This window comes from Actibacterium naphthalenivorans (genome assembly GCF_014196965.1).
Classification (GTDB): Bacteria; Pseudomonadota; Alphaproteobacteria; order Rhodobacterales; family Rhodobacteraceae; genus Actibacterium_A; species Actibacterium_A naphthalenivorans.
In genome coordinates this window covers 896,725-1,010,716 of the sequence record NZ_JACIEQ010000001.1, presented here as the reverse complement: position 1 = coordinate 1,010,716, position 113,992 = coordinate 896,725, and the positions used below count along the sequence as shown (strand labels likewise).

General features: G+C 65.4%; 105 protein-coding genes, 1 tRNA gene and 1 pseudogene (2 of these 107 running past the window's edge). 55 read left to right on the top strand and 52 right to left on the bottom strand.

The features are described 5' to 3' along the window. Positions 1–986, bottom strand: the 5' portion of a protein-coding gene (gene rimO, locus GGR17_RS04945; protein WP_054537853.1) for a 30S ribosomal protein S12 methylthiotransferase RimO. The gene continues 388 nt to the left of window position 1, outside the view; only the first 986 of its 1,374 coding nucleotides appear in the window; it begins with the start codon at positions 984–986; its stop codon lies off the left edge, out of view. A gap of 212 nt (positions 987–1,198) precedes the next feature. On the opposite strand from rimO, the gene GGR17_RS04940 reads away from it, so the two are divergent. Continuing rightward, positions 1,199–3,166: an AsmA family protein gene (locus GGR17_RS04940; RefSeq protein WP_162231802.1), complete on the top strand. Its 1,968-nt coding sequence runs from the start codon at positions 1,199–1,201 to the stop codon at positions 3,164–3,166. 81 nt (positions 3,167–3,247) lie between these two features. Here the strand turns inward: GGR17_RS04940 and GGR17_RS04935 are convergent, their stop codons facing one another. Next, the gene (locus tag GGR17_RS04935; protein ID WP_054540288.1) at positions 3,248–3,838 is read right to left on the bottom strand and encodes a GcrA family cell cycle regulator; all 591 of its coding nucleotides are present in this window, start codon (positions 3,836–3,838) and stop codon (positions 3,248–3,250) included. Between the two features lie 474 nt (positions 3,839–4,312). Here GGR17_RS04935 and GGR17_RS04930 point away from each other — a divergent pair, with 474 nt between their 5' ends. Together GGR17_RS04930 and argF are read left to right on the top strand one after the other, a co-directional pair. Beyond that, positions 4,313–5,536, top strand: coding sequence for an aspartate aminotransferase family protein (locus GGR17_RS04930; RefSeq protein WP_054537855.1), 1,224 nt, complete (start codon positions 4,313–4,315; stop codon positions 5,534–5,536). 1 nt (position 5,537) lies between these two features. Then, complete coding sequence (gene argF, locus GGR17_RS04925; protein ID WP_054537856.1) at positions 5,538–6,464, top strand: ornithine carbamoyltransferase; 927 nt, start codon at positions 5,538–5,540, stop codon at positions 6,462–6,464. A gap of 107 nt (positions 6,465–6,571) precedes the next feature. On the opposite strand, the gene hrpB is transcribed toward argF, so the two are convergent. Then, the gene (gene hrpB / locus GGR17_RS04920) at positions 6,572–9,028 is read right to left on the bottom strand and encodes an ATP-dependent helicase HrpB (protein WP_054540289.1); all 2,457 of its coding nucleotides are present in this window, start codon (positions 9,026–9,028) and stop codon (positions 6,572–6,574) included. Positions 9,029–9,259: 231 nt separating this feature from the next. Between hrpB and meaB the strand changes: the two genes are divergently transcribed. The 5 genes from meaB to GGR17_RS04895 all read left to right on the top strand — a co-directional run bounded on the left by meaB (position 9,260) and on the right by GGR17_RS04895 (position 12,275). Beyond that, positions 9,260–10,237 (top strand): methylmalonyl Co-A mutase-associated GTPase MeaB, encoded by a 978-nt coding sequence (meaB, locus tag GGR17_RS04915; RefSeq protein WP_054537857.1) that lies wholly within the window; start codon positions 9,260–9,262, stop codon positions 10,235–10,237. 137 nt (positions 10,238–10,374) lie between these two features. Beyond that, a complete protein-coding gene (rpmB, locus tag GGR17_RS04910; RefSeq protein WP_037211194.1) occupies positions 10,375–10,662 on the top strand; it encodes a 50S ribosomal protein L28 in 288 nt (95 codons plus the stop codon). A 102-nt stretch (positions 10,663–10,764) separates the two neighbouring features. Beyond that, positions 10,765–11,112, top strand: coding sequence for a hypothetical protein (locus GGR17_RS04905; protein WP_037211191.1), 348 nt, complete (start codon positions 10,765–10,767; stop codon positions 11,110–11,112). A gap of 46 nt (positions 11,113–11,158) precedes the next feature. Next, the gene (locus GGR17_RS04900) at positions 11,159–11,644 is read left to right on the top strand and encodes a copper chaperone PCu(A)C (protein ID WP_054537859.1); all 486 of its coding nucleotides are present in this window, start codon (positions 11,159–11,161) and stop codon (positions 11,642–11,644) included. A gap of 163 nt (positions 11,645–11,807) precedes the next feature. Then, positions 11,808–12,275, top strand: coding sequence for a low molecular weight protein-tyrosine-phosphatase (locus GGR17_RS04895; protein ID WP_054537860.1), 468 nt, complete (start codon positions 11,808–11,810; stop codon positions 12,273–12,275). On the opposite strand, the gene GGR17_RS04890 is transcribed toward GGR17_RS04895, so the two are convergent. Further along, complete coding sequence (locus GGR17_RS04890) at positions 12,272–12,571, bottom strand: hypothetical protein (RefSeq protein ID WP_037211183.1); 300 nt, start codon at positions 12,569–12,571, stop codon at positions 12,272–12,274. The two genes, GGR17_RS04895 and GGR17_RS04890, sit on opposite strands and share 4 nt — an antisense overlap. Positions 12,572–12,776: 205 nt before the next feature. Between GGR17_RS04890 and GGR17_RS04885 the strand changes: the two genes are divergently transcribed. Then, entirely contained in the window at positions 12,777–13,595 is an 819-nt protein-coding gene (locus GGR17_RS04885; RefSeq protein WP_054537861.1) for an SDH family Clp fold serine proteinase, read from the top strand. A gap of 58 nt (positions 13,596–13,653) precedes the next feature. Here the strand turns inward: GGR17_RS04885 and GGR17_RS04880 are convergent. Both GGR17_RS04880 and GGR17_RS04875 read right to left on the bottom strand, forming a co-directional pair. Then, positions 13,654–13,729 (bottom strand) — tRNA-Ala (locus tag GGR17_RS04880). An 89-nt stretch (positions 13,730–13,818) separates the two neighbouring features. Beyond that, positions 13,819–14,151 (bottom strand): TIGR02300 family protein, encoded by a 333-nt coding sequence (locus GGR17_RS04875; RefSeq protein WP_054537862.1) that lies wholly within the window; start codon positions 14,149–14,151, stop codon positions 13,819–13,821. Positions 14,152–14,299: 148 nt separating this feature from the next. Here GGR17_RS04875 and GGR17_RS04870 point away from each other — a divergent pair, with 148 nt between their 5' ends. Together GGR17_RS04870 and GGR17_RS04865 are read left to right on the top strand one after the other, a co-directional pair. Next, complete coding sequence (locus tag GGR17_RS04870; protein WP_054537863.1) at positions 14,300–15,007, top strand: M48 family metallopeptidase; 708 nt, start codon at positions 14,300–14,302, stop codon at positions 15,005–15,007. A 31-nt stretch (positions 15,008–15,038) separates the two neighbouring features. After that, positions 15,039–15,689, top strand: a complete 651-nt coding sequence (locus GGR17_RS04865) for a GntR family transcriptional regulator (RefSeq protein WP_037211174.1) — start codon at positions 15,039–15,041, stop codon at positions 15,687–15,689. A gap of 78 nt (positions 15,690–15,767) precedes the next feature. Here GGR17_RS04865 and lpdA read toward each other — a convergent pair whose 3' ends face one another. From lpdA to mdh, 8 genes are all read right to left on the bottom strand, one after another. After that, a complete protein-coding gene (gene lpdA / locus GGR17_RS04860) occupies positions 15,768–17,156 on the bottom strand; it encodes a dihydrolipoyl dehydrogenase (RefSeq protein WP_054537864.1) in 1,389 nt (462 codons plus the stop codon). Positions 17,157–17,299: 143 nt separating this feature from the next. Then, positions 17,300–17,689 (bottom strand): MAPEG family protein, encoded by a 390-nt coding sequence (locus GGR17_RS04855; RefSeq protein WP_054537865.1) that lies wholly within the window; start codon positions 17,687–17,689, stop codon positions 17,300–17,302. 50 nt (positions 17,690–17,739) lie between these two features. Next, positions 17,740–19,257: a 2-oxoglutarate dehydrogenase complex dihydrolipoyllysine-residue succinyltransferase gene (gene odhB / locus GGR17_RS04850; protein ID WP_054537866.1), complete on the bottom strand. Its 1,518-nt coding sequence runs from the start codon at positions 19,255–19,257 to the stop codon at positions 17,740–17,742. Between the two features lie 6 nt (positions 19,258–19,263). Then, complete coding sequence (locus GGR17_RS04845; protein WP_054537867.1) at positions 19,264–22,224, bottom strand: 2-oxoglutarate dehydrogenase E1 component; 2,961 nt, start codon at positions 22,222–22,224, stop codon at positions 19,264–19,266. 66 nt (positions 22,225–22,290) lie between these two features. After that, complete coding sequence (gene sucD, locus GGR17_RS04840; protein WP_037209641.1) at positions 22,291–23,172, bottom strand: succinate--CoA ligase subunit alpha; 882 nt, start codon at positions 23,170–23,172, stop codon at positions 22,291–22,293. A 17-nt stretch (positions 23,173–23,189) separates the two neighbouring features. Beyond that, on the bottom strand, positions 23,190–23,726 hold the full coding sequence (locus GGR17_RS04835; protein ID WP_054537868.1) for a hypothetical protein: 537 nt from the start codon (positions 23,724–23,726) through the stop codon (positions 23,190–23,192). A gap of 4 nt (positions 23,727–23,730) precedes the next feature. Continuing rightward, complete coding sequence (gene sucC / locus GGR17_RS04830) at positions 23,731–24,924, bottom strand: ADP-forming succinate--CoA ligase subunit beta (RefSeq protein WP_054537869.1); 1,194 nt, start codon at positions 24,922–24,924, stop codon at positions 23,731–23,733. Between the two features lie 302 nt (positions 24,925–25,226). Beyond that, the gene (mdh, locus tag GGR17_RS04825) at positions 25,227–26,189 is read right to left on the bottom strand and encodes a malate dehydrogenase (protein WP_054537870.1); all 963 of its coding nucleotides are present in this window, start codon (positions 26,187–26,189) and stop codon (positions 25,227–25,229) included. 155 nt (positions 26,190–26,344) lie between these two features. Here mdh and GGR17_RS04820 point away from each other — a divergent pair, with 155 nt between their 5' ends. From GGR17_RS04820 to GGR17_RS04775, 10 genes are all read left to right on the top strand, one after another. Then, positions 26,345–27,100 (top strand): sulfite exporter TauE/SafE family protein, encoded by a 756-nt coding sequence (locus tag GGR17_RS04820; protein ID WP_054540290.1) that lies wholly within the window; start codon positions 26,345–26,347, stop codon positions 27,098–27,100. 118 nt (positions 27,101–27,218) lie between these two features. Further along, on the top strand, positions 27,219–28,070 hold the full coding sequence (locus tag GGR17_RS04815; protein WP_054537871.1) for an HpcH/HpaI aldolase/citrate lyase family protein: 852 nt from the start codon (positions 27,219–27,221) through the stop codon (positions 28,068–28,070). 42 nt (positions 28,071–28,112) lie between these two features. Further along, complete coding sequence (locus GGR17_RS04810) at positions 28,113–28,661, top strand: NnrU family protein (protein WP_054540291.1); 549 nt, start codon at positions 28,113–28,115, stop codon at positions 28,659–28,661. A 5-nt stretch (positions 28,662–28,666) separates the two neighbouring features. Further along, the gene (locus tag GGR17_RS04805; RefSeq protein ID WP_037209631.1) at positions 28,667–28,870 is read left to right on the top strand and encodes a DUF1737 domain-containing protein; all 204 of its coding nucleotides are present in this window, start codon (positions 28,667–28,669) and stop codon (positions 28,868–28,870) included. 2 nt (positions 28,871–28,872) lie between these two features. Then, positions 28,873–29,907: a MaoC family dehydratase gene (locus tag GGR17_RS04800; RefSeq protein WP_054537872.1), complete on the top strand. Its 1,035-nt coding sequence runs from the start codon at positions 28,873–28,875 to the stop codon at positions 29,905–29,907. 169 nt (positions 29,908–30,076) lie between these two features. Next, positions 30,077–30,460, top strand: a complete 384-nt coding sequence (sdhC, locus tag GGR17_RS04795) for a succinate dehydrogenase, cytochrome b556 subunit (protein WP_054537873.1) — start codon at positions 30,077–30,079, stop codon at positions 30,458–30,460. Between the two features lie 13 nt (positions 30,461–30,473). Further along, entirely contained in the window at positions 30,474–30,845 is a 372-nt protein-coding gene (sdhD, locus tag GGR17_RS04790) for a succinate dehydrogenase, hydrophobic membrane anchor protein (RefSeq protein ID WP_037209625.1), read from the top strand. Positions 30,846–30,860: 15 nt separating this feature from the next. Beyond that, on the top strand, positions 30,861–32,666 hold the full coding sequence (sdhA, locus tag GGR17_RS04785) for a succinate dehydrogenase flavoprotein subunit (RefSeq protein WP_054537874.1): 1,806 nt from the start codon (positions 30,861–30,863) through the stop codon (positions 32,664–32,666). Between the two features lie 12 nt (positions 32,667–32,678). Further along, positions 32,679–33,458, top strand: coding sequence for a succinate dehydrogenase iron-sulfur subunit (locus GGR17_RS04780; RefSeq protein WP_037209622.1), 780 nt, complete (start codon positions 32,679–32,681; stop codon positions 33,456–33,458). Between the two features lie 12 nt (positions 33,459–33,470). Continuing rightward, a complete protein-coding gene (locus GGR17_RS04775; RefSeq protein WP_255353373.1) occupies positions 33,471–34,190 on the top strand; it encodes a ZIP family metal transporter in 720 nt (239 codons plus the stop codon). Between the two features lie 12 nt (positions 34,191–34,202). Here the strand turns inward: GGR17_RS04775 and GGR17_RS04770 are convergent, their stop codons facing one another. The 5 genes and pseudogenes from GGR17_RS04770 to GGR17_RS04750 form a co-directional block, all read right to left on the bottom strand. Beyond that, positions 34,203–34,652: a hypothetical protein gene (locus GGR17_RS04770; RefSeq protein WP_157445495.1), complete on the bottom strand. Its 450-nt coding sequence runs from the start codon at positions 34,650–34,652 to the stop codon at positions 34,203–34,205. 46 nt (positions 34,653–34,698) lie between these two features. Next, positions 34,699–35,682 carry an aldo/keto reductase gene (locus GGR17_RS04765; protein ID WP_054537876.1) on the bottom strand — a complete coding sequence of 328 codons (984 nt, stop codon included), beginning with the start codon at positions 35,680–35,682 and terminating at the stop codon, positions 34,699–34,701. Positions 35,683–35,699: 17 nt separating this feature from the next. Continuing rightward, positions 35,700–36,404: a purine-nucleoside phosphorylase gene (gene deoD / locus GGR17_RS04760; RefSeq protein WP_054537877.1), complete on the bottom strand. Its 705-nt coding sequence runs from the start codon at positions 36,402–36,404 to the stop codon at positions 35,700–35,702. Positions 36,405–36,413: 9 nt separating this feature from the next. Next, positions 36,414–36,737: an H-NS histone family protein gene (locus GGR17_RS04755; RefSeq protein ID WP_054537878.1), complete on the bottom strand. Its 324-nt coding sequence runs from the start codon at positions 36,735–36,737 to the stop codon at positions 36,414–36,416. Positions 36,738–36,825: 88 nt separating this feature from the next. After that, positions 36,826–38,799, bottom strand: a pseudogene (locus GGR17_RS04750) (methylmalonyl-CoA mutase family protein); the annotation flags it as partial. A gap of 329 nt (positions 38,800–39,128) precedes the next feature. Between GGR17_RS04750 and ccrA the strand changes: the two are divergent. The 3 genes from ccrA (at position 39,129) to GGR17_RS04735 (ending at position 42,339) form a co-directional block, all read left to right on the top strand. Then, positions 39,129–40,421, top strand: a complete 1,293-nt coding sequence (gene ccrA, locus GGR17_RS04745; protein ID WP_054537880.1) for a crotonyl-CoA carboxylase/reductase — start codon at positions 39,129–39,131, stop codon at positions 40,419–40,421. Positions 40,422–40,572: 151 nt separating this feature from the next. Beyond that, a complete protein-coding gene (locus tag GGR17_RS04740; RefSeq protein ID WP_054537881.1) occupies positions 40,573–40,761 on the top strand; it encodes a hypothetical protein in 189 nt (62 codons plus the stop codon). 42 nt (positions 40,762–40,803) lie between these two features. Then, positions 40,804–42,339 (top strand): ATP-dependent DNA helicase, encoded by a 1,536-nt coding sequence (locus tag GGR17_RS04735; protein ID WP_054537882.1) that lies wholly within the window; start codon positions 40,804–40,806, stop codon positions 42,337–42,339. Between the two features lie 4 nt (positions 42,340–42,343). On the opposite strand, the gene GGR17_RS04730 is transcribed toward GGR17_RS04735, so the two are convergent. The 13 genes from GGR17_RS04730 to trpS all read right to left on the bottom strand — a co-directional run bounded on the left by GGR17_RS04730 (position 42,344) and on the right by trpS (position 53,885). After that, complete coding sequence (locus GGR17_RS04730) at positions 42,344–43,114, bottom strand: TIGR02186 family protein (protein WP_054537883.1); 771 nt, start codon at positions 43,112–43,114, stop codon at positions 42,344–42,346. Further along, positions 43,114–44,028, bottom strand: coding sequence for a sulfite exporter TauE/SafE family protein (locus GGR17_RS04725; RefSeq protein WP_054537884.1), 915 nt, complete (start codon positions 44,026–44,028; stop codon positions 43,114–43,116). The genes GGR17_RS04730 and GGR17_RS04725 overlap by 1 nt, the downstream gene beginning before the upstream one ends. A gap of 65 nt (positions 44,029–44,093) precedes the next feature. Next, positions 44,094–45,059, bottom strand: coding sequence for an ABC transporter permease (locus GGR17_RS04720; RefSeq protein WP_054540293.1), 966 nt, complete (start codon positions 45,057–45,059; stop codon positions 44,094–44,096). Beyond that, positions 45,059–46,153 (bottom strand): ABC transporter permease, encoded by a 1,095-nt coding sequence (locus GGR17_RS04715; RefSeq protein ID WP_054537885.1) that lies wholly within the window; start codon positions 46,151–46,153, stop codon positions 45,059–45,061. Before GGR17_RS04715 ends, GGR17_RS04720 begins: the two co-directional genes overlap by 1 nt. Position 46,154: 1 nt before the next feature. Beyond that, positions 46,155–47,720: an ABC transporter ATP-binding protein gene (locus tag GGR17_RS04710; RefSeq protein WP_054537886.1), complete on the bottom strand. Its 1,566-nt coding sequence runs from the start codon at positions 47,718–47,720 to the stop codon at positions 46,155–46,157. A 5-nt stretch (positions 47,721–47,725) separates the two neighbouring features. After that, entirely contained in the window at positions 47,726–48,715 is a 990-nt protein-coding gene (locus GGR17_RS04705; RefSeq protein ID WP_054537887.1) for a BMP family lipoprotein, read from the bottom strand. Positions 48,716–48,872: 157 nt separating this feature from the next. After that, positions 48,873–49,292, bottom strand: a complete 420-nt coding sequence (locus GGR17_RS04700) for a GNAT family N-acetyltransferase (protein ID WP_054537888.1) — start codon at positions 49,290–49,292, stop codon at positions 48,873–48,875. Further along, entirely contained in the window at positions 49,289–49,939 is a 651-nt protein-coding gene (tsaB, locus tag GGR17_RS04695; RefSeq protein ID WP_054537889.1) for a tRNA (adenosine(37)-N6)-threonylcarbamoyltransferase complex dimerization subunit type 1 TsaB, read from the bottom strand. Before tsaB ends, GGR17_RS04700 begins: the two co-directional genes overlap by 4 nt. Beyond that, positions 49,929–50,489, bottom strand: coding sequence for a NifU family protein (locus GGR17_RS04690; protein ID WP_037209905.1), 561 nt, complete (start codon positions 50,487–50,489; stop codon positions 49,929–49,931). Before GGR17_RS04690 ends, tsaB begins: the two co-directional genes overlap by 11 nt. Positions 50,490–50,566: 77 nt before the next feature. Beyond that, positions 50,567–51,022, bottom strand: coding sequence for a universal stress protein (locus tag GGR17_RS04685; RefSeq protein WP_037209903.1), 456 nt, complete (start codon positions 51,020–51,022; stop codon positions 50,567–50,569). 63 nt (positions 51,023–51,085) lie between these two features. Further along, complete coding sequence (locus GGR17_RS04680) at positions 51,086–51,949, bottom strand: branched-chain amino acid aminotransferase (RefSeq protein ID WP_054537890.1); 864 nt, start codon at positions 51,947–51,949, stop codon at positions 51,086–51,088. A gap of 280 nt (positions 51,950–52,229) precedes the next feature. Next, positions 52,230–52,718 carry a VOC family protein gene (locus GGR17_RS04675; protein WP_054537891.1) on the bottom strand — a complete coding sequence of 163 codons (489 nt, stop codon included), beginning with the start codon at positions 52,716–52,718 and terminating at the stop codon, positions 52,230–52,232. Between the two features lie 135 nt (positions 52,719–52,853). Beyond that, positions 52,854–53,885, bottom strand: a complete 1,032-nt coding sequence (gene trpS, locus GGR17_RS04670) for a tryptophan--tRNA ligase (RefSeq protein ID WP_054537892.1) — start codon at positions 53,883–53,885, stop codon at positions 52,854–52,856. Positions 53,886–53,961: 76 nt separating this feature from the next. Between trpS and GGR17_RS04665 the strand changes: the two genes are divergently transcribed. Continuing rightward, positions 53,962–54,648 carry a rhomboid family intramembrane serine protease gene (locus GGR17_RS04665; protein ID WP_054537893.1) on the top strand — a complete coding sequence of 229 codons (687 nt, stop codon included), beginning with the start codon at positions 53,962–53,964 and terminating at the stop codon, positions 54,646–54,648. A 10-nt stretch (positions 54,649–54,658) separates the two neighbouring features. Here GGR17_RS04665 and murJ read toward each other — a convergent pair whose 3' ends face one another. Genes murJ through GGR17_RS04650 form a run of 3 tightly spaced genes read right to left on the bottom strand, consistent with a single transcriptional unit; the run spans position 54,659 to position 60,154 of the window. Continuing rightward, on the bottom strand, positions 54,659–56,200 hold the full coding sequence (gene murJ, locus GGR17_RS04660; protein ID WP_183314766.1) for a murein biosynthesis integral membrane protein MurJ: 1,542 nt from the start codon (positions 56,198–56,200) through the stop codon (positions 54,659–54,661). Next, positions 56,200–59,019 carry a [protein-PII] uridylyltransferase gene (locus GGR17_RS04655; protein WP_082386497.1) on the bottom strand — a complete coding sequence of 940 codons (2,820 nt, stop codon included), beginning with the start codon at positions 59,017–59,019 and terminating at the stop codon, positions 56,200–56,202. The genes murJ and GGR17_RS04655 overlap by 1 nt, the downstream gene beginning before the upstream one ends. Next, positions 58,979–60,154, bottom strand: a complete 1,176-nt coding sequence (locus tag GGR17_RS04650) for a penicillin-binding protein activator (protein WP_054537895.1) — start codon at positions 60,152–60,154, stop codon at positions 58,979–58,981. The genes GGR17_RS04655 and GGR17_RS04650 overlap by 41 nt, the downstream gene beginning before the upstream one ends. Before the next feature lie 95 nt (positions 60,155–60,249). Between GGR17_RS04650 and rsmI the strand changes: the two genes are divergently transcribed. From rsmI to GGR17_RS04630, 4 genes are all read left to right on the top strand, one after another. Beyond that, positions 60,250–61,110 carry a 16S rRNA (cytidine(1402)-2'-O)-methyltransferase gene (gene rsmI, locus GGR17_RS04645; protein WP_054540295.1) on the top strand — a complete coding sequence of 287 codons (861 nt, stop codon included), beginning with the start codon at positions 60,250–60,252 and terminating at the stop codon, positions 61,108–61,110. Further along, positions 61,107–61,460 (top strand): YraN family protein, encoded by a 354-nt coding sequence (locus tag GGR17_RS04640; RefSeq protein WP_054537896.1) that lies wholly within the window; start codon positions 61,107–61,109, stop codon positions 61,458–61,460. Before rsmI ends, GGR17_RS04640 begins: the two co-directional genes overlap by 4 nt. A gap of 67 nt (positions 61,461–61,527) precedes the next feature. Next, positions 61,528–62,472: a glutathione synthase gene (gene gshB, locus GGR17_RS04635; protein WP_054537897.1), complete on the top strand. Its 945-nt coding sequence runs from the start codon at positions 61,528–61,530 to the stop codon at positions 62,470–62,472. After that, entirely contained in the window at positions 62,472–63,374 is a 903-nt protein-coding gene (locus tag GGR17_RS04630; protein ID WP_054537898.1) for an alpha/beta hydrolase fold domain-containing protein, read from the top strand. Before gshB ends, GGR17_RS04630 begins: the two co-directional genes overlap by 1 nt. Here the strand turns inward: GGR17_RS04630 and GGR17_RS04625 are convergent. Further along, positions 63,340–64,854 (bottom strand): YifB family Mg chelatase-like AAA ATPase, encoded by a 1,515-nt coding sequence (locus tag GGR17_RS04625; protein ID WP_054537899.1) that lies wholly within the window; start codon positions 64,852–64,854, stop codon positions 63,340–63,342. The genes GGR17_RS04630 and GGR17_RS04625 overlap by 35 nt on opposite strands. Before the next feature lie 45 nt (positions 64,855–64,899). Then, positions 64,900–65,772: a glutathione S-transferase gene (locus GGR17_RS04620; RefSeq protein ID WP_054537900.1), complete on the bottom strand. Its 873-nt coding sequence runs from the start codon at positions 65,770–65,772 to the stop codon at positions 64,900–64,902. A 355-nt stretch (positions 65,773–66,127) separates the two neighbouring features. On the opposite strand from GGR17_RS04620, the gene GGR17_RS04615 reads away from it, so the two are divergent. The 6 genes from GGR17_RS04615 (at position 66,128) to GGR17_RS04590 (ending at position 72,910) form a co-directional block, all read left to right on the top strand. Further along, entirely contained in the window at positions 66,128–67,006 is an 879-nt protein-coding gene (locus GGR17_RS04615; protein WP_054537901.1) for an RNA polymerase factor sigma-32, read from the top strand. A 38-nt stretch (positions 67,007–67,044) separates the two neighbouring features. Next, positions 67,045–67,824, top strand: coding sequence for a ChaN family lipoprotein (locus GGR17_RS04610; RefSeq protein ID WP_054540296.1), 780 nt, complete (start codon positions 67,045–67,047; stop codon positions 67,822–67,824). Between the two features lie 196 nt (positions 67,825–68,020). After that, positions 68,021–69,217: a bifunctional phosphopantothenoylcysteine decarboxylase/phosphopantothenate--cysteine ligase CoaBC gene (coaBC, locus tag GGR17_RS04605; RefSeq protein WP_054537902.1), complete on the top strand. Its 1,197-nt coding sequence runs from the start codon at positions 68,021–68,023 to the stop codon at positions 69,215–69,217. Continuing rightward, positions 69,214–69,681, top strand: a complete 468-nt coding sequence (gene dut / locus GGR17_RS04600) for a dUTP diphosphatase (RefSeq protein ID WP_054537903.1) — start codon at positions 69,214–69,216, stop codon at positions 69,679–69,681. Before coaBC ends, dut begins: the two co-directional genes overlap by 4 nt. Beyond that, positions 69,681–70,712, top strand: a complete 1,032-nt coding sequence (locus GGR17_RS04595) for a HesA/MoeB/ThiF family protein (RefSeq protein ID WP_054537904.1) — start codon at positions 69,681–69,683, stop codon at positions 70,710–70,712. The genes dut and GGR17_RS04595 overlap by 1 nt, the downstream gene beginning before the upstream one ends. 170 nt (positions 70,713–70,882) lie before the next feature. After that, complete coding sequence (locus GGR17_RS04590; protein ID WP_054540297.1) at positions 70,883–72,910, top strand: M3 family metallopeptidase; 2,028 nt, start codon at positions 70,883–70,885, stop codon at positions 72,908–72,910. A gap of 9 nt (positions 72,911–72,919) precedes the next feature. On the opposite strand, the gene GGR17_RS04585 is transcribed toward GGR17_RS04590, so the two are convergent. Both GGR17_RS04585 and GGR17_RS04580 read right to left on the bottom strand, forming a co-directional pair. Continuing rightward, on the bottom strand, positions 72,920–73,816 hold the full coding sequence (locus GGR17_RS04585) for a cation diffusion facilitator family transporter (RefSeq protein ID WP_054537905.1): 897 nt from the start codon (positions 73,814–73,816) through the stop codon (positions 72,920–72,922). Between the two features lie 64 nt (positions 73,817–73,880). Beyond that, complete coding sequence (locus GGR17_RS04580; protein ID WP_054540298.1) at positions 73,881–74,372, bottom strand: SH3 domain-containing protein; 492 nt, start codon at positions 74,370–74,372, stop codon at positions 73,881–73,883. Between the two features lie 119 nt (positions 74,373–74,491). Between GGR17_RS04580 and GGR17_RS04575 the strand changes: the two genes are divergently transcribed. The 4 genes from GGR17_RS04575 (at position 74,492) to GGR17_RS04560 (ending at position 80,984) form a co-directional block, all read left to right on the top strand. Continuing rightward, complete coding sequence (locus GGR17_RS04575; RefSeq protein WP_037209871.1) at positions 74,492–75,478, top strand: 2-hydroxyacid dehydrogenase; 987 nt, start codon at positions 74,492–74,494, stop codon at positions 75,476–75,478. A gap of 12 nt (positions 75,479–75,490) precedes the next feature. Continuing rightward, positions 75,491–76,951, top strand: coding sequence for a glycosyltransferase family 39 protein (locus GGR17_RS04570; protein ID WP_157445496.1), 1,461 nt, complete (start codon positions 75,491–75,493; stop codon positions 76,949–76,951). Then, complete coding sequence (locus GGR17_RS04565) at positions 76,944–78,389, top strand: ArnT family glycosyltransferase (RefSeq protein ID WP_054537907.1); 1,446 nt, start codon at positions 76,944–76,946, stop codon at positions 78,387–78,389. The genes GGR17_RS04570 and GGR17_RS04565 overlap by 8 nt, the downstream gene beginning before the upstream one ends. A gap of 105 nt (positions 78,390–78,494) precedes the next feature. Further along, a complete protein-coding gene (locus GGR17_RS04560; protein ID WP_054537908.1) occupies positions 78,495–80,984 on the top strand; it encodes a GcvT family protein in 2,490 nt (829 codons plus the stop codon). 53 nt (positions 80,985–81,037) lie between these two features. On the opposite strand, the gene GGR17_RS04555 is transcribed toward GGR17_RS04560, so the two are convergent. The 9 genes from GGR17_RS04555 to xdhA form a co-directional block, all read right to left on the bottom strand. Beyond that, positions 81,038–81,463: an EF-hand domain-containing protein gene (locus GGR17_RS04555; protein ID WP_054540299.1), complete on the bottom strand. Its 426-nt coding sequence runs from the start codon at positions 81,461–81,463 to the stop codon at positions 81,038–81,040. A gap of 53 nt (positions 81,464–81,516) precedes the next feature. After that, entirely contained in the window at positions 81,517–81,864 is a 348-nt protein-coding gene (locus GGR17_RS04550) for a carboxymuconolactone decarboxylase family protein (RefSeq protein WP_054537909.1), read from the bottom strand. 156 nt (positions 81,865–82,020) lie between these two features. After that, positions 82,021–83,091: a BMP family ABC transporter substrate-binding protein gene (locus GGR17_RS04545; RefSeq protein WP_054537910.1), complete on the bottom strand. Its 1,071-nt coding sequence runs from the start codon at positions 83,089–83,091 to the stop codon at positions 82,021–82,023. Between the two features lie 54 nt (positions 83,092–83,145). Beyond that, positions 83,146–84,078 carry an ABC transporter permease gene (locus GGR17_RS04540; protein WP_054537911.1) on the bottom strand — a complete coding sequence of 311 codons (933 nt, stop codon included), beginning with the start codon at positions 84,076–84,078 and terminating at the stop codon, positions 83,146–83,148. Further along, on the bottom strand, positions 84,078–85,163 hold the full coding sequence (locus GGR17_RS04535) for an ABC transporter permease (RefSeq protein ID WP_054537912.1): 1,086 nt from the start codon (positions 85,161–85,163) through the stop codon (positions 84,078–84,080). Before GGR17_RS04535 ends, GGR17_RS04540 begins: the two co-directional genes overlap by 1 nt. A gap of 123 nt (positions 85,164–85,286) precedes the next feature. Next, positions 85,287–86,807: an ABC transporter ATP-binding protein gene (locus GGR17_RS04530; RefSeq protein WP_054537913.1), complete on the bottom strand. Its 1,521-nt coding sequence runs from the start codon at positions 86,805–86,807 to the stop codon at positions 85,287–85,289. After that, entirely contained in the window at positions 86,804–87,751 is a 948-nt protein-coding gene (gene xdhC / locus GGR17_RS04525) for a xanthine dehydrogenase accessory protein XdhC (protein ID WP_054537914.1), read from the bottom strand. Before xdhC ends, GGR17_RS04530 begins: the two co-directional genes overlap by 4 nt. Further along, the gene (gene xdhB / locus GGR17_RS04520; RefSeq protein WP_054537915.1) at positions 87,748–90,024 is read right to left on the bottom strand and encodes a xanthine dehydrogenase molybdopterin binding subunit; all 2,277 of its coding nucleotides are present in this window, start codon (positions 90,022–90,024) and stop codon (positions 87,748–87,750) included. The genes xdhC and xdhB overlap by 4 nt, the downstream gene beginning before the upstream one ends. Next, positions 90,021–91,397: a xanthine dehydrogenase small subunit gene (xdhA, locus tag GGR17_RS04515; protein WP_054537916.1), complete on the bottom strand. Its 1,377-nt coding sequence runs from the start codon at positions 91,395–91,397 to the stop codon at positions 90,021–90,023. Before xdhA ends, xdhB begins: the two co-directional genes overlap by 4 nt. Positions 91,398–91,649: 252 nt before the next feature. Between xdhA and GGR17_RS04510 the strand changes: the two genes are divergently transcribed. The 3 genes from GGR17_RS04510 (at position 91,650) to GGR17_RS04500 (ending at position 96,385) form a co-directional block, all read left to right on the top strand. Continuing rightward, complete coding sequence (locus GGR17_RS04510) at positions 91,650–92,024, top strand: VOC family protein (RefSeq protein ID WP_054537917.1); 375 nt, start codon at positions 91,650–91,652, stop codon at positions 92,022–92,024. Between the two features lie 9 nt (positions 92,025–92,033). Continuing rightward, entirely contained in the window at positions 92,034–95,510 is a 3,477-nt protein-coding gene (dnaE, locus tag GGR17_RS04505) for a DNA polymerase III subunit alpha (RefSeq protein ID WP_054537918.1), read from the top strand. Positions 95,511–95,620: 110 nt separating this feature from the next. Next, positions 95,621–96,385: a sulfite exporter TauE/SafE family protein gene (locus GGR17_RS04500; RefSeq protein ID WP_054537919.1), complete on the top strand. Its 765-nt coding sequence runs from the start codon at positions 95,621–95,623 to the stop codon at positions 96,383–96,385. A 3-nt stretch (positions 96,386–96,388) separates the two neighbouring features. Here GGR17_RS04500 and GGR17_RS04495 read toward each other — a convergent pair whose 3' ends face one another. Further along, the gene (locus GGR17_RS04495) at positions 96,389–96,598 is read right to left on the bottom strand and encodes a SlyX family protein (RefSeq protein ID WP_037209244.1); all 210 of its coding nucleotides are present in this window, start codon (positions 96,596–96,598) and stop codon (positions 96,389–96,391) included. A 143-nt stretch (positions 96,599–96,741) separates the two neighbouring features. Between GGR17_RS04495 and hisS the strand changes: the two genes are divergently transcribed. The 3 genes from hisS to hisG are packed head-to-tail and all read left to right on the top strand — an operon-like array spanning position 96,742 to position 100,042. After that, positions 96,742–98,238 (top strand): histidine--tRNA ligase, encoded by a 1,497-nt coding sequence (hisS, locus tag GGR17_RS04490; protein WP_054537920.1) that lies wholly within the window; start codon positions 96,742–96,744, stop codon positions 98,236–98,238. A 2-nt stretch (positions 98,239–98,240) separates the two neighbouring features. Then, entirely contained in the window at positions 98,241–99,347 is a 1,107-nt protein-coding gene (locus GGR17_RS04485; RefSeq protein WP_054537921.1) for an ATP phosphoribosyltransferase regulatory subunit, read from the top strand. Beyond that, entirely contained in the window at positions 99,344–100,042 is a 699-nt protein-coding gene (hisG, locus tag GGR17_RS04480; RefSeq protein WP_054537922.1) for an ATP phosphoribosyltransferase, read from the top strand. The genes GGR17_RS04485 and hisG overlap by 4 nt, the downstream gene beginning before the upstream one ends. On the opposite strand, the gene GGR17_RS04475 is transcribed toward hisG, so the two are convergent. Continuing rightward, complete coding sequence (locus GGR17_RS04475; protein WP_054537923.1) at positions 100,039–100,473, bottom strand: DUF1489 family protein; 435 nt, start codon at positions 100,471–100,473, stop codon at positions 100,039–100,041. The two genes, hisG and GGR17_RS04475, sit on opposite strands and share 4 nt — an antisense overlap. A 104-nt stretch (positions 100,474–100,577) precedes the next feature. On the opposite strand from GGR17_RS04475, the gene GGR17_RS04470 reads away from it, so the two are divergent. The 4 genes from GGR17_RS04470 to rpsD all read left to right on the top strand — a co-directional run bounded on the left by GGR17_RS04470 (position 100,578) and on the right by rpsD (position 106,044). Continuing rightward, the gene (locus tag GGR17_RS04470) at positions 100,578–103,091 is read left to right on the top strand and encodes an adenosylcobalamin-dependent ribonucleoside-diphosphate reductase (RefSeq protein ID WP_054537924.1); all 2,514 of its coding nucleotides are present in this window, start codon (positions 100,578–100,580) and stop codon (positions 103,089–103,091) included. A 99-nt stretch (positions 103,092–103,190) separates the two neighbouring features. Beyond that, entirely contained in the window at positions 103,191–104,102 is a 912-nt protein-coding gene (locus GGR17_RS04465; RefSeq protein WP_037209255.1) for a lipid A-modifier LpxR family protein, read from the top strand. Positions 104,103–104,190: 88 nt separating this feature from the next. Beyond that, a complete protein-coding gene (locus GGR17_RS04460) occupies positions 104,191–105,261 on the top strand; it encodes a Hint domain-containing protein (RefSeq protein WP_054537925.1) in 1,071 nt (356 codons plus the stop codon). A 162-nt stretch (positions 105,262–105,423) separates the two neighbouring features. After that, positions 105,424–106,044 (top strand): 30S ribosomal protein S4, encoded by a 621-nt coding sequence (rpsD, locus tag GGR17_RS04455; protein ID WP_037209259.1) that lies wholly within the window; start codon positions 105,424–105,426, stop codon positions 106,042–106,044. Positions 106,045–106,118: 74 nt separating this feature from the next. On the opposite strand, the gene GGR17_RS04450 is transcribed toward rpsD, so the two are convergent. Beyond that, positions 106,119–106,355, bottom strand: a complete 237-nt coding sequence (locus GGR17_RS04450) for a thioredoxin family protein (RefSeq protein WP_037209260.1) — start codon at positions 106,353–106,355, stop codon at positions 106,119–106,121. Positions 106,356–106,369: 14 nt separating this feature from the next. Next, on the bottom strand, positions 106,370–107,377 hold the full coding sequence (locus GGR17_RS04445; RefSeq protein WP_054537926.1) for a permease: 1,008 nt from the start codon (positions 107,375–107,377) through the stop codon (positions 106,370–106,372). A 185-nt stretch (positions 107,378–107,562) separates the two neighbouring features. On the opposite strand from GGR17_RS04445, the gene GGR17_RS04440 reads away from it, so the two are divergent. From GGR17_RS04440 to cas3, 6 genes are all read left to right on the top strand, one after another. Continuing rightward, complete coding sequence (locus GGR17_RS04440; protein ID WP_054537927.1) at positions 107,563–108,102, top strand: TIGR00645 family protein; 540 nt, start codon at positions 107,563–107,565, stop codon at positions 108,100–108,102. Between the two features lie 80 nt (positions 108,103–108,182). Then, a complete protein-coding gene (gene hisC / locus GGR17_RS04435; RefSeq protein WP_054537928.1) occupies positions 108,183–109,265 on the top strand; it encodes a histidinol-phosphate transaminase in 1,083 nt (360 codons plus the stop codon). After that, on the top strand, positions 109,265–110,185 hold the full coding sequence (locus tag GGR17_RS04430; RefSeq protein ID WP_054537929.1) for a prephenate/arogenate dehydrogenase family protein: 921 nt from the start codon (positions 109,265–109,267) through the stop codon (positions 110,183–110,185). The genes hisC and GGR17_RS04430 overlap by 1 nt, the downstream gene beginning before the upstream one ends. Beyond that, the gene (locus GGR17_RS04425; RefSeq protein ID WP_054537930.1) at positions 110,182–111,042 is read left to right on the top strand and encodes an extensin-like domain-containing protein; all 861 of its coding nucleotides are present in this window, start codon (positions 110,182–110,184) and stop codon (positions 111,040–111,042) included. The genes GGR17_RS04430 and GGR17_RS04425 overlap by 4 nt, the downstream gene beginning before the upstream one ends. A gap of 372 nt (positions 111,043–111,414) precedes the next feature. After that, complete coding sequence (locus GGR17_RS04420) at positions 111,415–111,837, top strand: hypothetical protein (protein ID WP_082386498.1); 423 nt, start codon at positions 111,415–111,417, stop codon at positions 111,835–111,837. A gap of 14 nt (positions 111,838–111,851) precedes the next feature. Further along, positions 111,852–113,992: the 5' portion of a CRISPR-associated helicase Cas3' gene (cas3, locus tag GGR17_RS04415; RefSeq protein ID WP_162231803.1), read on the top strand. The gene runs 313 nt beyond the window's last position; the window shows 2,141 of its 2,454 coding nt (coding positions 1–2,141); its start codon is at positions 111,852–111,854; its stop codon lies beyond the right edge, outside the window.

Here is a 113,992-nt window from a genome sequence, read left to right as displayed (position 1 = left end):
TCCGCTTCGGTCTCGCCCGGATACCCGACGATGAAGGTCGAGCGCAGGGTGATCTCGGGGCAAACCTCGCGCCATGCGGCGATTTCATCCAGCGTTTTCGCTGCCGCGGCGGGCCGCGCCATGCGTTTCAGTGTGTCGGGGTGGGCATGCTGAAACGGAATGTCCAGATAGGGCAGGATCAGCCCTTCCGCCATCAGCGGGATCAGGTCACGCACATGCGGGTAGGGATAGACGTAGTGCAGTCGCACCCAGGCGCCCAGGCTGCCCAGATCGCGCGCCAGATCGGTGATATGGGCGCGGTGGTCACGCTCGGTGGAATGTTTGATGTCCACGCCATAGGCCGACGTGTCCTGGCTGATCACCAGCAATTCGCGCACACCCGCCTGCACCAGCTTTTCCGCCTCGCGCAGCACGGCATGGGCCGGGCGGCTGGCCAGACGGCCCCGCATGTCGGGGATGATGCAGAACTTGCACTTGTGATTGCAGCCCTCGGAGATCTTCAGATAGCTGTAGTGGCGCGGTGTCAGGCTGACGCCGCTGGCGGGCAGCAGGTCGATGAACGGATCGGGCGATGGCGGCACCGCGCCATGTACCGCGTCCAGCACCTGTTCATATTGATGCGGGCCGGTCACGGCCAGAACCGACGGGTGTGCGCCGGTGATATAGTCGGGCTCTGCCCCCAGACAGCCGGTGACGATGACCCGGCCGTTCTCGGCCAGCGCCTCGCCGATCGCCTCGAGCGATTCCGCCTTGGCCGAATCGAGAAAGCCGCAGGTGTTGACGATCACCGCATCCGCGCCGCTGTAATCGGGCGAGATGGCATAGCCTTCGGCGCGCAGCCTCGTCAGGATGCGTTCGGAATCGACCAGCGCCTTGGGGCAGCCCAGGCTGACCATGCCGACGGTCGGCTGGCCGGGGCGGCGCGTATCGGCCAGGCGCGGCGCGGGGGCAAGGTCGGGGCGAAGGTTCGGCGGGTTGGTGCTCATGCCCGCGCATATATACCCGAAGGCCGCGCCCTTGAAGGGCTATTCCTCGGGGCTTGCTGCGGATCGGGCCTGCGCCGGCCTAGGGGCGGCTCCGATGCCGGGGCTCCGGCGCGGGGCGGAGAATCCTTGCCGGTTCTGGCGGGTTGGCGGCGCGGCGCTTGCCCCGGGCGGCGCGGCCTCCTATTTGTCGGGCAACAACGCGGGGGTGCATGATGCGCTGGCTTTTCCGGATCATTCTTTCGCTCGTGCTTTTGGTGGTGGTGCTTGTCGCGGCGGTGTTTCTGCTGCCGGCCGAGCGGATCGGCGCGCTGGCAGGTGATCAGCTTCGCGCCGCCACCGGGCGCGAGGTCACGCTCGGCGGGCGGCTGCGGCCCTCGCTCTATCCCAATATCGGGGTCTCGACGGGGCCGGTGACTGTCTCCAACGCCGATTGGGCGAGCGGGGCGCCGCTGCTGCAGGCCGAAGGGCTTTCGGTGGGGCTGGATCTTGGTGCGCTGCTGCGTGGCGATGTCGAGATCAAGGAGCTTGGCATCCGCGCGCCCCGCATCACCCTGGAACGCGCGGCGGACGGGCGGGCGAACTGGGTGTTCGACACGCAGGCCAATGCCACGGCGGCCGGGCCGGACGGCACACAGGGGGCGCAGGCCGGACGACGGGCGCTGACCATCGGTCAGGCCACGATCACGGACGGCGCGCTGAGCTTCATCGACCACGGCACCGGCCGGACCCAGAGCGCCGAGGCGGTGGAGGCCACCCTTTCGCTTCCCGCGGTGCAGGGGCCCGCCACGCTGAGCCTCGAGGCCCGTGTCAACGGGCAACCGGTGTCGTTGAACGCCACCGCCGCGGCCGCCGCGCCGTTTCTGGCCGGTGACGACACCGCGCTGACGGCCGAGCTGCGCGCGGGCGGTGCGCGCATCGCCTTTGACGGGCATGGCGGGCAGGCGCCGCTGGCCGCCAGCGGCACGCTCGACGCCGATCTTGCCGACCTTCCGGCGCTGTTTCGGGCCGCAGGGCAGCCCGCACCGGAGCTGCCGGCGGGTGTGGGCAAGATTCTGCGGCTGACGGGGCAGGTGACCTATGCGCCCGAAGGCTCGCTACATCTGCGCCAGGTGGCACTGACGCAGGACAGTAACCGGATCACCGGCGAGGCCGATCTGTTCCTTGACGGCAAACCCCGGCTGAACGGCCAGTTCACTGCCGGCGCGCTGGATCTTGGCGCCTTCCTCACGGCCGGCCCCGCCGGGCGGGGCGGCAAGTCGGGCGGCGGGGGCGGGGCACGTGCGGGCGGCTGGTCCACCGATCCGATCGACGTCAGTGCCCTGTCGGCGCTGGACGCCGAGCTTGCCCTGGCGGCCGACAGCATTGATCTGGGCCGCGTCCGGCTGGGCCACAGCCGCCTCCTTGCCACGCTGAACGACAGGCGGCTGACCGTCGACCTGCGCGAGGTGCGGGCCTATGACGGGCTGGTCACCGGCAACCTCGTGCTGAACGGGCGCGGCGGGGTGTCGGTCGGCGGCGACCTGACGCTGGCGGGCATGGCGATGCAACCCCTGCTGGGCGAGGTGGCCGATTTTCGCAGGCTGCGCACCAGCGCCGACATGCAGCTGACGTTTCTTGGCAGCGGCGCATCGCCCGCCGCGATCATGCAAAGCCTGTCGGGCAGCGGCGCGCTTGCCTTCGGGCAGGGCGCGTTTCTGGGGCTCGATCTGGCGCAGATCCTGCGCAGCCGGACGGTGCCCGGCGCTGGCGCTGGCGCGGATGCGCGGACGATCTTTGACAGTATCACCGGGCAGTTCAGTATCAAGGACGGTGTGCTTGGCAATTCCGACCTGACCTTGCTTGCCCCGCTTCTGACCGCCTCGGGCAAGGGCGTGGTGAACCTCGGCGCGCAGACGCTGGACTATCGGATCGTGCCGGTGGCCCTGCCGGGCGCCGACGGGGCCGGGGGGCTGAGCCTGCCGCTGCACATCAGGGGCCCGTGGTCCGGCCCGCGACTTTCGATCGATCTGGCGGCCATCGCCGAGGGGGAGAAAGAGGAGCGGCTCAAAGAGCTGCGCGAGGATATCGGCAAAGAGCTGGGCGTGGACCCGGCCACCGACGGCAGCCTTGAAGACGCGCTGAAGAAAAAGCTGGGCGACGAGGCGGCACGGGGTCTGCGGAACCTTCTGAAGGGCGATTGAACGGCCTGCCCGTGGCGGGGTGAAAAAAGGCGCCCGCGGTTTCCCGGGGGCGCCTCGTTTCTACATGTGGCTGGCTTGCGTTCAGCGCTTGCGGTCGCGGCGCGAGCTCATTGGCTGAAACGCGACGCCGACATGGGCCTCGCAATAAGGTTTGCCCTGCTGAACCGACAGGCCGCAGAACCAGAAATCCTCGGTCGCCGGATCGCCGATCGGCCATTTGCACGTCCGCTCCGTCAGATCCATCAGGGTCAGCTTCTTGGCCTTCTTCTCGACCTCGCGAACCGAGGCCAGCGCCTCGGGGCTGATCTCATTGGCCGAAGGCTGCGGCGGCAGCGGCTGCCCGGCCGGAATGATCTGGCGCCGCGCCGGGGCGGCGGCGGCGGGAACGACGGAAACCGGCGCGGCGGGTGCCTTCTCTTCGGCCTCGGCTTCGGTTTTCACCTGAGGCTCGGGCTTCGGCGCGGCGGTGGCGGCGGGTTTGGCGAGCTTTTCCTTCGGGGCGGCCTTGGCCGATCCGCCGCCGCCGGTGCGGTTGGAAAGGCCCAGGCGATGCACCTTGCCGATGACCGCATTGCGGGTGACGCCACCCAGCTCTTTCGCGATCTGGCTGGCGGACTGGCCTTCGCCCCACATTTTCTTCAGCGTCTCAACGCGCTCTTCGGTCCAGGACATGTCATTTCCTTGGCTGGCGGTGTCCGGCAGACCCATGGGCCCATTCCAGGCCGGTCACCTTTGAAAATTCTTCAGACCCCATTCTATTCGGGGTGGGCACCGGGATACAAGCCCGGCGCAGACACGCATATCTGGGGGGCGGCGGCGAAATTTCAACCAGTTGCGGTGGCCGCCCCCCGGCTTTTGCGCCCCGCACCGGCGATCACGGGCAAAATTTCCTTCGCCCGGGCGTTTCGCGGGTGCAGATGCGCGGGGTTTTCATGCCCGCCGCGGCCCCTCCGGGGCTGGACAGGCGCAGCGTTTGGGATTATCGCCATGGCATGATCACACGGACCCATATCCCCGCTGTCCGACGTCGACGCCGCCGCGCCTGACGCCTGATCCCGCGTGCCCGGCACGCATCCTTCCCACAATCGTTGACTTGCCCGCGTGCCTTTGGCACCTATCGGGCTTCCATTTGCAAGGACACGTACCATGATCCCGTCCGTTCTGCCGACCTACAACCGCGCGCCGCTCAGCTTCGTCAAGGGCGAAGGCTCCTGGCTGACAGAGGCGGACGGGTCGCGATACCTCGACCTTGGCGCCGGCATCGCGGTGAATGCGCTGGGCCATGCCAACCCGGCGCTGATCGCCGCGCTGACCGAACAGGCGGGCAAGCTGTGGCACCTGTCGAACCTTTATCAGATCCCCGAGCAGCAGGCGCTGGCCGATGCGCTGGTGGAACACAGCTTCGCCGACACCGCGTTCTTCACCAACTCGGGCACCGAGGCCTGCGAGCTGGCGGTGAAGATGGCGCGCAAATACTGGTACGACAAGGGCCAGCCCGAACGGGTGAAGATCATCACCTTTTCGGGCGCGTTCCACGGCCGGTCTTCGGCGGGCATCGCCGCGGCCGGCTCCGAAAAGATGACCAAGGGCTTTGGCCCGCTGCTGCCCGGTTTCGTGCATCTTGAATTCGGCGATCACGAGGCGCTCTTCGCGGCGATGAAAGACCCCGAGGTCGGCGCCGTGCTGCTGGAACCGGTGCAGGGCGAGGGCGGTATCCGCCCGGTGCCCGATCAGTGCCTGAAGGGCCTGCGCGACCTGTGCGACGAAACCGGCGTGCTGATGATCCTGGACGAGGTGCAATGCGGCATGGGCCGCACCGGCAGGCTGTTCGCCCATGAATGGGCCGGCATCGCGCCCGACATCATGATGGTGGCCAAGGGCATCGGCGGCGGCTTTCCGCTGGGTGCGGTGCTGGCAACCGAAGAGGCGGCCAGCGGCATGACGGCGGGCACCCACGGCTCGACCTATGGCGGTAACCCGCTGGCCTGCGCGGTGGGGCTGGCGGTGATGAACGCCGTGGCCGCGCCCGCGTTCCTCGACGAGGTGAACCGCAAGGCGGGGCTGCTGCGGCAAAGGCTGGAAGGGCTGGTGGCCGCGCATTCCGACGTGTTCGAGGCGGTGCGCGGTTCGGGCTTGATGCTGGGGCTGAAATGCAAGGTGCCGAACGGCGATATGGTCAAGGCAGGCTATGCCCAGCACGTGCTGACCGTGGCCGCGGCCGACAATGTGATCCGCATCCTGCCCGCGCTGAATATCCCCGACGCGGATATCGCCGAGGCCATCGAACGGCTGGACCGGGCCGCGCAGACGCTTGGCGCCGCACTGCGGCCAGAGACAAATTTGAAGGGGGAAGCCCCCAAGGGACAGTAAGATGACGCATTTTCTGGATATCAATACTACCGACCCCGCCGACCTGAGGGCGATGATCGATCAGGCCCGCGCGATGAAACAGGCCCGCGCCGGCCGGCCCAAGGGCGCGCCGGATGCCGGTCTGCCGCTGGAGGGTCGGATGGTCGCGCTGATCTTCGAAAAACCCTCGACCCGCACGCGCGTGTCCTTCGACGTGGGCGTGCGCCAGATGGGCGGCCAGACGATGGTGCTCTCGGGCAGCGACATGCAGTTGGGCCATGGCGAAACCATCGCGGATACCGCCCGCGTACTGTCGCGCTATGTCGATCTGATCATGATCCGCACCTTCGAAGAGGCAACGCTGCTGGAGATGGCGGAATATGCCACCGTGCCAGTGATCAACGGGCTGACCAACCGCACCCACCCCTGCCAGATCATGGCCGATATCCTGACGTTCGAAGAGCATCGCGGCCCGATCGCGGGCCGGAAAGTGGTCTGGACCGGCGATGGCAACAATGTCTGCGCTTCGTTCATCCAGGCGGCGGGGCAGTTCGGTTTCGATTTCACCTTCACCGGCCCGCCGACGCTGGACCCCGAGGCCGCGTTCCTTGAGGAAGCCCGCGCCAAGGGCGTGAAAGCGGAGATCGAGCGTGATCCGCGCCGCGCGGTCGAAGGCGCGGATCTGGTCGTCACCGATACCTGGGTGTCGATGCACGACCCGCAATCGGCGCGCGAACGCCGCCACAACCAGCTGCGCCCCTATCAGGTGAACGAGACGCTGATGTCCCACGCCAAACCCGACGCGCTGTTCATGCACTGCCTGCCCGCCCATCGCGACGAAGAGGCGACGGGCGCGGTAATGGACGGGCCGCATTCGGTGATCTTCGACGAGGCGGAAAACCGCCTGCACGCGCAGAAGGCGGTGCTGCGCTACTGTCTGGGGCTGTAGCTGCCTTCATCTTTCCTGAAAATATCCCCGCCGGAGGCATGGAATCTTTTCGCCGCGCCAGAACTTTCTTGCCTCCGGCGGGGATACTTGTCGAAAGATGAAGAAGATCACCCTCCGCGCCGTTTCGCCCGCAGCGTCGGCGCGGCGACGGTCGGATCTTCGGGCCACGGATGGCGAGGGTACCGCCCGCGCATGTCCTTGCGCACATCGGCATAGGAGCTTGCCCAGAACCCCGGCAGGTCCATCGTGGTCTGTACCGGCTTTTGTCCGGGCGACAGCAGCGTGATCCGCAGTGGCAGGTGGTTGGGCCCGATCACCGGGTGCACGGTTACCCCGAACATCTCTTGCAGCCGCACCGAAATTTCCGGTGCCGTGCCGGAATAGTCGATCGGCACTCGCCGCCCCATCGGCGTTTCGAAATGGGCGGGCGCCAGGCGGTCGACCAGCTGTTGCTGGTTCCAGGTCAGCGCGGCGCGCAGGGCGGGGGTGACGTCGAACCGTTTCAGCGCATCGGCGGTTTTGACGCCGCCCAGATGCGGCAGCAACCAACTCTCCAGCCGGTCCATCAGCCCGGTGTCGGAGAAATCAGGCAGGTCGGCACCCGCGTCGTGCAGCAGTTCCACCCTTGCCTGAAACCGCCGCGCGGCGTCGGACCAGGGCAGCCCCAGTTCGCGTACGCCGTCCAGCATGGCGCGGGCGATCGCGTCTTCGGACGCGTTCTTCCAGATCCGGTCATCCAGGATCAGCGCGCCGAACATCTCGCGCTGGCGGGTCATCACGCGGCGCTCGCGGCGCGACCATTCACAGACATCTGCCCATCTGATCTGATCGGCGTAGAGTCCGCGCAGCTCTGCCTCGGCAAGCGGCGCGGCCAGCCGGATCCGTGCCTCGCGCGCGTCGCCGTCCAGATCGAGCGCCACGATCAGGCGGGCGCCGGCCATCGGATCGTCTTGGTCGATCACCGCGCCCTTACCGCCCGACAGCACGAAGCGGGGCGCGTCGCCCTTGCGGCGCAGCCCGATCCGGTCGGGGTAGGCGAGTGCCGCCATTTCCGCCACGCTCATCGCGGGGGCATCGGGCGCGGCGCGGGCCAGCCGTTTCGTCTCGGCGCGGATGCGCTCGACCACGGCGCGGTTGGGCGCGAAGGGGCGGCGTTCGGCGAAGCCACGCGGATCGGTCACGGCCTCCAGCCGCAGAGACAGATCCACCGGCGCGCCGCGCAGCGGGTCGCGTTCGGCCAGCAGTGCGGCCAGCGGTGCGGCCGTCCTGCCAGCCATGAGCAGCATATGGCCCAGGCGGGGATGCAGCGGCAGGGCGGCCAGCGCACGGCCGTGCGCGGTGATCCGCCCTTGTGCATCCAGCGCGCCCAGGGCGGTCAGCAGCCCCCGTGCCTCGGCCAGCGCGCCGGGGTTGGGCGGCGTCAGGAAGGCCAGTTCCTCGGCCCGCTGCGCGCCCCACACCGCCAGCTCCAGCGCCAACCCCGTCAGGTCTGCGGCCTCGATCTCGGCGGGTGGGAAGGGTTGCATCCCGCCTTCTTCGCCTTTGGTCCAGAGCCTGTAACAGGTGCCTTCGGCCACCCGGCCGGCGCGGCCCCGGCGTTGTTCGGCCTCGGCCCGGGTGACCCGTTCGGTCACCAGCCGCGACATGCCCGACGACGGATCGAACCGCGCCCGCCGCGCGCGGCCGCCATCGACGACCACGCGAATGTCCTGAATGGTCAGCGAGGTTTCGGCGATCGACGTGGCCAGCACCACCTTGCGCCCGGTTTGTGCCGGGGCGATCGCCGCCCGCTGGGCCTTGAACTCCATCGCGCCGAACAGCGGGCGAATCGCGCAATCCGCGGGCAGGTGGCCTTTCAGCAATCCCTCGACCCGCCGGATCTCGCCCTCGCCGGGCAGGAAGACCAGAACGCCGCCGGATGTTTCCGCCACCGCCTGTTCCACCAGCGCGGCGACGGCAGGCTCATAGCGCTGGCTCTTGGGCAGGGGCCGCTCCAGCCAACGGGTTTCCACCGGAAAGCTGCGCCCCTGCGAGGTGATCACCGGCGCGTCGTTCAGCAGTGCGGCCACCGGCGCCGCGTCCAGCGTGGCCGACATCACCAGCACCAGCAGATCGTCGCGCAGCGCGTCGCGCACTTCCCACGTCAGGGCAAGCCCCAGATCAGCGTTCAGCGAGCGTTCGTGGAATTCGTCGAAAACCACCGCATCGATGCCCGAAAGCGCGGGGTCCGATTGCAGCATCCGGGTCAGGATACCCTCGGTCACCACCTCGATCCGCGTCGTCTTGCCGACCTTCGCCTCGCCGCGCATCCGGTAGCCCACGGTCTGGCCGACGGTTTCGCCCAGCGTTTCGGCCATCCGCTCGGCCGCGGCCCGCGCGGCCAGACGGCGCGGCTCGAGCATCAGGATGCGGCCTTCGCACAGCCCCGCCTCCAGCATCGCCAGCGGCACCCGCGTCGTCTTGCCCGCGCCGGGGGGCGCCTGCAGCACCGCGCGGCCCGCATCGCGCAGGGCACGCAGCAGGTCGGGCAGGGCATCGTCGATCGGCAGGGCGAAGCGGTTCATCCCGCCGTTATCGGTGATTTGCCGGAGCGGGGCCAGTGCCGGCGGAACAGGGCGGAAGGTCAGGCCGCGGATGCGCAAGTCGCGCGATGCCCGCACCCCATCCCAGCCATGGCGGCCCGTGGCCCGCCCGCTGCTCGTAAACCGGCGGCATCGCCGGAAAATCCTGCCTCTGCTCTGGACAGGGCGGGCCCGGCAAGGGCAAACAGGCCTTCAGATCAGCCGGAGGCCGCAATGGATATCGCCGAACTTGCAGACCGCATCCGCGCGGGCGAACGCCGGGCGCTGGCCCGCGCGATCACGCTGGTCGAAAGCGGCCGCGACGATCACCGCGCCCGGGCCGTGGCGCTGCTCGACCGGCTGGCCGGCAGCGGGCGGCAGGCGCTGCGCATCGGGCTGTCGGGTACGCCCGGCGTCGGCAAATCCACCTTCATCGAAAGCTTCGGCATGATGCTGACGGGGCAGGGGCTGCGCGTGGCGGTGCTGGCGGTCGATCCCAGTTCCGCCCGCTCCGGCGGTTCGATCCTGGGCGACAAGACGCGGATGGAGCGGCTGACGCGCGAGCCGAACGCCTTCATCCGCCCCTCGCCCAGCCAGACCGCGCTCGGCGGCGTGGCGCGGCGCACCCGCGATGCGGTGGCCCTGTGCGAGGCGGCGGGGTTCGATATCGTGCTGATCGAAACCGTGGGCGTGGGCCAGTCTGAGACCATGGTCGCCGAAATGGCCGATCTCTTTATCCTGCTGCTGGCCCCGGCCGGCGGGGATGAATTGCAGGGCGTCAAGCGCGGTATCATGGAGATGGCCGATATCATTCTGGTCAACAAGGCCGATGGTGATCTGAAACCCGCCGCCATGCGCACCTGCGCCGATTACGCCGGTGCCTTGCGCCTGCTGCGCAAACGCCCGCAGGATCCCGAAGGCTTTCCCAAGGCAATGACAGTGTCGGCGCTGGAGGAGGAGGGGCTGCAAAACGCCTGGGGCGAAATGCAGGCGCTTGCGGCGTGGCGGCGCGAAAACGGTCATTTCGATGCCCGCCGCGCCGAGCAGGCCCGCCACTGGTTCGGCGAAGAGGTGCGCCTGGGTCTGCTCGCCCGGCTCGAGAAAGACCCGGACGCGCGGGCGCAGATGGACAGGCTCGGCGCCGCCGTCGCGCGTGGAGAGATCAGCGTTTCCGGCGCCGCGACCCAGATGCTGGCGGCGCTGAACGGATGATGCCGCCCGGAACCGGCGCACAGCCTGAGATGAATCACTTGACGCCGCCCCGGTTTTGCCCTTAAAGCACCCGAACGGAATTCGAGGCGCTGCTCATGCGGCGCCCTAAGTGTTTATACGAGACAAGGAAGAGACCCATGTCGCGCGTCTGCGAACTGACCGGAAAAGGCCCGATGACTGGCAACAATGTCAGCCACGCCAAGAACAGAACCCGCCGCCGGTTTCTGCCGAACCTGAATGACGTGACGCTGATCTCCGACGCGCTGGGACGTTCGTTCAAACTGCGCGTGTCGGCATCTGCGCTGCGCACGGTGGATCACCGCGGCGGCCTCGATGCGTTCCTGGCCAAGGCCAAGGATGCCGAGCTTTCCGAGAAAGCTCTGAAAATCAAGAAAGACGTCGAAAAGACTCAGGCAACCGCCTGATTGTCTTTCGGCTGTGATGTGCAGCGGCCCCGTCGGCAACCGGCGGGGCCGCTTCCTTTTGGCGCGTTCCGCCGCCGGTTCCGCACCTCTATACCCTGCCCGATGACCCTGCTGCGCCCCCTCCTTGCCACGCTGCTGGCGCTAATGCTCAGCCTGACCTCGTTCACCCTCGCGGCGGCGCGCGGCCAGGCCCCGGCCGCGGGCGAGATGGTCATCTGCTCGGGCCTCGGGCTGCAGACCATCACCGTCGATGCCGATGGCAACCCGGTGGGCCCGCCGCATATCTGCCCCGATGGCGTCGCCGCCTTCATCTCGGTCACGACCTCGCCCCCGGTGCTGCCGCTGCGCCGGCTGGCCGATGGCGAATACCTGTCCCTGCCCGCGGCCCTGACCCTTCCGGGGCGGGCCCGTCTGTCTGCGATGGCGCGCGGGCCCCCGGTGCCGGCCTGACGCAAGACAGACCAGCAAACAGACAATCCAATACCGGGAGGACGTCATGTCCCTGAAGAAATCCGCTTTCGCGGCGCTTGCCGCCATCTCTTTCGCCCTGCCTGCCCTCGCAGACGGCATCATGATCGAAGATCCCTACGCCCGCGCCTCGACAATGCTGTCGCAATCGGGCGCCGCCTTCATGGTGCTGAAAAACAGGGCCGACAGCGATGACCGGCTTGTGGGTGCCACTTCCGACGTGGCCGAACGGGTGGAACTGCACACCCATATCTCCGACGCGCAGGGCGTGATGCAGATGGTCGAGGTCGAAGAAGGCTTTCCCATCCCCGCCGGCGGCAGCCACGCCCTCGCGCGTGGCGGTGATCATGTGATGTTCCTCGGGCTCACCCGCCCGCTGCAGCAGGGCGACGTGATCCAGGTCACGCTCAGCTTTGAAAAGGCCGGCGACATCACCGTGGACATCCCCGTCGATCTTCAGCGCAAGCCGATGCACGGCCAGATGAATCACGGCACCACGAAAATGACCAACTGATACCCCGGCGCGGCGCGCCGAACCCGGCCCGCCGCGCCCCTTTCATCTTTCCGAAATATCCTCGGGGGTCCGGGGGCAGACAGCCCCCGGCGTCCTCGGCCGAAACGCCGATCTTGGTCGCGGCCACCCCCTTGCGCTAGTATCGCGCAAGGAGGAGAACGAAATGACCACACGCATCCTGTTTGTCTGCCTGGGAAACATCTGCCGCTCGCCCACCGCGCATGGGGTCTTCGCCCAGCTTGCCGCGCAGGCGGGGCTGGACGTCGCGGTGGAAAGCGCCGGCACCGGCGGCTGGCATATCGGCGATCCGCCCGATGCCCGCGCCACGGCCGAAGCGGCGGCGCGGGGCTATGACCTCAGCCCGCTGCGCGCACAGCAGGTCACACCGCGCGATTTCGCCCGGTTCGACCTGATTCTCGCCATGGACCGCGCCAATGTCGCCGCGCTCGAGCGGATGCGCCCGGTCGAAAGCGAAACCCCGGTGGAGCTGTTTCTGACCTATGCCAACAGCCCGCGCGCCGAAGTGCCCGATCCCTATTACGAAGGCGGGTTCGACCTTGTGCTTGATCTGATCGAGGCTGCCAGCCACGGCCTTGTGGCCGAGTTGCACAAGACCCGGGTGCCCGGCTAGCGGCAGAAGGTCTCGGCCGCCGTGCCGAAGGCCTTGTAGCGCAGCCAGAACGCCTCATGCCCGCGGTTGTCCGACTGGCGGATTTCCTGTGCCTTGTGCGGATCGCGGAAGAATGTCGCGGCCAGCCTCTGGTCGCCGCGATTCAGGGTCAGGTCGGCGGCATCCTGGATGCAGCCGCACATGGCGCGCGACACGCCCTTGCGCCCCGATGACAGACAGGCGCTTTCGATCGCGCCGGCCTGGGCCACGGGGGCCGTGAATGCGGCGATCAGCGCCGCGTAGAAAAGTTTCTGCATCTGCTACCGCCTCGTATCCCGTGACGGGGGCCTGACGTTGGCGTCAATGTCGCCCCGGCAAGGTTGCTGCCTGTGGTGATGGTGCCGGATTCGGCCGATATTTTCAATTCACAAGATGGCCTGCGCGGCTGCGGCAAATTCGGTGACCGGCGGGCGCGCCGCATATGCTACACACGGCACGCGGCAGCAGGGAATCGGACGGCACATGGATACAGGCATCTTCTTTCTTCTCTTTCTCGTCTTCGCCCTGCAGCCGCTGGTCACGGGCCAGATTTTCGCCGCACGCCGGGCGCAGGCGATCCGCCGGATCGAACGCAAGCGTGCCACGCGCGTCATCACCATGATCCACCGGCAGGAAAAGCGCAGCCTGTTCGGGATGAGCGTGGCGCGTCATATCGATCTGGAGGATGCCCAGACCATCATCGCCGCGATCAAGGAAACCCCCAGGGACATGCCGATCGACCTGATCTTGCACACGCCCGGCGGGCTGGTAATCGCCGCGCTGCAGATCGCCCGCGCGATCGAGGCGCATCCGGCGAAGGTAACGGTACATGTGCCGATATACGCTATGTCGGGCGGTACGCTGATCGCGCTGGCGGCGGATGAAATCGTGCTGGGAGAGTTTTCCATGCTCGGGCCGATCGACCCGCAGATCGTGGGTGTGCCCGGTGCCAGCATCGTCAAGGCGCGCGATTCCAAGCCGATCGAGGCGGTGTCTGACGTGACGCTGGTGCTTGCGGATGTCAGCGAAAAGGCCATCGCGCAGGTCAAGCGCGGCGCGATCGAGATTCTGACCCCCCGGCTGGATCTGGCCGTGGCCGAGGCATTGGCCGAGAAACTGGCCGGCGGCTACTGGACGCATGACTATGCGCTGATGGCCAGCGAGGCGCAGAGCCTGGGGCTTCCGGTGACGGTCGGAATGCCGCTGGAGGTGCTGGAGTTGATGAAGCTCTACCCGCAGCCGGTCAAACGGGCCGGTGTCGAATACCTGCCGATCGAGAACCCGGCGCGGAAGATATTGTAAACGCTGATCACCGAAGCGCAGCCGGCGCGATATGTGGCGGACAGGATGAGGGGTGATTTGGTGGAGCCAAGGGGAGTCGAACCCCTGACCTCTTGCATGCCATGCAAGCGCTCTCCCAACTGAGCTATGGCCCCGACCGTGTGGCAGGCTATGCCGCCTGCCCGCGTGTATCTATGGAAGCAGGCGGTGGAGATCAAGCGAAAAAACCACCGCCCTCTGCTCTTCAGGTCTCGTCGTCATCCGTTGCGACATCGGCGATATCGTCCAGCGAGACGTTGTCGTCTTCATCGTCTTCCAGAACATCGTCACCCAGATCGACCTCGGTGTCGTCATCGTCCAGCACGTCGTCATCCGTATCCAGATCGGCAACCACTTCGGGTTCGGACTTGGCATCGGATTTGTCGGCGACAAGCGTGCGGCCCTTGCCGCTGGCCAGGCTTTCCAGCGAAAAGCTGTGTCCGCAGGACGGACAGGTCATCGGGTTCCGCTGAAGGTCGTAAAACCGGGTCGAGCAGTTCGTGCAAACGCGCTTAACGCCCCATTCTTCCTTGGGCATAGAGGTCCCCTTCAATCGATAATGTCTGTTCAGAGTCGCAGCCAACTGCCACAAGTCCCCCAGGGTGTCAAAGCCGTTTTGAACACAATCCGCGAAAGCCGCGCATTTGAGGCTGCACAGGCCGGGCGGCGTTGCTAATCTGGCGGCGATGAAACGCGCCGAAGTCACCTCCGCCGAATTGCCGGGCGAGCCGCCGATCGAGGTCGCGCTGCGCCGGTCGGCGCGCGCGCGCCGCTATTCGCTGCGTGTGTCGCAACTGGACGGACGCGTGACGCTGACCCTGCCCAAAAGCGCCCCGCTGGACGAAGGGCTGGCCTTTCTGCGCGACAAGGAGAGCTGGATTCGCGGGCACCTGACATCGCATCCCGGCGTTGCGGTGGTGCGAATCGGGGAAACGGTTCCCTTCGAAGGGGTGCCGGTGGCGATCACCGCCGCGCCGGTCCGCAGCCCCAGGCTAGAGGGCGGGCGGCTGCTGGTGCCGGCCGATCCGGCCCGGGTGGGCCAAAGGGTCGCGGCCTTTCTGAAACACGCGGCGCGCGACCGGCTGGCGCTGGCGTCGGATCGGCACGCGGCCGCCCTGGGTTGCGGCTATGGCCGGTTGACCCTGCGCGACACGCGGTCGCGCTGGGGATCGTGCTCGTCCAACGGGGATCTGATGTATTCCTGGCGCCTGATCATGGCCCCGCCCGAGGTGCTGGATTACGTGGCCGCGCATGAGGTGGGGCATCTGCGAGAGATGAACCATTCGGCGGCGTTCTGGGCGCTGGTGGAACAGCTTTGCCCCACGTATCGCGCGCATCGGGGCTGGCTGCGTGCCAACGGATCGACGTTGCAGCGGGTTCGCTTTGCCGATTGACGGTGTCACGGTTTGTGATCACACTCGAAGGATGCTGCTACAGAATCGGCCGGGCGATGCCGGAAGCGCCACCCATGACCGCCTTTATCGCACGCTGCGCACGCGCATCATGCATGGCGAGTTGACGCCCGGCGCCTCGATGACGCTACGCGGGGTGGGCAAACAGTTCGGCGTGTCCATGACGCCGGTGCGCGAAGCGATGCGGCGGCTGGCGGCGGAGGGGGCGCTGACGATGTCATCCTCGGGGCGGATGACCACGCCCGAACTGTCGAACGAGCGGATCGAAGAGCTTGCCGCGCTGCGGGCGCTGCTGGAACCGGAGCTTGCGTCGCGGGCGCTGCCGCGTGCGCATCTGGCATTGATCGACCGGTTGCAGACCATCAATGCCGCCATTGCCGAAGTGGTCAGCAGGAACGATGCGGTCGGGTATATCCGCACCAATCTGGAGTTTCACCGTACCTTGTATCTGCGGGCGCAGGCCCCCGCGATGCTGGCCATGGCCGAGACGGTCTGGCTGCAGCTCGGGCCGACCATGCGGGCGCTTTATGGCCGGTTGGGGCGGACCGAACCGCCGCAGCATCACCGGATGATCGTGGCCGCCCTGAAGGCGGGCGACGAACCGGGGCTGCGTCTGGCGGTGCGCACTGATGTCACGCAGGGGTTGCGTCTGCTCGCGGCCTGATCTTGCGCGGCGGGATCGCCGGCGGCCGCAAGAGGACCGGGCCAATCGGGGCAACCGCCGCCGCCGGCCCGGTTTTGCTTAAGCGTGGATCGCGCCGTCGCCGCAGGCCAGGGCGGCCTCGCGCACCGCTTCCGAATAGGTCGGGTGGGCGTGGCAGGTCAGGGCCAGATCCTGAGCCGAGGCGCCGAATTCCATCGCCACGCAGATCTCGTGGATCAGATCGCCCGCCGCCGGGCCGATGATATGCGCGCCCAGAATGCGGTCGGTTTCCTTGTCGGCCAGGATTTTCACGAATCCGTCGCCGGCGAACACCGCCTTGGCGCGGGCATTGCCCATGAAAGAGAATTTCCCGGCCTTGTAGGCGCGGCCTTCCTCTTTGAGCTGTTCCTCGGTCTTGCCGACGCTGGCGACCTCGGGGTGGGTGTAGATCACGCCGGGGATGACCCCGTAATTTACATGCCCGGATTTCCCGGCGATGACCTCGGCCACGGCCATGCCTTCATCCTCGGCCTTGTGGGCCAGCATCGGGCCTTCAATGGCGTCACCGATAGCATAGACGCCGGGCAGGTTGGTGGCCCAGTGGCCATCGGTCTTGATCTGGCCGCGCGGCAGAAGCTCGACGCCAAGCGCCTGAAGCCCCAGCCCGTCGGTGAAGGGCTTGCGGCCGGTGGCGACCAGCACCACGTCGGCGTCGAGCGTGGCCTCGCTGTCGTCCTTGCGCAGCTTGTAGCCTACCTTCGCCTTGGTTTTCAGGGGCTCGACCCCCTGAACGGCGGCGCCGAGGACGAAGTTCAGCCCCTGCTTCTTCAGAAGCTTCTGAAGGCTGCGGCTGATCTCGGCATCCATACCGGGGGTGATGTGATCGAGGTATTCGACGACCGTGACCTCGCTGCCCAGCCGGGCATAGACCGAGCCCATTTCCAGCCCGATCACACCGGCGCCGATCACCACCATGGATTTCGGGATCTTCGGCAGTTCGAGCGCGCCGGTGGAGGTGACGACGATTTTCTCGTCGACCTCGATCCCCGGCAGCGAAGATGCCTCGGACCCGGTGGCGATGACGATGTTTTTCGCGTTGTGCAGTTCTTCGCCGACCTTGACCTGGCCGGCGGCGGGGATGGAGCCCCAGCCTTTCAGCCAGTCGACCTTGTTCTTCTTGAACAGGAATTCGATGCCCTTGGTGTTCTGCCCGATGACATCATCCTTGTAGGAGAGCATCTGTTTCCAGTCGACGGAGGGCGATTTGCCCTTCAGGCCCATGGTGGCGAAGTTATGCTCGGCTTCGTGCAGGCTGTGGGTGGCGTGCAGCAGGGCCTTGGAGGGGATGCAGCCCACGTTCAGGCAGGTGCCGCCGAGGGTTTCGCGGCCTTCGACACAGGCGGTTTTCAGGCCCAGCTGGGCGCAGCGGATGGCGCAGACATAGCCGCCGGGGCCGCCGCCGATCACGATCACATCATAGTCTGCCATGGGTCATTTCCTTCGGTTATTTTGGCATCTGCGCCGGGCGGGGTACGCGGGCACAGGAATTTCGGCCGGGGGGTGGGGGCTGTCTGCCCCCTCTTGGTCTTCGACCAATTCACCCCCGAGGATATTTCGGCGAAGAAGAAACATCACAGCACCGCTGCAAGCAGCATGGCGACGGTGGCGACAAAGCCCAAGGCCCAGATCAGCGTCCGCCAGGGGGAAAGGCCGAGGGCGTAAGCCGGCACATAGGCCACGCGCGCGGCGAGATAGACCCAGCCGCAGGTGGCGGTGAAGGGGCTGGCCTGATCCGACAGGGTGGTGACCACGACCGCGATGGTGAAGAGGGTCAGCCCTTCGAAATGATTGCTCAGCGCGCGATGGAGCCGGCCAGCCAGCCCGGTGACGTGCATGGGGGTGTCGCGCGGGCCCATGGCGGTTTTGGGGCCGACCTGTGCGTTGGCGGCCACCGCATAGGCGAAGAACTGGAGCACCTGCAGCAGTGCGGCGAGGGTGAGGGCGGTGAGTTCAGGGGTCATGGGCGACTCCGGGGGTGGTGCACCCCTGCCGTGGCAGGGGGGCCGATCTATCACAGATCCATCAGCAAACGGCGCGGATCTTCGAGGGCTTCCTTGACCCGCACCAGGAAGGTGACGGCGCCTTTGCCATCGACGATGCGGTGGTCATAGGACAGCGCCAGGTACATCATCGGGCGGATCACGATCTCGCCGCCGACCACGACCGGACGGTCCTGGATCTTGTGCATGCCGAGGATGCCGGACTGCGGCGGGTTCAGGATGGGCGAGGACAGGAGCGAGCCGTAGACGCCGCCGTTGGAAATGGTGAAGGTGCCGCCCTGCATTTCGGCCATCGACAGTTTGCCGTCACGGGCGCGGGCGCCTTTTTCGGCGATCGCCTTTTCGATTTCGGCAAAGGACATCGCGTCGGCGTCGCGGATCACGGGCACCACGAGACCTGTGGGCGTGCCTGCGGCAATGCCCATGTGAACGAAGTTCTTGTAGACGATATCGGTGCCGTCGATCTCGGCGTTGACCTCGGGCACTTCTTTCAGCGCATGGCAGCAGGCCTTGGTGAAGAAGGACATGAAGCCGAGGCGCACACCGTGCTTCTTCTCGAACAGATCCTTGTATTCCTTGCGCAGGGCCATCGTCGCGCTCATGTCCACCTCGTTATAGGTGGTCAGCATGGCGGCGGTGTTCTGGCTGTCTTTCAGGCGCCGGGCGATGGTCTGGCGCAGGCGGGTCATTTTCACCCGTTCCTCGCGTGCCGCATCATCGGCGGCGACAGGCGCGCGCGGGGTGGCGGTGGCGGCGGCGGGGGCGGCAGCGGCGGCCTGGGTGCCAGCGGCGATCGCCTTTTGCACGTCTTCCTTCATGATCCGGCCATCGCGGCCGGTGCCGCTGACCTGGGCGGCGGACACGCCTTTTTCCGCCATCAGCTTTTTGGCCGAGGGCGCATCTTCGACGTCCTTGCCGGATGACGGGGCCGCGGCGGGGGCGGGGGCCGCGGCGGGGGCGGGGGCCGCGGCGGGGGCGGGCGCGGCGGCGCCCGCGCCGGTGCTCAGTACGGCGAGCTTGCCGGCGGCTTCGACGGTGTCACCCTCTTGCGCCAGAATGGAGGTGAGCGTGCCGGCGGCGGGGGCGGGCACCTCGACCGAGACCTTGTCTGTTTCCAGCTCGCACAGCATCTCGTCCTGGGCGACGGTATCGCCGACCTGTTTGAACCAGGTGGAGACGGTGGCCTCGGTCACGCTTTCACCCAGGGTCGGCACCATCACGTCGATGCTTTCGCCGCCGGTTTCCGCAGGGGCGGCGGGCGCTGCGGCTTTCGCGGGGGCCGGGGCGGCGGCGCCTTCGCTGATCATGGCCAGCAGCGCGTCGACGCCGACGGTTTCGCCTTCGGCGGCGACGATCTCTCCCATCGTGCCGGCGACGGGCGAGGGCACCTCTACCGTGACCTTGTCGGTTTCCAGTTCACACAGCATTTCATCGACCGCGACGCTGTCGCCGGGTTTCTTGAACCATGTGGCGACGGTGGCCTCGGTGACGCTTTCACCAAGGGTGGGTACGCGAACTTCAGTGGACATAGTGGATTACCCTTCGATGGTCAGCGCTTCGTTTGCGAGCGCTGTTTGCTGTGCTTTGTGCTGGCTGGCCAGGCCCGTGGCGGGCGAGGCAGAGGCGTTGCGGCCCACGTAGCGGGGGCGGGCGTGTTTGGCCGAGATGCGGGTCAGAACCCATTCGAGGTTCGGTTCTACGAAGGTCCACCCACCCTGGTTCTTGGGCTCTTCCTGGCACCAGACGACTTCGGCCTGTTTGAAGCGTTCAAGCTCTTTCACCAGGCTGATCGCCGGGAAGGGATAGAACTGTTCGAGGCGCAGCAGATAGATGTCGTCGATGCCGCGAGCATCACGTTCCTCGAGCAGGTCATAGTAGACCTTGCCCGAACAGATCACCACGCGCTTGATCTTGTCATCGGCGGCGAGGGTGATGCCGGCGGCGCCCTTCTCGGCGTCGTCCCACAGCACGCGGTGGAAAGACGAGCCGGTGGTGAAATCGGCCGCATCGGACACGGCCAGCTTGTGGCGCAGCAGCGATTTCGGCGTCATCAGCACCAACGGCTTGCGGAAGGTGCGGTGCAGCTGGCGGCGCAGGATGTGGAAATAGTTCGCCGGGGTCGAGCAGTTGGCGACGATCCAGTTGTCTTCGGCCGAGTTCTGCAGGAACCGCTCCAGCCGCGCCGAACTGTGTTCAGGGCCCTGGCCCTCGAAGCCGTGGGGCAGCAGCATCACAAGCCCCGACATGCGCAGCCATTTGCGTTCGCCCGAGCTGATGAACTGATCGAACATGATCTGGGCGCCGTTGGCGAAATCGCCGAACTGCGCTTCCCACATCACCAGCGCGTTGGGTTCGGACAGCGAATAGCCGTATTCGAAGCCGAGCACCGCATATTCCGAAAGCATCGAATCGATGACTTCGTAATGGGCCTGGCCTTCGCGGATATGGTTCAGCGGATAATACCGTTCCTCCGTGTCCTGGCTGATGAAGGCCGAGTGGCGCTGAGAGAAGGTGCCGCGCGTGCTGTCCTGGCCGGCGAGGCGCACGGGGTATCCTTCGGTCAGGAGCGAGCCGAAGGCCAGCGACTCGGCGGTGGCCCAGTCGAAGCCCTTTCCGGTGGCGAACATCTCCTTCTTGGTTTCCAGAAGGCGCCCGACCGTCTTGTGCAGGGCAAAGCCCGTGGGGGAGGTGGTCAGCGCGGCGCCGACCTGTTGCATCGTTTCTTCGGTGATCGAGGTATCGCCGCGCTGGTATTCCTCTCCCTCGCGGTTGAGGTGCGACCAGCGGCCATCCAGCCAGTCGGCCTTGTTGGGCTTGTAATCCTTGCCGGCCTCGAACTCTTCGTTCAGATGGGCCTGGAACGCGGCCTTCATATCCTCGATCTCGCCCTCGGGGATCAGCCCGTCCTTGACCAGGCGATCGGTGTAGAGCTGAAGCGTGGTCTTCTGCTTCTTGATCTTCTTGTACATCAGCGGGTTGGTGAACATCGGCTCGTCGCCTTCGTTATGCCCGAAGCGGCGATAGCAGAAGATGTCGATGACCACATCGCGGTGGAATTTCTGGCGGAACTCGGTGGCCACCTTGGCGGCATGCACCACCGCCTCGGGGTCGTCGCCATTGACGTGGAAAATCGGCGCCTCGACCATCAGCGCGATGTCGGTGGGATAGGGCGAGCTGCGCGAGTAATGCGGCGCGGTGGTGAAACCGATCTGGTTGTTCACGACAATGTGGATGGTGCCGCCGGTGCGGTGGCCGACAAGGCCGGACATGCCAAAGCATTCAGCCACGACGCCCTGGCCGGCAAAGGCTGCGTCGCCGTGCAGCAGCACGGGGATCACCGTTTCGCGCTTGGGATCGTTCAGTTGAAACTGCTTGGCGCGGGCCTTGCCCAGCACCACCGGGTTCACCGCCTCGAGGTGGCTGGGGTTCGCGGTGAGCGACAGGTGCACCTTGTTATTGTCGAATTCGCGGTCGCTGGAGGCGCCGAGGTGATATTTCACGTCGCCCGAGCCATCGACATCTTCGGGCTTGAAGCTGCCGCCCTGGAATTCGTTGAAGATGGCGCGATAGGGTTTGGCCATCACGTTGGCCAGCACCGACAGGCGGCCCCGGTGGGGCATACCGATGACGATCTCGCGCGCGCCAAGGGCGCCGCCGCGCTTGATGATCTGCTCCATCGCCGGGATCAGGCTCTCGCCGCCGTCCAGCCCGAAGCGCTTGGTGCCCATGTATTTGACATGGAGGAATTTTTCGAAACCCTCGGCCTCGACCAGCTTGTTGAGGATGGCGCGGCGGCCTTCGCGGGTGAAGGTGATTTCCTTGCCGAAGCCTTCGATCCGTTCCTTCAGCCAGCCGGCCTGTTCAGGGTCGGAGATATGCATGTATTGCAGCGCGAAGGTGCCGCAATAGGTGCGTTTGACGATGTCCAGAATCTCGCGCAGCGATGCGACCTGCAGGCCCAGCACGTTGTCGATGAAGATCGGCCGGTCCATGTCGGCGCTGGTGAAGCCGTAGGATTTCGGGTCCAGCTCGGGGTGCGGGGTCTTGTCCTGCATGCCGAGCGGATCGAGATCGGCCACGAGATGGCCACGGATACGGTAGGCGCGGATGATCATCAGGGCGCGGATCGAATCCAGCACCGCGCGCTTGACCTGCTCGTCAGACAGCGCAACGCCCTTTTCGGCGGCCTTGGCCTTGATCTTCTTGCCGGCGTCCTTCGCCTCGGCCGGGGGGGCGGGCCACTGGCCGTCAAGGGCGGCGGTCAGATCGTCGTCGGGTTGCGGCGGCCAGTCGGTGCGCGCCCACGAGGGGCCGGCGGCCTCTTTCTTGACGTCCATCTCTTCGTCGCCGAGCGCGCGGAAGAACTGCTGCCACGCCTCATCGACCGCGTTGGGATCGTTGGCATAGCGGGCGTAGAGCTGTTCGATATATTCCGCGTTATGCCCCTGCAGGAAGGACGAGGAATGGAAAACGTCGTTGGGGCTTTGCTCGGTCATGGCGACACCTGATGAATTGGCGCCGCGCCCCGTTCGCCGGGGCGCGGCAATTGGTTTGAGGATGGATCAGCCGATAGCCTTGAGCACGGCTTCGCCAAGGCCCGCCGGGCTGTCGGCGACGACGATACCGGCGGATTTCATCGCTTCGATCTTGTCTTCGGCGGCACCCTTGCCACCGGCGACGATGGCACCGGCATGGCCCATCCGGCGGCCCGGAGGCGCGGTGCGCCCGGCGATGAAGCCCGCAGTCGGTTTCCAGCGGCCCTTTTTCTTTTCATCGGCCAGGAATTGCGCGGCTTCTTCTTCCGCGGACCCGCCGATTTCACCGATCATGATGATAGACTGGGTTTCCGGATCGGCCAGGAACATTTCCAGCACGTCGATATGCTCTGTCCCCTTGATCGGGTCGCCGCCGATGCCCACGGCGGTGGACTGGCCCAGACCGGAGTCGGAGGTCTGTTTGACCGCCTCATAGGTCAGCGTGCCCGAGCGCGACACGACGCCGACAGAGCCACGCTTGTGGATGTGGCCGGGCATGATGCCGATCTTGCAGGCGTCGGGGGTGATGACGCCGGGGCAGTTCGGGCCGATCAGGATCGACGAAGACCCTTCCAGCGCGCGCTTGACCTTCATCATGTCCAGCACCGGGATGCCTTCGGTGATGCAGATGATCAGCGGGATCTCTGCGTCGATCGCCTCGAGGATCGAATCCGCCGCGAAGGGCGGCGGCACATAGATCACAGAGGCATTGGCGCCGGAAACGGCGACCGCTTCGTGGCAGGAGTTGAAGACCGGCAGGCCCAGATGGGTCTGCCCGCCTTTGCCGGGGGTCACGCCACCGACCATCTTGGTGCCATAGGCGATCGCCTGTTCGGAGTGGAACGTGCCCTGAGAGCCGGTGAAGCCCTGACAGATAACTTTGGTATTTTCGTCTACGAGGACTGCCATGATTGGTCCTTTGAACTTTAAACTAGTGTTGCGATGTAGATGCGGCTGGTGCCGTCTTCGATGCAGATATTGCCGCCCCGTGCAGAGGAAATGGCGATGAATTCCGGCAGTTCTACGCCACGTTCGGTGAATACCGCGCAGACGGGGGACTGGTCTGCCGGCGCTGCGGTGCTGCCGGGCAGACCGCTGCGCAGGTATTTTCCGGGTGAACGCTGCGCAAGCATCGCACCAATCATCTGCGAGGTTTCGGTAACGCCCATATAGTGGGTTGTTACCGTGCAATCGGGGGCCATCTGTCCCAGATAGATCACAGCCGATGCGGTGTCGGCCGGGGCGGTGAAATGGTAGTTGAGATCACCATTGCCCAGGTTTTCCACACGCTCGGCAAACCCGGCGGCCCTGAAGGCCCCAAGCCAAGCCTCTGAACCCGGATAGGACGCACCGCACAGCTCGACTGCAATGGCGACATTGGCGCGGGCGGCCTCTTTATGGCTTTGGGCCGCGACGGGCGCCGCCGCGAAAACCATGCCAAGAAAAAGGCCGAACCCGCGCATCGCCTTACCCCTTCACCGCTTTAACGATTTTCTCGGCGGCATCGCTGAGGTTGTCGGCGGCGATGACGGCCAGGCCGGATCCGTTGATGATCTCCTTGCCCATCTCGACGTTGGTGCCTTCGAGCCGTACCACCAGCGGAACCTGCAGGCCGACCTCTTTCACCGCGGCGATCACGCCCTCGGCGATGACGTCGCAGCGCATGATGCCACCGAAGATGTTGACGAGGATGCCTTTCACGTTGGGATCGGAGGTGATGATCTTGAACGCTTCGGTCACCTTTTCCTTGGTGGCGCCACCGCCCACGTCGAGGAAGTTGGCAGGCTCGGCCCCGAACAGCTTGATGATGTCCATCGTCGCCATGGCCAGGCCGGCGCCGTTGACCATGCAGCCGATTTCACCGTCCAGCGCGATATAGTTCAGATCGAACTTGGACGCGGCCAGTTCCTTGGAGTCTTCCTCGGTTTCGTCGCGCAGCTCGAGGATGTCGGGCTGGCGGTAGAGCGCGTTGCCGTCGAAGCCGACCTTGGCGTCGAGGCATTTCAGATCGCCGCTGTCGGTCACGATCAGCGGGTTGATCTCCAGCATCTCCATGTCCTTCTCGGTGAAGGCGCGATAGAGGTTGCCCATGAGCGCGACGCATTGCTTGACCTGCTTGCCGGTCAGGCCCAGCGAAAAGGCGATACGGCGGCCATGGAACGGCTGATAGCCGGTGGCCGGATCGACGGAGAAGGACAGGATCTTCTCGGGCGTGGACTCGGCGACCTCTTCGATGTCCATCCCGCCTTCGGTGGAGCAGACGAACGAGATGCGGCTGGTCTGACGATCGACCAGAAGCGCAAGGTAAAGCTCGGTCTCGATGCCCGAGCCGTCTTCGATATAGATGCGGTTGACCTGCTTGCCGGCCGGGCCGGTCTGGTGGGTCACCAGGGTGTGGCCCAGCATCTTGCGGGCTTCCTCGGCGGCTTCCTCGACCGACTTGGCCAGACGCACGCCGCCTTTTTCACCGGCGGCGGCCTCTTTAAACGCGCCCTTGCCGCGGCCGCCGGCGTGGATCTGCGCCTTGACGACCCAAAGCGGACCGTCAAGCTCGCCCGCCGCCGTCTTGGCGTCATGCGGGGTAAGGACGACACGGCCGTCAGAGACCGGTGCGCCATAGTCACGAAGAAGAGCCTTCGCCTGGTATTCATGAATGTTCATGAAACTGTCCCGTTCTAGTGCAATTCTCTGATGTAATGGCACAGTCCGGCGGGGCGGAGAAACGGTTTTCGCGCGGTTTCGTTGAATTATTCCGGGTTTTCAGCTTTTGTGATCACACTTTGGAAAGCTGTGATCACAAATGGCAAGCGGCTATCGCTAACAGAAATTTTGATGTTTCGATTCGGGCGCCAGGCGCCGTTTGCACGCCGCGCCGCAGCATGTTCGCGGGCCCTTGCCTCTTCTGGAACGGCAAAGGGCCGGGTGTGGCAACCCGGCCCTTCACATGTCTGTAGGGCCGAGGCTCAGGCCAGGGTGCTGTCGATGCCCTTGCAGGCCGCGACGAGGCCCTTCACCGCGTCGACCGACTTGTCGAACATCACCTGCTCGTCCTTGTTGAGCTTGATGTCCACGACCTTTTCGATGCCGGCCGCGCCGATGATGGTGGGCACGCCCACATACATGCCCTTCAGGCCGAATTCGCCATCGCAGTAGGCGGCGCAGGGCAGCAGGCGCTTCTGGTCTTTCAGATAGGCCTCTGCCATTTCGATCGCCGAGGTGGCGGGCGCATAGAAAGCAGAGCCGGTTTTCAGCAGGCCGACAATCTCGGCGCCGCCGTCGCGGGTGCGCTGTACGATCGCATCCAGCTTGTCCTGGGTGGTCCAGCCCATCTCGACCAGATCGGGCAGCGGAATGCCGGCAACGGTGGAGTAGCGCGCAAGCGGCACCATGGTATCGCCGTGGCCGCCAAGCACGAAGGCGGTGACGTCTTTCATCGAGACGCCGAATTCGACGCTGAGGAAATGGCGGAAGCGGGCGCTGTCGAGCACACCGGCCATGCCGACGACCTTGGCATGGGGCAGGCCGGAGAATTCGCGCAGGGCCCAGACCATCGCGTCCAGCGGATTGGTGATGCAGATCACGAAGGCGTCGGGGGCATGGGTGGCGATACCTTCGCCGACCGATTTCATGACCTTCAGGTTGATGCCCAGCAGGTCATCGCGGCTCATGCCCGGCTTGCGGGGCACGCCGGCGGTGACGATGCAGACGTCGGCGCCCGCGATATCGGCATAGTCGGTAGTGCCTTTCAGCGACGCGTCGAACCCTTCGGAGGGGCCGGATTCAGCGATATCAAGCGCCTTGCCCTGGGGGGTGCCATCGGCAATGTCGAACAGGACGACGTCGCCAAGTTCCTTGATCGCGGCCAGGTGGGCGAGCGTGCCGCCGATTTGTCCCGCGCCGATGAGAGCGATCTTGGGTCTGGACATGAGGTTATTCCCTGTCTGTTTGAATTGGCCGATGCCTAGCCATTCGCAACGCGTCGTGCAAGCCTGCTGCGGCGCGGCGGCGCTGCATCGGCGCTTTTGCTGGCGCTAACGTTAGGGTATGGCTGGAAAATGTGCAGGTTTTCGGGGTGGCGCGGATGTTGAGCATGGATACCTCTTTTTTCGCCCTGGCCATACCGGCGGTGATGTTCGCGGGTGTTTCCAAGGGCGGGTTCGGAGGGGGAGCGGCATTTGCCGCAACGCCGATTCTGGCGCTGATCCTGCCGCCGGCGCTGGCGCTGGGGATGATGCTGCCACTGCTGATGCTGGCCGACCTGGCCATGCTGGGGCCGTTCTGGCAGCAGTGGCACTGGCCCTGCGCGAAGCGGCTGATCCTGGGGGCGGTGCCCGGCGTGGTGCTGGGGGCGCTGCTTTACCGGGCTGCCGATCCCGATGTTTTCCGCCTGCTGATCGGCGTCATGGCGGTGCTGTTCGTGGCGTTTCAGCTGGCGATGCGGTTCAGGCTGTTCCGGTTCCGGGCGCAGCCGTTTTCGCCGCAGGTCGGCGCGGCGGCGGGGGTGGCGGCCGGGTTCACCAGCTTTGTCAGCCATGCGGGCGGGCCGCCGGTGGCGGTGTATCTTCTGGCCGAGGGGCTGGGAAAGACCGCGTTTCAGGCCACTACTGTTCTGGTGTTCTGGGTGGTCAATGCCCTGAAATTCGTTCCCTATTCCTTTCTGGGAATTTTCAGCGCCGATACGGTGAAGGCGGATCTGTATCTGGCGCCATTCATGCTGATCGGCGCGTGGCTCGGGGTAAAGGCGCATCGCATGGTGCCGGAGCGGGTGTTTTTCGGTATTACCTATACCCTGCTGACCCTGACTGGCAGCAAGCTGATCTGGGACGCGTTGACATAAATCAGCCCCGGCGCGCATCGCTTCATCAGGGGCAATTCTGCGCCGCGGCAAATCAAGGGTTGCCTGTTGCTGCGCAGATGTGATGGTTTGCGCAACAAAATTGCGGGAGAGAAGAATCATGGATCAGAACGCACGGCCTTACCGGTCTGTCCTATATATCCCCGGGTCCAAGGAACGGGCGCTGGACAAGGCGCGCGGCCTGGCGGTGGATGCGATCATCTTTGATCTGGAAGACGCGGTCGCGGTTGAGGAAAAGGCGAATGCCCGAACCTTGCTGGCCGAAACGCTGAAGGCGGGCGGCTATGGGGCGCGCGCAAAGATCGTGCGGATCAACGGGCTCGATACCGATTGGGGCCGGGCGGATATCGCGGCGGTCGCGGGCTGTGGGGCGGATGCGATCCTGATCCCGAAGGTGGGATCGGCGGCGGATGTTCAGGCGGTGGCCGAACTTGTCCCCGATGTGCCGCTCTGGGCGATGATGGAGACCTCGGCCGGGATGCTGCATGCCGAAGAGATCGCCGCGCATCCGCGCATGGCGGGTTTCGTGATGGGCACCAATGATCTGGCGAAAGAGCTGAAATGCCGGTTTCGGGCCGACCGGCTGCCGATGCTGACCGCGCTGCAGCTTTGCCTGATGGCGGCGCGGATGCACGGGATCGTGGCGGTGGACGGGGTTTATAATGCGTTCAAGGACGAAGAGGGGCTGAAGGCCGAATGTGATCAGGGCCGCGACATGGGCTTCGATGGCAAGACGCTGATCCATCCGGCGCAGGTGGCCATCGCCAACGCCGCCTTCGCCCCGACCGAAGAAGAGATTGATCTGGCCCGCCGTCAGATCGCCGCCTTCGAGGCGGCCGAGGCCGCAGGGCAGGGCGTGGCGGTTGTGGATGGCCGGATCGTGGAAAATCTGCATATCGTGACGGCAAGGGAAACCCTGGCCAAGGCAGAGGCTATTGCCGGGCTTGGATAAGCGCTATGATGTGAATGCATTTCACATTTGAGGAGAGACATGATGCCCCTGTTGATACTCGGTCTGCTGGTCTGGTCGGTCCCGCATCTGTTCAAGCGCCTGGCGCCGGAGATGCGGGCGGGACTGGGCGACAAGTTCAAGGGCGTCGTTGCCCTGCTGGTGGTTGCCGGCGTGGTGCTGATGGTGATCGGCTATCGCGGCGCCGAGGTGGTGCCGCTGTGGTATCCGCCAAGCTGGACGATGCATCTGACCGATCTGCTGATGCTCTTCGCCGTCGCGCTGTTCGGGCTTGGAAATTCCAAGAGCCGGTTGCGCGGCCGGTTGCGGCACCCGATGCTGCTGGGTGTGATCACATGGGCGGTGGGCCATCTGCTGGTGAATGGCGATCTGGCCTCGGTCGTGCTGTTCGGGGGCATGCTGATCTGGGCGGTTTTGTCGATCTTCGCGATCAACGCCCGCGAACCCGAGTGGGAGCGGTGGCAGGGTGGCAGCGTGGCAGGTGATATCCGGCTGGGTGTGATCACGGTTGTGGTCTATGCGGCCATCGCGGGGATCCACTACTGGATCGGCCCGTCGCCCTTTCCCATGTGATGCCGATGAAAGCCTATCGTTTGCTGACCGAGGAAGACACGTCGGCCTTTTGCCACAAGGTGACGGAGGCGCTGTCGAAGGGCTGGGTTCTTTATGGGGATCCGGCCTATGCCTTTGACGCGGCCACCGGAAAGATGCGCTGCGCACAGGCCGTGGTGAAGGACGTGGCGGGCGACTATGCGCCCGATGTGAAACTGGGAGCGTTGTGAGCATGGCCAAGACCAATCCGGGCCGGTTTTTCGAAGATTACAAGCTGGGGCAGGTGATCGCCCATGCGGTGCCGCGCACCCTGTCGGGCGGCGAGCGGGCGCTGTATCACGCGCTGTACCCGGCGCGGCATGCGCTTTATTCCTCGGATGACTTCGCGCGGGCCTGCGGCCTGCCCGCCGCGCCACTGGATGACATGATCGCCTTTCACACGGTGTTCGGAAAGACGGTGCCGGATGTTTCGCTGAACGCGGTGGCCAATCTGGGCTATGCCGAGGGGCGGTTTCTGATGCCGGTCTATCCGGGTGATACGCTGCGGTCCGAGAGCGAGGTGATCGGGCTGAAGCAGAACTCCAACGGTAAATCAGGGGTGGTTTACGTGCGGACGCGCGGGCTGAACCAGCGGGCAGAGGTGGTTCTGGAGTACATGCGCTGGGTGATGGTGCGCAAGCGCGACCCGGAGGCGGCGGCGCCCGACACGGTGATTCCGGCGCTGGCCGATGTCGTCGATCCGGGCGATCTGATGATCCCGCCGGGCCTGGATTTCAGCGGCTATGATTTCACATTGGCGGGCGAGCCGCATCGCTGGGGCGATTACGAGCCGGGTGAGACCATCGACCATGTCGATGGCGTGACCATCGAAGAGGCCGAGCACATGATCGCCACGCGGCTGTGGCAGAACACCGCCAAGGTGCATTTCGATGCCACCTTCCGGCCCGACGGCCAGCGGCTGATCTATGGCGGGCATGTGATCTCCATGGCCCGGGCACTTTCGTTCAACGGGCTGGCCAATGCGCAGATGATCGTGGGGCTGAACGGCGGAGCCCATGCCAACCCCTGTTTCAGCGGCGACACGGTGAAGGCCTGGTCGGAGGTGCTGGACAAGGCGGAAACCGATGCGCCGGGCGTTGGCGCGATCCGGCTGCGGTTGGTGGCGGTGAAGGGTGATGCGGAACCGTTCGCCCTGAAGGGGACGGACGGGAAATACAGCCCGGACGTTCTGCTGGACCTCGATTATTGGGCGCTGATGCCCCGGTAGGCCAGGGTGGGGGTTTTTGTGATCACGCAAGCAATTTGCGTGATCACAAAGCGGCACTTTTCGCGTCGGGAAGCTGAAATTCCGCATGTTCAGCGCTAACGAGCCGTGACTCGACGGAAAAAATCGGTAACACCACACCCAAGCTACCAGACAGAAAGAAGGTCCAATCATGGCAGACGTGAACCGGGGGAACCGGCCGCTTTCCCCCCACCTTCAGATTTACCGGCCGCAGCTTACCTCCATCACCTCGATCCTGACACGGATCACCGGCAATGCGCTGCTTGTGGGCGCGATCCTGGTCGTGTGGTGGTTCCTGGCGGCGGCGAGCGGGCCGGAATATTTCGCGTTCGCCGATGGTATCATCACATCCTGGCTGGGCGATCTGGTGATGTTCGGATCGGTCTGGGCGCTGTGGTATCACGCGCTGGCCGGTGTCCGGCATCTGATCTGGGATACGGGCCGCGGCCTGGAGCTGCCTGTCGCGATGAAGCTGGGCTGGGCTGCCATCATCGGGTCTGTCGTTCTGACGATCCTTACCGTTATCGTGATTTGAGGAGGGAAGCGGGATGGCATTTCTGACCGATCGCAAACGCGCCGTGGGCATGGGTGCGGCCCATTCCGGGGCGCATCACATGTGGGGCATGACCGTCAGCTCCGTGGCGCTGCTGATCCTGGTGCCGCTGTTCGTCTTCACCTTCGGGCCGATGCTGGGCAAGCCCTATGAAGAGGTGATCGCCTATTTCGAACATCCCTTCCCGGCGATCGTGGCGGCGCTGACCATCGTGGTGGGCTTCGTGCATTTCAAGAACGGGGTGCAGTCGCCGATCGAAGATTACACCGACGGGCTGACCCGCAAGATCCTGATCATTGCGATGACCTGCCTGAGCTACGCGGCGGCGGCGACGGGCGTGTTCGCCATCGCCCGTATCGCGCTTTAAGGAGCACCGAAAAACATGGCTGCATACGAATACGAGACGCATACCTATGACGTCGTGGTCGTTGGTGCGGGCGGCTCCGGCCTGCGCGCCACGCTGGGCATGGCCGAGCAGGGGCTGCGCACCGCCTGTGTGACCAAGGTTTTCCCGACACGGTCGCACACGGTTGCCGCCCAGGGCGGTATCGCCGCATCGCTGAGCAACATGGGCCCCGACAACTGGCAGTGGCACATGTATGACACGGTCAAGGGTTCGGACTGGCTGGGCGATACCGACGCGATGGAATATCTGGCGCGCGAGGCGCCCAAGGCCGTGTATGAGCTGGAGCATTACGGCGTTCCGTTCAGCCGCACCGAAGAGGGCAAGATCTATCAGCGCCCCTTTGGCGGCCATACCACCGAATTCGGCGAAGGCCCCCCGGTGCAGCGTACCTGCGCGGCGGCCGACCGCACCGGCCACGCCATTCTGCACACGCTCTATGGCCAGTCGCTGAAGAACAACGCCGAGTTCTACATCGAATATTTCGCCATCGACCTGATCATGTCGGAAGACGGGCAGTGTCAGGGCGTTGTCTGCTGGAAGCTGGATGATGGCACGATCCATGTGTTCAACGCCAAGATGGTCGTGCTGGCCACCGGCGGCTATGGCCGCGCCTATTTCAGCGCCACCTCGGCCCATACCTGCACCGGCGACGGTGGCGGCATGGCCGCGCGGGCCGGGCTGGCGCTGCAGGACATGGAATTCGTGCAGTTCCACCCCACCGGCATCTACGGTTCGGGCTGCCTGATCACCGAAGGCGCGCGCGGCGAGGGCGGATATCTGACCAACTCCGAAGGCGAGCGGTTCATGGAACGCTACGCGCCGACCTACAAGGATCTGGCGTCGCGCGATGTGGTCAGCCGCTGCATCACCATGGAAATCCGCGAAGGGCGCGGTGTGGGCCCCGAGAAGGACCATATGCACCTGCACCTGAACCACCTGCCGCCCGAAGCGCTGGCCGAACGCCTGCCCGGCATTTCGGAAAGCGCCCGGATCTTCGCCGGGGTGGATGTGACCAAGGAACCGATCCCGATCCTGCCGACCGTGCATTACAACATGGGCGGCATCCCCACCAACTATTGGGGCGAGGTTCTGAACCCGACCGCCGACAACCCGGACGCCATCGCGCCGGGCCTGATGGCCGTGGGCGAGGCGGGCTGCGCCTCGGTGCATGGGGCGAACCGGCTGGGCTCGAACTCGCTGATCGATCTGGTGGTGTTCGGTCGCGCCGCCGCAATCCGTGCCGCCAAGGTGGTGGATCCGGAAGCCGAGAACCCGGTGCTGAACCAGGCCTCGATCGACAAGGCGCTGGACCGGTTCGATACGCTGCGCAACGCCAACGGCTCGATCCCGACCGCCGATCTGCGGCTCGAGATGCAAAAGACGATGCAGGCCGACGCCGCCGTGTTCCGCACCGACAAATCGCTGGCCGAGGGCGTCGGGAAGATGCAGGCCGTCGCCGCCAAGATGGCCGACATCAAGGTTTCCGACCGCAGCCTGGTCTGGAACAGCGATCTGATGGAAACGCTGGAGCTGACCAACCTGATGCCCAACGCGCTGGCCACCATCGTCGGGGCCGAGGCGCGCAAGGAAAGCCGCGGCGCCCATGCGCATGAGGATTACCCCGATCGCGACGATGCCAACTGGCGCAAGCATTCGCTGGCCCGGATCGAAGGCAATACGGTACAGCTCGATTATCGCCCGGTTCACCTTGATCCTCTGACCACGCAGGATGAAGGTGGGATTGATCTGAAGAAAATCGCGCCCAAGGCGCGGATTTATTAAGGAGACGGAACGATGGTTCAATTCACGCTTCCGAAGAATTCCAAGATCAAGACCGGGAAGACCTGGCCCAAGCCCGAAGGCGCGACCAATGTGCGGAAGTTCCAGATTTACCGCTGGAACCCCGATGACGGGCAGAACCCGCAGGTAGACACGTATTTCGTGGATATGGATAGCTGCGGCCCGATGATCCTGGACGCGCTGATCAAGATCAAGAACGAGATCGACCCGACGCTGACCTTCCGCCGCTCGTGCCGCGAGGGCATCTGTGGATCCTGCGCGATGAATATCGACGGGATCAACACGCTGGCCTGCATCTATGGCATGGATGAGGTGAAGGGCGATGTGAAGATCTATCCGCTGCCGCATATGCCGGTGGTCAAGGATCTGATCCCCGATCTCACCCATTTCTACGCCCAGCATGCCAGCATCATGCCCTGGCTGGAAACCAAGACAAACCGCCCGCAGAAAGAGTGGCGCCAGTCGATCGAGGACCGCAAGAAGCTCGACGGGCTTTATGAATGCGTGATGTGCGCCTCCTGCTCGACCTCCTGCCCCAGCTACTGGTGGAACGGCGACCGCTATCTTGGCCCCGCCGCGCTGTTGCATGCCTATCGCTGGATCATCGACAGCCGCGACGAAGCCACGCCCGAGCGTCTGGATGATCTGGAAGATCCGTTCAAGCTCTACCGTTGCCACACGATCATGAACTGCGCCAAGACCTGCCCCAAGGGGCTGAACCCGGCCAAGGCGATTGCCGAGATCAAGAAGATGATGGTCGAGCGCGCGGTCTGACGGGCGCCGCGCGTGCTGCCCGAGAGCCTGGTCGGCGCGCTGTTGCTGTCGTCGATAGCGGGGGCCGCCATACCGGTCGGGGGCATCATCGCGGCCTTCGAGAATTTCCGGCCCGGCTGGATGGAGCGCGAGTTCCGGCATAGCGTCGTCGCCTTTGGCGGCGGCGTTCTGCTTTCGGCAGTGGCGCTGGTGTTGGTGCCGGAAGGGGCGGCACGGCTGCCGTCACCGGCCGCGCTGGCGCTGTTCGGCGCGGGCGGTTTCGTGTTCTTTCTGTTCGATCGCCGGTTGCATGAACACGGTGGATCGGGGGCGCAGCTTCTGGCGATGGTGCTGGATTTCGTGCCCGAGGCGATGGCCCTTGGCGCGATGCTGGTCAGCGATGCGGCCACGGCGCGGCTGCTGGCGCTGCTGATCGCGCTGCAAAACCTGCCCGAGGCGTTCAACGCCTACCGTGAGCTGAAATCCGGCTATGGACTGTCTGCCCGGCGTCTGATCGGCTTTTTCGCCGCGCTTGCCCTGCTTGGCCCGGCCGCCGCGTTGCTGGGCGAAGAGGTGCTGTTTGCCATGCCACGATTGCTGGGCGGCATCATGCTGTTCGCGGGTGGCGGCATTCTTTACCTCACCTTCGCCGACATCGCGCCGCAGGCCAAGCTGGAACGGCACTGGGCGCCGCCGCTCGGCGCGGTCGCGGGGTTCATGGTGGGCCTCGCCGGAGAGCTTTACGTGACCTAGGCCGCAGCGGCATCAGGGGAGTTGCGTGGCCCGCAGGGTGGCGCGGTCGATCGACCAGCGGATCAGTTTGGTCGGGCAGCACCGGGGATCGTCGGGTCCGAGGGTCAGGGTCGTTACCTCGATCCGGTCGGGAAAGAAGCGGGGATCTTGCGGCTCCATCCCGAACAGCCCCTGCAACGGGCCGACGAAGGCAAAGCCGTTTGCGCCCTTGCGGAAATAGCCGGTGGTCAGCTGGATTGCATTGCCGCCGGTCGGGCTGGATTGATACAGCAGTGCGATGGCTTCGGTCGCGCGGGCGCTGTCGGCACTGTCGGGCAGCCAGACGGCACCGCCGTCGCCGGTATAGGGGCCCAGCGTGCTGCCGATCAGCGCGCCCAGGTTGCCCCATTCATCGCTCTGGGCCAGAACCGGGGTGCCAAGGGCCATCAGTGCCATCAGGCAGGCAGATCTAAAAAACGTCATTTCAAATCCCTTCTGAAATACAGGCGCCCGGTCTGGCGCGCCGGGCCTAGCAATATCGTTCCACCCCGATGATTTGTGCGTCGCTGTAGCGATCGCCATGGGCAAAGCCGGCGGGCAGCAGCCGCTCGATTTCGGCGCGATCATCTTCGGTGAGGGCAATGTCGTACGCACCCAGCCATTCGCGCAGATGCGCGGCGCTGCGCGTGCCGGGGATCGGGATCAGGTGTTCGCCCTTGTCCAGCACCCAGGCCAGCGCCGCGGCGGAGACCGCCCAGCCGCGATCCCGGCAAAAGCGGCGGAACCCGTCGACGGCGGCAAGGTTGTAGCCGTAGTTCGGCTGGGTGAACCGCGGGTTGGTGCGGCGCCAGTCCTTCGGCTCCATCTGTTCGGGGTCCAGCGGCACCTCGCCCAGCATGCCGCGCGCCAGCGGTGAGAAGGGGATAAAGGCTACGCCAAGCTCCCGGCAGGTCTGGAGCAGGCCCAGTTCGGGCTGGCGGGACCACAGCGAATATTCGTTCTGCACCGCCATGCAGGGGTGCACCGCATGGGCCCGCCGCACGGTAGAGGGGGCAACCTCCGACAGGCCGTAGCCACCGATCAGCCCTTCGCCGATCAGCGTAGCCAGGGTTTCCACCACTTCTTCGACCGGCCGCTCCGCCTCGCGCCGGTGGATATAGTAAAGCTCCACATGGTCGCGGCCCAGCCGCTTCAACGAAGCTTCGAGTTCCGAGCGGATGTAATCGGCGGAATTGTCAAACCGGCGCGGCGGGCCGGGGACGATGCCGACCTTGGTGGCGATGGTGACCCGGGCCTTGCTTTCCGTCAGGAACCGGCCGACCACGTTTTCCGAGCGACCCATGCCATAGATATTGGCGGTATCGAAAAAGTCGATCCCGGCGTCGACGGCGGCTTGCATACAGGCCATGCTGGCGTCTTCGTCGGTGCTGCCGAAGAAGCCGGCAAAGCTCATGCAGCCCAGGCCGATGGCGCTGGCCTCGGGACCGGTGGCGCCAAGTCTGCGTTTTTGCATGTTCGTCTCTCCCAAGGTCAGGCGAAGGCGGCCTGAAGCGCGATTTCGACCATGGCGCCGAAGCCGGTTTCGCGATCTTCGGACGGCAGCGCCTGATGTGTCAGCAGGTGGTCCGATACGGTGAGCACCGCCAGCGCCCGGCGGCCATGGCGGGCGGCGAGATTGTACAGTTCCGCCGCCTCCATCTCGACCCCCAGAATGCCGTGGCGGACCATCTGTTCGTTCAGATCGGGGCGTTCATCGTAGAAAACGTCTGATGAATAGATGCCGCCGACATGGGTGGTAACGCCTTTGGCCGCCGCCGCATCCGCCGCCGCGCGCAGCAGCCCGTAATCGGCGCAGGGGGCAAAGTTCAGCTCTCTGAAAATGCCGCTCGACGGGGTGGAGAGGCTGGACGAGGTCATCGCGAGGATCACGTCGCGCAGTTTCACGGTTTCCTGCATCGCCCCGCAGGAGCCGATGCGGATCAGGGTTTGCGCGTTATACTCGGCGATCAGCTCGTTGGCGTAAATCGAGAGCGACGGCATGCCCATGCCCGAGCCGTGGATCGTGACCCGGTTTCCCTTCCACGTGCCGGTGAAACCCAGCATCCCGCGCACCTGGTTCACGCAGACAGGGTTTTCCAGAAACGTCTCGGCCGCCCATTTCGCACGATAAGGATCGCCGGGCAAAAGGACGGTTTCGGCGATGTCGCCGGGTTTCGCGCCGATGTGGATGGTCATCGTGGACCCTCAGATCGCCAGATCGCTCAGCGGTGTTCCGTTCTCGAGCGCTTCCTTCATCCAGCCGGGCGGGCGCCCCTTGCCGCTCCAGGTCTGGCTGGGGTTTTCGGGGTTGCGGTATTTCGCCGGCAGCTTGGTCTTTTTGGCGGGCTTGGCGCCATCGACAAGCGGCATCAACTCGTCCAGCGTGAAGCCATGGGTCTTGGCGGCTTGCTTGACGGCCTCGAGCGCTTTCTTCTTTTCCTCTACGGCCAGCCGATCCAGCGCCTTGTCGATCCGGCTGCGCAGCGCCAGCAGATCTTCGCGCGACATCGTGTTCAGGTCGGTGTTCATTGCGTACTCCCCAATTTATCCCGCAAAAGACAGGAAAAACGGCGGTTTCGCAATGAAAATCCGTTAAAATCCGTGGCGGGGCCTGTACTTACTCGGCTGCGGCGGCGCCGGGGTCGACCAGCCCGACGATATCGAACATGATCCGGTTCAACTCGAAATCCTTGGGGGTGTAGACCCGCGCCACGCCCATGGCCGCCAGTCGGCGGGCGTCTTCCTCGGGGATGATGCCGCCGACGACCACGGGGATGTGGCCCAGCCCCTCGGTCTGCATCCGGCCCATCAGATCCTCGATCAGCGGGATATGGCTGCCCGACAGGATCGAAAGGCCCACAACATGCACCTCTTCCGCCTTGGCGGCGCGCACGATTTCCCCGGGCGTCAGGCGGATGCCTTCGTAAGAGATATCCATGCCGCAGTCACGCGCGCGGGCGGCGATCTGTTCGGCCCCGTTGGAATGGCCGTCGAGGCCGGGCTTGCCGACCAGAAACTTCAGCCGCCGGCCCAGCTTGTCTGACACAGCATCAACCTGGGCGCGGATCTGCTCCAGCCCTTCGGTGCGGTTGGAGGGGTTTTTCGATACGCCGGTGGGGCCGCGATACTGGCCGAAGGCGGCGCGCACCATGTCACCCCATTCGCCGGTCGTGGCCCCGGCCTTTGCCGCCTCGATCGAGGGCGGCATGATGTTGGTGCCGCTTGCCGCCGCCGTGCGCACCTTGTCCAGTGCGGCCTGCACGGCGGTTTCATCGCGGCTTGCGCGCCAGGCGGTCAGGCGGGCGATCTGATCGGCCTCCGCCTCGGGATCGGCGACCATGATCGCCTCTTCCCCGGCGGTCAGGGGGCTGGGCTCGGCCTCTGTCCAGCGATTCACGCCGACGACCACGGTGTCGCCGCCCTCGATCCGGGCGATACGCTCGGCGTTGCTTTCGACCAGCCGGGATTTCATATAGTCGATGGCCGCCACCGCGCCGCCCATACTGTCGATCTGGGCCAGTTCGGCCCGCGCGCCGTCTTTCAGCGCCTCGACCTTGCGGGTGACGGCGGGGTTGCCGTCGAACAGATCGTCATATTCCAGAAGATCGGATTCATAGGCCAGAATCTGCTGCATCCGCAGCGACCATTGCTGATCCCACGGGCGCGGCAGGCCGAGCGCCTCGTTCCAGGCCGGCAGTTGCACCGCGCGGGCGCGGGCGTTTTTCGAAAGCGTCACGGCGAGCATTTCGATCAGGATGCGGTAGACGTTATTCTCTGGCTGCTGTTCGGTCAGCCCCAGGCTGTTGACCTGAACGCCATAGCGGAAACGGCGGAATTTCGGGTCGGCCACGCCGTAACGCTCCAGGCAGATCTCATCCCACAGTTCGACAAAGGCGCGCATCTTGCACATCTCGGTGACAAAGCGGACGCCCGCGTTCACGAAGAAAGAGATGCGCCCGACCATGCCGGGAAAATCCTCGTCGCTGACCTTGCCCTTCAGATCGTCCAGCACGGCGGTGGCGGTGGCCAGCGCGAAGGCCAGTTCCTGCTCGGGCGTCGCGCCGGCCTCTTGCAGGTGATAGGAACACACGTTCATCGGGTTCCACTTGGGCAGGTGTTCGCGGGTATAGGCGGCCACGTCGGTGATCATCCGCAGGCTGGGCTTGGGCGGGCAGATATAGGTGCCGCGGCTCAGGTATTCCTTGATGATGTCATTCTGCACGGTGCCCTGCAGCTTGCTGATGTCGGCGCCCTGTTCCTCGGCCGCGGCGATGTAGAGCGAGAGCAGCCAGGGCGCGGTGGCGTTGATCGTCATCGAGGTGTTCATCTGTTCCAGCGGGATATCCTGAAACAGCATCCGCATGTCGCCCAGATGGCCGACCGGAACGCCGACCTTGCCGACCTCGCCCCGCGCCAGTTCATGGTCGCTGTCATAGCCGGTCTGCGTGGGCAGGTCGAACGCCACGGAGAGGCCGGTCTGGCCCTTTGCCAGATTGCCCCGGTACAGCGCGTTGGAGGCCCGGGCGGTGGAATGGCCCGCATAGGTGCGGAACAGCCATGGGCGGTCTTTCTGCATCTCGGTCATCGCGGGCCTCGTGAATCGCTCTGGTAACTTTGTTTCGTTCTGTGGGTGATACGTGGAATTTTATGCCAATGTCAATTCGCCGCGCTGCGGCACATCTTAGGCAGTTACGTTACCATAGCTGGAATTGGAGGAATATGTCCGGAAATCCTGCTATACAGGTTGTATAAAGGCAGGTTCGCAGCAGCTTAGGGTGTGCTGAATTTTCTCGGGCGAGACATAAAATTACAAAATTTTTGCTTTGTAGGTTGCAAAATTGCGCAACCAAATTTAATTCACCCTAGATCAGCGCGCCGATTCTGCGGCGCGGCAACCCAGATGACTGCAAGGAGGCATTGATGGCACTCGACACCAAGACGGACGTCATTTCCTACGAAGCGCCCGAAAAGGACCTCTACGAAGTCGGGGAAATGCCCCCGATGGGCTATGTGCCCAAGAAGATGTACGCTTGGGCCATCCGGCGCGAGCGGCACGGCGAGCCTGACAAGTCGTTCCAGATCGAGGTGGTGGATACCCCGGTGCTCGACAGCCACGAAGTGCTGGTTCTGGTGATGGCCGCCGGCGTGAACTACAATGGCATCTGGGCCGGCCTCGGCGTGCCGATCAGCCCTTTCGACGTACACAAGGCAGAGTTTCACATCGCCGGCTCGGATGCCTCGGGTATCGTCTGGGCCGTTGGCGACAAGGTGAAGAACTGGAAGGTGGGCGACGAGGTCGTGATCCACTGCAACCAGGACGATGGCGACGATGAAGAGTGCAACGGCGGCGATCCGATGTTCTCGCCCAGCCAGCGGATCTGGGGCTATGAGACCCCCGATGGATCTTTCGCCCAGTTCACCAATGTGCAGGCGCAGCAGCTTTTGCCGCGACCCAAGCACCTGACATGGGAAGAAAGCGCCTGCTACACGCTGACGCTGGCCACCGCGTACCGGATGCTGTTCGGCCATCATCCGCATGAGTTGAAGCCGGGCCAGAACGTGCTGGTCTGGGGCGCGTCGGGCGGTTTGGGCTCGTTCGCCATCCAGCTGATCAACACCGCAGGCGCCAACGCCATCGGCGTAATCTCGGATGAGGACAAGCGCGAGTTTGTCATGAGCCTGGGCGCCAAGGGCGTGATCAACCGCAAGGATTTCAACTGCTGGGGGCAGATGCCCACGGTCAACAGCCCCGAATACAAGGCCTGGTTCGGCGAGGTCCGCAAGTTCGGCAAGGCGATCTGGGATATCACCGGCAAGGGCAACAACGTGGACATGGTGTTCGAACACCCGGGCGAGGCGACGTTCCCGGTGTCTGTCTTCGTGGTGAAGAAGGGCGGCATGGTGGTGATCTGCGCCGGCACCACGGGGTTCAACCTGACGCTGGACGCGCGCTATCTGTGGATGCACCAGAAGCGGGTGCAGGGCAGCCATTTCGCCCATCTCAAACAGGCCGCCGCCGCCAACCGCCTGATGCTCGAGCGCCGGATCGATCCGTCGATGTCCGAGGTGTTTCCGTGGGATGAAATCCCGATGGCGCATATGAAGATGCTGCGCAACGAGCACAAGCCGGGCAATATGGCGGTGCTGGTGCAGGCGCCGCGCACCGGGTTGCGCACCTTCGCGGATGCGCTGGAGGCGGGCGACGCGCTCTAACAACCGACCCTGACAGGAAAAGCCCCGCCGCCAGACCCATGGCAGCGGGGCTTTTTGTTGCGCAGCCGGCGGGCATCGAGGCTATGCAAGCGGGAAATACACGTTAAAGTTGTTTCCGGTGATCGGATAATCTGCGGAAAGGTGCCCAACTATGACAAACGAGTGGATAGTCGAGGTGCTGACGGACCTTCGGGCCTTCGCGCTGGAAAACGGGCTCGCGGACCTGGCGAGCGAGCTGGACAATACCGTGGCGGTGGCCTGCCGCGAACTGAACGCCGGGGCGGAGGATCGTGGCGGCGCGGTGCCGCGCGACGGGCGAAAGGACCGCTGGCGCGGCTGATCGCGCTGGTGCCCACCGCGCGCGGGCGGTAGGGTCCGCGCCATGTCCGTGCCCGCAGTACAGTTCTCCGAAGATCAGGCGGAAGCCTTCGACAGCGTCAGCGAGGCGCTGCGCGGCGTCGGCGTGGATGTTGACCAGGGTGTTCTGACGCCCCGCGCCGATGGCCAGACATCGCGCGTTCTGGCGGTGATCGGCAAGGCCGGATCAGGCAAGACGCTGCTTCTGGCCAAGCTCTACGAAGCCCTGCAGGAGGCGGGGGTAGACATCGTTTCCGGCGATTACGAAGGCAAGCGGCGCAAGGATCGGCGGACACTGGCCATTCTCGCGCCGACCAACAAGGCGGCCAGCGTGCTGCGCAACCGCCGCGTGCCCGCGACCACCATCCACCGCATCCTCTACACTCCGGTCTATGACCCCGAATATGAGAAGATCGCCGACTGGCTGGCCGGCAATGGCGAACGGCCCACCGTTGAGGGGCTGACCGATGCGGCGCTGGACCGGGCGTTCGCCTTTTACCAGTCCAACACGTCGATCCCCGGCGCGCTGGCGGCGGCGGGGCTCCGGGGCAGCGATTTCATTCTGGGCTGGAAACGGCGCGAGGATCCGCTGGATATCGGTTTCGTCGATGAAGCCTCGATGCTGGATGCCAAGCAGTTCGAGGATCTGCAGGAGATTTTTCCGACGCTGATCCTGTTCGGCGACCCGGCGCAGCTGGCGCCGGTGAACCAGTCGGGCCAGATGGTGTTCGATGCGCTGCCGGAAAAGCGCAAGCTGATCCTGCACCGCATCCATCGTCAGGCCGAGGATAACCCGATTCTGGATCTGGCCCATGCGCTGGGTGATCCCGACGTCGGGTTCGAGGAGTTCGAACGCCGGGTGGAGCAGTTGGCCGCGCGCGACGCGCGCGTCGTGCTGGCCGGGCGGGTCGAGGCCGATCTGATGGCGCGCTCGCCGGTTCTGGTCTGGCGCAATGCCACCCGCATTCGCCTGATCCACGCGTTCCGCAACGCCTATGGCGCGCCCGTCGACGAGCTTTTGCCCGGCGAGCCGCTGATCTGCGACGGGATAGAGCTGCCGCTGAAGCACCGCAAGAAACGGCTGGATCTGGAGGCGCGCGGGCTGATCAAGGGGGCGCAGGTGATCTATCTCGGCCCCGGCCGCAAACCGGGTTTTTCGCGGCTGCACGTGATGGGCGCCGAAGATCCGCAGGTTTCGGCCGCTTCGATCATCAAGATCGAACTGCCGGACGAGGAAGAGCCGTTCATTCCCTTCGCCGCCAACATGGGCGCGGCGTTTCTGCACGGGGCGGCGGTGACGATCCACAAGGCGCAGGGCAGCCAGTGGGAGAATGTGCAGGTTTTCGCGCCCGACCTTTGGGCCGCTGCGCGGATGGGGCGGGTCGAGGCGGGGCAGCCCTTGTGGAAACGGCTGGCCTATGTCGCGATCACCCGGGCGGAAAAGCGGTTGTTCTGGGTGGTGCGCAACCGGCTTTCGCGGCCCACGGCGCCGCTTTCGGTGGATGATCTGCGCGTCGCGCCCACGCCGCTGGAGTTGACCGCGCAAGAGCAGGCGCCCTGAACGGTCAGCCCCGGATATAGCGGAAGGCGGTCGATGCGGCCCAGCCCGCACTGGCGGCGATCATCAGCGACAGCAGGCCGTAGATCAGCGGCTGTTCATGCGCCAGGTTGAAGGCCCAGCGTTCGAGCCCCACCATGGTGACGTTGATTTTCGTCTGGTAGACGTCGATCACCCGCCCGCCGCGGGTCAGGAAGATGCGGGTGGTGTAATCGCCTTCGGCCAGATTCGCCGGCAGCGCGATGGAGGTGCGAAAGAGCGTGTCTTCGGTCAGCGACACCGCGCCTTCTTTCACCACATAGTGCCCGTTGCGGTCGCGTATGCGGATCAGCGCGCTGACAAAGGCCTCCGCGTCGGGGATATCCACGGGCGCCCCGACGGCGCGGATCATCTGCGGCACAGACACCTTGTAGCGCAGATCCTCGGTAAAGGTCAGCGCGTCGGTCAGCGGCGCGGTGGCGGCGATGGCGTAAAAGCCGGGGGCGGCGTCCACCTCTATCGAGGCGGTGTTCACCCAGATGCCGAAGCTGCGGCTCTTGCGGCGCACGGTGACGGGCTCCAGCGGCCCGGCGACGGTGACGATCACCTGTAGTGGCGGCTCTTCGGGGTAGGGAGCGTTGCGCTTGACCGCGCCGAACACCAGGATTTCGGAGCCTGCGAAATCGGTGGTGATGGCCACGCGCGCCTGGCTGAGCCCGGCGACCACCTGTTCCCCGGCCCGTGCGGGCAGGGACAGAAGGCACAGGGCGGCAAGGGCGAGGATCAGCCAGCGGCGCATCACATCGCCCCTTGCGTCAGTGAGTAAAGCTCTGACGGGCGCAGCAGCAGATCCAGCGCCAGCTTGCCGCAGACGGCGATGACCAGAAGTGCCAGCAGGATGCGCAGCTGTTCGGCCTTCAGCTTCAGCCCGATCTGGGTGCCAAGCTGCGCCCCGATCACCCCGCCGAGGATCAGCACGATGGCCAGGGCGATATCGACCGTCTGGTTCGTCACGGCATGCATCAGGGTGGTAAAGCCGGTCACGAAGATGATCTGGAACAGCGATGTGCCAACCACGACCTTGGTCGGCATGTTCAGCAGGTAGATCATCGCAGGCACCATGATGAAGCCGCCGCCCACGCCCATGATCGCGGCCAGGATGCCGACAAACGCCCCTACCGCGATCGGCGGAATGATCGAGATGTAAAGGCCGGAGGTGCGAAATTTCATCTTCAGCGGCAGGGCATGGACCCAGCCGTGCTGGCGCCGTTTGGGCAGCGCGCCCGTGCGTTTGGAACGGTGCAGGGCGCGCAGGCTCTCGATCAGCATCAGCGTGCCGACGACGCCCAGGAACAGGACATAGCAAAGCGTCACCAGCAGATCGACCTGCCCCAGCCGGGTCAGCAGGTTGAAGATCCAGATGCCCAGGCCCGACCCCAGCAGGCCGCCGAACAGCAGGACGGTGCCCATCCTGATGTCCACCGTCTTGCGCCGCAGATGCGCCAGCACGCCCGAGACCGAAGAGGCGACGATCTGGTTCGCGCCGGTGGCCACGGCCACGGCGGGCGGCACCCCGATGAAGAACAGAAGCGGTGTGATCAGAAAGCCGCCGCCGACGCCGAACATGCCCGACAGCACCCCCACCATGCCGCCAAGGCCGAGCAGAAGGAACAGGTTGACCGAGACCTCGGCAATGGGAAGGTAGATCTGCATATCCTACCCTAGTCGTGCGCGGGCGCTTGCGGCAAGACGCGCCGGTGGGGCCCGCCAAATCTCTTTCAGCGTTCCTTCACATAGGGCTCGCCCCCCGCGCGCGGCGGGATGGCCTTGCCCACGAAACCGGCAAGGATGACGACGGTCAGGATATAGGGAAGCGCGTCCATGAACTGTACCGGCACCACGACCCCGCCCAGATCGATGTTCTGATAGCGCAGGGCGATGGCCTGAAGAAAGCCGAACAGCAGGGTCGAGGACAGCGCGTACCACGGCCGCCATTTGGCGAAGATCAGCGCGGCCAGCGCGATATAGCCGCGCCCGGCCGTCATGTCCTTGACGAAGCCGGCCTGAAGCGCAGTGGCCAGATAGGCCCCGGCAATGCCGCACAGCAGGCCGCAGATCGCCACGGCGGCATAGCGGTTGCCCACCACCGACACGCCGGCGGTATCGACTGCGGCGGGGTTTTCGCCCACGGCGCGCAGGCGCAGGCCGAACCGGGTGCGGAACAGCAGCCACCATGTCAGCGGAACCATGGCGAAGGCCAGGTAGACAAGGATGGTATGGCCCGAGATCAGTTCGTAATAGATCGGGCCGAGGATCGGCACCTCGCGCAGCGTGTCGGCCAGCGGCAGCTTGACCGGCGTGAACCGCGCCCCGCCGATCAGCGAGGGCGTGCGGCCGCCCTGCTTGAACCAGTCCTGCGCGATGACGACGGTCAGGCCCGCCGCGAGAAAATTGACCGCCACGCCCGAAATCAGTTGATTGCCGCGGAAGGTGATCGCCGCCAGCCCATGGATGCCCGACAGCGCCGTCGAGGCCGCGATGCCGGCCAAGAGCCCCAGCCAGACAGAGCCGGTGACGGCGGCGATGGCACCCGAAAAGAAGGCGGCGGCCAGCATCTTGCCTTCCAGCCCGATGTCATAGATTCCCGCCCGCTCGGAATAGAGCCCGGCCAGACAGGCCAGCAGCAGCGGCGTGGCCAGCCGCACGGTCGAATCGAAAACCTGAAGGATGGTCGCGAAATCCATCATGCGTCATCCTTGCGCAGGGCCAGGAACAGCTTTTCCAGCGGCATCCGCACCATGTTGTCGAGCGCGCCGGTGAAGAGGATTACCAGCGCCTGGATGACCACGATCAGTTCGCGCGGGATGCTTGTCCAAAGCGCGAGTTCGGCCCCGCCCTGATAGAGAAAGCCGAACAGGATCGCCGCGAGGAACACGCCGAACGGGTGGCTGCGGCCCATCAGGGCCACGGCGATACCGATGAACCCCGCACCTTCGACCGAGTTCATGATCAGGCGCTCGGCCTCGCCCATCACGTTGTTGACGGCCATCATCCCGGCCAGCCCGCCCGAGATCAGCATCGAGATCATGATGATCCGCGTGGGCGAAATGCCGGCGTAGACTGCGGCGGGCTCGGATTTTCCATAGGCGCGGATGGCATAGCCAAGACGGGTGCGCCAGATCAGCAGCCAGACCAGAAAACAGGCCACCACCGCGATCAGAAAGCTGATATTGGCCGGGGCCGCCCTGGAAAACGGGATGCCGACGACGGCAAGGATATCATGCAGGGTGGGCAGATGCGTGCCCGGCCCGAATTTTGCCGTTGCCGGATCCATCGACCCGACCGGCCGCATCACATTGACCAGAAGATAGTTCAACAGCGAGGCGCCGATGAAGTTGAACATGATCGTGGTGATCACGATATGGCTGCCGCGCCGGGCCTGAAGATAGGCAGGGATGGCCGCCCATGCCGCCCCGAACAGCGCTGCGCCCAGCACCGCCACCGGCAGCGCCAGCGCCCAGTGCGGCCAGGGCAGCGCCAGACAGACGACAGCCACGCCAAGCCCGCCCAGGGTCGCCTGACCCTCGCCGCCGATGTTGAACATCGACGCGTGAAAGGCCACGGCCACGGCCAGCCCGGTGAACATGAAATTGGTGGCGTAATAGAGCGTATAGCCCCAGCCATAGGTCGATCCGACCGCGCCGTTGACCATCATTTTCACGGCGGCCACCGGATCTTCGCCGATCGCCACGATCACCAGGGCCGACAGGATGAAGGCCATCAGCAGGCTGATCAGCGGAACAAGGACCACATCGGCCCATTGCGGCATACGCTCCATGCTAGGCGGCCTTTCCGTTCATGCCGGCCATCAGCAGGCCCAGCTCTTTTTCATCGGTTTCGCCGGGCAGTCGTTCGCCCATGATGCGCCCGTCGAACATCACCGCGATCCGGTCGGACATCGAAAGGATCTCTTCCAGCTCGACGCTGACCAGAAGGATGGCCTTGCCGGCATCGCGCAGTTCTATGATGCGCTGGTGGATGAACTCGATCGCGCCGATATCCACACCGCGGGTGGGCTGGCCGACCAGAAGCAGGTCGGGATTGCGCTCGATCTCGCGCGCCAGCACGATTTTCTGCTGGTTCCCGCCCGAGAAATTCTTTGCCGCCAGGGCCGGGTTCGGCGGGCGCACGTCGAACCGGGCCATCTTGGCCTCGGTATCAGCGCGGATCGCGGGGTTGTCCATCAACAGCGCGTTCTTCTGCCAGGCCGGATCATTGTGATAGCCGAAGATCATGTTCTCCCAGGCCATGAAATCCATGATCAGGCCTTCATGCTGCCGGTCTTCGGGCACATGGGCGATGCCGCGCGCCCGGCGCGACTGGCCGTCGGAATGCCGGCCGCTCAGGTCGATCTCCTGGCCGTTGACACGGATGCTGCCGGTGGCGCGGGTGATGCCGCCCAGAACCTCGAGCAATTGCGACTGGCCGTTGCCCGACACGCCGGCGATGCCGAGAATCTCGCCGGCGCGCACGTTCAGAGAAACGCCTTTCAGCCGCTCGACGCCGTCGTCATCCACGACGCGCAGGTTTTCCACCTCCAGGATGTTCGGGCCGGGGGCGGCGGGCTTTTTATCGACCCGCAGCAGAACCTTGCGCCCGACCATCAGCTCGGCCAGGTTTTCGGGGCTGGTTTCGGCGGTCTTGACGGTGGCTGTCATCTCTCCGCGCCGCATCACGCTGACGGTGTCGGTGATATGCATGATCTCGCGCAGCTTGTGGGTGATCAGGAGGATCGTCTTGCCCTCGCGCCGCAGGTTTTCGAGGATGCGGAACAGGTGGTCGGCCTCTGCCGGGGTCAGAACCCCGGTTGGCTCGTCGAGAATGAGGATATCGGCGGCGCGGTAGAGCGCCTTGAGGATTTCGACCCGCTGCTGATGGCCCACCGACAGATCCTCGATCAGGGTGTCGGGGTCGACATGCAGCTCATATTCCTCGGCCAGGCGTTTCAGCGTGCCGCGCGCCTTGGACAGCGAGGGTTTCAAAAGCGCGCCATCCTCGGCCCCGAGGATCACGTTTTCCAGAACCGTGAAATTCTGCACCAGTTTGAAATGCTGGAACACCATTCCGATTCCGGCGCTGATGGCGGCCTGGCTGTCGGGGATGGGGGTGGGGGTGCCGTTGATGAAAATCTCGCCCGCGTCGGCCCTGTAAAAGCCGTAGAGAATGGACATCAGCGTCGATTTTCCGGCCCCGTTCTCGCCGATGATGCCGTGGATCGTGCCGGGCATGACGCGGATCGAGATATCCTTGTTGGCCTGAACCGGGCCGAAGGCCTTGGAAATGCCCTTGAGTTCAATGGCCGGGGCGGCCCCGTCAGACCGCCCCGCTGTTTGTGTTCCCGCCATCGGGCTTATTCTGCCGGGCAGGTGTTGTCGGACATGTAATCGTGGACCGTGACTTCGCCGGTGGCGATATCCAGCGCGGCCTTGTAGGTGCTGGCCAGCATCGCATCCGTAAGCAGCGGCGCGTTATGTTCATCCACCGCGAAAGAGATGCCGCCATTGGCGATGCCCATCACGTTGATACCGGGCTCCATATCGGTTCCGGCCATGAAGGTGTCGTAAACGGCGTTGTCCACGCGTTTCATCATCGAGGTCAGAACCTTTCCGGGGTGCAGGTGGTTCTGGTTGCTGTCCACGCCGATCGACAGGATGCCCTCATCGGCGGCGGCCTGAAGCACACCCACGCCGGTGCCGCCCGCTGCGGCATAGACCACATCCGCGCCCTGGCTGATCTGCGCCTTGGTCAGCTCGCCGCCCTTGACCGGATCGTTCCAGGCCGCAGGGGTGGTGCCGGTCATGTTCTGGATCACGGTCGCATCGGGATTGGCCGCTTTCACGCCCTGCACATAGCCGCAGGCGAATTTGCGGATCAGCGGGATATCCATGCCGCCGATAAAGCCGACGGTGCCGGTTTTCGAGGCCATCGCCGCCATCATGCCGACCAGATACGAGCCCTCATGTTCGTTGAACACGACGGAGCGCACGTTGGGCGCATCGACCACCATGTCGATGATCGCGAATTTGGTGTCGGGGTAATCCGGCGCGACCTCGGCCAGAACCGAACCGAAGGCGAAGCCTGTCATGACGATGGGGTTGTTGCCGGCCTCGGCAAAGCGGCGCAGGGCCTGTTCGCGCTGCGCTTCGGACTGCAGCTCGATCTCGTTGAAGTTGCCGCCGGTTTCGGCCTTCCACTTTTCGGCACCGGCAAAGGCGGCCTCGTTGAAGGATTTGTCGAACTTGCCGCCAAGATCGAAGATCAGCGCCGGATCGGCCAGCGCCGCGCCGGTGCTGAGCGCAAGGGCGGCGGTGGCGCCGAGGAACTTCTGCAGTGTGGTCATAAGCAAACTCCCGATTGTTGATCTGGGTCATTGACGTTCGCGGCGTTTGCCGTGACCCAGCCCCCGTTTTTCCGTGTCATGCGCAATTAAGGCCGCAGCGCCGGAAAAGCGTCAACCGATTTTTGTCCGATAGATCAATGAATCGCGTGACGCTGGGTCAGGTTTTCGCAAGCATTTTGCGCATCACCAGCGCGTCGATGCGCGGGCCGGCCGGGGGCGTGTAATAGGCGTTGCGGCGCCCGGCGACGGTGTATCCGGCGCGCTGGTAGAGGCGCAGGGCGGCGGCGTTGTCGGCGGCGACTTCGAGAAACGCGTCGGCCGCGGCGCGGCTGCGGGCTGTGGCCTCGAACGCGTTTAGCCAGCGGCGGCCAAGGCCGCGCCGCCGGGCCGTGGGATGCATCGCGAGCGTCAGCAGTTCGGCCTCGCCCGCGATGACCCGGCCAAGGGCAAAGCCGGTCTCGTCGCCGCACAGGAAAACGCCGGGACTGTCGCGCAGGGCGGCGAATTCTGCGGTGCTCCAGGGGCGCGGGGTGGTGAAACAGGCCGCGTGCAGCGCGGCCAGATCCTCTGGCGTCACGGCAGGATCACTGGCGGCGGGTCCGACGCGGGGGCGGCATCGGCACCACGGATGTAGAACGGCGTGGGGCGCGGGGCGGGGGCGGCGCCGCGCCGCGCGGCGATCCGGGCGATGGCCACGGCGACGGGCAGGGCGGGCGTCAGGGCGCGACCGCCGGTCACGGCGGCAAAGGCGGGGGCGTTGTGGCCGGTGCAATCGAGGCCGCTGTCGATCAGCTCGGCGGGCAAGGTATCGGGCGAGAGTTGTTGCGGCGCTGTGTCTTGTCCGACGACCTGCGCGTAGGACAGGCCGCGCCGGGCATCGACGGTTGCCAGAACCGGCCGGGGCAGGCCTTCGGCCAGTGCCTCGAAGGCGGATACGCCGATGGCGGGGGCACTCAGCGCCAGCGCCAGCCCGCGCGCGGCCGATACCGCGATGCGGATGCCGGTAAAGTTGCCGGGCCCGGTGCCGACGCCGATCGCGGCCAGATCGCCCCATGCGGCCCCGCCTTCGGCCAGCACCTGTTCCAGAAGCGGCATCAGCCGCTCTGCCTGCCCCTTGGCCATCTCTTCGGTCCGCTGGGACAGGACCGTTTCGCCGCAAAGCAAAGCGGCCGCGCAATGCGCGGCCGATGTGTCAAATCCCAGAACCAGTGGCTCAGGCGGCAACGGGCCGTACCTCCACCACCTCGGGGATGTAATGGCGCAGCAGGTTCTCGATGCCCATCTTCAGCGTCAGCGTGGACGAGGGGCAACCGGCGCAGGCGCCCTGCATATGCAGGTAGACGACGCCGCGCTCAAAACCGTGGAAGGTGATGTCGCCCCCATCCTGCGCCACGGCAGGGCGCACGCGGGTGTCGAGCAGCTGTTTGATCTGGTTGACGATTTCGGAATCCGGGCCGTCATGCGCGGCATGGCCCGCGGCCTCTGCCTCACCCTCCAGAACCGGCTGGCCGGACTGGAAATGCTCCATGATCGCGCCCAGGATCGCGGGCTTGATATGCTCCCAGGCGACGGCATCCTGTTTGGTGACGGTCACGAAATCCGTGCCGAAAAACACGCCGCTCACACCCTCCACAGCGAAGATGCGCCCGGCGAGGGGCGATTTTCCGGCGGTATCGGCTGTCGGAAAATCCGCTGTGCCGGCTTCCAGCACGGTCTGGCCGGGCAGGAATTTCAGCGTCGCGGGGTTCGGGGTCGACTCGGTTTGGATGAACATGGGCGTGTCTCCGTATATCCCACCGGATATGCGGCCTCGGGGGCCACGAGTCAAGGTTTAGAAGAATTCTAAGGTATTCAGGTGACCGCTTCCAGCCGCTCTTTGGAAAGCTCGCCGGGCACGATCGTAAGCGGTACGGGCAGCGAGCCGGCGCTGCGCGTGAGCTGGGTGATGACGGGGCCGGGGCCCTTCTTGCCGCTGCCCGCACCCAGAACGATAACGCCGATGCGCGGGTCTTCACGCACCTGGGCCAGAATTTCTTCGGCCGCCTCGCCTTCGCGGATCACCAGTTCCGGCATGATCTTGTGCTTGTCGCGCATCCATTTGGCGAACACCTCGAAATGCGCCTCGATCCTCTCGCGGGCCTCTTCGCGCATCAGGTCGCCGACGCCGATCCAGTGGTTGAACTCTTCGGGCGCGATCACCGACAGGATCAGAACCGCGCCGCCGGTGTTTTCCGCGCGCATGGCGGCAAAGCGCATGGCGTTCAGGCATTCGCGGCTGTCATCGAGCAGAACCAGAAACTTGCGCATCGTCGGCCCCTCCTGAGCCTTGGCAGAGAATGGGGGGCCGGCGCCCGCGTTGCAAGCGTGGCGTCAGCGGGTGGAATGGGCCCAGTCCCAGTAGAGATCGCGCACCCTGCGGGTCATCGGACCGATCTGATAGGGGGTGCCGTCGAATTCCGTCACCGGCGTGACCTTCATCATGTTGCCCGACAGGAACACCTCGTCGGCCTGGCGGAAATCGTCGAAGCTCAGCACTGTTTCGTGCACCTTCACGCCTTCGGCTTTCAGGTTGTCGATATGGCGTGCACGGGTGATGCCCGCCAGGAACGTGCCGTTGGCGATCGGGGTGAACACCTCGCCATCGCGCACCATGAAGACATTGGCGCTGGCGGTTTCGGCGACATTGCCCAGGGCATCGGCCACAAGCGCGTTGCCAAAGCCCTTGGCGCGGGCTTCGGCCAGCATCCTTGCGTTGTTGGGATAAAGGCAGCCGGCCTTGGCGTTCACCACCGCGTCTTCCAGCACCGGGCGGCGGAACCGCGTGGTCGTCAGCGTGGTGGCGGAGCTGGGCGCGGCCATCGGGATTTCCTCCAGGCTGATCGCAAAGCCGGTGGCGTCGGGTTTGGGAACGATGCCAAGCTCGTCGCCATCCAGCGCCCAGTACATGGGCCGGATATAGACCGGGGCGTTTTCGGGATAGGCCTGCAACCCTTCCCAGATGACGTCGTGCATCTGCTGGGCCTCCACCGTCGGGGTGATCATCAGCGCTGTCGCCGAGCGGTTCACTCTTGCGCAATGGGCCAGCAGATCGGGCGCGATGCCTTCGAAATAGCGCGCGCCGTCGAAAACGGTGGTGCCAAGCCAGCTGCCGTGGTCGGCGGCGTTCATCACCGGCAGGTCGCCGTCATGCCATGTGCCGTTGAAATAGGTGCGGATGTTGTTGCCGGTCGCCATATTGTTCCCCTGAAGTTGCGGCGACGGTATCCGAGCATCCCGCGGCGCGCCAGACCCTGAGGCAAAACGCCCCCAGCACGAGGCTGGGGGCGCGGCGCCATGGGCGGGGAACCCGGAAAAGCACCGAAAGAACCGGGGGCGCGGATCGGGACAATCCAATCGCTCTTGGGGATGACGAGAGACAGACCCCCGGGCAGGCCGCTGGACGTACGACCGGGCATCGAAAAGGTAGGGGGCGGGCGATTCTTTTTGTTGAAGATTCTGAATCGGTTTGATGACGCTATGCGCGCCGCTCCGCCAGCAGGGCCGGTATGTCGAGCGGGCTGTTGCGCATTTCGAGGTTGCCCTGCGCATCGCGGGGCCATTCGGCCTCGGGGCGGTCGCGGTAAAGCTCTACCCCGTTGCCGTCCGGATCGCGCAGATAGACCGCCTCGCTGACGCCATGATCGGCGGCGCCGTCAAGCGCGATGCCGGCCTTCAGCACGCGCGCGATCGCGTCGCCCAGCTCTGCCCGGTCGGGGTACAGGAAGGCGGTGTGGTAAAGCCCGGTGTGGCCCGGTGGCGGCGGGGTCGCGCCGCGGCTTTCCCAGGTGTTCAGGCCGATATGGTGGTGATAGCCGCCCGCCGACAGAAAGGCGGCGGCGGTGCCATAGCGTTGCTGCAGCTCGAACCCAAGCACGCCGGAGTAGAAACCGATGGCGCGCTCGAGGTCGGCGACCTTCAGATGCACATGCCCGATGCGGGCGGCGGGGTGGATGGGGGGGGCCATGTCAGTACGTCCTTTCCTTTGCTTCGGAAAGATACGTATGTGCGAAAGATGAGGGAATACGGCGAATTCGCAGGGGTTTTGTGCGAAAATATAGAGCGGCGGCACGATCAGCCGCGCCGCTGCCCAAGCTTCGGCTTACCGCCCCCGAGAGCGGATCATGCCGACGATGTCGTAGGTCCGGTGCAGGATCGGGGTCGCGATCTCCATCGCCCTGTCCGCGCCCTTGCCCAGAATATTGTCGATCTCGGCCGGATCGTTCATCATGCGTGCCATTTCCACGGAAATCGGCGCGAGCTTCGATACCGCCAGTTCGGCAAGGGCCGGTTTGAACTGCCCCCAGCCCGCGCCGGCGTAATCGGCCAGAACCTCTTCGGGCTTGGTGTCGCTCAGTGCCGCGAAGATATCGACAAGGTTGCGCGCCTCGGGGCGTTCGGACAGCTCGTCATAGGTTTCCGGCAGCGGCTCGGGGTCGGTGCGCGCCTTCTTGAACTTTTTGGCGATGGTGTCGGCATCATCGGTCATGTTGATGCGCTCCATGTCGCTTTCGCCGGATTTCGACATCTTCTTGGTGCCGTCGCGCAGGTTCATGACCCGGGTGGCGGGGCCTTCGATCACCGGCTCGGGCAGCGGAAAGAACTCCGGCACCTTGTAGTCATGGTTGAACTTCGCGGCGATGTCGCGGGTCAGCTCCACATGCTGTTTCTGATCCTCGCCCACCGGCACGTGGGTGGCGTGATACAGCAGAATGTCGGCCGCCATCAGCGAGGGATAGGCGTAAAGGCCGAGCGACTGTTTCTCGGCGTTCTTGCCGGCCTTTTCCTTGAACTGCGTCATCCGGTTCATCCAGCCAAGCCGGGCCACGCAGTTCAGAATCCAGCCCAGTTCGGCGTGGGCGGACACCTGGCTCTGGTTGAACAGGATCGATTGCGCCGGGTCGAGGCCGGAGGCGAGGTAGCCGGCGGCCACCTCACGCGTGGCGTTGGTCAGATCGGCGGGGTCTTGCCAGACGGTGATCGCGTGCAGATCCACCACGCAATAGATGGTTTCCATGCCCTGACCTTGCGTCGCCACGAAGCGTTTGATGGCGCCAAGATAGTTGCCAAGGGTCAGGCCGCCCGAAGGCTTGATGCCCGAAAAGACGCGCGGTGTGTGGGCCACCTCGGTCATAATGCGTTCTCCGTCTGGAATTTCATGCTCCGCTCGCTTACCCATGCGGCGAACGCCCGTCAACCGGAGGCGCCTTATGGCCCATGACCCGAACGCCCCGCCGATCAACCCGCTGCCGCCGGTGGTGTGGATGCTGGTGCTGCCCATCGCCCTGATCGAACTGGCGCTCAGCGCCGGAACGCGCGGTATCATCGGCGGGCCGCAGGCGGTGGGCTGGCGTCTGGGGGCGATACAGGATTACGCCTTTTCGGGCGTGGTGTTCGACTGGATGCTGGCCACGGGCCAGTTTCCGCCCCAGCATATGCTGCGCTTTGTCAGCTATCCGTTCATCCACCTCAGCTTCACCCATGCGCTGTTCGTCATCGTGTTCCTGCTGGCGCTGGGCAAGATGGTGGGCGAGGTGTTTCGCGCCTGGGCGGTGCTTGTGGTGTTCTTCGTGTCGGGCATCATCGGCGCGCTGGCTTATGGGCTGTTGCTGAACGATCCGGCGCCGCTGGTCGGGGGCTATCCGGCGGTCTACGGGCTGATCGGGGCGTTCACCTTTCTGATGTGGGTTAGGCTGGCGGCGACGGGCGGCGACAGGTACCGCGCCTTTTCGCTGATCGGGTTTCTTCTGGGCATCCAGCTGCTGTTCAGCGTTCTGTTCGGCGGCAGCCGCGACTGGGTGGCCGATATCGCCGGTTTCGGCGCCGGTTTCGTGCTGTCGTTTCTGGTCAGCCCCGGCGGGTGGGGCCGGGTGCGGCAGCGGATACGGCACCGATAGCGGGCGGGGCTCAGCCGCGCCGCATGGCCCGCCTGAATTCGCCCAGTCGAAACGCACCCAGAAGGTGGCCGAGCCCGAAATAGCTGACCATGCCAAGCGCCACCAGCACGGCCAGCGCCAGATAGCGCAGCCGCCCGGCATGCAGCCACGGCGCCAGCACCAGCGCCGCGCCGTAGAGCAGCGCCCCCATCAGCAGCGCGGCCGCGATGATCCGCACCAGCCGTTTGCGAAAACGGGCATCGACCAGCGCGGCATCGCCCATATGCCGTGATCCACGCCACAGCAGCACGACCATGGCCCAGCCCGCAAGCGTGGTGCCAAGGGCTGCGGCCAGATAGCCGATGACGGGCGTCAGCCCGACCGCGACCACCACACTCACCAACAGGGACACAAGCGCGTAGTAGAACGGCGTTTTCGTGTTTTCCCGCGCGAAGAACAGCGGTTGCAGCACCTTCTGGATCACGAAGGCGGGCAGGCCGAGCCCGTAGACCGCCACAGCCGCCGCCGTGGCGGCGGTATCGGCGGGCCCGAAGGCGCCGCGCTGAAACAGCACGCCGATCAGCGGGCCGGGGATGGCCATCAGCGCCACGGCGGCAGGGATGGTCATCGCCAGCGACAGCTCGCCCGCGCGGTTGAACGCATCGCGCCCGCCCGCCGTATCCCCGGCGCGCAGGCGGCGCGACAGGTCGGGCAGAAGCACCACGCCGATGGCGATGCCGACCACACCCAGCGGCAGTTGATACAGCCGGTCGGCATAGTTCAGCCACGCAATCGCGCCGTCGTAGAAACTGGCCACCTGACGGCCCACCAGCAGGTTCACCTGCACCACGCCCCCGGCCAGCGCGGCGGGCCCGGCGATGATCGCCAGCCGTTTCAGCTCTGGTGTGAGACGCGGGCGGCGCAGGGTCAGCCGGTAGCCCGCGCGCGACGCGGCGACCCAGACCAGCGCCATCTGCGCCGCGCCCGCCACCGGCACTGTCCAGGCCAGGGTGTCGCCGATGGGCCATCCGGCGAACCGGGCGATGACAAGCGTGCTGATGAACAGAAGGTTCAGCAGCACGGGCGCGGCGGCGGCGGCCACGAAACGCCCGGTGGCGTTCAGAACGCCCGACAGCAGCGCCGCCAGCGAGATGAACAGGATATAGGGAAAGGCGATCCGCCCGAAATGCACGGCCAGTCCGAAGCGCTCATCCTCCAGAAACCCCGAGGCCATGGCCAGCACCAGCCACGGCATGAAGACCTGCGCCACGACGGTAAAGCCGATCAGCACCGTGGCCAGCCCGGTAAAGGCGTCGCGGGCGAAGGTTTCGGCATCCTCGCCGCCTTCCAGCTTTTTCGAGAACATCGGCACGAAGGCCATGTTGAACGCGCCTTCGGCAAAGAAGCGGCGGAACATGTTGGGCAGGGAAAAGGCGATCAGAAACGCCTCGGCCACCGGGCCCGCGCCCAGATAGGCGGCAATCAGGATGTCGCGCGCAAAACCCAGCACACGGCTGAGCAGGGTCCACATGCCGACCGTCAGAAACCCCGACACCAAGCTGATGGGAATCATCAGTTGCGCGCCCTTTCCGCACCTTTTTCGATCACGCCGCGCAGTTTCTTTTCAAGGCTTTCCTGCTTGGATGTCGAATGCAGTTTCAGCCCGAACATATCCTTCACATAGAAGGTGTCGACCACCTGCGCGCCGTAGGTCGCGATCATCGCCGAGGCGATGTAGATATTGGCATTGGCGAGAACCCGGGTCAGATCGAACAGCAGGCCGGGGCGGTCGCGGGTATCAACCTCGATGATCGTGTAGATATCGGAGCCTTCATTGTCGAAGGTGATCGAGGTGGGGAATTGAAAACCGCGCTCGCGCCTGCCCAGCTTGTCACGATCGGCCAGTTTTTCACGCGGAACGACCTCGCCGCCCAGCGTCTTGCCGATCATGTCGCGCAGCCGGGGCAGGCGGCTGGATTCATAGGGCGCGCCGTCGGTATCCTGTATCCAGAACACAGCCGTGGCATAGCCATCCTTCGACGTGTAGGTGCGCGCGTCCACCACATTGGCGCCGACCATGGCCAGCGCCCCGGCAAGCCGCGAGAAAATGCCGGGGTGATCGGCCAGAACAAAGCAGGCGCGGGTCGCGTCGCGGTCCTTGTCGGGCATCAGGTCGATGCGGATCTCGTTCTCGGACACTTGGCGCAGCAGCCGGGCGAAGACGATCTGGGTTTCGGTCTGCAGCCCCTGCCAGTAGGTGCCGTAGTGGCGGTTGGTTTCGGTGCGCAGGTCTTTCTTGTCCCAGTCCGCGAGCGCGGCGCGCAGGGCCTTTTTCGCCTCGGCCTCGCGGGCTTCGCGGTTCAGGTCTTCCAGCCCGTTTTCCAGCGCATCCGCCGTCTGCCAGTAGAGGCTGCGCAGCAACTGCGCCTTCCAGTTGTTCCAGGTGCCCGGGCCGACGCCGCGGATGTCGCAGACCGTCAGCACGGTCAGCAGATCAAGCCGCTTTTTCGTCTTCACCAGCTTGGCGAAGTCGCGCACCGTGCGCGGATCCGAAATGTCGCGCTTCTGCGCCATGTCGGACATCAGCAGGTGATAGCGCACCAGCCATTCCACGGTTTCGCATTCGTCGGGCTTCAGCCCCAGCCGGGGCGCGACCTTGCGGGCGATGCGCGCGCCCAGGATCGAATGATCCTCTTTGCGGCCCTTGCCGATGTCATGCAGCAGCAGCGCCACATACAGAACCTTGCGGTTGATGCCGGCCTTCAGGATGCGGCTGGCGACGGGCAGGGTTTCCTGCAGCTCCTCACGCTCGATCTGCGCCAGAACGGAGACGCATTGGATGATGTGCTCGTCCACCGTGTAGTGGTGATAGACGTTGAACTGCATCATCGCCAGGATCGGCTCGAATTCGGGAATGAAGGCGGCCAGAACGCCCAGCTCGTTCATCCGGCGCAGGGCGCGCTCGGGGTTGCCGTGCTTGAGCAGCAGGTCAAGGAAGATGCGCTGCGCTTCCTTGTTGTTGCGCGTGTCGTCGTCGATCAGCTGAAGATTCGCCGCGATCAGGCGCATCGCGTTGGGATGGATCAGTGTGCCGGTGCGCAGCGCTTCCTCGAATATCCGCAGGATGTTCAGCCGGTTATCGAAAAAGCTCTCCTCATCGGCGATGCTCAGCCGGTTCTGGACGATCCGGTACCCCGCCTTGGCGCGTTTCTTGCGCTGGAACAGGCCGATCAGGCTGGGCGCGGTCTTGACGTGGCTGGCCTCCAGCGCGGTCAGGAAGATGCGGGTCAGCTCGCCGACATGGGTGGCGTGGCGGAAATAATCCTGCATGAAATGCTCGACGGCGCGGCGGCCGCCATGGTCTGTATAACCCATCCGCGCCGCCACCTCGACCTGCATGTCAAAGGTCAGCTGATCCATCCCGCGGCCCGCGATCAGGTGCAGATGGCAGCGGACGGCCCACAGGAAGTTTTCGGCGCTGCGGAATTCCTCGAACTCTTCCGGGGTGAACACGCCCAGCCCGACCAGCGCGGCGGTGTCGTCTTCATGATGTACGTATTTGGTGATCCAGAACAGCGACTGCAGGTCGCGCAGCCCGCCCTTGCCCTCTTTCACATTGGGTTCCAGCATATAGCGCTGGCCGCCCTGCTTCTTGTGCCGCTCGGCGCGTTCGGCCAGCTTGGCCTCGACGAAATCCGACGCGGTCGCGCTGAACAGATCGTTCCAGAGCCGGTCGTTCAACTCCTGGCTCAGCGGGGCATAGCCGCCCAGAAACCGGTTCTCCAGCAGGGCGGTGCGGATGGTGTAATCCTCCCGCGCGAGACGCACGCAATCCTTTACGGTGCGGCTTGCATGGCCGACCTTCAGGCGAAGGTCCCACAGGATATAGAGCATGGATTCGATCACGCTCTCGGCCCAGCCGGTGATCTTGTAGGGGGTCAGGAACAGCAGATCGACATCGGAATAGGGCGCCATCTCGGCCCGGCCGTAGCCGCCGACCGCGAAAATCGCCAGGCGTTCGCCTTCGGTGGGGTTGGGAAGGACGTGCAACCGTTTCGTGGTCACTTCCATCACAGCGCAGACGATGCTGTCCGTCAGATAGGCATAGGAATGCACCGCACGCCGTGCCGACAGCGGGCTCTGCTCAAAAGCTTCGGCGATCGCGTCATTGCCGGCCTTGCGGGCGGCAAGCAGGATCTGCACCGTGGCGGCGCGGATGTCGCGCGCGTCGGTCAGGGCCTCGATGTCACTCTCCAGGGCGGCGGCAATCGCGGCGCGGTCGAAAATCTCGACGGCAGGGCGGATCAGCTGATCGGGCGCGGGTGTCGTGCCGTTTCCGGGGTGCGTCCGGTCAGAGACCAGGGCCGCCGAAGCTTCTTGGGGCAGGGTCAATCACAACCACCTGATTGTTGCGGATTTCAGCCACGGCAAGGCCGCGCTCGTTGGTGCCATCGGGCAACAGGCGGAATACACCGTTCACGCCGATAAAGCCAGAGCCCTGCGTCAGCGACCGGACAGAGAGCGCATCGGCGCCGCCCTTGCGTACAAGCGCGCCAATCGCCGCTATGCCGTCATAGGCCAGCCCGGCGATGTGATGCGGCGCCTCACCATAGGCGGCCTGATAGCGTGAGCGGAACTGGGCGCTCAGCGCGGGGTCGGGCAGCGCGAACCAGCCACCCTGTGCGCCGGGAAGCGCCTGGAACGACGGCGGTATATCCCAGCGGGTCAGGCCGATGAACTGGAAGCTCGCGCTATCGACACCGTTTTCCGGCAGAAGCTGCACCAGAAGCGGAAGCGCGGCATCGGTGTTGGCGGTGAAGAAGATGGCTTGCGCGCCGGAGGTTTTGGCCGCATTCGCGATGAGCGGCACCGCCTGCACGACACCGTTTTGCGAGAATTCATAAGAGCTTTCGTTGACGACGTTCGCGCCGTTGGCGGCGGCGGCAGAGCGGATTGCCGCCGCGCCCAACTCTCCGGCGATTTGCTGATCACGCACGATCATCATATCCGGCTTTCCGGCCCGCACGGAATAGCGAACCAGCCGGTTGGCCGTGTTCTGGAACGTCGGGCCAAGAACAAAGACGTTGCCACCGGCGATCTCGGTATTGTTGGAAAAGCTCAGGACATTGATGCCCCGGCCGGCAACGGCGACGCCGACGGCATTGGCCGATTGCGCGAAAACCGGGCCAAGGATGATCTTCGCGCCGTCGTTCACGGCCGTCGCCGCGACCTCGGCGGCCAGTGCCGCATCGCCGGCGGTGTCGTAGACGCGCAGATCAATCTGCACCCCGTCAAGATCGGCCATCGCCAGCCGCGCAGCGTTTTCGAGGCTCTTGGCAAGCAGGGCATCGCCCATCTGGCCCGACCCGCCCGGAACCAGCAGCGCCACGGGCACCGCGCGCCTGGTGTTCAGCGACGGGCCGTTGCCGACCGCGCCCGGGTCACAGGCGGTAAGGGCCAGGGTAAATGCAAGAAAAACGATCAGCCGTGCGAACGGCTTGCGCAATTGCGCGAAAAGGACAACCATGACACCTCTCCTGAATCCCGGATCCGGACCCTTCACTTTCCCGGACCCTACGGGCTTCGGCAGATCAAGTAAACGTCAGAGAAAGCCTCGTGCCCGTGCAACTCCAGATCGTTCCGCTTCAGCCCGGGCTCTACTTCGTCGCTACCCCGATCGGGGCGGCGCGGGATATCACGCTGCGGGCGCTGGATATACTGGCCTCGGCCGATGTGATCGCGGCGGAAGACACGCGCACGGCCCGGCATCTGATGCGCATTCACGGAATTTCGGCAGGCGACCGCCCGATGATCCCCTATCACGACCACAATGGCGCAGAGATGCGCCCGCGGCTGATCCGCATGATCGCCGAAGGCAAATCGGTGGCCTATGCCAGCGAGGCCGGAACCCCGCTTGTCGCCGATCCGGGCTATCAGCTTGCCCGCGAGGTCATCGGCGCCGGCCTGCCGGTGATCTCGGCGCCAGGTCCGTCGGCCGTGCTGGCGGCGCTGACCGTTTCGGGCCTGCCCACCGACAGATTCCTGTTCGCCGGATTTCCGCCGACGGCAAAGGGCGCGCGGAAAAAATGGCTGGCGGAACTGGCGGAAATCCCGGCGACGCTGGTGCTCTACGAATCTCCGAAACGCGTTCAGGGATTGTTAGGCGACCTTGTGCAATGCTTCGGAGCAGAGAGACAGGCAGCAGTGTGCCGGGAGCTTACGAAACGATTCGAGGAAGTGTCGCGCGGTAGTTTGGCAGAGCTGGTCGAGGCATATGAAGGGCGCAGCGTGAAGGGCGAGATCGTTGTTCTTGTCGATCGGGCGCCGGTGCGTACGGCCGATGCCGCGTCGATGACCGCGGCGTTGCGCGCGGCGCTTCGGCAAAAGTCGGTGAAGGATGCCGCAGCAGATGTTGCCGAGGCTTTGGGGTTGCCGAAGCGGCGGGTTTATCAGGCTGCGCTGGAATTGGAGAAAGAAGAATGAGCGGAACGGTTTCCTACCATGCGGGGCGTGTTGCCGAAGACAGCGTGGCGGAAAATTATGCGCGCCGCGGGTTTGCCATTGCGCAGCGGCGCTGGCGGGGGCGTGGTGGTGAGATTGATCTGATTGCGCGTGAAGGTGACAGTCTGGTGTTCATCGAGGTCAAGAAAAGCCGGTCTTTCGCGCGGGCGGCAGAGCGGATTTCGCGCCGGCAGATGGAGCGGATACTCATGGCGGCCTCGGAATTCGTGGCGGGCGAGCCGCGCGGACAATTGACGGACATGCGTTTTGACGTGGCGCTGGTGGACGGGACGGGCAGGATCGAAATTCTGGAAAACGCGTTCGCGGCCTGATGTGAAAGTGCGATTGCAACATGGCGCGCGGCAGGCCATGTAGTCTCTAACTTCCGGGAGAACGCGCATGTCGCTCAAAGTTGCAATTCAGATGGATCCGATCGGCCCGATCGACATCACCGCTGACAGCACCTTCCGCCTTGCCGAAGAGGCGCAGGCGCGTGGGCACCAGCTGTTCTACTATACGCCCGACAAGCTCTACTGGAATGATGGGCGGGTCATGGCGCGCGGCTGGCCGCTGACCGTGCGGCGGGTCAAGGGCGACCATTTCGCGCTGGGCGACGAGATGGATGTGGATTTGTCGGAGTGGGACGTGGTCTGGCTGCGGCAGGATCCGCCCTTCGACATGGGCTACATCACGACCACCCATCTTTTGGAACGTCTTCATCCCGCCACGCTTGTGGTGAATGATCCGTTCTGGGTGCGGAACTTTCCCGAAAAGCTTCTGGTGCTGCAGTTTCCCGATCTGATTCCGCCGACGCTGATCGCGCGGGATCTTGTCACGATCCGCGAGTTCAAGGCGCTTCATGGTGACATCATCCTGAAGCCGCTTTACGGAAACGGCGGCGCCGGGGTGTTCCGGCTGGATCCGAATGACCGCAACCTGTCATCGTTGCACGAGCTGTTTACCGGCCTTAGCCGCGAGCCGCTGATCGCCCAGAAATTCCTGCCCGACGTCTCGAACGGTGACAAGCGGGTGATTCTGGTGAATGGAGAGCCGGTCGGCGCCATCAACCGGGTGCCCCAGGCGGGCGAGACGCGGTCGAACATGCATGTGGGCGGGCGGCCCGAAAAGGTTGGCCTGACCGCGCGGGATCTGGAGATCTGCGCGGCCATCGGTCCGACGCTGCGGGATCATGGTCAGATTTTCGTGGGGATCGATGTGATCGGTGATTATCTGACCGAAATCAACGTGACCTCGCCCACCGGCATTCAGGAGCTGGAGCGGTTCGACGGCACCAATGTCGCCGAGCGGATCTGGCAGGTGATCGAGGCAAAGCGCGCGGGCTGATGTCCTGGCAATTGCGCCTGTTGACTCTTTGGTTGCGACGCGTCGAAAAGCCTGCGCTGGCGCGCATAGAGCCGGCGGTTGCGCGCGCCCGGTTCGAGCGGCAGGGGCACATGTTCCGCAACCCGCCCTACGCGCTCTATCTGCAAGACCGCGTTGGTGATGTTCCGATCACCTGGGCATCCTGCCGCGTCCGACGGCCTGGTATCCTCCTTTATCTGCACGGTGGTGCCCATCTGATGGGTAGCCCGTTCACCCATCGCGCGATGCTGGCGCGCCTTTCGGCGATGACGGGACAGCGGGCTTGCCTGCCCGCCATGCGGCTGGCACCCGAGCATCCGTTTCCCGCGAGCCTGGACGACGCCGAGGCGGTTTGGGAGGGGCTGGTCGTGCGCGGCTATCCGCCCGGGCGGATCATCCTGGGCGGCGACAGTTCCGGCGGCGGGCTGATGCTGGCGCTGCTGGCCCGGCTTCTGGCGCGGGGGGTGCGGCCCGCGGCCGCCTTCGCCTTGTCGCCCTGGGTGGATCTGACGGCATCGGGCCGGTCGATGCGGGAGAACGCGGTTTCGGACCCCTTGTTGCCCGCCAGCCGGCTGGCGGAGGTGCGGCGCTATTATCTTGCCGGGGCCGATCCGCGCGATCCGGGCGCCTCGCCCCTGTTCGCGGCATTTCCCGGTTGTCCGCCCGTCTTCCTGCAGGCCGCCCGCACCGAGATTCTGCGCGACGACTCGCTGCGCATGGCCGCGCGTTTGCGCGGCTTCGGTGCGGCGGTGACAGTCGACATGTGGGACGACCCGCCGCATGTCTGGCCGATCTTTCAGGGCTGGCTGCCCGAGGCTGACGCGGCGCTGGCGAATATCGCGGGGTTTCTTACGTCTCTTTCAGCGACACCAGCCGAAAGCTGACCGCCTCTGCCACATGCGGTTTGCACACCTGCGCCGATCCGTCGAGATCGGCGATGGTGCGCGCGACCCGCATCACTCGGTGAAAGCCGCGCGCCGACAGGCCGAACCGTTCGGCCACGCGCGACAACAGGGCGCGCCCTTCGGCATCGGGCGTCGCGATCTCGTCCAGCAGGCGACCTTCGGCATCGGCGTTGCTGCGCGCGTCCTCGTGCCCGGCGAAGCGCGCGGACTGAACTGCGCGGGCGGCCGCGACGCGCTTGGCCACGTCGGCGGAGCTGTCGCCCGATTCAGGCAGGTTGAGGTCGGTATAGGCCACGGGGGGCACCTCGACCCGAAGATCGAACCTGTCCATCAGCGGGCCCGAAATGCGGCCGAGGTAATCCTCGCCACATTGCGGCACGCGGGCGCAGGCGCGGGACGGGTCGGCAAGATAGCCGCATTTGCAGGGGTTCGCGGCGGCCACCAGAAGAAACCGGCAGGGGTATCGCATGTGCGCGTTGGCGCGGGCCACGACAACCTCGCCCGTTTCGATCGGCTGGCGCAGGGTTTCCAGCACGGCGCGGGGGAATTCGGGGAATTCATCCATGAACAGCACCCCGTTATGGGCCAAAGAGATCTCGCCAGGTTTGGCGCCGCGCCCGCCCCCGACGATGGCGGCCATCGAGGCTGTGTGATGCGGTTCGCGGAACGGCCTCGTGCGCGAGATCCCGCCCTCGTCCAGCAGGCCCGACAGGGAATGGATCATCGAGGTTTCCAGCGCCTCGACCGGTTCCAGCGGCGGCAGGATGCCCGGCATGCGCGCGGCCAGCATGGATTTGCCCGACCCCGGCGCGCCGACCATCAGCATGTGATGGCGCCCGGCGGCGGCAATCTCCAGCGCGCGTTTGGCGCGTTCCTGCCCTTTGACGTCGCGCAGGTCGCGGGTCTGGGCTGGTGCGGTCACCTCGCCCGGCTCGGCGGGGGAGAGCGGAGATTGCCCGGTGTAGTGGCGCACGACCTCGCCCAGCGATCCCGCCGCCAGCACCTGTGTCGCGCCCACCCAGGCCGCTTCGGGGCCGCAGGCGCGGGGGCAAAGCAGCGCCCTGTCCGCCTCGGCCGCCGCCATGGCCGCAGGCAGGGCCCCGAGCACTGGCACCAGCGATCCGTCCAGCGACATTTCCCCCAGCGCCACGGTCCGCTCCACCTCGTCGCGCGGCACGACATCGAGCGCGGCCAGCAGCGCCAGTGCGATCGGCAGGTCGAAATGCGAGCCTTCCTTGGGCAGGTCGGCGGGCGACAGGTTGACGGTGATGCGTTTTGACGGCAGCGCCAGCGCCATCGCGGTCAGCGCCGCGCGCACCCGGTCGCGCGCTTCGCTGACCGCCTTGTCGGGCAGGCCGACGATCGAGAAGGCGGGCAGGCCGGCGGTGATGGCGCATTGCACCTCGACCATCCGGGCATCCACCCCTTCAAAGGCCACCGTATAGGCCCGCGCAACCATTCCCGCCTCCGCCTTTACCTTGGTTAACGGGTAAGGCGGGAAGGTTTACGAATGGTAAATGGCCATGAAGGCGGGGAAGGCTTCGGGATCGTTCACTGTCTTGTCCCGGCAGGTGGTGTTGCAAAAGCCGAAGATGCGGCCGTCGAGCTGCATGAAATGCCCCGCCGGCAGGCCGGAATAGGGGCAGGCGGCATTTTCGGCAGGCCCGCTTTGCACCGCGCGGGCAGGCAGCGGGGCGGGGCCCGGCCAGGGCCTGAATGGCAGATCCATGGCATAGGGTTCGGTATCGTAGCGCTGCGTCAGCCCTTCAGCGCGCCAGCGCCGGAAGGCCGGGTCTGCCAGATGGGCGGCGACATAGGCGGCGGCCTCATCCTCGACGGGCAGGTCATAGCTGGCGATGCGGGCGGCAACGGGGGCGTAGAACACATCGGCCAGGGAATACTCGCCGAACAGCCACGGCCCGCCGCCGCCGAACCGGGAACGCGCGGTGGCCCAGAGCAGCGCGATACGGGCAAGATCGGCGCGCACCGCATCGGATGGCGCGAACCCCTGATAAGCGCGCGACAGGTTCATCGGGCAGGCGCCACGCAGGGCGGTAAAGCCCGAGTGCATTTCCGCGGCCAGCCAGCGGGCGAGGATGCGGGCCGACGGGTCTGCGGGCCACAGCCCGGCGTCGGGGTGTCGCTCGGCCAGGGTTTCGGCGATGGCCAGCGTATCCTGCAGCGGGTCGCCTTCGGGCGTGCGCAGGACCGGCACCAGACGCGCCGGCGCAAGCGGGGCCAGATCGGCCGCCATGGTGCCGGAGTAGAGCCCGACCGCGGTTGTGCGCACGGGCAGGCCAAATTTCTCGAACATCAGCCAGCCGCGCAGCGACCAGCTGGAATAGGTTTTGTCGCCAAGGTAAAGATCATATGTCATGCCGGGCAGGCTAGCGCGCCTTTTGATATTTCAGAAACGCTGTTTTGTGCGATTTGCCATCATCGGTGTTGATGGTCTGTGAGCACAGGCACAGGCCCTGTGCAAGCACCTGGGCCGGGCGCGCGGCGCATATTTTCGCATTTGCTGCGGAGGAGAGAAATTTTGTTTAAAATCAGTTATTTAGATTGGGCTCTGCTATCCTGAAAGCGTGCAGGAATCGCCTTTTGTGTGGGCGTTTCATCCGAATTCCCGCGGGTCGGGGAAACTATTCGTGATCCAGCCACGTTTCGCTTTCGTATAATATTGCAAGGCTGCACCCTTGGGGCAGCACGCCAATCCAACCCAGGAGGCGAAAATGGCACTTGATGGATTTTCCGACAGAACCCTTTCCCGGCAGGCGATGAAGGCAGAGTTGCTGGATGCAGAGACGGAGCTGAAGCTTGCCTATGCCTGGCGCGATCAGCGCGACGAAGAGGCGCTGCACCGCCTGATAACGGCGTATATGCGCCTCGCGATTTCGATGGCGACCAAGTTTCGCCGCTATGGCGCGCCAATGAACGATCTGATCCAGGAGGCCAGCCTTGGCCTGATGAAGGCCGCCGACAAGTTCGATCCGGATCGGGGCGTTCGGTTTTCGACCTATGCGGTGTGGTGGATCAAGGCGTCGATCCAGGACCATGTGATGCGCAACTGGTCGATGGTGCGCACCGGCACGACCTCTTCGCAGAAATCGCTGTTCTTCAACCTGCGCCGGGTTCAGGCCCGGCTGGAGCGCGAGGCAAGCGCCCGGGGCGAGACGCTGGACCGGCATCAACTGCGCGAGAGGATCGCATCGGAAGTGGGTGTTTCGATGTCTGACGTCGAGATGATGGAGGGGCGGCTCGCCGGCACCGATTTTTCGCTCAACGCCACCCAATCCGCCGAAGACGACGGGCGTGAATGGATCGAATCGCTGGAAGATGACAGCGCGCAGGCCGAGGAGCGTGTGGCGCGCGCGCATGATCTGGCGACGCTGCGTGGCTGGCTGCGCGCCGCCATGGCCGGGCTGAACGAGCGCGAACAGTTCATCGTGCGCGAGCGCAAGCTGCGCGATGACCCGCGCACGCTGGAAAGCCTGGGCCAGGAACTGGGCCTGTCGAAAGAGCGGGTGCGGCAGTTGGAGGCGGCCGCCTTCGGAAAGATGCGCAAGAGCCTTGAAGCGCAGAGCCCCGAGGTGCATGACTTCTTCGCGTGACACAGGTGAATTTCATTTTCGCCGGGCTGGCCGCCGCCATGCTGGCGTCCGGCGCGCAGGCGGCGGAGATCGGCGCAGAAGCGCTGGCCTCTTTGCCGCCCGTCGATGTGGTTGTTCTGGGCGAGGTTCATGACAACCCGGTACATCATGCAAATCAGGCGCGAGCGGTTTCCGCGCTGACCCCCCGGGCGCTGGTGTTCGAGATGCTGACGCCGGCGCAGGCGGCGCGGGCAACCCCGGCCGCGCGCGGCGACGCGGCTGCCCTGGAGGCGGCGCTGGGCTGGGCTGACTCGGGCTGGCCCGACTTTGCGCTTTACTATCCGATATTCGCGGCGGCGCCGGAGGCCGCGGTCTACGGTGGCGGCCTTCCGCGCGGCGACGTGCGCCGGGCCATCGCGGAAGGCGCGGTTGCGGTGTTCGGGGATGACGCGGCGGCCTTTGGGCTGGCCGCGCCGCTGCCGGAGGACGAGCAGGCGCTGCGGGACGAGGGGCAGCAGGCCGCCCATTGCAATGCGCTGCCCGCCGAGATGCTGCCCGGGATGGTCGAGGCGCAGCGCCTGCGCGACGCGGCGCTTGCGCGTGCGGTGGTGCGGGCGCTGGCCGGGAATGGCGGCCCGGTTGCGGTGATCACCGGCAATGGCCATGCGCGCAAGGACTGGGGCCTGCCCGCCGCGCTGGCCGTGGCGGCGCCTGACGTGACACTCCTGTCGATCGGGCAGTTCGAGGAGGCGCCGGAAGATGATCCGCCGTTTGACCGGTGGTTGATCACCGCCCCGGCCGAGCGGGATGACCCCTGCGCCGGATTTTCCGTGCAGTGAGCGTTTGTGAATTGCGCGGAGGGTATTGCGTTGCTTTTGCGTGCGGGACGCCTCCGGCGGGAGTATTTTTGCCGAGAAGATGAGCCCGGTGATTTTAGGGCGACCGGTCGGGTTTTGCCTTGGTGGCGGGTGAGTGAACTTGTTTCACCCGGCGCGGCGTCCTAGACAGGGGGCGAAGCCTTGAAAGGGGTTGCCCATGCTGGCAGGCAAACGCATTCTTCTGATCATCGGCGGCGGAATCGCGGCGTTCAAGTCGCTTGATCTGATCCGCCGGCTGCGCGAGCGCGGTGCGCGGGTGACGCCTGTGCTGACCAGGGCCGCCGAGGAATTCGTGACGCCGCTTTCCACCTCGGCGCTGGCGGCGGAAAAGGTCTACCGCGATCTGTTCGATCTGACCGACGAGGCCGAGATGGGCCATATCGAGCTGAGCCGCGCCGCTGATCTGGTGGTTGTTGCGCCCGCCACGGCCGATCTGATGGGCAAGATGGCCGCGGGGCTGGCGAATGATCTGGCCTCGACCCTGCTGATGGCCACGGACAAGCGCGTGCTGATCGCGCCGGCGATGAATGTGCGGATGTGGCAGCATCCGGCGGCGCAGCGCAACATCGCCACGTTGAAGGGCGACGGTATTCTGTTTGCCGGCCCGAATGAGGGTAGCATGGCCTGTGGCGAATACGGGCCGGGCCGAATGGCCGAACCGCTGGAGATTGTCGCCGCGATCGAGGCGGCGCTGGCGGATGGGCCGTTGAAGGGCAGGCGCATCATCGTGACCTCGGGGCCGACGCATGAGCCGATTGATCCGGTGCGCTATATCGCCAATCGCTCTTCGGGGGCGCAGGGCACGGCGCTGGCACGGGCGCTGGCAGGTCTGGGGGCCGAGGTGGTGTTCGTCACCGGCCCTGCCGATGTGCCGCCGCCCGCAGGCGTGACGGTTGAGCGGGTCGAGACCGCGCGGCAGATGCTGGCTGCGGTAGAGGATGCGCTGCCGGCCGATGCGGCCGTGTTCGCGGCGGCGGTCGCCGACTGGCGGGTGGCCAACGCTTCCGCTTCGAAGGTGAAAAAGGATGGCGGGGGCAGGCTGCCCGCGTTGGAATTCGCGGAAAACCCGGACATTCTGGCGAGGGTGGCGCAGATGGGCGACGGGCGCCCCGCGCTGGTTGTGGGCTTTGCCGCCGAGACCGATGATGTGATCGCCCATGCCACGGCCAAGCGCGGGCGCAAGGGATGCGACTGGATTGTGGCCAATGACGTCTCGCCCGCCACCGGAATCATGGGCGGAACGGAGAATGCCGTGACGCTGATCACGGCGGAGGGCGCGCAGAGCTGGCCGCGCATGGCCAAGGAGCAGGTGGCCAACCGGCTGGCGCAGATGATCGCGGAGGCGCTGGCATGACCCCGACCATCCGCATCCTGTGGGAAGACTGGGCCGATACCGCGCTTGCGCTGCCGTCTTACGAAACCCATGGCGCGGCGGGGGCCGACATCCGCGCCAATCTGCCGCCCGAGATCCGGGACGAAGGGTTCACCCTGCAACCGATGGAGCGGCGTATCGCCCCGACCGGATTCCGGATGGAATTTCCGCATGGGTTCGAAGTGCAGATCAGGCCGCGCTCGGGCCTTGCGCTGAAGCACGGCATCAGCCTGCCCAATACGCCCGGCACGATCGACAGCGATTATCGCGGCCCGCTGGGCGTGCTTTTGGTGAATTTCGGGGCCGATCCCTATACCATCCATCACGGCGACCGCATTGCCCAGATGATCGTCGCGCCGGTGGTGCAGGCGGTGTTCGAAGTGGCTGGCGAGCTTGGTGACACCGCTCGGGGCGATGGCGGGTTCGGTTCCACCGGACGCGGCTGATGGTTTTGGTTTTCATCATGGCGGCCGCCCTTTGGGGTGTCGGGTGGCTGATGAAACTGCCTGCAAGGGCGCGGCTGATGATGCTCGGGCTGCTCTATGTCGGGGTGCTGATCGTGCAGGTGGCGTTCCCGGGTGGGCATGCGCTGCGTGTCGCGACGGGCGGGTCGAAAGAGGCCTGGCTGGGGCTTGGCGTTATCCTGGCGCTGGTGCTCGGTTATCGCGCGCTGCTGGGCAAGCTGCGCGCCCGAGCCCGTCCGCTGGAGAAACCGAAGCCGCAGGGCGCCTTCCGCCCGGCCGAACTGGAGCGGTATGCCCGCCATATCGTGCTGCGCGAGGTCGGCGGGCCGGGGCAGAAACGTTTGAAGGATGCCAAGGTTCTGGTCATTGGCGCGGGCGGGCTCGGCTCTCCGGCGCTGATGTATCTGGCGGCGGCGGGGGTGGGAACCATCGGTGTGGTGGATGATGACGTGGTCGATGCGTCAAACCTGCAACGGCAGGTCATCCATACGGACGCCCGTATCGGCATGCCAAAGGTATTTTCGGCGGAAGAGGCGATGCGCGCCCTGAACCCGTTCATCACGATCGAACCCTATCAGCGCAGGCTGGAGGAAAAGGATGCGGCCGCGCTATTCGCCGATTATGATCTGATCCTTGATGGCACCGACAATTTCGCCACCCGTTACATGGTCAACCGGGTGGCCGTGGCCACCGGCAAACCGCTGGTTGCTGCCGCGATCACCCAGTGGGAAGGGCAGATCAGCCTGTATCACCCGGCCACCGGTGCGCCCTGCTATCAATGCATTTTTCCCAAGGCCCCCGCGGTCGGACTGGCGCCGAGCTGCGCCGAAGCCGGGGTGGTCGGTGCCTTGCCGGGGGTCGTCGGGGCAATGATGGCCGTGGAGGCGATCAAGGAGATCACGGGCGCGGGTGAAACCCTGCGCGGCCGTATGCTGCTCTATGATGCCCTCTACGCGGAAAATCGGCAGGTCACCCTCAAACGCCGCGACGACTGTCCGGTGTGCGGCGGATGATGCGCTGCAAGCTGTTTTCTTTTTCGTGAAAATATCCCCGCCGGAGGCAAGAATACTTTTGTCGCAACAGTAGATTCCATGCCTCCGGCGGGGATATTTCTGCGAAAAAGAAGCCGTCATCTGGACCTTTCTCCCGCCCGTGCATAGCTTTCCTGTCAAAGGAGATGCTGATGACAAACCCGCTTCTGGCCGATTGGTCCACGCCGTTCCAACTGCCGCCCTTCGCCGATATCTCTGACGCCGATTTCGCACCCGCCTTTGAGGCGGCCATGGATGCGGCACGGGCAGAGATCGCGGCGATTGCCGAGTGCTCCGATGCGCCGACTTTTGCCAACACGATCGAGGCGCTGGAGCTTGCCGGACAGCGGCTGGACCAGGTGCTGGGCATGTTTTACACGCTGGCGGGGACCGACAGCAATGATGCGCGCGAGGCCCTGCAGCGGGAGTTTGCCCCGAAACTGTCGGCCTATTCTTCGGAAATCACCATGAATGCCGCACTGTTCGGCCGGATCGAAACCCTGTGGCAGGCGCGAGAGACGCTGGGGCTGAGTGACGAGCAGATGCGGGTTCTGATGCTGACGCGGCGCAGCTTCGTGCGGGCGGGGGCCCGGTTGCAGGGCGTGGCGCGGGATCGGCTGACGGCGGTGAAATCGCGGCTGGCGGTTCTGGGCACCGAATTCACCCAGCACCTTCTGGCGGATGAGCGTGACTGGTTCATGGAACTGTCCGAGGATGATCTAGAAGGCCTGCCTGATTTCGTTGTCGCCAGCGCGCGCGCCGCGGGCGAGGAGAAGGGGGTGGAAGGCCCGGTCGTGACCCTTTCCCGGTCGCTGATCGTGCCGTTCCTGCAATTCTCGCCCCGGCGGGAGCTGCGTGAGAGGGCATATGAGGCCTGGACGGCGCGTGGCGCCAATGGCGGGGCGACGGACAATCGCGGGATTGCCACCGAGACCCTGCAGCTGCGGCACGAGCGGGCGACGCTTCTGGGCTATGCCGATTTCGCGTCGTACAAGCTGGAAACCGAGATGGCCCGGACCCCGGCGCGGGTGCGTGAGCTGTTGATGGCCGTGTGGGAGCCCGCCCGTGCCGTCGCTGTTTCGGATGCCCGGACGCTGGAAGAGATGATGCATGCCGATGGCGTCAACGGGCGTTTGGAGCCTTGGGACTGGCGCTATTATTCCGAGAAGCGGCGCAGGCTGGAGCATGATCTGGATGAGGCGGAGCTGAAGCCCTATCTGCAGCTTGACCGGATGATCGAGGCCGCGTTCGATTGCGCCAATCGCCTGTTTGGTCTGGACTTTCAGCCGCTCGACGTGCCGCTCTACCATCCCGACGCGAGGGCCTGGGAGGTGACACGAGACGGGCGCCATATGGCCGTTTTCATCGGCGACTATTTCGCGCGCGGATCGAAACGTTCGGGCGCGTGGTGTTCGGCCAGCCGCTCGCAGCGCAAGCTGGGTGACGCGGTGCGGCCGGTTGTTCACAATGTCTGCAATTTCGCCAAGCCCGCGAAGGGGGCGCCTGCGCTGTTGTCCTATGACGATGCGCGGACGCTGTTTCACGAGTTCGGCCATGCGTTGCATCAGATCCTGTCGGATGTCACCTACCCGTCAATCTCGGGCACATCGGTGGCGCGTGATTTCGTAGAACTGCCGAGCCAGCTGTATGAGCATTGGCTGGAAGTGCCCGAGGTGCTTGCGCAATACGCTACCCATGCCCGGACGGGCGCTCCCATGCCGCGCGACATGCTGGAACGGCTGCTGGCCGCCGCGACCTATGACATGGGGTTTCAGACCGTCGAATATGTGGCCTCGGCGCTGGTCGATCTGGCCTTTCACGAGGGCGACGCGCCGGCGGATCCGATCGCCCGGCAACAGGCGGTGCTCGATGCGCTTGGCATGCCGCATGCCATCCGTATGCGCCATGCCACGCCGCATTTCGCGCATGTGTTCGCGGGCGACGGCTATTCCAGCGGCTACTACAGCTATATGTGGTCCGAAGTGATGGATGCCGACGCGTTCGAGGCGTTCGAGGAGGCCGGTAGTGCTTTTGACCCGGAGGTGGCGCGGAAGCTGGAGACGTTCATCCTGTCGGCGGGTGGTTCGCGCGAGCCTGAAGAGCTTTATACAGCGTTTCGTGGCCGGATGCCCGGCGCGCAGGCGCTGTTGAAGGGGCGCGGGCTGCTGAGTGCGGCGTGAGCCGCCCGGTTACCGCCGCAGGTCGGCCGGCGGCTGGGCCACGTCCTTGTGGATGATCACGTCGGCCCGCGGATAGGCCTTGACGATGGCGCGTTTCAGGCTGGCGCTGATGGCATGGGCCTCTGTCAGGGTCTGGTTGCCGTCCAGTTCGATGTGCAGGTTCACGAACAGTTTGCTGCCGGAGGTGCGGGTTTGCAGATCGTGATAGCCGCGCACCCGGGGCCAGTTGGCGGCGATCCTTTCGATATCGGCGATGATCTCCGGGCTGGCGGCGCGATCCATCAGCGCGTCCCACGCGCCCTTGCCGATCCCCAGCGCGCCGACGGCAAGCATCACCGCCGCGCCCATCGCCACGACGCTGTCCACCTGCGTCAGCCCGAACCGCGACGCCGCCCAAAGCGCCAAGATCGCGCCGATATTGGGGATGAGATCGCCCAGGTAATGCAGTGAATCGGCTTTCACGATCTTGCTGCCGGTGGTGCGTGCGACCCGCCTTTGCCAAAGCACAAGGCCGAGCGTGAGGGCGATGGAGGCCGTCATCACGATAATGCCGCGCCCTTCATCCGCCAGCGCCACCGGGGCATCAGACAGCAGCCGACGGAAGGCCGCCCAGCCGATGACCGCCGCCGACACGAGGATGAACAGCGACTGCCCCAGCGCCGCCAGATCCTCGGCCGAGCTGTGGCCGAAGGAATGATCCTCGTCGGGCGGGCGGGCGGCGTAGAAGATGGCGGCCAGCCCGCCCAGCGACACCATCAGATCCAGCGCGCTGTCGGCCAGCGACGCGGCGACGGAAAGCGCATGGGTTTCGCCCAGGGCCCAGAGCTTCAGCAGCACCAGAACGAAGGCCACGGCGACGGAGGCGACCCCGGCGGATAGGTTCATCAGATTGCTGTTGTTCGGCATCGCGGCTGGGGGCTCTTGGGCGGCGGTATCTCCCGCCTAACGCGCTGCCGCGGGGCCGGCAAGCCTAGTCTCGCAATTCGTCGGGGGCCACGCCCCACAGAACGGTCTTGCGGACCCAGCCCGAGCGTCCGCCGGCGGTGATGCGGCACCAGTCGGGCAGGCATTTTCCGAGACGCGCGATCACGCCCTGTTCGACATGGGCGTTCACCTGCGCTCCCTCCTCGGGGATGCGCAGAAGCGACACCAGATCGGCCTCGACCAGCACGGTGCGCGTGCCCGACAACAGCGAATAATGCATCCATCCGCCCACGCCGTCACGGTCGCGCACGCGGCGCCAGTGGCCGTATTCCGCCGTGATTTCAAGCGGCTGATTGCGCTGTTTGTAGACCCAGTCGATGCGGTGCGTCTTGCCCGGTCCGTGGCGGGCATAGCCTTCGGCGGCCTTCATCGACACGAATCGAGGCAGGGGCAGGTTGGTGACCGGCCCGAGCTCCTGCGACAGGGCCATGCTCTGGCCCGCGGCAAGCAGTGCCAATACTATCAGAAACACCCGCATTTTCGCCTGGTTCGCCCGCTGCCCGTTCGTGTGTTCGCGTTTCAAGGTCTTGTGCCTTGCTTCGATCTCGGACAGTTTGCCACTAAGCCTGCGGGATTGAAAGAATGGGGAGGCTCCTGATGTCCGCTCAACGTCTGAGTGTTGTCGTGACGCGACGGTTGCCCGAGGTCGTCGAGACCCGGATGAAAGAGCTTTTCGATGTCGAGCTTTCGGAAACCGACCAGAAAATGTCGCGCGATGAGCTGGTTCAGGCGATGCAGCGGGCCGATGTGCTGGTGCCGACGCTGACCGATACGATCGACCAGGGGATGCTGTCGCGCGCCGGCGACCGGCTGAAGCTGATCGCGAATTTCGGGGCGGGGATCGACCATCTGGATATTCAGACCGCGCGGCAGCGGGGCATTCTGGTGTCCAACACGCCGGGCGTTGTGACCGAAGACACCGCCGACATGACCATGGCGCTGTTGCTGGCCGTCACCCGCCGCATCCCCGAGGGGATGGCCGTGATGCAATCGGGCCGCTGGGAAGGATGGGCGCCGACCGCATTCATGGGCGCGCGCGTCGGCGGGCGGCGCCTGGGCATTCTGGGCATGGGGCGGATCGGTCAGGCCGTGGCCCGGCGGGCGCGGGCGTTCGGAATGCAGATCCACTATCACAACCGGCGGCGGCTGCGCCCCGAGATCGAAGACGAGCTGGAGGCGACCTGGTGGGAAAGCCTTGACCAGATGGTCAGCCGGGTCGATTTCATCTCGGTCAACTGCCCGCATACGCCGTCGACCTTTCATCTGATGAACGCGCGGCGGCTGAAGCTGATGAAACCCGGCGCGGTGATCGTGAACACCTCGCGCGGGGAAGTGATCGACGAGAACGCCCTGACCCGGATGCTGCGCGCGGGCGAGATCGGCGGCGCGGGCCTGGATGTGTTCGAGCACGGGCACGAGATCAACCCCCGTCTGCGCGAGTTGCCCAATGTGGTGCTGCTGCCCCATATGGGCTCGGCCACGGTCGAGGGGCGCAACGAGATGGGCGAGAAGGTGATCATCAACATCAAGACCTTCGCCGACGGCCACCGTCCGCCCGATCTTGTCGTGCCGAGCATGCTTTAGGTGGTGTCTGCGGTGACGCGGGCCGCGACGCGCCAGGGGGCCATGTTCGTGGCGGCCATCACCGCCTATTTCGCGCTGCAGACCGTGCTGCGGCTGTGGCTGGGCGGGGCGCTGGAGACGGACGAGGCCGAGATGATGGTCATGACGCCCGGCCTGCGCTGGGGGTACGGGCCGCAACTGCCGCTGTACAATTGGCTGCAATGGGCACTGTTCGAACTGTTCGGGCGCGACCTGTTCGCGCTGTCGCTGTTGAAGAATCTGCTCCTGTGGGCGACCTATCTGTTCGTTTTCATCGGCCTGCGGCTGTTTGTGCCGGCCGGTGTGGCGGCGGCGGGGGCGCTGTCGCTCTATCTGATCCCCGATGTCGCGTGGGAGGCGCAACGCGCCACCACCCATTCCAACATGCTGCTCTTTACCTCGGCCATCACGCTGGCGGCCTTTCTGTGGGTGTTGAAAACCGGCCGCTGGGCGGCCTTTGGCGCGCTCGGGCTGGCGATCGGGCTGGGCGGTCTGGCCAAGTATAACTACTGGCTGGTGCCGATCGGGCTGATTGCGGCGGCGCTGACGCTGCCGGCGTTCCGCGCGCGGGTGCTCCGCCCGCGCCTGCTGTTGTCGCTTGGCATCGCGGGGCTGGTGCTGGCCGGCCCCTATGGCTGGATGCTGGGCAACCCCGGGCTGGCATTTTCATCCTCGGGCAAGCTGGCGATGGGCACGGCGCCGGGCTTGGCCGAACAGGCCTTGGACGGGTTGGGCCAGTTGCTGGCCGGGGCCGCGATCCTGAGCGTTCTGGCCGTGATCGTGGGCGCCATCGTCTGGGCCGTGGGCCGGGGCGGACGGGCCGGGGATCCGCCGCCCGTGGCCGCGCTGCTGCTGCGCGCGGGTGCCGTGGTGCTGGTGCTGATGGCGGTGGGCGTCGTGGCGGCGGGGGTGGGCCGGATCACGCCGCGCTGGCTGCTGCCGCTGGTGTTCCTGGCGGTGCCCGGCGGGGCGGTCTGGCTGGGCGCGCGGATGCGTCCGCGCGGCGGCGTGGCATTCGCCGCCATCCTTGCCGTGCTGGCGCTGGCGGTGCTGACGGGGCTGGGCTTTGACCGATACAAGGATCGCGCGCGCCGGGCGGTCGATTTCATGCCGCTGCCCGAGGTGCTGGCCGGGGTTGCGCCGCAGCCCGGCACGCCCGTGGTGGCCGAATTCTATACCGCCGGCAACCTGGCGCGGCTGCGCCCCGACTGGCGCATCGCCCCCTATCTGCCCTTCGCCATGCGTGAGTTCGGCGGTGGCCCGGTGCTGTTCGTGCTGCGCGAGAACACGCCCGAGACGCTGGAGCAGGGGCTGCGCGAGGCCGGGTGGGATGATCCGGGCGATCCGCAGATCCTGGATCAGGGCGCTTTCACGCTGATCTTCACAACCTCGGGCGAGCCTATGAAAATGCGCTATTATCTGGTCGATACTCCGGGGCCGGGCGGCGATGACTGAGCCGGTTTCTGCCGAAGACCGCCGCGCGGCGCGGCTGTTCCTGATCGCGCTGGCGGGCTATTTCGCGGCACAGGTCGCGCTGCGCTGCGCGCTTGGCGGCGCGTTCGAGGCCGACGAGGCCGAGATGGTGATCCTGAACCGGGCCTGGCATCTGGCCGCCGGGTCGCAGACGCCGCTCTATGACTGGTGGCAGGCGCTTTGGTTCCAGGTTTTCGGCACCAACACCTTCGCGCTGGTCGCACCGAAGAACATCCTGCTTTTCGGAACCTATGCGGCGATGTTCGCGGGGTTGCGGCGGGTCGTGCCACAGCATCTGGCCATGGTGGGGGCGCTGTCGCTGATCCTGCTGCCCAATCTCAGCTGGTGGGCGCAGCGGACGGGATCGCACACGATCGCGCTGGTCTTCATGGTCTCTGTCACGGTCTGGGCCTTTCTGCGGCTGCTGCAAAGGCCCGATACGCGGGGCTTCGTGCTGTTCGGGCTGGCGGTCGGCCTTGGGGGGCTGGCCAAGGTGAACTACTGGCTCGTGCCCATCGCGCTGGTGGCGGCGGGGCTGAGCATGCCCGGCCCCCGCGCCGCGCTGCGCGACCGGCGGCTGGCGCTGGCGGCGGCGATCGCGGCGGCACTGGTGGCGCTGCCCTATGGCTGGATGCTGCTGCACCCCGGCCCGACCTTTTCCGACACATGGGAGTTCTACAAGGACGGGGGCCGTTTGCCCTGGCTCGCCGGGCTGGGGCGCGTGCTGGCCGAGACGCTGGCCGGCACCGCGCCGCTGTTGATCGCGCTGGCGATTGGCCTGGCCTGCGGGCTGCGCTTTCGCCGGGGAGGCGACGGCGAAGGCGCCTTGCTGCGGGCCGCCGCGATCGGGCTGGTGCTGGTCTGTGCCGTGATCGTCGGTTTCAACGCGTCCTTCGTAAGGGCGCGCTGGCTGCTGCCGCTGTTCATGCTGGCGGGGCCGGTGCTGACCATTGCGCTGTTCCGCGACGCCGGGCGGCGGGGCATCCGCAATTACCTGATCGGGATCGCGGGGCTGGCGGCGCTGCTGCTGGCGGGGATCGCCGATGTGCGCCTGCGCGGGGCGGGCAGCGACTCGCTGCGCATCGCGGTGATGGCAGAGCAGCTCGAGGCGGAACTGGGCGAGGTGCCGGTGATCGTCGGGCCGCATTACTATACGGGCAATCTGGCGCTGCATCGCCCCGGCTGGAGCTATCTGCCCCCCTATCCCAGCTGGCAGCTCTCCGGGCAGGGCGGGCAGGTGCTTGTGCTGGGCGCCCCGGACCGTGCTCAGGCCGACCGCTGGCTGGCCGAACACGGGGTGGCCGATCCGGCCGCGGCCACGGTCTTGCGGCAGGGGCGGCTCTATGTGCCCTATCGCTTCTCCGATGGCGAGACCCGGCAGGTCGACTACTGGCTGATGGCGCTGCCCGCCGCGAACTGACCGGCCCGCGTCGGTTTTCGCCGCGATTGGGTCGGATGCCCCCTTCGGCGGCGGCCCTGATCGGGCATAAACGGGACAAGAGGCCATCCAACAGCGAGTCGCCCCATGAAGACCCATGTCAAAGCTCTTGTCGTCGGTGGTGGCGCGGTCGGCACGTCTGTGGCCTATCACCTGGCCCGCGCGGGCTGGCGCGACGTGATGCTGCTGGAGCGGGACGAGCTGACCAGCGGATCAACCTGGCATGCGGCGGGCCTGCTGCCCTATTTCAACATGTCCTTCGCGACGACGCATATCCACGATTATTCCATCCGGTTCTACAAGACGCTGGAAGAGGAGACGGGGCTGAACCCCGGTTTCGCGGTGGTGGGCAACCTGCGCATGGCGCAAAGCGATGCGCGGATGGACGAATACATGGTCTACGCCGCCACGGCGGAAACCTGCGGCGTGCCATTCGAGTGGCTGACGCCGGCGCAGATCAAGGAGCGTTGGCCGCTGGTGCGCACCGATGATCTGAAGGGCGCGATCTTTCACCCCACCGACGGCTATATCAACCCGGCCGACGTGACACAGGCGATGGCGCGCGGCGCGCGTCAGCGCGGCGTGGTGATCGAACGCCGCTGGCAGGTGGACGGGTATGAATGGACCGGGTCGGAGTGGCGCGTGACCTGCACCCGGATGGTGGAAAAGGGCGGCAACCTCGTGCCCTCTGACGAACAGACGGTCATCACCGCCGAGCATGTCGTCACCGCCACCGGCAACCACGCGCAGCGCACCGCACGGCTGCTGGGCCTCACCCTGCCCGCGATCCCGGTGGAGCATCAGTTCATCGTCACCGAGCCCGACCCGGCGCTGGTGGAATACCGCAAGACCCACGGCGAGCATCCGGTTCTGCGCGATGCCGATGCCAAATGGTATGTGCGCGAAGAGCGCGGCGGCTGGATCCTCGGCCCCTATGAACGCGGCGCGCCCGCGCGGTTCGAATATGGCTGCCCCGACACGTTCCGCGCCGATCTGTTCCCGCTGGATCTGGACCGGATCGAGGCCGAATACCTGTCGATGATCCACCGTATCCCTTCCTCGGAAGAGGTGGGGCTGAAGGATGATTTCAACGGTCCGATCTGCTACACCCCCGACGGCAACCCGCTGTTGGGCCCCGCGCCGGGGCTGCGCAACATGTGGCTGGCCGAGGGGTTCAGCTTCGGCATCACCGCCGCCGGCGGGGCGGGGGAATATCTGTCGCAGTTGATGGTGGAGGGCGAGGCCGCGATCGACATGGCCAGCCTCGATCCCAGACGTTTCGGCGGCTGGATGACCACCGAATACGCGATGCGCAAGAACGAAGAGGCGTATGAGCATGTCTTCATCCTGCACCATCCCGACGAAGAGCGCCCGGCCTGCCGCCCCCTGCGCACCGCGCCCGCCTACGACCGGCAAAAGGCCGCGGGCGCGCAGTTCGGGCAGGTGAACGGCTGGGAGCGGCCGAATTACTACGCGCCCGAAGGCTTCGATGATCACGCGTCGCGCAGCTTTCGCCGCGGCGGCTGGTGGCCCCATGCGGTGGAAGAGGCGCGGGCGATCCGCGAAGATGCCGGCCTGATCGACGCCACCGCCTTTACCAAGCATCTCGTGCGCGGGCCGGGGGCAACGGCGTTTCTGGACTGGTTCACCACCAACACCCTGCCGCGCGTGGGACGCATCAACCTGACCTATGCGCTGACCGGCGCGGGCACCACGCGCAGCGAATACACCATCGTGCGGCTGGCGCAGGATGAATACTACCTCGTGTCGGCCGGCGCGTGGCAGGATTACGACCATGATTTCCTGATCAAGGCGGCCGAAGACAAGCGCGACGCATTCGGCTGGATCGACATTCACGATGTCACCACGCAATGGGGTGTTTTTGCCCTGGCCGGGCCGAAATCGCGTGACATTCTGAACGGGATCGTAAGGGATGCGGCGCCCGATACAGTGCTATCGAACAAGCGCTTCCCCTGGCTTTCGATGCGCGGGATAGAGCTGGGCATGTGCCCCGTCCGCGCCATCCGCGTCGCCTATACCGGCGAACTGGGGTGGGAGCTGCACCATCCGATCGAGATGCAGAACTACCTGTGGGATCTGCTGATGGGGGCGGGCGCGGCGCAGGGGCTGAAACCGGTGGGGGCGCGGGCGCAGAACTGGCTGCGGCAGGAAAAGAGCTATCGCGCCTTCGGCACCGAACTGGGCCGCGACGCCACCCCGCTGGAGGCCGGTCTGGACCGGTTCGTGGATCAGGGCAAGGAGTTTCATGGCAAGGCGGCGATGCAGCAAACGGGCCTCCGCACCCGATGCGTGACCCTGCTGATCGACGGCCCGGCGGATGCCGATCCCTGGGGGCGCGAGGCGCTTTACAGCGGCGATACCCGCGTCGGGCGGCTGACCTCGGGCGGGTATTCGGTGGCGTTCGGCAAAAGCATCGGCATGGGCTATGTGTCGCCCGATCTGGCCCAGGTGGGCACGAAGCTGTCGGTCAGGATGTTCGATCGGCTCTGGCCGGCCGAGATCGTTGAAGACAGCCCCTATGATCCCGCCAACGCGCGTATTCGCGCCGACGGATAAAGGAAAAGCCCCGGCGCCGGGCGCGCGGGGCTTTCGACGGCCGCAAGGGCGGATCAGCCGCGCGGGCTGAAATCCCCGGTGGTGACGACGCCGTCTTGGTTGGTGTCGATCCGAGCGATCCAGCCGGCGGTGTTGGCCAGAAACTCTTCGCGGCTGACGCGGCCGTCGCCGTCAGTGTCGTTGAAGCTCAGGGCCATGCCAGCTTCGGCGCGCTGCAGCGTCCGGTTGCCGGGGCCTGCGCCCATGTCATTGGCGCGCGCCTCGTCGAAGAACACGTATTCCTCGGCCGACAGGGCGCCATCCTCATCCGCATCGAAGGTCGTGAACACATCGCCGCGCCGTTCCTGCGCTTCGGCGAGGGTGACCTTTCCGTCCCCGTCCAGATCCCAGTTTTCGATGAAATGCAGGCCGGGCACGCCCTGCGCCAGGGCGAGCGTCGCGCCACAGACCAGCATGGCCGCGCCAAGAAGGGTTTGCATCGGACCGTTCATCCCGTTTCGCCTTTCGCATAGGTGACAGGTGGCGCCGGCGGTCATGCGGCTTTCTCCGCCATCAGCTCGTCGAAGCACTCCATGGCCTTGGCCGCGTACATCATTGCCGGGCCGCCGCCCATCTGCAGCGCCATGGCCAGCACATCGCCCACCTCTTCGCGCGTGGCCCCGGCCCCGATCAGCGCTTCGGTATGCAGCACGATGCAGGCCTCGCAGCGCAGCGCGATGGCGATGCCCAGAGCGACGAATTCCTTTTCCTTGAACCCGAGTGTGCCGCCTTCCTTCACCGCCCTGGTCAGCGTGGCGAAGCCGCGCGTGGCATCGGGGATGGATTTGTTCAGGCGGCGCAACTGGTTCTTGGTTGCGTCGCGCTTTTCGGTCCAGCTCATGTCATAACTCCTGTCCTGATCGGCCGGAGCCAGACCAGCCTTCCGCCCCTTCGGCCTTGATCCGCATCAAGAAACTCATGCAGCCTGGTGAATATCGGGGCCTGAACGCAAAAAGGCCCGCAGATGCGAGCCTTTCCGGGGGGCGCGCCGTGGCGGTTACTGCGGAATGTCGCCCGTCACGCCTTCGACATAGAAGTTCATGCCCGCCAGCGTGCCATCGTCGGCCACTTCGCCCTCCGCCAGCCAATCCGTGCCGTCCTGCTTTTTCAGCGGGCCGGTGAACGGGTGATAGTCGCCCGCCGAAATCGCCTCTTTCAGCGACTCCGCCTCGATCCGCACCTGTTCGGGGATCACTTCCGAGAACTCGCCGATGCCGACCATGCCTTCCTTGATGCCGTGCCAGGTGTTCACGCTTTCCCATGTGCCGTCGATCACCGCCTGCACCCGGTCGATGTAATAGGGTGCCCATTCGTCGATGATCGAGGAAATCCGCGGGGCAGGGGCGTATTCGGCCATGTCGGCCGCCTGGCCAAAGCCATAGCCGCCCGCCTTTTCAAGCACGGCCAGCGGCGCGGTGGAATCGGTATGGGCCAGAACCACGTCGACGCCCTGATCCAGCAGCGCCTGGGTCGCGTCGGCCTCTTTCGCCGGATCGAACCAGGTGTTGATCCAGATCACCGAAAGCTGAACATCGGGGTTGGCCTTCTTCGCATGGATATAGGTCGAGTTGATGCCGCGGATCACCTCGGGGATGGGGAAGGAGGCGATATAGCCGATCTTGTTGGATTTCGTCATCTTGCCGGCCAGAAAGCCGGTGATGGCGCGGCCTTCGTAAAAGCGCGCGGAATAGACCGACACGTTATCGGCGGTCTTGTAGCCGGTGGCATGCTCGAATTTCACATCGGGGAATTTCGCGGCGACATTGATGGTGGGGTCCATATAGCCGAACGAGGTGGTAAAGATCAGATCGGCCCCCGAAAGCGCCATCTGCGTCATGGTGCGTTCGGCATCCGCGCCTTCGGGCACGCTTTCCTGGAACACGAAGTCGATCTTGTCGCCGAAATGCTCTTTCATCTTCAGCGCGGATTCGTGGTGGTGCTGGCTCCATCCGCCATCGTTGATCGGGCCGACATAGACAAAACCGACCTTGACCTTGTCCTGCGCCAGCGCGGCGCCGCCCAGCCCGAGGGCCAGCGCGACCCCCGCGAGGATTGATCCGAATTTCATAAGCTTACTCCCATGTTGAACGGGCACGGCGGCCCGGGGTTTGCGGCAGTGCCCCTAGCTTGAGGCATGGAACACGCGACCCAGACAGGCCGGCGCGCTCAGCGCGGCCCTGCCCCGGTCGGCGGACATGATGACCAGCACGAGGATGGTTATCAGATAAGGCGACATCGACAAATACTGCACCGGCACCGCCAGCCCTGCGGCCTGCAGGTTCAGCTGCAACACGGTCACCCCGCCGAACAGATAGGCCCCCAGCAGCGCGCGGCCCGGTTTCCACGAGGCGAAAACGACAATGGCCAGCGCGATCCAGCCGGCGCCGGCTGTCATCCCGTCGGTCCATTGCGGCACGCGGACCAGGCTCAGATAGGCCCCGCCCAGCCCGGCACAGGCCCCGCCAAAGGTGATCGCGGCCAGCCGGATGCGTACCACCTTGTAGCCAAGCGCATGGGCGGCATCATGGTTTTCACCGACCGCGCGCAGGATCAGGCCCAGCCGGGTGTATCTCAGCATGGCCCAGACCGCGACGACCAGCGCGAGCGAGACATAGACGATCATGTCATGGGAAAACAGAACCTTGCCCAGAACCGGAACGTCACCCAGCGGCCCAAGATCCAGCTTGCCCGTCGGCGGCGGTTTCAACCCGTTGTAACCCTGGCCCAGCAAGGCCGAGAGCCCCAGCCCGAACAGCGTCAGCGCCAGGCCGGTGGCGACCTGATTGGCCAGAAGGATCTGGGTCAGAACCCCGAAGATCAGTGAAAGCAGCGCCGCCCCCGCCATCGCCGCCAGAAAGCCCAGGGCGGGGCTCTGTGTCTCCACCGCGATGGCGAAGCCGCAGATCGCCCCGGTGATCATCATCCCCTCGACGCCAAGGTTCAGGACGCCGGCCTTCTCGACCACCAGCTCGCCCAGAGCGGCCAGCAGGATCGGTGTGGCCGCAACCATCAACGAAGCGATCAGGACCAGCGGATTGATGGTGGACAGATCCATCACGCCGCCTCCGTCCGGCCGATGCGAATGCGATAGTTGGTCAGCACGTCCACCCCCAGCAGAAAGAACAGAAGCATCCCCTGAAACGCCTGAATGGCAGCGGCGGGCAGACCCAGCATGAACTGCGCCAGATCGCCACCGATATAGGTCAGCCCCATCAGCAGCCCGGCCAGCAGAATGCCGACCGGGTGCAACCGGCCCAGAAAGGCCACGATGATCGCGGTGAAGCCATAGCCCTGATTGAAATCAATGCTGATCTGGCCCGCCGGTCCGGCCACCTCGAACAGCCCGGCCAGCCCGGCCAGCGCCCCTGATGTGCCCAGGCAGATCAGGATCAGCGCGTTCGGGCGGACACCGGCAAAGCGCGCGGCGCGCGGGCTCTGCCCGGTCAGGCGGATGTGAAATCCCAGCATGTGCCGGTTCAGCAGCACATAGGCAAGGATCACCGCGATGAACGCGGCCGCGACGCCCCAATGCATCCCGGTTCCGGCTATCAGCTCGCCATTTGCGGCGGCGGGATATTGCTGCAGGTTGCGGCTGCCGGGAAAGCCGCCGCCCGCGGGGTTGCGCATCAGACCAAGCGCCATCGAGGCCAGCAGCTCTTCGGCCACATAGACCAGAAGCAGCGACACCAGAATTTCGTTTGTCCGGAACCGGGTCTTGAGCAGCGCCGGGATCATCGCCCAGGCCCAGCCGCCAAGCGCCCCGGCGATGACCATCAGCGGGAAGACGTACCACGCCTCCAGCGGATAGAAGGCCAGCGCCACGCCCGCGCCGCAGATCGCGCCGATGATATACTGCCCCTCGGCACCGATGTTCCAGATGCCGGCCCGAAACCCCAGCGAAAGCCCGATCGCGATCAGGATCAGCGGCCCGGCCTTGACCAGAAGCTGCGGCCGGGAATAGCTGGCGAATTGCGGATGAAACAGCGGATCCCAGAAAATCGTGCGGATCGCTTCCAGCGGATCCTTGCCCAGAAAGGCAAAAAGCAAACCGCCCGCGATCATCGTCAGGATAACCGCAAGCAGCGGCGTGGCCAGCGTCCAAAACCGCGAGGGTGTGGGGCGTTTTTCCAGCCGGATCATTGTGAGGCTCCTGTCGCGGCAGAGATTTCATGCCTCCGGCGGGGATATTTGGAGAAAGATGAAAAGATCGCCCATTGCTTCATCTTTCCGGAAATATCCCCGCCGGAGGCAAGAAAGTTCTCGTCAGGCGTCCACATGCGGCGTCTCCATGTCATGGGCGCCGCCCATCATCAGGCCGATCTCTTCCATCGTCAGCCCGCGCGCGGGGCGGGGCGGGGAAAGACGGCCCTCGTTCAGGGCGGCGAAGCGGTCGGAGATTTCCATGAGCTCGTCCAGATCCTGGCTGATCACGACGACCGCCGCGCCGTTTTCGGCAAGGTCGAGCAGGGCCTGACGGATGGCGGCCGCGGCCGCGGCGTCGACGCCCCAGGTGGGTTGGTTCACCACCAGCACCTCGGGGCGTTGCAGCACCTCGCGGCCGATCACGAATTTCTGCAGGTTGCCGCCGGACAAAGAGCGCGCGGCGTTGGCGGGGCCGGGGGTGCGGACGTCGAAGGCCGTGATGACCCGTTCGGCGAAGGCGCGGGCGGCTGGCCATTTCAGGAAGCCGCGCGTTGTCAGCCCTTCGCGGATGGCGCCTGTCAGCAGCGCGTTTTCGGTCAGGCTCATGTCGGGGGCGGCGGCGTGACCCAGCCGTTCTTCGGGGGCGGCGAGGATGGCGATGCGGCGGCGCTGGTTGGGGCCGAGGGCGCCGATCGGCGTGCCGCGCAGCCGGATCGACCCGGCGCGGGCCTGTGCCTCTCCCGAGAGGGCCGCCAGCAATTCATCCTGCCCGTTGCCCGCAACGCCGCCTATGCCCAGGATTTCGCCCGCGCGCACCGTGAAGGTGACATCGCGCAGCGATGTGCCGAAGGCGCTGGCCGATCTGACCGACAGCCCGGCCACGTCCAGCACGATCTCTCCGGGGGTGGCGCCGGGGCGGCTCGGGGTCTGAAGTTTGCTGCCGACCATCAATTCCGCCAGTTCAGCCGCCGATTTCTCGCGCGGGTTGCAGCTGTCGACGACTTTGCCGCGGCGCAGGATGGTCGCGCTGTCGCACAGCGTGCGGATCTCTTCGAGCTTGTGCGAAATATACAGGATCGCTGTGCCTTCGGAGGAGAGTTTGCGCAGGGTGCGGAACAGGATTTCCACCTCTTGCGGGGTCAGCACCGAGGTCGGTTCGTCCATGATCAGCAGTTTCGGATCCTGCAGAAGGCAGCGGATGATTTCCACCCTCTGCCGTTCGCCGGCCGAAAGCTCGCCCACCGTCCTGTCGGGGTCGAGCGGCAGGCCATATGCGTCCGATACCTCGCGGATGCGGGCGGCCAGCTGGCGTCGGGGCGGCGGGCTTTCCATTCCCAGCGAGATGTTTTCGGCCACGTTCAGCGCGTCGAACAGCGAGAAATGCTGGAACACCATGGCCACGCCCGCCGCGCGGGCGGCGCGGGGTTCGGCCGGTTCATAGGGGTGGCCGTGCAGTATCATGCGCCCGCTGTCGGGTTTGACGAGGCCATAGATCATCTTGACCAGCGTCGATTTGCCCGCGCCGTTCTCGCCCAGAAGCGCGTGAACCTCGCCCTCGGCGATGGCGAAGGACACGTCGCTGTTGGCCACGACGCCGGGGTAGGCCTTTGTCAGGCCTTCGATTGTCAGCAATGTCGTCACCCGGTCGCGTCCTTCGCGGCGTGTTGCGTTTTATCACGGGCAAGCAGCGCGGCGGCGACGCCCACGGCGATGGCCTGCGGGTGTTTGCCAAGCTCGGGCCGTCCGATCGGGCATTGGATGCGGGAAATCTGGGCCTCGGAATGGCCCAGCCGGGCGAGCCGGGTGCGAAAGCGGGCCCATTTCGTGGCCGAGCCGATCAGCCCCGCGCCGCCGAACCCGCGGGACAGGAGGCGGTGGCACAGCTCCAGGTCGAGCGCGTGGGAAAAGGTGAGGATCAGGTGATGCGCGTCGGGCGGGGCGTAGGCCACCGTTTCGGCGGGGTTTGCCGCGATCAGCCGGGTGACGCCCTCGGCTATGTCGTCGGGAAAGCGCGTGGCGGCGGTGTCGACCCAGGTGATGGCGAAGTCGGGCAGCGGGGCGAGGGTGGCGATCAGCGCGCGCCCGACATGCCCGGCGCCGTAGATCCAGAGCGGCAGGGCGGGCTCGGCCAGCGGTTCGACCATCCAGCCGCCGGTGAATTGCGCTGCGGGCGGCTGGCCGGTGCTGCGCGCGGCGCGGATCAGGCGTTGCACAGGCAGCGGTGGCCGGACGGGGCCGTTCACGTTGCGGGCAAAGACCGCATCGGGCAGGACGGCCAGCGCGCGCGCGTCGAACACCTCTGTCAGCAGGGTGACCGCGCCGCCGCAGCATTGCCCCATCGCAGGGCCCAGCGGGATGCGCGAAAGGCTTTGCGCGCCACCGCCGGCAAGCAGCGCGCGCGCGGATCTCGCCGCTTCGAATTCCAGCGCGCCGCCGCCGATCGTGCCGGACTGGCCGTCGGCCCAGACCAGCATCGCCGCGCCCGTCTCGCGCGGGGTGGAGCCTTCGGCGCGGGCCACCAACAGCCGGGCGACGCGCCCGTGTGCGGCCACCGCACGGGCCAGGGTTTCACGATCGAGGCTCATGCGGCGCGAACCCGATGTACCGCGCGGAGAACCTGTTCCGCCGTGGCGGGCGCGTCGAGGTCGGGATAGGCTGTGCCGCAGGCGGCGACCGCGGCTGACAGGGCCATCAGCGCCGAGATGCCCAGCATCAGCGGGGGTTCGCCCACCGCCTTGGAGCGATAGATCGTTTCCTCGGCATTGCGCCCCTTGTTCCACAGCGCGACCCTGAACACATCGGGCCGGTCGGAACAGGCGGGGATCTTGTAGGTGGAGGGCGCGTGGGTGAGCAGCCGCCCCTTGCTGTTCCACACCAGCTCTTCGGTGGTCAGCCAGCCTGCGCCCTGAACATAGCCGCCTTCGATCTGGCCGATGTCCAGCGCCGGGTTCAGCGAGGCGCCCGCGTCATGCAGGATATCGGCGCGCAGGATGCGGTTTTCGCCGGTCAGCGTGTCGATCGCCACCTCGGTCACCGCCGCGCCATAGGCGAAGTAGAAGAACGGCCGCCCGCGCCCGGCGATGCGGTCCCATTCCACCTTGGGGGTTTTGTAGAAGCCCGTGGCCGACAGCGACACCCGCGCCAGATAGGCCGATTGCACGGCCTCGGCGAAGCTCATCTCATCGTCACCGACGAAGACCTTGCCGTTCTCGAAATGCACCCGGCGCGGTTCGGTCTGATGGGTCTGGGCCAGATGCGCGGCGATCCTGTCGCGTATCGTGTCGCAGGCGGCCTTGACCGCCATGCCGTTCAGGTCGGACCCGCTGGAGGCGGCAGTGGCAGAAGTGTTGGGCACCTTGGCGGTGTCGGTCGCGGTGATCTTCACCGCGTCCATGCCAACGCCGAAGGATGCCGCCGCCACCTGCGCCACCTTCTGGAACAGGCCCTGACCCATTTCGGTGCCGCCGTGGTTCATGTGGATCGAGCCGTCCTGATACACATGCACCAGCGCGCCGGCCTGATTGAGATGGGTGAGGGTGAAGGAGATGCCGAATTTCACCGGCGTCAGCGCGAGGCCCTTTTTCAGGATCGGGTTGGCGGCGTTCCATTCGGCGATCGCCGCGCGGCGCTGGTGGTATTCCGCGGTTTCGGTCAGTTCCTCGATCATCTCGTCCAGCACGAAATCCTCGACCACCATGTGATAGGGCGTCGTCTGGCCGTTCTGATAGAAATTCGCCCGCCGCACCTGAAGCGGGTCCTTGCCCAGGGCGTGGGCGATATGATCCAGCACCCGTTCGATGCCCACCACCCCCTGCGGGCCGCCGAAGCCGCGAAAGGCGGTGGCCGACTGGGTGTGGGTTCTGAGCCGGTGGCTCTCGATCCTCGCATGGGGCAGGTGATAGGCGTTGTCGGCATGCAGCATCGCCCGGTCGGCCACGGGCAGTGACAGATCCTGGGCCCAGCCGCAGCGGGCGTATTGCACGAAATCCACCCCGGCGATCCGGCCCTCATCGTCGAATCCGGCACGATAGGTGATGCGGAAATCATGGCGTTTGCCGGTGATGATCATGTCGTCATCGCGGTCATAGCGCATCTTGCAGGGTCGCCCCGTCAGCCGGGCGGCCACCGCACAGGCAACGGCCAGCGCGTTGCCCTGGCTTTCCTTGCCGCCAAAGCCACCGCCCATCCGCCGCACCTCGACGCGAACGGCGTTCATGGGTACGGCCAGCGCCTCGGCCACCTTGTGCTGGATCTCGGTCGGGTGCTGGGTCGAGGAATGAACCAGCATGTCGCCGCCTTCCAGCGGCACCACCATCGCGGCCTGGCTTTCCAGATAAAAGTGCTCCTGCCCGCCGATCTCCATCTCGCCCTCGACGACATGGCGCGCGCCGGCAATGGCTTTCTGCGCGTCGCCCTTGGCATAGATGCGCGGGCCATCCTCGAACCGGCTGTCCGCCGCCAGCGCATCGTCGATCGTCAGGATCGGGGTGGCGTCGCGATAGCCGACCTCGGCCAGCCGTGCGGCCTTGCGCGCGGCGAGGTGGGTTTCGGCGACAACCAGGAAAAGCGGCTGGCCGAGGTAGAAAACCTCGCCCTCCGACAGCAGCGGTTCGTCATGGGCCGAGGGCGACACGTCATTGGCGCCGGGCAGGTCCAGCGCCGTCAGTACGGCGACGACGCCGGGGGCGGCGCGCACCGGATCAAGGTCGAGCGTGGTGACGGTGCCGCGCGCGATCGCGGAGATGCCGAAGGCCAGGTGAAGCGCCGCGCCGGGGGTGGGAATATCGTCGACATAGCGCGCCTGTCCGGTGACATGCAGCCGCGCGGCATCATGGGCGAGCGGTTTTGAGATGCTCATGGGCGCACCTCGAGCACGCGGGTTTGTGCGCCGATGTCTTCCAGGAAATAGCGGCTGAGCATTCCGCGCGCGGCATCCATCCGGTAGCCTGCAGAGGCGCGCATATCGTCCAGCGGGGTAAAATCCTTTTCCCACGCGTCCCACGCGGCTTCGATACTGTCTTCGGTCCAGGGCTGGCCCGTCAGCGCCGCCTCGACATGGGCGGCGCGTTTGGGAATGCCCGCCATGCCGCCAAAGGCGATGCGCGCGTCAGACACGACGCCGCCCGAGACCGACAGGTTGAAACAGCCGCAGACCGCGGAAATATCCTGATCGAAGCGTTTCGACAGCTTGTAGCATTTCAGCCGGTCGGGCTGCCGCGGGATCGAGATCGCCTCGACGAACTCTCCCGCCACGCGGTCCTGCTTGCCATAGTCCAGGAAAAACCGCTCCAGCGGGATGCAGCGGCGCTTGCCGCCGTTGCGCAGGTGCAGCATGGCGCCAAGCGCGATCAGCGCGGGCGGGCCGTCGCCGATGGGCGAGCCGTTGGCGATGTTGCCGCCGATCGTGGCGGCGTTGCGGATCTGGACCGAGGCATAGCGGCGGATCAGCCCGGCAAAATCGGGGTGATGATCGGCGATGAATTCGCCCAATGCGCTGAGTGTGACGCCGGCGCCGATGAACAGGTCGGTCTGCGTGACCGAGGTTTGTTTCAGATCGGCGCAATTGCCCAGAAAGGCCACCGGCGCCAGATCGCGCAGTTGTTTGGTGACCCACAGCCCCACGTCGGTGGCGCCGCCGATCAGGGTGGCGCTGGGGTTGGCCTTGTACCATTTCGCCAGATCATCGGATGTTTCGGGCATGAACACGGCCGGCATGGCAAGCGGGTCGGCCTTGAGGGCCGCAAGGTCTTCGCGCATCCAGGCGGGCACGGGCGCCCCCGCCGCCGCCTGGGCGGCGCGGATGATCGGCGCATAGCCGGTGCAGCGGCACAGATTGCCGGCCAGTTGCGTATCGAAATCCTCCGCGCCATTCAGATGCGCGGTGGCCATCGAGACGACGAAACCGGGCGTGCAGAACCCGCATTGGCTGCCGTGATGGGTGATCATCGCGTCCTGCACCGGATGCAGGCTGCCGTCGGGGCCAGCGATGCCTTCGACGGTGCGCACCGCCTTGCCGTGAAGCTGCGGCAGGAACAGGATGCAGGCATTCAGCGCGCGCGCCCCGTCGGCATCCGTCACCATGACCGTACAGGCGCCGCAATCGCCCTCGTTGCAGCCCTCCTTGGTGCCGGTCAGGCCGCGCGTTTCGCGCAACCAGTCAAGCAGGGTACGGGTGGGCGGCTGGTCGCCCACGCGCACGGTCTCTCCGTTCAGAAGAAACGCGATTTCCATTCGCGAAACCCGCCGCTTTCTCTGCGTCAGACCCAAAGCGCCCCCGCCCGATGCGGCAGAAAGCAGGAGCGCGGGTTTTGGATGCCCAGCAAAACGGCAAATCGTGGGATTGGCAAGGCCACGGCCCCCCTGACTGCCATGTTTTGCGCCGGGTGATCAAGAATTGGGCGCTGTGGCCAATGGCGGGGCTTTGCCCGACGGCCGGCGATGGGATAGGGATGTCAGCGGCCGCACCTGGGGCGAGGGACCGGAATGAAACTTGCAGCGCTTCATCATGTTCAGCTTGCCATGCCCAAAGGCGAAGAGCCTGCGGCGCGCAGTTTCTATGGTGAACTTCTGGGCCTGGCAGAGCGGGCCAAGCCGCCGGTGCTGGCGGCGCGCGGTGGCGCGTGGTTCGAGGCCGGGCCGGTGCGGCTGCATCTGGGGGTCGAGGCGGATTTCCGCCCCGCGACAAAGGCCCACCCGGCGCTGGTGGTCGATGGGCTCAGGGCGCTGGCCGCGCGGCTGGGCGAGGCGGGGTTTCCGGTGGTCTGGGACGATGATCTGCCCGGCTTTCGGCGTTTTTATACCGCCGATCCCTTCGGCAACCGGATCGAGATGCTGGAACCTGACGCCGTGCCCGGATAGTTTCACGGGATGAGCAGCGCACCCCGATTCATCCACCTTCGTCTTCACACCGAATATTCGCTTCTCGAGGGGGCGGTTCGGGTGAAGAAACTGCCCGATATGTGCAAGGCCGCCGGGATGCCGGCGGTGGCGGTGACCGACACCAACAACATGTTCGCCGCGCTGGAGTTTTCCGTGGGCGCCAGTGGCGCGGGCATTCAGCCGATCATCGGGTGCCAGGTGGATCTGGCCTATGACCCGCCCGCCCCTGGCGAAAAGCCGCGCGCGCCCGCGCCGCTGGTTCTGCTGGCGCAGAACGAGGCGGGGTACATGAACCTGATGAAGCTGAACTCCTGCCTCTATCTCGATGCGGGCGGCGCGCTTCCCAGTGTGTCGCCTGAGGATCTGGCGCACTATGCGGGCGGTCTGATCTGCCTGACCGGCGGCCCGGAAGGCCCGGTGGGCAAGCTGTTGCAGGCAGGGCAACGCCCGAAGGCCGAGGCGCTGATGGCCCGGCTGGCGGCGCTCTATCCGCAGCGGCTGTATGTGGAGTTGCAGCGCCACCCCGGCGAGGGCGGCAAGCTGACCGAGGCCGAACAGGCGACCGAGCGCGGCCATGTGGAAATGGCCTATGCGATGGATTTGCCGCTGGTGGCCACCAATGACGTCTATTTTCCCAAGGCGGATATGTACGAGGCGCATGACGCGCTGATCTGCATCGCCGAGGGCGCCTATGTCGATCAGCAGCAGCCGCGCCGCCGCCTGACCGCCCAGCATTATTTCAAGACACCCGAAGAGATGGCCGCGCTGTTCGCCGACCTGCCCGAGGCGCTGGCCAATACCGTGGAGATTGCCCGGCGCTGCGCCGTGAAGGCCGAGCGGCGCGATCCGATCCTGCCGAAATTCGCCGATGACGAGGTGGAGGAGCTGCGCCGCCAGGCCAAGGCCGGGCTGAAGGCGCGGCTGGCGGTGATTCCGCACGCCGCCTCGGTCGAAGAGTACGAGGCGCGGCTGGAATTCGAGCTGGGCATCATCGAGGGCATGGGCTTTCCCGGCTATTTCCTGATCGTGGCCGATTTCATCAAATGGGCCAAGGATCACGATATTCCGGTGGGGCCGGGGCGGGGCTCGGGCGCGGGCTCTCTGGTGGCCTATGCGCTGACGATCACCGATCTGGACCCGCTGCGCTACAGTCTGCTGTTCGAACGGTTCCTGAACCCCGAGCGGGTTTCGATGCCCGACTTCGATATCGACTTCTGCATGGATCGCCGCGAAGAGGTGATCCAGTATGTGCAAGAGAAATACGGCCGTGAAAAGGTGGGCCAGATCATCACCTTCGGCGCGCTTTTGTCCAAGGCTGCCGTGCGCGATGTGGGCCGGGTGCTGCAGATGCCCTATGGCCAGGTCGACCGGCTGTCGAAGCTGATCCCGGTCGAGGGGGTGAAGCCCGTTTCCATCGCCCAGGCGCTGGTCGACGAGCCGCGCCTGCGCGAAGAGGCGCGCAACGAAGAGGTGGTCGAGCGCCTGCTGACCTACGGCCAGCAGGTCGAGGGGCTGCTCCGCAACGCCTCGACCCACGCCGCCGGCGTGGTGATCGGCGACCGCCCGCTGGACGAGCTGGTGCCGCTCTATCAGGATCCACGCTCCGACATGCCCGCGACCCAGTTCAACATGAAATGGGTCGAGCAGGCGGGCCTTGTGAAATTCGACTTTCTCGGGCTGAAGACCCTGACGGTGATCCAGGGCGCGCTGGATCTGCTGAAGCAGCGGGGGATCGAGTTTGACATCGGCCTGATCCCGCTCGACGACGAGCCCACCTACCGCCTCTATGCCAGCGCCAGAACGGTTGCCGTGTTCCAGGTGGAAAGCTCGGGCATGATGGACGCGCTGCGCCAGATGAAGCCGACCTGCATCGAGGATATCGTGGCGCTCGTGGCGCTTTACCGCCCCGGCCCGATGGAAAATATCCCGACCTATTGCCAGGTGAAGAACGGCCAGAAGGATCTGGAATCGATCCACCCCCTGATCGACGATATTCTGGAAGAGACGCAGGGCATCATCGTCTATCAGGAACAGGTGATGCAGATCGCGCAGGTCATGGCGGGCTACAGCCTGGGCGGCGCCGATCTTCTGCGCCGCGCCATGGGCAAGAAGATCAAGGAGGCGATGGATGCCGAGCGCCCGAAGTTCGTGGAAGGCGCCAAGAAGAACGGGGTCGATCAGAAAAAGGCGACGGAAGTCTTCGACCTGCTGGAGAAATTCGCCAACTACGGCTTCAACAAATCCCACGCCGCCGCCTATGCGGTGGTCAGCTATCAGACCGGGTATCTGAAGGCGAACTATCCGGTCGAGTTCATGGCCGCCGTCATGAACTGCGATATCCACCTGACGGACAAGCTGAACACCTATGCCGAAGAGGTGCGCCGGGGGCTGGAGATCGAGATCATCCCGCCCTGCGTCAACCGCTCGGGCGCGGTATTCGGGGTGAAGGACGGCAAGCTGGTCTATGGGCTGGGCGCGCTGAAAAACGTCGGCACCGATGCGATGCGCCTGATCGAAGAGGGGCGGCGTGCCGACCCCGCCAATCCCGCATCGCCCGACAAACCCTTTGCGACGTTGTATGATTTCGCCCGCCGGGTCGATCTCAAGCGTATCGGCAAGCGCCCGATGGAAATGCTGGCCCGCGCCGGCGCCTTCGATCAGCTCGACCCCAACCGCCGCCGGGTGTTCGACAGCCTGGACGCGCTGGTGAACTATTCCGCCGCCATTCATGAACAGCGTTCATCCAATCAGGTGTCGCTGTTCGGAGAGGCGGGCGACGATCTGCCCGAGCCACGCCTTTCGCCGATAGCCGACTGGCTGCCGAACGAACGGCTGGCCGAAGAGCACAAGGCGATCGGGTTTTACCTGTCGGGCCATCCGCTGGACGATTACATGGCGCCGCTGAAGCGCAAGAAGGTGATGACCCTGGCCGAGGTGACACAGGCCGCCCGTTCCGGCCCGGTGATCGCCAAGATCGCGGGCGCCGTGGCCGGGCGGCAGGAACGCAAATCGGCCAAGGGCAACCGCTTTGCCTTTGCGCAGCTTTCCGATCCCACCGGGCTTTACGAGGTCACGCTGTTTTCCGACGTGCTGGAGGCATCGCGCGACAATCTGGAAACCGGATCGAACGTAGTGCTGACGGTCGAGGCGACGATGGAAAGCGAGCAGCTCAAGCTGCTGGCGCGGGCGGTTCAGCAGATCGACAGCGTGGTGGCCGACGCGGGGTCGATGGGGCTTCGGATCTTCGTGGATGAGGTCTCGGCCGTATCCGCCGTTGCCGGGCTGCTCGACAGGGCGAAGGGCGAAAGCGGGCTGCGCGGGCGCGGGCCGGTACAGTTCTGCCTGATGGCGCCGGATCTGCCGGGCGAGGTGGAAATCGCCCTGCCCGAGGATTATCCGGTGAACCCTCAGATCAAGGGCGCGATCAAGTCGCTGCCGGGTGTGATGCAGGTGGAAGAAGTCTGAGCCCGCAGAGCCCTTGGCGCGGCCTTCGCTGCGATGCAACGCTCTTGCCGGTTGCCCGGATTCAATAGATTGATGGCGCGGTGAGTCTCTGGTGAAAGGCCCCTGCGGTCGTGGAAGAGTTTCTGCTGTTTGTTCTCGTCGGCTTTGTCGCGCAGCTTGCGGATGGGGCGCTTGGCATGGGGTTCGGTGTCATATCCTCGGCCATCCTTTTGGGGCAGGGCGTGACGCCTGCGCTGGTTTCGGCCTCGGTGAATGCCGCGAAGATCCCGACCGGTACGGTGGCGGCGCTGTCGCATCAGGCCAACCGCAACACCGATTGGCCGATGGCGCGGCGGCTGGCGGTGTCGGGCATCGTCGGCGGGCTGGTCGGGGCATTGGTCCTGTCGAACCTGAAGGGCGATCTGCTGAACCTGATGATCGCCAGCTACCTGTTGCTGATCGGCACGCTGATCATTCTGCGCGGTCTGCGGGGATCGGCGCCGAGGGTTCTGGGCACCACGCGTCTTGGTCTGATCGGCGGGGCGGGCGGCCTGATCGAGGGGATCGGCGGCAGCTGGGGGCCGATCGTCAGCTCTGCGCTGCTGGGGGCAGGCGTCAACCCGCGCAACGCGATCGGCAGTTCCGCCTTTGCCGAGCTTATGGTGTCTTTCGCGGTGTTCCTGACGCTTGGCGCGACATTCGCGGGCGGTATGTGGGGCGAGAATACGGATTGGTCCGACGTGGGCAGTTCGGTCGCCGGGCTGGTTGTCGGGGGGCTGCCCGCCGCGCTGATCGGCGGGCATCTGGCGCGCCGGGTGCCCAAACGGCCGCTGACGGTTGCTGTCGGCATTCTGGCCTTCGGCATCGGGGTCCGGCGGATGCTGCTTCAGTTCTGAGCGCTACCAGTGCGGCGGCTTCTGATCGGCCAGCGGCACGGTGCCGCCCTGATCGAACTCGCGCTCGGCCTCACGCTGCATCAGCATGCGCACCCGGTTGGTCAGCAGCGCGATCTCGGTCGCCTGTGCCGCGACCACATCTGACAGATCGTCCACCGCCGCGGTCAGATGCGCGATCCGCTCTTCCAGAAGTGTCAGCCGGTCATCGCTCATTGCGGGCTCCGATATGCCAATTTGTCCTGGGGGCTTCATAGCGAATTCCCCCGGAAATCACATGCCCGATTTCCGCCCCGCCTTGCCCCGCCGTTCCCCATCCGCTATGCCCCGCGCGAACCCGACGGAAGGGACGAAAAGCGATGGCCAAGGACAAGAAACCCCGGCGCCCCAAGGCGGAAACGCCCAAGGGCTTCCGCGACTATTTCGGCGCGGACGTGACCGAGCGCAAGCAGATGCTCGATGCGATTGCCGATGTCTATCATCGCTATGGCTTTGATCCGCTGGAAACGTCGGCCGTGGAAACGCTCGAGGCTTTGGGCAAATACCTGCCCGACGTGGACCGCCCGAACGCCGGTGTCTTCGCCTGGCAGGAGGAGGACGGCGACTGGCTGGCGCTGCGCTATGACATGACGGCGCCGCTGGCGCGCGTGGCGGCGCAGTTCCGCAACGATCTGCCCACGCCCTACCGGCGCTATACGATGGGGCCGGTCTGGCGCAACGAAAAGCCGGGGCCGGGGCGGTTCCGCCAGTTCTATCAATGTGACGCCGATACGGTGGGCAGCGGTTCTGTGGCCTCTGATGCCGAGATCTGCGCGATGCTGTCGGACACGCTCGAGGCGGTGGGCATTCCGCGCGGCGATTACATCGTGCGGGTCAACAACCGCAAGGTTCTGAACGGGGTGATGGAGGTGGCCGGCGTGCTGGACCCGTCCGACCCCGACAGGTTCGCCCATGAGCGCGGCATCGTGCTGCGCGCCATCGACAAGCTGGACAGGCTGGGCGAGGCGGGCGTGCGCGCGCTGCTGGGCGCGGGCCGCAAGGACGAAAGCGGAGATTTCACCGACGGGGCGAATCTGAGTGACGCGCAGGCCGGGGTCGTGATGGGCTTTCTGGCCGCGAAGCGCGACAGCGGCGCAGAGACCTGCGCGCGGCTTGAAGAACTGGTCGAGGGCTCTGCCATCGGCGCCGAGGGCGTGCGCGAGCTGGAGACGATCGCGGCGCTTCTGGCCGCGCAGGGCTATGGCCCGGAACGGATCGAGATCGACCCGAGCGTGGTGCGCGGCCTTGGCTATTACACCGGCCCCGTGTTCGAGGCCGAACTGACCTTCGAAATCCTGGATGAAAAGGGCCGCCCGCGCCAGTTCGGCAGCGTGGCGGGCGGCGGACGCTACGACGATCTGGTCAAGCGGTTCACCGGGCAGGCCGTGCCCGCGACCGGCGTTTCGATCGGGGTGGACAGGCTGTTGGCCGCGCTGCGCGCCAAGGGCCGGATCGGCGCCGCGCCGCAGGGCCCCGTCGTCGTGACCGTAATGGACCGTGACCGGATGGCCGACTATCAGTCGATGGTTGGTGAACTGCGTTCAGCGGGTATCCGGGCAGAGGTTTATCTGGGCAATCCCAAGAACTTCGGCAATCAGCTCAAATATGCAGATAAACGCAATTCGCCCGTCGCGGTCATCCAGGGCAGCGACGAGGCGGCGCGCGGCGTGGTGCAGATCAAGGATCTGTTCCTGGGCGCCAAGATCGCGCAAAGCGCCAGCCACGAGGAATGGAAATCCCAGCCCGCGCAGTTCGAGGTTGCCCGCGCCGATCTGGTCGCCGAGGTGCGCCGGATCATAGACCGGGCCGAGGGCTGAGCATGGATACCAAGGCGGCAAACCGCGCCGAGGCCGCGCGGCTTTTCGAGATGTTCAAATCCGCCGGCGCGTTGCCGGTGGAAACCGACATCCTGCAACCGGCCGACACGCTTCTGGATCTTTATGGCGAGGATATCCGGTCGCGCGCCTATGTCACGTCTGACCCGCTGCGCGGTGAGATGATGCTGCGCCCGGATTTCACCGTGCCCGTGGTGCAGATGCATATGAACGACGGCGCGGAACCGGCGCGCTATACCTATATGGGCGAGGTGTTCCGCAAGCAGGAACATGAGCTTGGCCGGCCCAGCGAGTATTTCCAGGTGGGGTTCGAGCTGTTCGACCGGGCCGATCCGGATCACGCCGATGCAGAGGTGTTCGGCCTGTTCGCCGAGGTTCTGCAGCCGCTCGGGCTGCGCGCCGCGACGGGGGATATCGGCATTCTGCTGGCTGCGGTCGATGGGCTTTCGACCACGGATCGCCGCAAGGCCGCGCTGAAGCGCCACCTGTGGCGGCCCCGGCGGTTTCGCGCGCTGCTGGACCGGTTCGGCGGGCGCCTGGCCGAGCCCGATGAGCGGGTGCGCCTTTTGAACGACGTTCAGAAATTTGGTGCCGAGGCGGTTCTGGATCAGGCGGGCCCCGAGATCGGGCTGCGCAGCCGGGCCGAGGTGATGACCCGCATCGCCGCGCTGGAAGAGGATGCCGCGACCCCGCCGATCGGCGCCGGCGAGGTCGAGATCCTCGACCACATCCTGTCGCTGCGCGAAACCTCGCCCAATGCGCTGGAAAACCTGCGCGACGTGGCCGTGGACCTGCCCAATATCACCAGCGCCGTGGCCCGGATGGAGCGGCGGCTGAACGCGCTGACCGCGCGGCGCATCGATGTGGACGGGCTGGATTTCGAGGCAAGCTATGGCCGTACCACGATGGAATATTACGACGGTTTCGTGTTCGGCTTCTACGCCGAGGCGCGGCCCGATCTGCCGCCGGTGGCCACAGGCGGGCGCTATGACGCGCTGACGCGGGTGCTGGGGCAGGGCCGGTCGATTCCCGCGGTTGGCGGCGTGATCCGCCCGGCGCAGGTTCTGGCGCTGAGGGAGGCCGGGCAATGACGCTGAAACTGGGCGTGCCGTCGAAGGGGCGGCTGATGGAAAAGACCTTCGACTGGTTCGCGGAGCGGGGCATCTCGCTGCGCCGGACAGGGTCGGAGCGCGAATATGCCGGTGCGGTCGACGGTGTCGACGGGATCGAACTGGTGCTGCTGTCGGCGGGCGAGATCCCGCGCGAACTGGCGGCGGGGCGGGTTCAGCTTGGCGTCACCGGATCGGATCTGGTGCGCGAGAAGATCGCGGATTGGGAAACCAAGATCCGCGAGCTGGAACCGCTGGGATTCGGCCATGCCGATCTGATCATCGCGGTGCCGAAGTTCTGGGCCGATGTCGATACGCTGGCCGATCTGGATGCGGCGGCGGCGGCGTTTCGTGCCACGCACGGGTTCCGGCTGCGCATCGCCACGAAATATCACCGGCTGGTGCGCGAATTCCTGCGCGAGGCCGGGGTGGCGGATTATCAGCTGGTCGACAGCCAGGGCGCGACCGAGGGCACGGTGAAGAACCTGACGGCAGAGGCGGTGGCCGACATCACCTCGACAGGTGAGACGCTGCGGGCCAACCATCTGAAGATGCTGTCGGATGGCTGCGTGCACAAAAGCCAGGCCACGCTGTTCCGAAGCCGCCGCGCGGGGTGGAGCGACGAGATGCGCGCCAGCTTCACCGAACTGTCTGCGCGCCTCGGGCTGGGCGACTAGCGCAGGCCGATTTCGGCCAGCGCCGCCATCAGCCCGGGCGGCAGCGCATCGTCGCGGGCGCGCCCTTCGGGCAGGTCGCGGGGGCTGTCACCGGGCGCCAGATAGCGCCAGCCCTGGAACGGGCGGCGCGGCACGGCCTCGGTCCGGATCACCTGCGGGTCCAGCACGATGCCGCAGCGCCGGATGCCATCCTCGCCCTGCACCTCATCCAGCCGCAGCACCTTCTGGCGGGCCAGAATCGCCCCCTTGAACACCCAGTAAAGCGAGCCGCCGTCAAGCAGCTCTTCGGCGCGTTTCGGCCACATGCGGGTGACATGGCGCGGCGCGGCGCCGGTTTGCGCGTGGCGTTCGGCCTGCCATGCGATCAGATCCTCGACCTTTTCGGCGCCGACGCACAGTTTGACGAGGTTGATATGATGTGACTCGGGCATTCGCTTAGGATAGTATTTCGCGCGTCCGGAGCAACCAAATCTTGCGCCCATGCCGGCGAAATTCTATTGTCGAAAACCCCACCCCTTCCGCCAAGGACCAATACATGACGCGCTTTTCCGCCCCCATCGCCGAGCAGATCTGGGATATGAAATACCGGCTGAAAGAGGCGGATGGCACCCCCGTGGACCAGACGGTGGAGGACAGCTGGCGCCGAATCGCCCGCGCCCTGGCCGCGCCCGAAGAGCAGCCCGGCGCGTGGGAGGATGCGTTCTTTGCCGCGCTGGAGGATTTCAAGTTCCTGCCCGCGGGCAGAATCACGGCGGGGGCCGGCACGGCGCGGGCGGTGACGCTGTTCAACTGCTTCGTGATGGGCACGATCCCCGACACGATGGGCGGCATTTTCGACATGCTCAAAGAGGCCGCGCTGACCATGCAGCAGGGCGGCGGCATCGGCTATGATTTCTCCACGATCCGGCCCAAGGGCGCGGATGTGAAGGGCGTGGCGGCGGATGCGTCCGGGCCGCTGTCGTTCATGGATGTGTGGGACGCGATGTGCCGCACCATCATGTCGGCGGGGTCGCGCCGGGGCGCGATGATGGCCACGATGCGCTGCGACCACCCCGATATCGAAGAGTTCATCACCGCCAAGCAGGATCCGGCGCGGCTGCGCAATTTCAACCTGTCGGTGCTGGTGACGGATGATTTCATGGAGGCCGTGAAGGCCGACGGCAGCTGGGATCTGGTGTTCGATGACAAGATCTATCACACGGTCGAGGCGCGCGACCTGTGGAACCGGATCATGCGCGCGACCTATGATTATGCCGAGCCCGGTGTGATCTTCATCGACCGCATCAATCAGATGAACAACCTGAGCTATTGTGAAACCATCGCCGCCACCAACCCCTGCGGCGAACAGCCCCTGCCGCCCTACGGCGCCTGCCTTCTGGGCTCGATCAACCTGGCGCGGCTGGTGCGCAACCCGTTCGACGCGATCGCCGAGCTGGACGAGGCGGAGCTGGATACGCTGGTCGCCACCGCCGTGCGGATGATGGACAACGTGGTGGACGCCTCGCGCTTTCCGCTGCCGCAACAGGCTGAAGAGGCCGCCAACAAGCGCCGGATCGGGCTGGGGGTGACGGGGCTGGCCGATGCGCTGCTGATGGTCGGCCTGCGCTACGGGTCCGAGGAGGCGGCGCGCCAGACCGAGCGCTGGCTGCACCGGATCGCGCGCGCCGCCTATCTGGCCTCGGTGCAACTGGCCAAGGAAAAGGGCGCGTTCCCCCTGTTCGACGCCGAGAAATATCTCGCCACCGGCCACATGGTGCAGATGGACGCGGACGTGCGCGAGGCGATCCGCGAACACGGCATCCGCAACGCGCTGCTGACCTCGATCGCGCCCACCGGCACGATCAGCCTCTATGCCGGCAATGTCTCGAGCGGGATAGAGCCGGTGTTTGCCTATGCCTATACCCGCAAGGTGCTGCAAAAAGACGGGTCGCGCACCGAGGAAGAGGTGGTGGATTATGCCGTGCGGCTGTGGCGCGAAAAATTCGGCGACAAGGCGTTGCCCGACTATTTCGTGAACGCCCAGACGCTGGCGCCGCTGGATCATGTGCGGATGCAGGCGGCGGCGCAGAAATGGGTGGATTCGAGTATCTCCAAGACCATCAACTGCCCCGAGGATATCTCCTTCGACGCGTTCCGGGAGGTCTATCTCGAAGCCTATGAGACCGGCTGCAAAGGCTGCACGACCTATCGCCCGAATGACGTGACGGGGAGTGTGCTGAGTGTGGCGACAGAAGAGTTGCCACTGGCAGGTGAGACGATCGCTGAACGTATCGAATCGGCGATGAAGTTGCGGAACACCAACGCTAAGAAAGTTGCCGAAAAGGCGGGGACGAATGCAACAGCCGTATACGACATCCTCAAGGGGAGGGTGAAATCCCCCACTGCTGATACGTTGCAGAAAATCGCCACCGCCCTGAACGTGGCGCCCGCTGCTCTTCTTCTCGGTGAAAATACTCAGGATTCCGCACCCGAAGTCGCCGCCGCCCTCGGGCAAGAGCCGGCGATCCCCCACGGCGATGTCATCTACATGGCCGAACCGCTGGACCGGCCGCAGGCGCTGGAGGGCAATACCTACAAGCTGAAATGGCCCGACAGTGAACACGCGATCTATATCACCATCAACGATGTGGTGATCAACGGCCACCGCCGCCCGTTCGAGGTGTTCATCAACTCCAAGAACATGGAGCATTTCGCCTGGACGGTGGCGCTGACCCGGATGATCAGCGCGGTGTTCCGGCGCGGCGGCGATGTGTCTTTCGTCGTGGAAGAGCTGAAAGCGGTATTCGATCCGCGCGGCGGCGCGTGGATGCAGGGCAAGTACATCCCCTCGATCCTGGCGGCGATCGGCGGCGTGATCGAGCGGCATCTGGTGGCCATCGGTTTCATCGACGGCGAGGGGATGGGCCTGAAGACGGATCCGCAGGCCGAGGCGCTGGCGGTGGGCGAACGCCCGCGCGGCAAGGCCTGCCCCAGCTGCGGCCAGTATGACATGCGCATGGTCGAGGGCTGCATGACCTGCATGAGCTGCGGCTATTCGAAGTGCGGTTAGGTGACACCCGCTGCTTCGTTGCATGCAAGGGCTAGGCTTGGCGTGCAACCAGAGGTATTACGTCGGCCCACAGGCAGGAACATAACTTCGAGGTAAGGCATGAAATTCGTCATCCGGGCGGCGCTCGTCCTGGCGCTTTTTCCATTCAACGCAGGCGTGGCGCAAGAGCGGCAGACCCTCGGCTATGGCAGCATTTTCAGCAATGACCGCCTGGGCGACGGCAAAGACCGCTGGCGCTCGGGTTCCTACAGCTTCAGCAAGGTCACCGGCCGGAGCTGGGATGGCGTGCTTCCGAGTGCGATGGGCGAGATCCTGGAATACCGCCTGCGCGCCGAGATCTTCGCGCCGGAGTCGCTGACCAACCCCTCGCCGCAGGATCGGCGCTATGCCGGCGCGCTGAGCTTCGGGCTGCACACGCATTTCGGCCGTGGCGGCACCGAGATTTCCTATGGCGCCGATCTGGTGGTCACCGGGTCGCAAACCGGCATCGCGAGCTTTCAGGATACCATTCACGACTGGATCGATGAGCCTTCGCCCGATACGGCGGCGGACAACCAGATCGGCAACGCGATCTATCCCACGATCTCGATGCAGGCGGCGCGGCCGTTCCATATATCGCAACGCGCGCGGATGCGCCCCTTCATCGAGGCGCAGGCCGGGGTCGAGACTTTTCTGCGGATCGGCGGCGACCTCGTGATCGGCAATGTGGGCGCCGGCGAGCTTACGCTGCGCGATGTCACGACGGGGCATCTCTACGGCGCCACCTATGGCGGGAACGAGGGCGTCTCGATGGTGCTGGGGGCGGACACGGCACTGATGGTGGACAGCCGATACCTGCCGTCCCACGGAAACGTCGACATGAGCACGTCCCGCACGCGGCTGCGGGCCGGCATGCACTGGGAGGCCGCGCGTATCGGCATCTTCTATGGCCTGACATGGCTGAGCGAGGAATTCGACGAGCAATCCCAAGGCCAGACGCTGGGCACGCTGAACCTGCGCTACCGTTTCTGAGGGACCCGCCGAATCACCCTCTTCCAAACCTTAAGAATGCGTGCTAACCTGCCGGGTAATAATAATATACTGAGGCAGGCAATCAGGTATGAAAACGGGCTTTCGTGGCACGTTCGTCATTCCCTGGGCGCAAACAGAAGTTGACGGGGTGCTGGCGGCACCTGTCGGGGCATTGGCGGTCGGGTCGTCATGGCGCAGAACAGGCGCGGCGACGCGGCTCGATGGGCCGGCGGACCTTCTTCTTCTGGATGGCGCGGACGGGGAGGAGGACTCTCGCAGGCGCGCGGCGAAATCCGTGCACCGCCTTGTCGGCACGGCGTTGGACCCTGCCAGATCCATTCATCATGCGTCGGACGAACCGTTGCTTGATCGCGGCTTTGTGGTGACGGATGGCACGCACAGCTTTACCGCCACCGAAATCAGCCTGGGCGCCGGGCGCGCGCCGCTGCTGATGTTCATCAACGAATTGCCGCCGGCCGACACCGATCTGTGGATCGTGCGCCAGATCGCGGAGACGTCGCAGCCTACCCAGCATCTGGACAAATCCCAGGGTGTGATCTGTTTCGCCGAAGGCACGCTGATCGACACGCCCGAAGGCCCGCGCCCGGTGCAGGATCTGCATCCGGGCGACCTGCTTCACACGAAAGACGACGGCGCGCGGGAAATCCTGTGGACGGGCCGGCGCAGGATGTCGGGCGCGCGGCTTTACGCGATGCCGCATCTGCGCCCGGTGCGTATCCGGCACGGCGCGCTGGGAGAGGACAGGCCCGGGGGCGATCTGATCGTATCGCCACAGCACCGCCTGCTGATCAAGGGCCGTGCCGCCGAGGTTCTGTTCCAGACGCCCGAGGTTCTGGTGGCCGCCGAAGATCTGCTGAACGACAGGACGATCACCATCGACCACACGCTGCGCGAGGTCACCTATATTCATCTGATGCTGGAACGGCATCAGATCGTCTGGGCCAACGGGGTAGAGACCGAGAGCTTTCACCCCGCCAATACCTCGCTTGATGCGGTCAACCCCGATCAGCGCGCGCGGCTTCTGGGGCTGTTGCCCGCGCTGAAGCATGATCCGCACAGCTATGGCGCATTCGCCCGCCGGAACCTTTCCAATTCGGAGGCGGCGATTTTGCAGCATGAGGGCGGGCTGCGGCATTGACTCTGCGCGGACGGGCTGTATAAGCCCCCATTCCCGGCCGCCAAGGCCGGTCTATTCATTGGTGTTGGTGGCCCCCGCAAGGGGATGCCTGTCTCCCGTCAGGGAAAGGACAACGCCCTTCACGGGCGCCTCCGGGCGCCGCTCTAACGAAGGAGATCAGCCGTGACCAAACGCACGTCTGCCAAGTACAAACTCGATCGCCGGATGGGCGAAAACATCTGGGGTCGTCCGAAATCCCCGGTCAACCGTCGCGAATACGGCCCCGGCCAGCACGGCCAGCGTCGCAAGGGCAAGCTGTCGGACTTCGGCATCCAGCTGCGCGCCAAGCAAAAGCTCAAGGGCTATTACGGCGACCTGACCGAAAAGCAGTTCCGCCGCATCTATGGTGAAGCCGAGCGTGTCAAAGGTGACACCGGTGAAAACCTCATCGGTCTGCTCGAGCGCCGCCTGGACGCCGTTGTCTACCGCGCCAAGTTCGTGCCGACCGTCTTTGCCGCCCGCCAGTTCGTGAACCACGGCCACGTGACCGTGAACGGCCAGCGCGTGAACATCCCCTCCTACCGTGTGAAAGAGGGCGACGTGATCGAAGTGCGTGAGCGTTCCAAGCAGATGGCGCTGGTTCTGGAAGCGATCCAGCTGCCCGAGCGTGACGTGCCGGATTACCTGGAGGTCGACCATTCCAAGCTGACCGCCACCTTCACCCGCACCCCGTCACTCGGCGACGTGCCCTATCCGGTGATGATGGAGCCGAACCTGGTCGTGGAATTCTACGCGAAGAACTGATCTTCGCCGACCCCTGCAGAGAATTTGGAGAACCCGCCCCAGTGGCGGGTTTTCTTTTGCGCGGTGCCGGTGTCTTAACCGGCGGTCAGCAGTGCGCCGATCTGCGCCGGGTTCAGCACTTTGCCGGTGGAAACCACCTTTTCGTCGATGACCAGCGCCGGGGTGGACATCACGCCATATCCGGCGATGGCCGCCTGATCGGTAACCTTCACGATCTCGGGCGAAAGCCCCGCAGCCTCTGCCGCCGCTTTCGCGTTCTCGCCCAGTGCCGTGCATTTCTTGCAGCCGGTTCCCAGAATTTTGATGATCATTCCTTGTCTCCGTTTCAGATGAAAAGATGCTGGGCGCTGTTGAACGTATAGCCGATCACGATGATTCCCACGGTCACGATTGTGATGAACACGATCAGCAGCGGCAGTTTCACGACCCGTTTCAGCATGATCATCGACGGCAGCGACAGCGCCGTGACCGACATCATGAAGGCCAGCGCCGTGCCCAGCCCGACGCCCTTGGCCACCAGCGCCTCGGCGATCGGCAACGTGCCGAAGATGTCGGCATACATCGGAATCCCCGCCAGCGTCGCCACCAGCACCGACCACCACTGATCCTGCCCGAGCAGGGCAGAGATCAGATGTTCGGGGATCCAGTTGTGGATCGCCGCGCCGATACCCACCCCGATCAGCACATAAAGCCAGACGCGGCCGGCGATTTCGGCCACCTGCTCGCGGGCGAAGGACAGCCGCTCGCCCCGGCTGAGCGTCTCGTTGCCGTGGTCGATCACGGGGCTGTTATAGGCGAAGGCTTCCACCTGATCTTCCATGTTCAGCCGGCTGATCAGCGTGCCGCCGATCACTGCCAGAACCAGCCCGACCAGCACATAGGCGAGCGAGATCCACCAACTGAAGATGCTGGCCAGCAGAATGACAGAGGCCAGATCGACCAGCGGCGAGGAGATCAGGAAAGAGAAGGTCACCCCGAGCGGCAGCCCGGCGCTGGTGAAGCCGATGAAAAGCGGGATCGACGAGCAGGAGCAAAACGGCGTGATCGTGCCCAGCAGCGCAGCCAGGATATTGGCCCCCAGCCCGGTGTGCCGCCCCAGAATCCGCCGGGTCCGCTCTGGCGGGAAATAGCTCTGGACATAGGAGATGGTGAAGATCAGCACCGACAGCAGGATGAAGATCTTGATGACGTCATAGATGAAGAAGTGAACGCTGCCGCCGATGCGCCCCGTCACATCCAGGCCGAAGCCATCGCGCACCAGCAGCGTCACGAGATCCGAGAGCCACTGCATGCGCAGAAGCTGATCGTTCAGCCATATGAAAATCTCGCTCATCCGGGCCCTTTTCCCTGCCGCGCCGGGGCCTTGCCACGGGGGCCGCCAGCCTGTTCGCCTGTCCAAGTCCTAGCCGATTGTCGCGGCTGCGCGTTGATTCAGGTCATGCGATTGCCGCATTGCCGCATTGCGCCACGCCCGCCGATGCCCTATCCGCGCGTATCAGGCGAACAGGGGGCAGCGACATGGCCGACAAATCCGTTATCGAACGCAAATTCGAACAGGGGCTTTTCGCCTCGCGCTGGCTGATGGCGCCGATGTATCTGGGGCTGGTGGTCTCGCTGGCCATGCTGATGGTCGTGTTCCTGCGGGAACTGGCCTATTACGCGCCGCAGGTTCTGGTGATGAGCAGCGACAAGGCGATCCTTGCCATCCTGACGCTGATCGACCTGACGCTGGCGGCGAACCTTCTGGTGATCGTGCTGTTCTCGGGCTATGAAAACTTCGTCTCCAAGCTTGATATCGACGATGGCGGCGACCGGCCAAGCTGGATGGGCACGGTCGATTTCTCGGGGCTGAAGATGAAGCTCATCGCCTCGATCGTGGCGATTTCTGCCATTCATCTGCTGAAACGCTTCATGGAGATCGGGCAGGCGGATGCCGATGCAGCCTTCGGCGCGACCGAGCTGAAATGGCTGGTCGTCATCCATCTGACCTTCGTGATCTCGGGCGTGCTGATGGCCGCGATGGACTGGATGACGGCGCGCAGCGGCAAGAAATACTGACCATCCGCGCCGCACGGTTGTGTTTCCGTCTGGCCATGCCCCCGCAGCGGGGCTAGAAATCGGGCTAGCAGGAGAGAACCATGTCACAGATACGCCCCCAGCCCGGAATATTGGAGATTGCGCCTTATCAGGGCGGGCAATCCCATCTGGACGGCGTGGCGGAGGTCGTCAAGCTTTCCTCGAACGAGAACCCGTTCGGCCCGTCCGACAAGGCGAAGGAGGCCTTCGCGCGGACGGCCCATCAGCTGCACCGCTATCCGCCGACCGATCACGCCAAGCTGCGCCAGGCCATCGGCGACGTGCACGGGGTTGATCCGGGCCGCGTGATCTGTGGCGTCGGGTCGGACGAGATCATCACCTTCCTGTGCCAGGCCTATGCCGGCCCGGGGGACGAGGTGATCCACACCGAACACGGGTTTTCGATGTACCGCATCTCTACCCTTGCCGCCGGCGCCACCCCCGTGGAAGTGCCCGAGCGAGAGCGTGTGGTGGATGTGGATGCCATCCTCGACGCCTGCAACGAGCGTACCAGGCTGGTGTTCATCGCCAACCCGGCCAATCCCACCGGCACGATGGTCGGCGGGAACGAGGTCGCGCGCCTGGCCGACGGGCTGCCGCCGCAGGCGATCCTGGTGCTCGATGGCGCCTATGCCGAGTTCGTCGAAGGCTATGACGGCGGCGCGGCGCTGGTCGAGGCGCGGGACAACGTGGTGATGACGCGCACGTTTTCCAAGATCTACGGGCTGGGCGGGCTGCGCATCGGCTGGGGATATGGCCCGGCAGAGATCATCGATGTGCTGAACCGTGTGCGCGGGCCGTTCAACCTGAGCCAGACACAGCTTGAAACCGCCGAGGCCGCTGTGCGCGATGTTGACTATACCGAACGCTGCCGGGCCGATAACGCCCGTCTGCGGGCCTGGCTGGCCGAAGCGCTGGCCGAGGCCGGGGTGCCGTCCGACACATCGACCGCGAATTTCATTCTGGCGCGCTTCGCCTCGCCGGCAGAGGCCGAAGCCTGCGATGGATGGCTGAAATCGCAGGGCATCATCGTGCGCCGCGTCAACGGCTACAAGCTGCCGCACTGTCTGCGGATCACGGTGGGCGACGAGGCATCGTGCCGCCGGGTGGCCCATGCCGTCCGGGCGTTCAAGGGCCAGGCCTGATGAGCGTGATCTACGACCGTGTCGCCCTGATCGGCCTTGGACTGATCGCGGGATCGATGGCCCACGCCATGCGCCGCGGTGGCCTGGCGAAAGAGATCGTGGGCACCGCCCGTTCGGCCCAGACACGGCAGGTGGCGCAAGAGATCGGGCTGTGCGACCGGGTGGTGGAAACCGCCGCCGAGGCTGTGAAAGACGCCGATCTGGTGGTGCTGGCCGTGCCGGTGGGCGTGATGGGCGCTGTCGCCGAAGAGATCGGGCCGCATCTGAAACCGGGCGCGACCGTCACCGATGCCGGTTCGGTCAAGCGCGCGGTGATCGAGGCGGTGGCGCCGCATATCCCAGAGGGCGTGCATTTCATCCCCGGCCACCCGCTGGCCGGGACCGAGCATTCCGGCCCGCGCTCGGGCTTTGCCGAACTGTTCGACAACCGGTGGTGCCTGCTGGTGCCGGCCGAAGGCACGGATCCGCAGGCGATTGCCCGGCTGCGCCGCCTCTGGGAGGCGATGGGCGCCCATGTCGATGAGATGGACCCCGACCACCATGATCTGGTGCTGGCCGTCACCAGCCACGCGCCGCATCTGATCGCCTACACGATGGTCGGCGTGGCCGATGACCTGCGCAGGGTGACCGACAGCGAGGTCATCAAGTATTCCGCCGCCGGGTTTCGGGATTTCACCCGCATCGCGGCCTCCGACCCGACGATGTGGCGCGACGTGTTTCTGAACAACAAGGACGCGACGCTGGAAATCCTCGGCCGGTTCACCGAAGAGCTGTTCGCGCTGCAACGGGCGATCCGCACCGGGGATGGCGACCATCTGTTCGATTACTTCACCCGCACCCGCGCGATCCGTCGCGGCATCATCGAAGCGGGGCAGGATACGGACGCGCCGAATTTCGGGCGCGCCAAGACGGGATCATGAGGCGCGGCGCCGCCCTTGTCGCCATGCTGCTCGCCCTGCTGGCGGGCGAGGCCGCGCCCGCGGCGCCCGACCATTCGCCCCTGCCGCGCCCGCGCCCGGTTCTGATGCCGCGCCTGTTGCCGGTGTTCGCCCCGCCCGTCGATGCGGTGCGTCCTCGCCTGCGCCCTGCCGCCCGAACCGCTGCCCGAAGCGCGCCGGTTCGGATGTCCGGCGCCGCCAGCGCCTCCCTTGCCGGCATGCGCTCCCTGTGGCCCCGGCTGCGCCCGTCCGGGTTGGTCAGACCCGCCGCGGCCGCGGTGCGCGCACCCGCCGCGCCTGTCGCCACCTCCAGCGCGGGTGCGGTGTGTGGCGACCGGGGAATCATCGGCGTGCGACTGGCGCCGATCGAGGGGCGGCTGGCGGGCTGCGGCATCGATCGCCCGGTGCGGATCACGTCGGTCGACGGGGTGATGCTGAACCGGCCGGCGACCATGGATTGCGAAACCGCCAAGGCGCTGAAGAGCTGGGTGAAGAAGGGCGTGAAGCCGCATGTCAAACGGCTGGGCGGCGGTGTCGCCAAGCTTGAGGTGGCATCGGGCTATGCCTGCCGCACCCGCAACAATCAGCCAGGCGCGAAGGTTTCGGAACACGGCCGGGGCAAGGCCGTGGATATCTCTGCCATCACGCTGGCCAACGGGGCGACGCTCAATGTGCAAAGCGGCTGGGGCAAGGGCGCGGAAGGCGCGCTTCTGACACGGATGCACAAATCGGCCTGCGGCCCCTTTGGTACGGTTCTGGGCCCCGAATCAGACCATTTCCACAAAGATCATTTCCACCTGGATACGGCAGATCACCGTTCCGGCCCCTATTGCCGCTAGGCGCACTGGCCGCAATGCGTCACTTGGACAGTATTGAGGCATGGGCTGGGCGGACAGAGAACGTCATGGCGCATTTGTCGGGCCGCACGCCGGTTGCTTTGCGAAGTATCTTCACCGATTGGCCTTGGTGTCGGCACCAATGGCCAAAGCCTCTCAAACGCCAGTCGCGCCGCCGTTCAGCGCAATCTGGCGTGGGTGGAGGCACACGGGCTCATCCGAGAAGTGACTGGTCACGGACGGTATCGAATGTGGTCTCTCGACAACTGAAGGTTGATCCTCCAGGTTTGCTAGATACGTTGAATGTGCCAGCATGACAAAAATTGTCATGCTGCTCTGGCATAGTCAGCGCAATCCGGGAATGAGTTTGTCTGAATGACCTTCTCAAAAGCTGCCAATCTGTTGCGCGTCGCTGACATGGCGACCTCGCGGTATGACCGAATCCGATTGCAGGACGTGACAGACGAATTCGGCTGTGAACACCGAACAGCACAGCGTATGGTGCACGCTTTTGAAGCGGTGTTTCCTCAGGTTAACGTCACTGGGCATCAACGGCTTGTGAAGGGGGTATCACTTGCGCTTCCGCGGCGGCCCGTTCGCCAGTTTCTTGTTCTGGGAATGAACGGCAACCGCTGGCCACACAGCCCTGGGTCGGATCCTTTCTTCACCGAGGCGGAGATTGCCCTGATCCGCCAGAAAACCGGTCTGCAACTTAATGGCCGCCGGGGGAAGCTCGCGCGTGGATTGGAACTCTTCCGCCGTCAACCGCCTGCCGCACCGGCAGGCCCGGACAGATGAGCCCGGAGTGACTGATGGCACTTTTGGATTGGCCAGGTAAGTCCGCACCCGAGGACGGAACCGAACATCCTGCACTTTATCACATGATTGACGTCGGGGCGGTCGCGGAGTGCCTTGTTGCGCGGCTCGACATTCCTGCCGGGCGCAAGGCTTTTTATTCACTGGCCGCAGCTTTGCACGATCTGGGCAAGATTAGCGACAGCTTCCGGGACATGCTGCGCGACGGAAAGCCGCAGACGGAGGGCCGGCATTGGGAGGTAACCGAGCTTTGGTTGCAAGATTTTGATGACGATCTTGCCACGCTTGCCGTGAATTCCCATGCCCGAAAAGCGCTTTATGCGGCGATTGCCGGTCACCATGGATGCCCGCCGAAGAAAGAGGATTTCTACAGGATGCGGGTGGCGGCGGGTCCAGGCGCGCCGGGTGATGCGCGGGACTGTCTGCGCCAGTTCATTGCACTGTGGCCCGAGGCACGTTTCGAAATGCCCTTGCAAGAAATCGTGGCGCAAAGCTGGTGGTTGCCGGGGTTGATCGCGACGGCCGACTGGATTGGATCGAACCCGGCATTCTTTCCGCCGGTCGCTGCCGGGCCGGATGCCCGGGCCTATCTTGATCTGGCGCGCGACAAGGCGGCGCAAGCGGTGCGGCGCGCGGGGCTCGATATTCCGCAAGTGTCGTCGTGTTCGATCATCCCGCAGACGTGGAGTTTGCGGCCCATGCAGCGGTCCGTCTGCGATGTGGACCTGCCCGACCACCCGATCCTTGCGCTGATCGAAGACGAGACCGGCTCTGGCAAGACCGAGGCGGCGCTGATCCTTGCGCAGCGGATGATGCGGGCGGGCAAGGGCCAGGGGCTTTACTTTGCCCTGCCGACGATGGCCACGGCCAATGCGATGTTCGACCGGGTCGCCGATCTGGTCGGCGGCCTTTTTGACGCGCCGCCAAGTGTTGCGCTGGCGCATGGGCGGGCGACGCTGTCGCACCGGTTTCGCGAGGTGATCCGGACAGAACCCGATCCGGTGCTGCCCTCGTGCACCACATGGCTTGCGGATGATCGACGGCGGGCGCTTTTGGCCAATGTCGGCGTGGGGACGATCGACCAGGCGCTGTTGTCCGGCTTGCCCGTACGCCACGCGATGCTGCGCCATTATGCGTTGAGCCAGAAGATCCTGATCGTGGATGAGGTTCATGAAATGGGCGATCCTTATATGGCAGGGCAGCTGTGCCAGCTTCTGCGGCTGCATCGGCGAATGGGCGGTTCGGCGATCCTGATGACGGCAACCCTGCCGGTGGCATTCCGGGAGATGCTCTGCGAGGCGTTTGGCGTTTCGCCGCCCACGAGCCGCGCCTATCCGGCGCTGAGCATCGCGGGGCATTCGCAGGTTACCGGCCTGACAACGGTAAGCAGGCGCGGTCCGGTTGCGGTCAAGCGCGTGCCGGACGTGGCATCCGTTCTCGACCTGCTGGATCGGGCCGTGACCGATGGGGCGGCGGCGCTTTGGGTGCGCAATGCGGTCGACGACGCGATCCAGGCGGCCACTGCCTTGCGCGAGCGAGGCATCGAAGCGGACCTGCTGCATGCGCGGTTCGCTCTGGCGGATCGAATGCGCCACGAGGCGCAGGCGCTGGCGACGTTTGGCAAGGGGCGGGGCGACAGGCCGGGGCGGGTGCTGGTGGCAACGCAGGTCGTCGAAAGTTCGCTGGACCTGGATTTTGATGTGATGGTCTCTGACCTGGCGCCGATACCGGCGCTGGTGCAAAGGGCAGGGCGGCTATGGCGGCATATGGACCGTCGGCCGCAAAATACGCGCCCTCGGCCGTCGCCGGTGCTGCATGTGCTGTCCCCGGACCCCGACCAGGTGGCGGATGACCTCTGGCTGCGCCAAGTGCTGGATCGCGGGGCGTTCACCTATCCGCTGGACCTGCAATGGCGGGCGGCGCGTGCCATTTTCAGCGCGGGTTCGATCGACGCGCCCGGCGGTCTGCGTGACCTGATCGAGGCGGGGCTGACAGATGGGGAATTGCCGCAGGTGCTGGATCAGGCGGAGCGCGACCGGGTCGGCAAGAGTTATGCCCAAAGCGATCTTGCGGAACAGAATCTGATCGATCTTGCCAGCCCATATCGCCGGATCAAAGGCTTTTCCGATGAGGCCGA

Coding starts and splice junctions, on each gene's coding strand:
- coaBC (WP_054537902.1), top strand. CDS start 68,021: ATGCTGGCAGGCAAACGCATTCTTCTGATCATCGGCGGCGGAATCGCG.
- GGR17_RS04665 (WP_054537893.1), top strand. CDS start 53,962: ATGGCCCATGACCCGAACGCCCCGCCGATCAACCCGCTGCCGCCGGTG.
- xdhA (WP_054537916.1), bottom strand. CDS start 91,397: ATGGAAATCGCGTTTCTTCTGAACGGAGAGACCGTGCGCGTGGGCGAC.
- sdhC (WP_054537873.1), top strand. CDS start 30,077: ATGGCAGACGTGAACCGGGGGAACCGGCCGCTTTCCCCCCACCTTCAG.
- GGR17_RS04770 (WP_157445495.1), bottom strand. CDS start 34,652: ATGACGTTTTTTAGATCTGCCTGCCTGATGGCACTGATGGCCCTTGGC.
- ccrA (WP_054537880.1), top strand. CDS start 39,129: ATGGCACTCGACACCAAGACGGACGTCATTTCCTACGAAGCGCCCGAA.
- GGR17_RS04640 (WP_054537896.1), top strand. CDS start 61,107: ATGAGCGGAACGGTTTCCTACCATGCGGGGCGTGTTGCCGAAGACAGC.
- GGR17_RS04690 (WP_037209905.1), bottom strand. CDS start 50,489: ATGTTCATCCAAACCGAGTCGACCCCGAACCCCGCGACGCTGAAATTC.
- odhB (WP_054537866.1), bottom strand. CDS start 19,257: ATGTCCACTGAAGTTCGCGTACCCACCCTTGGTGAAAGCGTCACCGAG.
- GGR17_RS04895 (WP_054537860.1), top strand. CDS start 11,808: ATGACCACACGCATCCTGTTTGTCTGCCTGGGAAACATCTGCCGCTCG.
- GGR17_RS04735 (WP_054537882.1), top strand. CDS start 40,804: ATGTCCGTGCCCGCAGTACAGTTCTCCGAAGATCAGGCGGAAGCCTTC.
- GGR17_RS04610 (WP_054540296.1), top strand. CDS start 67,045: ATGCTGGCGTCCGGCGCGCAGGCGGCGGAGATCGGCGCAGAAGCGCTG.
- sdhA (WP_054537874.1), top strand. CDS start 30,861: ATGGCTGCATACGAATACGAGACGCATACCTATGACGTCGTGGTCGTT.
- GGR17_RS04675 (WP_054537891.1), bottom strand. CDS start 52,718: ATGGCCCCCCCCATCCACCCCGCCGCCCGCATCGGGCATGTGCATCTG.
- GGR17_RS04575 (WP_037209871.1), top strand. CDS start 74,492: ATGTCCGCTCAACGTCTGAGTGTTGTCGTGACGCGACGGTTGCCCGAG.
- GGR17_RS04540 (WP_054537911.1), bottom strand. CDS start 84,078: ATGGATCTGTCCACCATCAATCCGCTGGTCCTGATCGCTTCGTTGATG.
- GGR17_RS04900 (WP_054537859.1), top strand. CDS start 11,159: ATGTCCCTGAAGAAATCCGCTTTCGCGGCGCTTGCCGCCATCTCTTTC.
- GGR17_RS04470 (WP_054537924.1), top strand. CDS start 100,578: ATGACGCGCTTTTCCGCCCCCATCGCCGAGCAGATCTGGGATATGAAA.
- GGR17_RS04930 (WP_054537855.1), top strand. CDS start 4,313: ATGATCCCGTCCGTTCTGCCGACCTACAACCGCGCGCCGCTCAGCTTC.
- GGR17_RS04545 (WP_054537910.1), bottom strand. CDS start 83,091: ATGAAATTCGGATCAATCCTCGCGGGGGTCGCGCTGGCCCTCGGGCTG.
- sucD (WP_037209641.1), bottom strand. CDS start 23,172: ATGGCAGTCCTCGTAGACGAAAATACCAAAGTTATCTGTCAGGGCTTC.
- GGR17_RS04865 (WP_037211174.1), top strand. CDS start 15,039: ATGCTGCTACAGAATCGGCCGGGCGATGCCGGAAGCGCCACCCATGAC.
- GGR17_RS04845 (WP_054537867.1), bottom strand. CDS start 22,224: ATGACCGAGCAAAGCCCCAACGACGTTTTCCATTCCTCGTCCTTCCTG.
- GGR17_RS04580 (WP_054540298.1), bottom strand. CDS start 74,372: ATGCGGGTGTTTCTGATAGTATTGGCACTGCTTGCCGCGGGCCAGAGC.
- GGR17_RS04755 (WP_054537878.1), bottom strand. CDS start 36,737: ATGAACACCGACCTGAACACGATGTCGCGCGAAGATCTGCTGGCGCTG.
- GGR17_RS04725 (WP_054537884.1), bottom strand. CDS start 44,028: ATGCAGATCTACCTTCCCATTGCCGAGGTCTCGGTCAACCTGTTCCTT.
- GGR17_RS04465 (WP_037209255.1), top strand. CDS start 103,191: ATGAAATTCGTCATCCGGGCGGCGCTCGTCCTGGCGCTTTTTCCATTC.
- GGR17_RS04730 (WP_054537883.1), bottom strand. CDS start 43,114: ATGCGCCGCTGGCTGATCCTCGCCCTTGCCGCCCTGTGCCTTCTGTCC.
- GGR17_RS04565 (WP_054537907.1), top strand. CDS start 76,944: ATGACTGAGCCGGTTTCTGCCGAAGACCGCCGCGCGGCGCGGCTGTTC.
- GGR17_RS04890 (WP_037211183.1), bottom strand. CDS start 12,571: ATGCAGAAACTTTTCTACGCGGCGCTGATCGCCGCATTCACGGCCCCC.
- GGR17_RS04875 (WP_054537862.1), bottom strand. CDS start 14,151: ATGCCCAAGGAAGAATGGGGCGTTAAGCGCGTTTGCACGAACTGCTCG.
- GGR17_RS04935 (WP_054540288.1), bottom strand. CDS start 3,838: ATGTCCTGGACCGAAGAGCGCGTTGAGACGCTGAAGAAAATGTGGGGC.
- GGR17_RS04835 (WP_054537868.1), bottom strand. CDS start 23,726: ATGCGCGGGTTCGGCCTTTTTCTTGGCATGGTTTTCGCGGCGGCGCCC.
- GGR17_RS04510 (WP_054537917.1), top strand. CDS start 91,650: ATGAAACTTGCAGCGCTTCATCATGTTCAGCTTGCCATGCCCAAAGGC.
- GGR17_RS04450 (WP_037209260.1), bottom strand. CDS start 106,355: ATGATCATCAAAATTCTGGGAACCGGCTGCAAGAAATGCACGGCACTG.
- argF (WP_054537856.1), top strand. CDS start 5,538: ATGACGCATTTTCTGGATATCAATACTACCGACCCCGCCGACCTGAGG.
- hrpB (WP_054540289.1), bottom strand. CDS start 9,028: ATGAACCGCTTCGCCCTGCCGATCGACGATGCCCTGCCCGACCTGCTG.
- GGR17_RS04905 (WP_037211191.1), top strand. CDS start 10,765: ATGACCCTGCTGCGCCCCCTCCTTGCCACGCTGCTGGCGCTAATGCTC.
- GGR17_RS04855 (WP_054537865.1), bottom strand. CDS start 17,689: ATGACCCCTGAACTCACCGCCCTCACCCTCGCCGCACTGCTGCAGGTG.
- GGR17_RS04630 (WP_054537898.1), top strand. CDS start 62,472: ATGTCCTGGCAATTGCGCCTGTTGACTCTTTGGTTGCGACGCGTCGAA.
- GGR17_RS04425 (WP_054537930.1), top strand. CDS start 110,182: ATGAGGCGCGGCGCCGCCCTTGTCGCCATGCTGCTCGCCCTGCTGGCG.
- lpdA (WP_054537864.1), bottom strand. CDS start 17,156: ATGGCAGACTATGATGTGATCGTGATCGGCGGCGGCCCCGGCGGCTAT.
- gshB (WP_054537897.1), top strand. CDS start 61,528: ATGTCGCTCAAAGTTGCAATTCAGATGGATCCGATCGGCCCGATCGAC.
- GGR17_RS04885 (WP_054537861.1), top strand. CDS start 12,777: ATGGATACAGGCATCTTCTTTCTTCTCTTTCTCGTCTTCGCCCTGCAG.
- GGR17_RS04715 (WP_054537885.1), bottom strand. CDS start 46,153: ATGGAGCGTATGCCGCAATGGGCCGATGTGGTCCTTGTTCCGCTGATC.
- GGR17_RS04680 (WP_054537890.1), bottom strand. CDS start 51,949: ATGGCGACCGGCAACAACATCCGCACCTATTTCAACGGCACATGGCAT.
- xdhC (WP_054537914.1), bottom strand. CDS start 87,751: ATGAGCCTCGATCGTGAAACCCTGGCCCGTGCGGTGGCCGCACACGGG.
- GGR17_RS04810 (WP_054540291.1), top strand. CDS start 28,113: ATGCCCCTGTTGATACTCGGTCTGCTGGTCTGGTCGGTCCCGCATCTG.
- GGR17_RS04625 (WP_054537899.1), bottom strand. CDS start 64,854: ATGGTTGCGCGGGCCTATACGGTGGCCTTTGAAGGGGTGGATGCCCGG.
- hisC (WP_054537928.1), top strand. CDS start 108,183: ATGTCACAGATACGCCCCCAGCCCGGAATATTGGAGATTGCGCCTTAT.
- GGR17_RS04590 (WP_054540297.1), top strand. CDS start 70,883: ATGACAAACCCGCTTCTGGCCGATTGGTCCACGCCGTTCCAACTGCCG.
- GGR17_RS04800 (WP_054537872.1), top strand. CDS start 28,873: ATGGCCAAGACCAATCCGGGCCGGTTTTTCGAAGATTACAAGCTGGGG.
- GGR17_RS04615 (WP_054537901.1), top strand. CDS start 66,128: ATGGCACTTGATGGATTTTCCGACAGAACCCTTTCCCGGCAGGCGATG.
- xdhB (WP_054537915.1), bottom strand. CDS start 90,024: ATGAGCATCTCAAAACCGCTCGCCCATGATGCCGCGCGGCTGCATGTC.
- GGR17_RS04585 (WP_054537905.1), bottom strand. CDS start 73,816: ATGCCGAACAACAGCAATCTGATGAACCTATCCGCCGGGGTCGCCTCC.
- murJ (WP_183314766.1), bottom strand. CDS start 56,200: ATGATTCCCATCAGCTTGGTGTCGGGGTTTCTGACGGTCGGCATGTGG.
- GGR17_RS04940 (WP_162231802.1), top strand. CDS start 1,199: ATGCGCTGGCTTTTCCGGATCATTCTTTCGCTCGTGCTTTTGGTGGTG.
- GGR17_RS04555 (WP_054540299.1), bottom strand. CDS start 81,463: ATGCAAACCCTTCTTGGCGCGGCCATGCTGGTCTGTGGCGCGACGCTC.
- GGR17_RS04485 (WP_054537921.1), top strand. CDS start 98,241: ATGGATACCAAGGCGGCAAACCGCGCCGAGGCCGCGCGGCTTTTCGAG.
- GGR17_RS04460 (WP_054537925.1), top strand. CDS start 104,191: ATGAAAACGGGCTTTCGTGGCACGTTCGTCATTCCCTGGGCGCAAACA.
- dnaE (WP_054537918.1), top strand. CDS start 92,034: ATGAGCAGCGCACCCCGATTCATCCACCTTCGTCTTCACACCGAATAT.
- GGR17_RS04535 (WP_054537912.1), bottom strand. CDS start 85,163: ATGATCCGGCTGGAAAAACGCCCCACACCCTCGCGGTTTTGGACGCTG.
- GGR17_RS04550 (WP_054537909.1), bottom strand. CDS start 81,864: ATGAGCTGGACCGAAAAGCGCGACGCAACCAAGAACCAGTTGCGCCGC.
- GGR17_RS04805 (WP_037209631.1), top strand. CDS start 28,667: ATGAAAGCCTATCGTTTGCTGACCGAGGAAGACACGTCGGCCTTTTGC.
- GGR17_RS04740 (WP_054537881.1), top strand. CDS start 40,573: ATGACAAACGAGTGGATAGTCGAGGTGCTGACGGACCTTCGGGCCTTC.
- GGR17_RS04650 (WP_054537895.1), bottom strand. CDS start 60,154: ATGGTTGTCCTTTTCGCGCAATTGCGCAAGCCGTTCGCACGGCTGATC.
- GGR17_RS04560 (WP_054537908.1), top strand. CDS start 78,495: ATGAAGACCCATGTCAAAGCTCTTGTCGTCGGTGGTGGCGCGGTCGGC.
- GGR17_RS04780 (WP_037209622.1), top strand. CDS start 32,679: ATGGTTCAATTCACGCTTCCGAAGAATTCCAAGATCAAGACCGGGAAG.
- GGR17_RS04710 (WP_054537886.1), bottom strand. CDS start 47,720: ATGGCGGGAACACAAACAGCGGGGCGGTCTGACGGGGCCGCCCCGGCC.
- GGR17_RS04765 (WP_054537876.1), bottom strand. CDS start 35,682: ATGCAAAAACGCAGACTTGGCGCCACCGGTCCCGAGGCCAGCGCCATC.
- GGR17_RS04820 (WP_054540290.1), top strand. CDS start 26,345: ATGTTGAGCATGGATACCTCTTTTTTCGCCCTGGCCATACCGGCGGTG.
- GGR17_RS04870 (WP_054537863.1), top strand. CDS start 14,300: ATGAAACGCGCCGAAGTCACCTCCGCCGAATTGCCGGGCGAGCCGCCG.
- mdh (WP_054537870.1), bottom strand. CDS start 26,189: ATGTCCAGACCCAAGATCGCTCTCATCGGCGCGGGACAAATCGGCGGC.
- sdhD (WP_037209625.1), top strand. CDS start 30,474: ATGGCATTTCTGACCGATCGCAAACGCGCCGTGGGCATGGGTGCGGCC.
- GGR17_RS04430 (WP_054537929.1), top strand. CDS start 109,265: ATGAGCGTGATCTACGACCGTGTCGCCCTGATCGGCCTTGGACTGATC.
- GGR17_RS04595 (WP_054537904.1), top strand. CDS start 69,681: ATGGTTTTGGTTTTCATCATGGCGGCCGCCCTTTGGGGTGTCGGGTGG.
- sucC (WP_054537869.1), bottom strand. CDS start 24,924: ATGAACATTCATGAATACCAGGCGAAGGCTCTTCTTCGTGACTATGGC.
- GGR17_RS04685 (WP_037209903.1), bottom strand. CDS start 51,022: ATGCGCAAGTTTCTGGTTCTGCTCGATGACAGCCGCGAATGCCTGAAC.
- GGR17_RS04440 (WP_054537927.1), top strand. CDS start 107,563: ATGGCCGACAAATCCGTTATCGAACGCAAATTCGAACAGGGGCTTTTC.
- trpS (WP_054537892.1), bottom strand. CDS start 53,885: ATGACCGAGGTGGCCCACACACCGCGCGTCTTTTCGGGCATCAAGCCT.
- GGR17_RS04815 (WP_054537871.1), top strand. CDS start 27,219: ATGGATCAGAACGCACGGCCTTACCGGTCTGTCCTATATATCCCCGGG.
- hisG (WP_054537922.1), top strand. CDS start 99,344: ATGACGCTGAAACTGGGCGTGCCGTCGAAGGGGCGGCTGATGGAAAAG.
- GGR17_RS04720 (WP_054540293.1), bottom strand. CDS start 45,059: ATGGATTTCGCGACCATCCTTCAGGTTTTCGATTCGACCGTGCGGCTG.
- hisS (WP_054537920.1), top strand. CDS start 96,742: ATGGCCAAGGACAAGAAACCCCGGCGCCCCAAGGCGGAAACGCCCAAG.
- deoD (WP_054537877.1), bottom strand. CDS start 36,404: ATGACCATCCACATCGGCGCGAAACCCGGCGACATCGCCGAAACCGTC.
- rpmB (WP_037211194.1), top strand. CDS start 10,375: ATGTCGCGCGTCTGCGAACTGACCGGAAAAGGCCCGATGACTGGCAAC.
- GGR17_RS04620 (WP_054537900.1), bottom strand. CDS start 65,772: ATGACATATGATCTTTACCTTGGCGACAAAACCTATTCCAGCTGGTCG.
- meaB (WP_054537857.1), top strand. CDS start 9,260: ATGGATATCGCCGAACTTGCAGACCGCATCCGCGCGGGCGAACGCCGG.
- GGR17_RS04420 (WP_082386498.1), top strand. CDS start 111,415: ATGACCTTCTCAAAAGCTGCCAATCTGTTGCGCGTCGCTGACATGGCG.
- GGR17_RS04475 (WP_054537923.1), bottom strand. CDS start 100,473: ATGCCCGAGTCACATCATATCAACCTCGTCAAACTGTGCGTCGGCGCC.
- dut (WP_054537903.1), top strand. CDS start 69,214: ATGACCCCGACCATCCGCATCCTGTGGGAAGACTGGGCCGATACCGCG.
- GGR17_RS04705 (WP_054537887.1), bottom strand. CDS start 48,715: ATGACCACACTGCAGAAGTTCCTCGGCGCCACCGCCGCCCTTGCGCTC.
- GGR17_RS04495 (WP_037209244.1), bottom strand. CDS start 96,598: ATGAGCGATGACCGGCTGACACTTCTGGAAGAGCGGATCGCGCATCTG.
- GGR17_RS04445 (WP_054537926.1), bottom strand. CDS start 107,377: ATGAGCGAGATTTTCATATGGCTGAACGATCAGCTTCTGCGCATGCAG.